This is a genomic window from Herbaspirillum aquaticum (assembly GCF_002213425.1).
GTDB lineage: Bacteria > Pseudomonadota > Gammaproteobacteria > Burkholderiales > Burkholderiaceae_D > Herbaspirillum > Herbaspirillum aquaticum.
On the sequence record NZ_NJGV01000013.1, the window covers coordinates 57672 to 172207 of the forward strand.

Here is a 114536-nt window from a genome sequence, read left to right on the forward strand (position 1 = left end):
AAGTGGGCCATGAACAGGGCGCCCTGTGTGCGGTGGGCCATCGCGTGGTGCATGGCGGACTGCATCTGGCGCATCCGGTCCTGCTCGACGAACGCCTGGAGCAGGAGCTGGAAGCCCTGGCCCCTCTGGCGCCCTTGCATCAGCCGCAGAACCTGCGCCTGATTCGCGCCATCGCGCGGTTGCGTCCGGGCCTGCCGCAGACGGCCTCCTTCGATACCGCATTCCACGCGACGCAGGATGCACTGGCGCGCCGCTTCGCCCTGCCGCGCAAGCTGCATGACCAGGGCGTGCTGCGCTATGGTTTCCATGGCATCTCCTACAGCTACATCGCCAGTGAATTGCGCCGCCGCCAGTTGCCCGAGGCACACGGCAACGTGGTGGTCGCACACCTGGGCAATGGTGCCAGCCTGTGCGGCATCCAGAACGGGCGCAGCGTCGATGCCAGTACCGGATTTTCCACGCTGGAAGGCGTGCCCATGGGCACGCGCTGTGGCGCGCTCGATGCAGGCGTGCTGCTGTACCTGCTGCAGCAGGGGATGACGCCGGCCGCGCTGGAAGACTTGCTGTATCACCAGTCCGGCCTGCTGGGCGTGTCCGGCGTGAGCGCCGATGTGCGGACCCTGCAGCAGAGCAACGGGGTCGCCGCACGCGAGGCGCTGGAGTTGTTTGCCCTGCGCTGCGCCGGCGAAGCGGCGCGCCTGGCCACTACCCTGGGCGGCATGGACGCGCTGGTCTTCACCGCCGGCATCGGCGAACACGACGCGCGCATGCGTGCGGCCATCTGCGCACGCCTCGACTGGCTTGGCGTGCAGCTCGATGAGAGCGCCAATGCCCAGCATCTCGAATGCATCAGCCACCAGGCCAGCCGCGTGCGGGTGCTGGTGATCCCGACCAATGAAGAACAGGTCATTGCCGACGATGCGGCAAGACTTGTCCAAGCTTCCCGGAGCCATCCATGACGACTTCCCCTGCCAGCCACACCCGCCATCCCGCGCAAGAGCCAGCGGCCTGCGGACCCGGCTGCGTCCCGCTGTTCTGGCCCATGATGCTGGCCACCGAAGTATTTCGCCAGGGGCAGGACGTGGTGGACAAGCACCTGCGCTTCCTGGAGGAAGAGGCCAAGCTGCATGCCCTGCATCATCCGCAGATGGCCACTGCCAACCGGGTGCGCCTGGCGTTGCGCACCCTGAGCCTGCGCGAATACGGCAAGCCGGGTGCGGCCCATGCGGTTCCTACGCTGGTGGTGGCGCCCTATGCCGGGCACACCTCGGTGATTGCCGACTATTACCAGGGCCAGAGCCTGGTGGAGACCCTGCTCGAACATGGCGTGCCGCACGCGTTCCTGACCGACTGGCACAGCGCCAGCGAAGACATGAAGGACCTGGAGATCGACAACTACCTGGCCGACCTGTGCGTGGTCATCGATGAACTGGGCGGACGCGCCAACCTGGTCGGCCTGTGCCAGGGCGGCTGGATTTCGGCCATGATCGCCGCGCGCTTCCCGCACAAGGTGCAGCGCCTGGTGCTGGCCGGTTCCCCCATCGATGCCGGGGCCGGCGACGGGCCGCTCAAGCAGATGGTGGATCGCACGCCGATCCGCTTCTACGAAGACCTGGTTCGCACCGGCGGCGGACTCATGCGCGGCAGCTTCATGCTGCAGGGCTGGAAGAACATGCACCCCGACGAGCACTACTTCACCGAACACGTGGACCTGTTCCAGCACATTGATGATCCCGTGTACCTGGCCAAGCGCGAGACCTTCGCCGCCTGGTACGAAACCCCGATCGACCTGCCAGGGCGCTGGTATCTCCAGGCGATTCGCCAGATCTTCAAGGACAACCTGCTGGCACGCGGCCAGTACGTGGCCCTGGGCAAGACGCTGGACCTGCGCGACATCACCTGCCCGCTCTACCTGCTGGCCGGCGAGCGCGACGACATCACCACCCCTGAGCAGGTGCTCAACGCGGCGCAGCTGGTGGGCACCGCGCCCGGGCACATCACGCAGCGCGTGGTGCCGGGCGGTCACATCGGTCTGTTCATGGGAGGGCGCACGCTGGCCGAGGCCTGGCCGCAGATCGCGCAGTGGCTGTGCGCGCCGCTGAAGACCACCGGCTAGCCCGGTTCAGGCAACTGGCGGGATTTTCTTGCGGGCGGTGGCGGGTTTGCACACCGCCTTTTTTACGTCCGTAGCAAGAGGGTGATCCCCAGGGGCAGCGACCGCAACGGAAGCCTTGAGGAACCACGCCAGCACCGATTCGGCGGTCTTGCCATCGACGATGTGCGGTACGCAGCGATAGGAAAAACTCACACCCTCGCACAAGGCCATCAGGCCGATGGCGATTTCGCGCGGCGGTGCCGCCGGGGCGGTGCCGGTCAGGTGGCAGTAGGCTTCGACGAAAGCGGTGATCTGGCTGTAGCGCTGTTCCAGGAAGGTATCGAGCTGGGCGCGGAATTTCTCGTCGCGCAGGGCAATGATGCGCGCCTCCATCCACAGCAGGCTGCATTTGTCATCGCGGTACAGCGCCGAATACTGCACCGCCAGCGCATCGCGCAGGGCGGCAGGATCGGTCAGTCCGCCATCGAGGATACGCTCGAAGCCGCGGTCGATGCTTTCGCCTTCGCGGCGCAGCAGCTCGAAGAAGAGCTGCTCCTTGTCATCGAAGTTGGAATAGAAGGCGCCGCGCGAGTAACCGGCGGCGGTGCTGATATCCTCCACACTGGCCTGCGCGTATCCCTTCTGCATGAACACCGCGTGCGCCGCCTCCAGCAGACGTTCCCGGGTCTGCTCACGGCTTTGCTCGCGGCTGAGTCGTTGGCGTGTCATGGGTCTGGATTCTAACACTGTTGTATTCGGATACAGGATTGCATTTGAATTCATATCTGCATTAGAATCGCTGAAATTTTGTAAAGATGCGGAACGCGCCGCGATCCGACACCTGACACCACCCTTTCCCGAAAGGAATGCTGTGAAGCCAGTCTCCCGTCCGTGTTCCGGTCGTCTTTCCACATCTGTCGCGGGCCCTCGCCGCGCCCCATTGGCGCGCCTGGCGCTGCTGACGATTCCCTTCACGCTGTTGCTCTCGGCCTGCAGCAAGCCCGCGCCGGTCGCCGATGCACCGCGCGAAGTGGTGGTGCTGCAGGCGCAGGAACGCGGCAGCACCCGGCCGCTGCACCTGCCGGCCGAGGTCCAGTCGCGCTATGTGACTTCGCTTTCCTTCCGCGTGGCCGGCCAGCTGGTGGAACGCCGCGTGCATCTGGGTGACAGCGTGCGCAAGGGGCAGGTGCTGGCACGTCTCGATCCTTCAGACGCCGACCAGAATGCCGCCTCGGCCCGCGCCGAACTGGACTCCGCCCGCCAGCACCTTGAGGCGGCGCAGAAGCAGCTGCAGCGCGACACCGCACAAGCCGCCGAACAGCTCATCAGCGCCCAGCAACTGGAGCAGAGCCAGGATGCCCACGCTGCCGCGCTCTCGCAATTCAAGGCCGCGCAGGCCCGCGCCTCGGTGGCCGGCAACCAGCGCGACTACACTACCCTGGTGGCCCAGCATGATGGCGTCATCAGCGCCGAGCAGGCCAATACCGGAGATGTATTGAGTGCTGGCCAGCCAGTCTATTCGCTGGCCTGGTCGGGTGCGGTCGATGTGGTCACTGATGTCGCGGACCGCCAACTGGCCGGCCTGCAGCCCGGTGCCGCCGCCGAGGTCACGCTGGCAGCCTTGCCCGGCAAGACGTACAAGGGCCGCGTGCGCGAAGTCAGCCCGGCGGCCGATCCCCAGAGCCGCACCTTCCGCATCAAGGTCACCCTGGAACAGCCGGACGCCAGCGTACGCCTGGGCATGACCGGTGAAGTGCGCATCACCCCGGCCGATACCGCGCAGGGCCAGGTGCTGATGTTGCCGGCCACTGCCCTGTTCCACCAGGGTGGCAAGCCTGCGGTATGGATCGTGGGCAACGAGGGCAAGCTGGAATTGCGTCCGGTCACAGTAGCCGCTTATGGCGAGCGCAGCATCTCGCTCTCGCAAGGCGTGGGCGCACAGGACAAGGTGGTGGTGCAGGGTGTGCATACCCTCACCGTGGGTGAGAAGGTCAAGCCGGTGGCGCCCTTGCATGCCGAGGACTTCACCCTATGAGCGCGCCCGGCCGTTTCAATCTGTCCGCCTGGACCCTGCAGCACCAGGCACTGGTGACCTTCATCCTGGCGCTGGTGACCTTGCTGGGCATCGGTTCCTACTCGCGCCTGTCGCAATCGGAAGACCCGCCCTTCACCTTCAAGGTGATGGTCATCCAGACCGACTGGCCCGGCGCCACCGCGCGCCAGGTGCAGGAGCAGATCACCGACCGCATTGCGCGCAAGTTGCAGGAGACCCCCGATGTGGATTTCCTGCGCAGCTATTCGCGCGCGGGGCAGTCGCAACTCTTCTTCACCATCAAGGACACGGCCCCGGCTTCACAGGTGCCGCAGACCTGGTACCAGGTACGCAAGAAGGTCGGCGACGTCGCGGCTACCTTGCCCCAGGGCGTCAGGGGCCCTTACTTCAATGACGAGTTCGGGGACGTCTACACCAACATCTACGCCCTGGCCGGCGATGGCTTCACGCCTGCGCAGCTGCGCGACTATGCTGACCAGCTGCGCGGCGAACTGCTGCATGTGCCGGGCGTGGCCAAGATCGATTACTTCGGCGAGCGCCAGGAACGCATCTACATCGACATCGGCAACACCCGCATGACGCGCCTGGGCATCAGCCCGCAGCAGCTGGCCGACGCCATCGGCGGGCAGAATGCGGTGGTGCCGGGCGGCCTCATCACCACCAGCAGTGACCGCGTCTACGTGCGTCCCACCGGTCAGTTCGACAACCTGCGCGCGCTGGAAGACAAGATCATCCACGTCAACAACCGCAATTTCCGCCTGGGCGACATCGCCACCATCACGCGCGGCTACGACGAACCGCAGGAGCAGGAGATGCGCGCCAACGGCCAGCCGGTGCTGGGCATTGGCGTGACCATGCAGCCGGGCGGCGACGTGATCCGCCTGGGTAAGGCGCTGGACGAGCGCACTGAACAATTGCGCAAGCGCCTGCCCGCCGGCCTCACGCTGACGGCGGTTTCCAGCATGCCGCATGCGGTGGAAAAATCGGTGGATGACTTTTTGGAAGCCGTAGCCGAAGCGGTGGCCATCGTGCTGGTGGTCAGCCTGGTATCGCTGGGTATCCGCACCGGCATGGTGGTGGTGATCTCGATTCCCATCGTGCTGGCGGTGACGTCGCTGTTCATGTACATGTTCGACATCGGCCTGCACAAGGTCTCGCTGGGTACGCTGGTGCTGGCGCTGGGCTTGCTGGTGGATGACGCCATCATCGCCGTCGAAATGATGGCGGTCAAACTGGAGCAGGGCTGGAACCGCCGCCGCGCCGCTGCCTTCGCCTACACCAGCACGGCCTTCCCGATGCTGACCGGTACGCTGGTGACCGTGGCCGGCTTCCTGCCGATTGCCCTGGCCAAGTCGGGCACGGGGGAATACACGCGATCCATCTTCGAGGTCTCGGCCATTGCGCTGCTGCTGTCCTGGCTGGCGGCGGTGGTGCTCATCCCGCTGCTGGGCTATCACATGCTCAAGGAAAAGCCGGGCGCGCTCACCGATGAAGAGATCGCCGCCAATCCGCATGCCGGCCACGATGAGGAAGACCACGACCATCCCATCTACCAGACCCGCATCTACACCTGGCTGCGCCGTTCGGTGGCCTGGTGCGTGGCATTCCGGGGCCGCGTGGTGATCGCCACCACGGTGCTCTTCATCGCTTCCCTGGCGGCGTTTGCGCTGGTGCCGCAGCAATTCTTCCCCAGCTCGGATCGCCCCGAATTGCTGATCGACCTGCACCTGCCGGAGCGCGCTTCCTTCGAAGCCACGCAGCGCGAGGCGGTGCGCATGGAAGCGCTGCTCAAGGATCGTCCGCAGATCGAGCATGTGGTCAGCTTCGTCGGGGTCGGTGCGCCACGCTTCTACCTGCCGCTGGACCAGCAACTGGCCAGCCCCAACTTTGCGCAATTCGTGGTCACCGCCAAGTCGGTGGAAGATCGCGAGGCCTTGGCCAAAGCGCTGGAGGAGCCGCTGCGCAAGCAGTTCAGCGGCGCGCGCACGCGCATGACGCGGCTGGAGAACGGCCCGCCGGTGGGCTTCCCGGTGCAGTTCCGCATCAGTGGCGAACAGATTCCCAAGGTGCGCGCCATCGCCGAACAGGTCGCCGCCGAATTGCGCAAGGAGAGCCGCGCCACCAACATACAGTTCGATTGGGATGAACCGGCCCAGCGTTCGGTGTCCTTCGAGATCGACCAGAAGCGTGCCGGCGAACTGGGCTTGAGCAGCCAGCAGATCGCCAATTTCCTGGCCATGCAATTGTCCGGCTTCACGGTGACCCAATACCGTGAACGCGACAAACTCATCGGAGTCGACCTGCGTGCACCGCGTAGCGAGCGGGTTGATCCATCGCGCCTGGCCACCTTGTCCATGCCGACCGCCAACGGCCCGGTGCCGCTGGCCGCGCTCGGCCAGTTCCACAACACGCTGGAATACGGCGTGATCTGGGAGCGCGATCGCCAACCGACCATCACCGTGCTGGCCGATGTGCAGGCTGGCGTGCAGGGCATCGACGTCACCAATGACGTCGACCGCAAGCTCGATGCGCTGCGCGGCGAGCTGCCGGTGGGCTATCGCATCGACGTCGGCGGACCGGTGGAAGAAAACGCCAAGGCACAATCCTCGATTTCGGCGCAGATGCCGCTGATGGTCATTGCCGTGCTGCTGTTGCTGATGGTGCAGTTGCAGAGTTTCGGCCGCACCCTGATGGTGGTCATGACCGCACCGCTCGGATTGATCGGCGTGGTGGGCGCACTGCTGCTGTTCGGCCAGCCCTTCGGCTTCGTCGCCATGCTGGGCACCATCGCCATGCTGGGCATCATCATGCGCAACTCGGTGATCCTGGTGGACCAGATCGAGCAGGACATCGCCGCAGGACGTGGCCGTTTCGATGCGATCGTCGGCGCCACCGTGCGCCGCTTCCGCCCGATCACGCTCACTGCTGCGGCGGCCGTGCTGGCGCTGATCCCGCTGTTGCGCAGCAACTTCTTCGGTCCGATGGCCACCGCCCTGATGGGCGGCATCACCATCGCCACCATCCTGACCCTGTTCTACCTGCCGGCGCTGTATGCGCTGTGCTACCGGGTCAAGCCGGATGAAACCCATCACCGCGACCAGGCCGCGCAAGGGAGCCACTGATGAGCGCAATTCGTTTGATGTTCACCCCGCAGGTGCGTCCGGTTGCCCTGGCCGCGGCGCTGCTGCTCTCCGGATGCGCCCTGGGCCCGACCGGCGAAGCCCCTGCCACGCCCCGGCCGGCCCAATACGCCGTCGAGGCCACGCCGGCTGCACTGGGTCCGCAGGAGGCCCGCCAGACCTTCGTGCTGGGCCAGCGGTCCGTACCGCAATGGTGGCGTGCCTATGGGTCGCCGGATTTGTCGGCCTGGGTCGAGGAGGCCTTGCGCAGCAATCATTCGCTGGCCGAGGCGGATCGCAACCTGGCCAGCGCGCGCCTGCAATTGCGCGCGCAGATCGATGAATCGCTCTGGCCCACCATCGATGCGGTCGGCCAGGCCCAGCGCCAGCGTGCCCTGGGCCTGCCCAACATCGGCCCGACCACCAATCTCTACAACGTCTTCGCCGGCCAGATCCGCGCCAGCTATACCTTCGACCTGTTCGGCGTGGAGCGCTTCGCCAACTCGGCGCTGGCCGCGCAAGTCGATGCCCAGTCCTACCAGTTCGACGCGGCGCGCCGGGCAGTGGCCGCCAATGTGGTCATCAGCGCCATCAATGCGGCCTCGCTGCGCGCGCAGGTGGCCGATACCGAACGCCTGGTGGCGCTGGCCGATGCCGATGTGCAGGAGCTGCAGCGGCGGCTGGCCTTGGGGGCGGTCTCCAATGATGAGGTCTTGTCCGCGCGCGCCAGTGCACAATCATTGCGCGCCAGCCTGCCGGCCTTGAAGGCGCAGTGGCAGGGTGCGCGCCATGCCCTGGCGGTGTTGATGGGACGTACGCCGGATGCCGCGCCACCCGATCTCGATATCGCCAGCCTCAAGCTGCCCGAGCAGGTACCGATGACGGTGCCCTCCGAACTGCTCAAGCAACGTCCCGACATCCTCGCCGCCGATGCGGCCCTGAAGGTGGCGGCCGCCGAACAGGCGCTGGCCACGGCCGAGATGTTTCCCAGCTTGTCCATCAGTGCCTCCTTCGGCCAGTCCGGCTTCTCCTGGGCCAAGGCCACCAGCGGTGCCGGTGCAGTGTGGGGGCTGGGCGCGTCGTTGACGCAGCCGCTGTTCCACGGCGGTGCGCTGCGCGCCAAGCGCGATGCGGCCAAGGAAGCCTATCTCGCCGCCGAAGCCCATTATCGCCAAACCGTGTTGAATGCTTTCCAGAACGTGGCCGATAGCCTGGTGGCATTGACGCAGGACGCCGATGCCTTGCAGGCCTCGGCCGCAGCGCGCACGGCGTCGGAACAGGGCTGGCGCAATGCGCAGCGGCGTGCGCAACTGGGGGCCTACCCGGCCAGTGCGGCACGCGCGGGCGAGCGCCAATATCTCAACGCCAGGCTGGGCGAGATTCGCGCCACGGCCAGCCGCATGAATGACACGGCCACGCTCTACCAGGCCATGGGTGTCGGGTACGAAACGCCGGCGCATGCAGCGCAGGCGCCGATACCGGCCGGCGGTGATTCGCCGCCGGTTCGATGAAAATGATCATGATCATGGTCCAGCCCCAGCTCCCGCCCCCGGCATCACCGAAAGGCGCCGGGGCGGGAGTGCCAGCCCTGCATTAAGCGAGCCGGGACGCTTCAGCCCTTGCTGGCCCCGAAGGTCAGTCCGGCCACGAACTGCTTCTGCATCACGAAGAACAGGATCACCGAGGGCAGGGCTGCCAGAATGGAACCGGCCGAGACCAGGTTCCAGGCCGTGGTCCATTGCCCGCGCAGCGCAGCCACGCCCACGGTGATGGGCGCCACGTCATCGCCCTGGGTCAGTACCAGCGCCCAGAAGTAGTCATTCCACACGAAAGTAAATACCAGCACCGCCAGCGCGGCCAGTGCCGGGCGGATCAGCGGCAGCACGATGCGATAGAACACGGTCCACTCGCTGGCCCCTTCGATGCGCGCCGCCTCGATCATCTCGAAGGGGAGCTGCTTGATGAAATTGCGCAGGAACAAGGTGCAGAATCCTGTCTGCATGGCGATATGGAACAGCATCATCCCCGTGATGGTGTTGAACAGGCCCAGCGACAGCGACAAATCGCGCACCGGGATCATCAGGATCTGCTGCGGCACGAAGTTGCAGGCCACGAAGGTGGCGAAGAGCACCGTGTTGCCACGGAACTGGTAAGTCGACAGCGCGAAGCCGGCCATGGCCGCCAGCGAGATGGCGCCGATCACCGAGGGGATGGTGATGAGGCAGCTGTTCCAGAAGTAATGCAGCATGGGCGAGGCGGTCAGCGCCTCGCGGTAGTTCTCCAGCATGGCGAAGTCCTGCGGCCAGCCCCAGTAGTTGCCGGCCATCAGTTCATCGTTGGAGCGGATCGAGGTGACCAGCGCGGTCAGCATCGGCAGCAGCCAGATCAGCAGCGCCACCGGCAGCGAAGCCCGGTAGAGCGCGCGGTTGATCGGCTTCCATTTTTCTATCGGCATGGGGAACATGGCGATTTCTCTTTTCTCTTGAGCGTTGGGCGATGGACGTGCAGCGTCGGACGATCAGCGTTCGTCGCGCAGCATGCGGCGCAGTTGATAGATGATGTAGACCAGCATGATGGCAAACAGCGTTACCGCCACGGCCGCCGAATATCCCTGGCGGTAGTACTTGATGGCCTGGTCATAGGCGTAATACGCCAGCACGGTGGAGCTTTCGTAAGGACCACCGCTGGTCATCACCGAGATCAGGTCGAAGCTGCGCAGCGCGCCGATGATGCTGACCACGAAGGCCATGAAGGTGGTCGAACGCAGCTGCGGCAGGATCACGTAGCGCAGCATGCTCCAGCCCTTGGCGCCTTCCATGCGAGCCGCTTCGACCTGGTCATGGTTCAGGGCGGTCAGGCCGGTGAGGAACAGGATCATGCAATACGCCGTCTGCGGCCACAGGGCTGCGAAGATGATGCCGAAGGTGGCATAGCGCGCATCGCCCAGCACCGGCACGCCCTGGCCAAGGATCAGCGACAGCAGGCCGAAGCTGGGGTCATAGAACCAGCTGTAGATCAGCCCGACCACCACGCCCGAGAGCACGAAGGGCGCGAAGAACAGCGACTTCACCACCCGCATGCCGGCGACCTTCTGGTTCAGGTAGAGCGCAATGGCCAGCCCCATGGGCGGGGCCAGCAGGAACATGAGCAGCCACAGCACGTTGTTCTTCAAGGCCGTGTAGAAGGTCGGCGCGTGGAACAGTTCGATGTAGTTGGCCAGGCCCACGTACTTCGGATCGGTCATGCCATCCCAGCTGAAGAAGCTGAGATAGATCGTGTAGAGAATCGGGTACAGCACGTAGACCAGCGTCATCACGCAGGCCGGCGCCAGGAACCAGAAGGCGGCGCGATTGCGGCGGGCGGCACTGCGCTGCGAACCTGAGACTGGCGTGGCAGCGGGTTGGGTCGCAGGCGGCTGCGCGGCGGAAGTGGGCGCTAGCATGGCGGGGTCTCCTTCTTTTTCTGCGGGCCATCCCGCTGCTGCACGGGGCAGGCGGGATGGCCCGGATGGACTGCCTGGACCAGCCAGGCATCAACGACGACGATCAGGACTTCTTGTAGATACGCTTGCGGCTTTGTTCCAGCTCGTTGAGCACGTCGTCGATCTTGCTCGGATCGCTGATGAACTTCTGCATGCCCTTCATGCCTTCATCGGCCATTTCCTTGGTCATGTCGCGATCATAGAACTGCGAGATGCCGCCCTTGGCATTGGAAAGGATTTCGAAGCCGATGCGCGAGATCGGATCGGCCGGGGCCGGCGACTTGCTGTTGGCCGGCAGCGAACCCAGGCCATCGGCCAGCTTGGCGCTGATGGCCGGGGTCCCAACGAAGGCGATGAAGCGGCGCGCATCGGTCTTGTTGCGGGCCTTGGCCGGGATGTGGATGGATTCGGTCGGACCTTCTTCGGCGGTCGGCACATTGGCATCGATGATCGGGAACTGGAAGTAACCCATCTCCGGTGCCAGCTTGGCCGGGAAGCCCTTGGCGATGAAGGTGCCCATGAGCATCATGGCGGCCTTGCCCTGGAACAGGAAGGGCTGGGCGCCATCCAGGTCATAGGACAGCGCATTGTCGATGAAATACTTGTTGTCGATCAGGCTCTTCCAGGCGGTGTAGACCTTCTTGACGCGCGGGTCGGTGTAGGCGACGTCGCCGGCCATGAGCTGCTGGTGGAAGGCGTTGCCGTTGATGCGCAGGTCCAGGTAATCGAACCAGCCGGCCAGGGTCCAGGCGTCACGGCCACCCACGGCGATGGGGGCGATGCCGGCCGCCTTCAACTTCTTGCAGGCCTCCAGGAATTCATCCCAGCTCTTGGGTTCGCCGGCGATGCCGACCTTCTTGAACAGGTCCTTGCGATAGAACATGCCCCAGGAGTAATACACGGTCGGTGCCGAGTATTGCTTGCCCTGCCAGGACGAGGCTTCCTTGGTGGAGGCATAGGTGCTGTCCCAGCCATTCTTCTTCCAGTCCTCGCTCAGGTCTTCCAGCAGGCCGCGGCTGGCGTAGAAGGCCATGCGCTCGCCGTTGTGCCAGTTGATGATGTCCGGGGCCTGGGTCGAGAGCCAGCCCGGCAGTTGCACCTTGTAGGCTTCTTCCTCGATGAAGGAGACCTTGACGTCGACGTCCGGGTTGGCCTTCTTGAATTCATCGACCGTGGATTGCCACACGGTGCGTTGCACGGCGCCTTTGTAGGCGATGTTGACGGCCAGCGTGCCGGCCAGGGCAGCGGCGCTCCAGGCGGCGGAGGCGGCCAGGCAGCCGGCGATCACGGTCATGCGCATCATTTTCTTCATTGTTGTCTCCGAATGTTTGGTTCAAACAGCTATGTCGTGGATCTTCCAGGTTCTTTTGGGTTCACGGTAAGGCGTTGCTGCGCAGGTTCTGTCGCCTGCTCATGCACGGCAGCCGCAGCCGCCGTGCTGTCTTCCAGAGTGAGGCCAGCGTGTTGCTTATCCTTGCGTACGCGGTCGATAGATCGCCACGCCCTGCGGTTCCAGCGCCGCCTGTCCGACCAGGAACTGCGCGCCGTCGGCATGCGGCAGCGCGATCGGTGCGTCGCTATAGTTGAAGGCGAACTGAAGGCCGCCGCGCTGCTGCAGGCGCAGCCCTTCCGGCAGGCGTTGCGGGGCCAGTCCGGCGGCGCGCGCCACTTGCTCGAAGTAGCGCGTGGTCAGCTCGGCATCGAAGATACCGGCCAGGTAATGGGCACGCTCCTTCTGCACGATGGCCGGATGGCCATCACCGAAGGTGGCGATAGTCTGCAGGCCGTCGCCATCGGCTTCGATGAGGTCGCGCCAGTAGCGGGCCTGGCCTTCTTCCGTACCGAACCGTACTGTTTCGCTGACGTTGGGGCGCATCGATTCCACGCGCCATACGCGCATGGGCAGCAACTGCTGCAGCGGGCCGGGGGGCAGGGTCGAGGGAATCTGCAGCGACTTGGTCTTGGACCCGCTGCGCGGGCCGAACACCACCTGCGCGCCACTGTCTGCGATGCGGCCCGGCAGGTCGTCCGGCACGATGGGCAGCGGCGGCACCACGATCATGGCGTAGCCTTGCAGGTCGGCGTTGAGGGGGACGATGTCCACATCGAGGCCCAGCGAACGCAGGGTCGAGTAATAGTCGAAGGCGAAATGCGCGTACTCGAAATCGATACCTTGGAAGTGGATCTCGAAGAGCCACTTGGCATCGTAGTCGAACAGCAGCGCCACCTTGCCGCGCGGCTGGGCCAGCACGCCGTTGGCCTTTTCCACCGCGATGATTTCCTGGGCCACGCGCTCGGCTTCGGTACCGCCCACGTCGAGGCGATTATCGGGGCGGTTCAGGCCCGCGTGCAGCTGTTCTTGCGCGAACGGGCATTGGCGCCAGCGGAAGTAGGAGACGCAACCGGCACCGTGCGAGAAGGCTTCCCAGCTCCACAGGCGCACCATGCCGGGCAGCGGGGCCGGATTCCAGTGGGCCCAGTTCACCGGGCCGGGCTGCTGCTCCATCACCCAGAAGGGTTGGGCCGACATGCCGCGATAGAGGTCGTGGTTGAAGCTGGCGAAATCCGGATGGCCGGTGCGCAGCCAGCGAGCCTTCGTTTCGGCGTCGTACCACATCACTTCCAGCGCACCCAGCGGGTAGCTGTCCCAGGTGGCGACATCGAGGTCGGCGGCCACCGGATAGTGATCGAACTCCAGGAACATCTGCATGAAGTTGTGCACCATCAGCCGGCCCGGCGAGAGCGGGCGCAGGATCTCGACTTGCATGCGGTTGTAGCGCACCACTTCGTCCGAGGCAAAGCGGCGATAGTCCAGGCGATGCGAGGGATGGGCCTCGGTGACGGTGCCGACCGGCGCGTCGATCTCGTCGAAGCTGCGGTATTCCATGCTCCAGAACACCGTGCCCCAGGCGGTATTGAGCGCGTCGATGCTGCCATAGCGCTGGCGCAGCCACTGGCGGAAGCGGCGCTGGGCCGAGGGCGAATAGCTGGCCACGGTCTGGTGGCAGCCGTACTCATTGTCCAGCTGCCAGGCGGTCACCGCCGGATGCTGGCCGTAGCGCTCGCCCAGCAGGCGCACGATGCGCTGCGACTCCTCGTAGTAGGAGTCCGAGGAAAAATCATAATGGCGGCGCGAACCGAAAGCGCGTTCGCGGCCGTTGGCGTCCACTGCCAGCACGTCGTCGTGACGATCGATGAGCCACTTGGGGGGCGTTGCGGTTGGGGTGCACATCACCACTTCCAGACCGTGCTTGGCCAGCACTTCGATGGCGCGGTCCAGCCAATCCCAGCGCAAGTCGCCGGGCGAGGGTTCGATGCGGCTCCAGGCGAATTCGCCGATGCGCACCTGCTTGATGCCCAGCGCCTGCATGCGCTGGGCATCGCTTTCCCACATGGCCTCGGGCCAATGTTCGGGGTAGTAACAGACTCCCAGTCGTAACGACATGATCGTGGTTCCTTAGCGGTAGTGAAGCGTCAAGAGAAGAGGGCGCGTGCGCAGAGCCTGTTCAGGCTGCGGCAGCCAGGCCCGGATGAACTTGTGTGCGTGCCAGTGCGACGCCGTCCTGATCGAACAGGTAGGCGCAGTTCGGCGCGACTGACACGCGCAGGCGTTCGCCGCGCGCGATGTGGGCGTCGCCCGGTGCCTTGGCCACCAGCGGCTGGCCGGCCGGTTCGTCCAGGTGCACATAGGTCTGCTCGCCCAGGCGTTCCACCAGCATCACTTCGCGGGTAATGCCGTACTGGCCCTGGCTGCCGATTTCCATGTGTTCGGGGCGTACGCCCAGGGTGACCTGCTGGCCTGGCTGCACCGCACCCTTGGCCGCCACCAGCAGGGTTTCCTCGCTGTGCTGCAGGCGGATGAGGATGCCGTTCTCCTGCGCATTCACCACCTGTGCGGGCAGGAAGTTCATGCGCGGCGAACCGATGAAGCCGGCCACGAAGCGGTTGCGCGGATGGTGGTACAGCTCCATGGGGGCGCCGACCTGGGCGATGCTGCCGAAGCGCTGGGTGTCGGCACCGGCATGCAGCAGCACGATGCGGTCGGCCAGGGTCATGGCTTCGACCTGGTCGTGCGTGACGTAGACCACGCTGGCCTGTTCGAACTGGCGATGCAGGCGGGCGATCTCGATGCGGGTCTGGCTGCGCAGGGTGGCGTCGAGGTTGGAGAGCGGTTCGTCGAACAGGAACACGCCCGGACGGCGGACGATGGCGCGGCCGATGGCTACGCGCTGGCGCTGGCCGCCGGAGAGTTCCTTGGGCTTGCGCTGCAGCAGTTCTTCCAGCTGCAGGATGCGTGCCGCTTCGCGCACCTTCTGTTCGATCTCGGCTTTGGGCAGCTTGGCCAGGGTCAGGCCGAAGCTCATGTTTTCATACACCGTCATGTGCGGGAACAGCGCATAGCTCTGGAACACCATCGCTACTGAACGCTGCGCCGAGGGCACATCATTGACGCGCTTGCCGCCGATGAAAAGGTCGCCGCTGGTCAAATCTTCCAGCCCCGCGATGCTGCGCAGGAGCGTGGATTTGCCGCAGCCGGACGGGCCCAGGAAGACACAGAATTCATGTTCGCCAATGTCGAGGTCGACATTGCGGATTACCGGCGGTGCGTCGCCGTAGGCTTTTTGTGCTGCACGCAAACTGATGCTGGCCATCACGATTTCCTAACAGAAATGGATTGCAGGGCAGGCCGCCACGAGGCAGGCGGGGCGTCAGGTTAAGCGCTTAATCAAGTGACCCAAAAAAAAGATCGCCTGAGTTTCCTGTGTGCAATCGGGGGTTGTCTCCACGTCGTTGTTCTGAGCGTGTTGCCGTCTTGGGTTGGCAAATATTTTGGTCGATCATACCCATCTTGCATGGCCTCTGCAACAACAATCCTGTAACGGGAAACTGCCAGCGTTTTGTCAGCTAGCGCGCCCCTGCCTGCCCGGGCAAGGCGTAAATCATTTCCGGATTTCCTTGCGTATCGCACCCATGGCGGCCGATGCCAACGGCCCGTGCGCGTTGACAAGCCTGGCATAAGCGGTTTGAATGCGAGGGCTTCCAACTCCATGCACCCATGACCACCTTATCCGAAGTCGCCCGTCTGGCCGGTGTCACCTCGGCCACTGTGTCCAACGTCTTGCGCCAGCGCGGCAAGGTCGGCGAGCAGACGCGCCAGCGCGTGCTGGAGGCGGTGGCCCAGCTCGGCTATCGTCCCCACCTGACCGCGCGTGCGCTGGCCGAAGGGCGTGCGCCGACGCTGGCGCTGGTGGTCTCCAGCATCGCCAACCCGTTCTATCCGGAGTTCGCCCTGGCGGCCGAGCGTGCGGCGCGCGAGCGGGGCCGCTTCCTGATCGTCTGCAACACCAATGACGATCCGGATACCGGCCGCGCCTATCTCGACCAGATAGCCGGAACGCTCTCCGACGGCGTGCTCATCATGAACGCCAACCTGCCCATGGATGAGTTGAAGAAGACCGAGCAGCGCGGCGCCCCGGTGGTGCTGTGCATGTGGGAGAAACCGGACGCCCCGCCCGAGCTGCCCTGCATCGCGGTGGATTTCTATGCAGCCGGGGCGACCGCTGCGCAGCACCTGCTGGGACTCGGCCATCGCCACATCGGTGCGCTGGTGGGCAGCAAGAAGAGCGGCATCCATGCCGAACGCTATCGCGGCTTCGTCGAGGCTTGTGCCGCCGCTGGCATCAAGCACAGCTTGCAGAGTGCGCGCTACATCGGTGATACGGTTGAAGCGGGCTACCAGGCGACCATGACGCTGCTGCGCGAAGAACCGACACTGACGGCCATCTTCGCCAGCAATGACCTGCCCGCATTGGGCGCGATGAATGCCATTGCCGATCTCGGGATGAACGTGCCGCGCGACATCTCGGTGATCGGCATCACCGACATCCAGTGGGCACGTGTCTCGCGACCGGCACTGACCACCGTGGCCGTGCCCACGGAAGAGGCGGCGCGCATGTCCATCGACCTGTTGCTGGCCTTGATCGAGGGCCGCAGTCCCTCACCGGTGATGCGGGTCACCGCCACACCGCAACTGGTCCAGCGCGCCTCCACGGCGGCGCCGCGCAAGCGCAAGGGATGAGCGCAATTCAGCGCTGCAGGCTCTCCAGATAGGCACAGAACATGTCGGCCATGGCTTCGCCGTAGGCGCGGATTTCCTTGGCCGCTGGCGTATCGCGCGAGAGATGTTCGCCGGCTGTGGTGAGGGTGGTCATCATCAATTCCCCCGCGCGCTTGCGCCGTGGCGCAGACACCCCCGGCAAGGCTTCGCGCATGAACTGCGCGATGATGCCGTCCCAATCATGGCGCATCTCCTGGGCCTCGCGCGCGTCGCGGTAGAGCGGCGCGGCATCGGCCAAGGCCATGCGCACCTGGGCTTCGGCGAATTCGCTGCGCAGGAAGGCATGCACCAGTTCGCGCAGGCGCCGCGCCGGCGCCTTGCGCTGGTCCTGCAACAGCGCGCGCACCATGGCGGTGGTCTGCTGCCATTCGTCGGCCTGCAGGCGGAACAGGATGGCCGCCTTGTTGGGGAAATACTGGTACACCGATCCCACGCTCACGCCCGCCCGCTCTGCCACGCGTGCGGTGGTAAAACGCGTCGCCCCTTCGCGCAGCAAAACCTGAACAGCGGCTTGCAGGATGGCCGCGACCAGTTCGGTGGAGCGGGCTTGCTGTGGTGACTTGCGCAGGGAGATTTCGGGGCGGCGCGGCTTGTTCATGGGAAGGACAGGGAAGATAAAAAAGATGTAAACGGAATGCGACTAGGAAACCTGACGAATCCGTCGCATACTGCATCGCATCGAATATGACGGATCCGTCGCATTCTACTGCGCACCATCCTGCCCATCAATGGGGCCAATGCGCAGCACTCCTGCAAGCAACCATCAACACTATTATCGAGGGTCATCCATGAATGGAAAACAGGCTGGCAAGCCTCATTCCAGCACGCCATGCGTGCGGGCACAGCCATCACCAACGTAGCACTGGCCATCGCTTGGGCCCATCACAAAGGCAGGCCGGTGATGGTGGCTGGCACGACCGAGCCTGACAAGGCCACGGCAGTGATGGTGACGCCACCTGATCGTGCCCGCGTCTTCGACCCCGAGAAGAACTGGTTCCGCGCCCGAGGAGAGGGCTACGCTTACTTGCCTTGGTGGGGGCTGAGGAAGGACCTCGACTGGTCGACCTATATGCAGGGCTACTCGGACTGACCTGCAGGTCATCCATGTCAAAAGGAGAACAAGATGAAAGGCGTCATCCGTCTCGGCGATCCGACCACGCACGGCGGCAAAGTCGTCAGTGCCGGGGCGCGTGTAGCGGCAAGGGGAAAAGCCGTTGCCCGCGTCGGTGATTCTTGCACCTGCCCGATCAAGGGGCATGAGGATTGCGTCATCATCGAGGGCCATCCCACGATCCAGGTCGATGGTGTTGCAGTGGCTTTCGAAGGCCATCGCACCAGCTGTGGTGCGGCGCTGATTTCGACGGTGGCAGACAGCGGAGCCGGGTGAGCATCTTCAAATGACAGACGCCGCTGTGAGCACAGCGGCGTCTGTTGAATGCAAGTAAGGCTGGGAGCCGATATCCGTAGCGCATTCCCTCATACGCTCATGCATTTCATCGTTCAAGCATTACGCGGATTACGCCCATGCTTGCGCTGGTACATGGCCTGGTCAGCCGCATGCAGCAAGGCGCTGAAGTCGCACATTTCCGACGGCGTCACGGTCGCCGCGCCCAGGCTGATCTCGATGTCGGTGTGCGGCCACTTCACGCGGGCCACCGCCTTCTTGATGCGGTCGGAGACCTGCATCGCGCCAGTCTCATCGGTATCCGGCAGGATCAGCGAAAATTCGTCACCACCATAGCGCGCCAGGAAGTCGCTGGCCCGCAGCGGCGAGCGCAGTACGCGTGCCAATTGCACCAGCAGCGCATCACCGGCCGGGTGGCCATAGGTATCGTTGTATTGCTTGAAGTAATCCACATCCACCATCAGCATGGTCAGCGGACGGGCGTTACGCAGGTGGCGCGTCCACTCTTCACGCAGGCGCGAATCGAAGCTGCGGCGGTTGCCGATGCCGGTCAGCGCATCAGTCATGGTCTGCTGCTCCAGCTTCTGCATGGCGCGATGGCTGTCAATCTGCGCCTCCAGCTGGCGCGCCAGTTTCTGGAACGCGTCGCGTTGTGCCGGGGTGAGCGTGCGCGGTTCGCGGTCCATCACGCACAGCGTGCCCAGGGTGTCGCCATTGCCCGACACGAGCGGTACACCCGCATAAAAGCGCACCGCCGGATTGCCACGTGCCAGCGCGCTGGTGGCAAAGCGCAGGTCGCTGCTGAGGTCATTGACTTCGGTGATCTGGCCGGGCGTGCAGGCGGCCATTTCACACAAGGAGAAGTCCACCGCGTTGCGCAGTACGCCGGTCTGGCCAGGGAAGCGCCACCATTGGTTGCGCGCGTCGCCGCGACCGTTGTTGACGGAGAGGTAAGGATGCTGCAGCCCGATGTCGGCATGCAGCTGGCTGAACATGCCCATGGGCGTACCGCAGACGCTGGACGCCAGCGAAATGAAATCGGACAGCGCCGGCTCCAGCCAGGCATCGGCATCGCTGTCGGTGTGCGCGAGTTCGATGCGGTCGGCGGTGCCTTCGCTCAAGGCACGATGCGCTGAGGTGGACCGCTTGAAAATGGAGCGTTCGGGAGTGTACTGAGCGTGCAGGTCTCGAATGTTCATGGCGCGTTACTCGTGAGGGTTATATGGCGTTGTCGTTGGTCGCCGTCAGTGCATCGTGGAATGCAGTGGGGAGGACGGCGTGGCATCTCGGTGCGCAAGTGGAAATATTTTTCTTTTTCTTCACTGCACATCATGTTGCCCTGCGACATCAAGGTAGCAGATCAAGTTCGGAAGTAAACCGTTTTGGAACATCCTCTTACAATTTATACGCGTTCGAAGCTGAAACGATGCTATTCCGATCACATACAAACAGCTTGGCTGATCATGCTGACAATTGACGTTTTGCTAGTCTCTTCTCGGCGATGGATAACCTTAGTTTCAACGCGCTGAAATGAACATCGGACAGCACCACTTTCGCTTGTCAGCGGATTCTTATATTGCTCTGCAATATTTCATGCAAAGGGCGACAGAAAGGCGTCGCCTGACGGCGACACAACAGCGTCGCCACAGGCAGACGATTAGTGCTTGCCAAGTGCCAAGGTCGTAAATAAACTCTGCCGTTCCTTGTTTGATCCGATCAACGTTTTTGAAAGCAGAGATGTCGACCCAGCCCAAAGCAGGCGCAGTCCTGTTCGCCAAAGATGTAGCCCGCCTCGCCGCGTTTTATGCGCAGGTGTTGGCGGTGGTTCCCAAGCAGGCCCAGGCCGAGAAGGTAGTGATCGAGGCCGAGGATTTCCTGCTGGTGATTCATGCGATTCCACAAGCCACGGCAGCCAAGGTGGAGATTTGTTCACCACCGGTGCTGCGCGAGAACGTGCCGGTGAAGCTCTTCCTCCCCGTGCGTTCACTTGCCCACACACGCCTGTCTTCCGAGCAGCTCGGCGGTGGCATGAAGCCCGCTGCGGCCGAATGGAACGGACCGGATTTCCGGGCCTGCGATGGCTTCGATCCGGAAGGCAACGTAGTGCAGTTCCGCGAGTTCCTGCGTGAAACGGCACTGGCGTCCTGAACGCCTGATGCATCGGGGAGAAGGCAGCGCGGCATCACAAGAACAGCATCGCGCTGTGCTCTTCACCCGAAAAAAAGCCGCCCGGTTTGCACCGCGCGGCTTTTTGTTTTGGGGTGTCCGCTGCCAGGGCAGCAGGGTCACGCCATCGGCTTATTGCAGGGCGACCTTGAAGTAGGTCTCGCGCTGCATGTCGACCACTTCCACGGTGATCTGCACCTGGAGATCCTTGGGCCAGCTCTGGTCCTTCTGGATCGCCGCACCCAGCAGGTCCGACACCGACTTCTTTTCTTCCAGCGTGCGGCCGGTCAGGATGGCCAGGCGCAGCGCGATGAAGGCACGCTTGGCCTCGGCAGCGGTACCGACCAGGTAGTTGTCCAGGCGCACGGCACGCGCCTTGATGGCGTTCTCTTCAAAGTGGCCGCTGGCCACCAGTGCCTGGTTGAGCTTGAGCAGCGTGGGCTGCACATCGAGCGCGAGATTGCCGGTGTATTCCAGAACGAGATGGGGCATGGTGTTTCCAGTCCTTGTGATTGAATGGTGGGAGCTAAGTCAATGATGAGGCTCAACACTGTAAGCCAAAATGACCCCGCGCGAGATTGGGGTCACTGATGCGGCCAATCATCAGGACAAATACCCCGACAACTTGCCCAGGTCGATGTTGCCCCCGCTGATGATCACGCCCACGCGCTTGCCCTGCAGCTGGTCCTTCAGCTTGCGGGCCGCGGCAAAGCCCAGGCAGCCGGTCGGTTCCACCACCATCTTCATGCGCTCGGCAAAGAAGCGCAGGCCCGACACCAGCTCGGCATCGCTGACCGTATGGATGTCGTCCACCAGCTCGCGGATGACCTCGAAGGTGTACCTGCCCAGGTGCTGCGTCTGGGCACCATCGGCAATGGTCTTGGGGGTATCGATGTGCACGATCTGGCCTGCGCGCAGCGATTGCTGGCCATCGTTGCCGGCTTCCGGCTCGACGCCATAGATCTTGCAGTCCGGCGACAGCGCCCGCGCCGCCAGTGCCGCGCCGGAGAGCAGGCCGCCGCCGCCCAGGCAGACGAAGAGTACATCCAGCGGGCCTGTTTCCTGCAGCAGTTCCAGCGTGGCCGTTCCCTGGCCGGCCATCACGTGCGGATGGTCGTAGGGCGGGATCAGGGTCATCTTGCGTTCGGCCGCCAGGCGCGCACCGATGGCTTCGCGGTCCTCGGTATAGCGGTCATACATCACGACCTCGGCACCGTAACCACGCGTGGCAGCCACCTTTGCCGCAGGCGCGTCCTGCGGCATGACGATTACCGCCGGAATGCCCAGCAGCTGCGCCGCCAGCGCTGTTCCCTGGGCGTGGTTGCCGGAGGAGAAGGTGATCACGCCATGCTTGCGCTGCTCGCTGTCGAATTGTGAAAGCGCATTCATGGCACCCCGGAACTTGAAGGCGCCCATGCGCTGGAAGTTCTCGCACTTGAAGAACAGTTGCGCGCCTACCTCCGCATCGGCCGTGCGCGAGCGCAGCACGGGCGTCTTGTGAGCCCAGGGCTTGATGCGTTCGGCGGCCAGCAGGACGTCGGCAAAGCTGGGCAATTCGGTAGCGCTGGAGAGCGGAATCATGAGGTTTCCTTCAAGTGGGATGGAAAGATGGGGACCTTGGGCATGGCAAGCGATGAAGGCGCGGAGCGACGCCCTCACTCCTTCTCGTCGTTGTAGACCGTCGCACGCGATACGCCCAGGTGGGCGGCCACGATTTCGGCGGAGCGCCGCACATCCATGCATCCGGACTGTCGCAACTCACGCATGAGCTGGCGCCGGTCCTCGGCCTTGAGGCTGCGCGGCGTGGCCGACAGCCGCGCGGCAAAGGCATCGATGCGCTGGCGCAATGCATCGGCGCCCGCCGGCTCCAGCGTCTCGGCCACGCGCACTGCGTTGTCGATGCCGCCAAACTGGCGCAGCATGCCTTGCAGTGCGCCGAACAGGGTCAGGTCGATATTCATGCACAAGGCGGCCACGTATTTGCCGTCGGCATCCTTGATGCCGATCGAGGTGCTCTTGGCCTGGCGTCCGTCGGGCAGGGTGTTGGCGTAATTGGTCAGGACCTGCGGATAACTCTCGTCGGCGATGCGTGCCAGTCCCAGTTCGGTGGTGGCATCTCCTACCTCGCGGCCGGACAGGTTGTTGTGCAGGGCGACGATGGAGTGATCCGCGTCCCGCAGGTCGTGCAGCACCACTTCGCAGAACGGTGCGAAGGTCTCGCCCAGGCCCTTGGCCACCTGCTGCAATTGCGAAAGCAGCAGGGCATGGTCGGGGCGGTCAGGTTTCTTTTTGCGGGAGCGGGAGGTCATGCGATACATATTATCTAAAATTAGACGTTATGTATAGCCGCGATGTTGTGCTGCATTCTCGTCCGCTTGCGAGGGGCTTTCCGGACTGCAAGACGGCGGCTGTTGCTATCATGAGTTCTTGTTCATGACGGTTGTTTCCAGCCATCCATCCTTGAGCGCACCCATGAGAGACCTTCCCCCCACCGCCACCCTGCGGGCCTTTGAAGTCGCCACTCGCCATGCCAGTTTCACCTCCGCCTCGGAAGAGCTGCATGTCACGCAGAGTGCGGTCAGCCACCAGCTGCGCCACCTCGAAGCGCTGTGGGGCATGCCGCTGTTCCAGCGCGGCAAGTCCAATACACTGACCCCGGCCGGGGCCGCGCTGGCGCCGGTGGTGCGCGAGTTCTTCGCCCGCCTTGAAGCCACCCTGGCCGAGCTGCGCGCACAGGAAGGGCGGCAGCCGCTGAAGGTCAGTACCACCTATTCCTTTGCGCTCAAATGGCTGCTGCCCCGGCTGCCGGCGCTGGCACAGGCCCATCCCGAGCTGCTGGTGACGCTGGAGACCACCGATACGGCCATCCACTTCACGCCGTCCGAACCGGATGTGGCGATCCGCTTCGGCCCCGGCCACTATCCCAGCCTGTTTTCCGAATTCCTGTTCCGCGAGCAGGTGTTCCCGGTGGCCAGCCCGGCCCTGCTGGCGCGCCTGGGCATGCCGCGCAAGCCGGCTGACCTGCGCCGCTATCCCCTGCTCACGCGCGCGGGGGCCGACATGGTGCCGAAATGGGACCTGTGGTTCCAGCAAGCCGGGGTAAGCGTTTCGGCCTTGCGGGAAAGCGTGCGCCTGGCCGATACCAACATGACGCTTGAGGCGGCCCTGCTGGGCCAGGGTGTGGCGCTGGCCCGCAGCGGCCATGTCGAGCAGGAACTGGCCAATGGCAGCCTGGTGCGGCTGTTCGAGCTGGCCTTGCCTTCCCCGCTGGCCTATTACTTCGTCTGCCCCAAGGGCGTGGAGACGCAGCCGCACGTGGCCAGTTTCCGTGCCTGGCTGCTGGCGCAGTCACAGGCCGCCGGTACGCGCTACTGATATGCGGGGTCACTGCCTCGGCGCCAGGCATGAGAATTTACTCATGACGGGATGAGGAGACTTCGCTTCTGTCCGGCGGCGCTCCTGCTTACCATGGCGCATGCCTTTGCCTGTCGTCCTGCTCATCCTCCTTGCCGCCTTCCTGCATGCCAGCTGGAATGCGCTGCTGCGCAACGGCGTCGACCGCCTCTGGTCGATGACAGTGATGTGCCTGGCCGTAGCCGTGGCCAGCCTGGCCGGCACGCCGTGGCTGCCGGTACCGTTGCCGGCCAGCTGGCCGTATGGAGTGCTCTCTGCCCTGCTGCACGTGGGCTACAACCTGTTCCTGGTGCGCAGTTACCGCAGCGGTGAGCTGGGCCAAACCTATCCGATCGCGCGTGGAAGCTCACCCCTGCTGGTCACGCTGGGCGCAGCCCTGCTCGCCGGCGAGACGCCGGGACCGCAGGCGCTGCTGGGCATCGGGCTGGTATCGGGCGGCATCATCGCCCTGGCATTTCGGGGCCGCAGGGTGGCACTGCCCGGCCTGCGCTATGCCCTGGGGACCGGCTGTTTCATCGCGGCCTACAGCGTGGTCGATGGCCTCGGTGTGCGCCTCTCGGGCAACCCCATGGCCTATACCGCATGGATGTGCGCCGGATGGGGCTTGCTGATGCCCGCTGTCTTCATGGCCTGGCGCGGCCCTCGCGCATTGTGGCAGCCACCCGCATCGGCGGCGACGTTTGCCACCGCCTTCGCGGGCGGGCTGGTGTCGCTGCTGGCCTATGGCATCGTCATCCAGGCCATGGCGCTGGCACCCATGGGCGCGGTCTCGGCGCTGCGCGAAACCAGCGTGTTGTTTGCCGCCATCATCGGCCGGCTGTTCCTGGGCGAGACGCTGAGCTGGCCACGGGTACTGGCCTGTGCCGCCATTGCAGCGGGGACGGTACTGATCGGTTGATCCGGTGGCTGCTCCCGCCCCTGCTCCCCTGCCGTTTTGCTCACTCCAAGGAGATCCGACATGACTCATGCAACAACCAAGCCCGTCATCCTCATCACCGGCGGCAGCCGCGGCATGGGCGCTGCCACCGCGCGGCTGGCCGCCGAACGCGGCTACGATGTGGCCTTCAGCTATCTGCACGATGCGGCAGCGGCCGATTCGGTGGCGGCCGATATCGCGCAGCGCGGCGCACGGGCGCTGGCGCTGCGGGCCGACAGTGCCGACCCGGACCAGGTGGCGCAGCTCTTCGCTGCCATCGATGCGCGCTTCGGCCGCATCGATGTGCTGGTCAACAATGCGGCCATGCTGGAGCGCCAGTCACGCATGGAAGACCTGGGTTTCGCACGCATGCAGCGCATCTTCGCGGTCAATGCCATCGGTCCCATGCTGTGCGCGCAGCAGGCGATCAGGCGTATGGCCTATCGGCACCAGGGCAGGGGCGGGGTGGTGATCAACGTGTCGTCGGCCTCGGCGCGCCTGGGCAGTCCCAACGAGTATGTCGACTACGCCGCCTCGAAGGGCGCACTGGAAACCTTCACCACGGGACTGGCCAAGGAAGTCGCCCGCGAAGGCATCCGCGTCAACTGCGTGCGGCCCGGCCACATCTACACCGACATGCACGCCAGTGGTGGCGAACCGGACCGGGTCAACCGGGTCAGGGAATCCATTCCCATGGGGCGGGGCGGGCAGCCCGAGGAAGTGGCGCGCGCCATTCTCTGGCTGGCCAGCGAGGAAGCTTCCTTCAGTACCGGGACCTTTCTGGACGTCACCGGAGGCAAGTGAGGCCGGCCTCGAGCTTCATCATCCACTAGGGCCTGTTCACATTCAATCTGTGAGATGCGTTGCCCCCAGAAGGCGTGCTGGCAAGGCGCGCGTCAGGGCTGGTGGTGGTGCCACCAGCCCTGACGTGCAACGCGGCCAGCGCGCCTTCTGGGGGCAACCCTCCGGGAGAGGCCGCCATGCGTCGCCTGCCGTTGTTGCAGCTCCTTGCCGTGGCACCACCACGGCGCGTCGCCGCGCCTAGGCAGTCAACGCTTGGCGACCTCTCGCACTCACAGATTGAATGTGAACAGGCCCTAACACCGGCCCACGGCCCTGGTCCCTCTGCGGCAATTCAACTTGTCCACTGGCTGGCGTGCAGCGTCCATTCAGGCATACACCGCGCCGAAGCGGTTGCCGAGCAACTCCGGCAAGCTGATCTGTTCCTGCCGGATGAAGCCGCGTGCGGGCAAGCGTCCTGCGCGGAACAGGTCCAGCGCCGCACAGAGGCCGGCGGCCGTGCTGGCCTGGATGGCGCTTTCGCGCCGGCCTGCACGCTCTTGCGCGACAATCTTGCGGGTGAAGACTTCCTGCATCAGCTTGCCCTCGCGCAGTCCGCTCACGGTGACGAACACCAGCACCACGTCCTGCAAGGTAGCCGGCACGCTCTTGCGCAGGATGTCCTTGAGCAAGCCCGGATCATGCCGCAGCCCGAGATCGCCCAGCAGGAATTTCATGCGCTGCTGGTGGCCCGGGTAGCGCACCGACTTGTAGTCGAGATTGCGCACCTTGCCGGCCAGGGTCTCACACAGGCTGCCCAGGCCGCCCGAGGTATTGAAGGCTTCGTACTCCACCCCTTCCAGCGAAAAGTGTTCGAGGTCGGCCAGGGGATCGACCATGACCCGCTCGCCGTCGCGCAAGGCTTCGCAGGGATGGCAGTACTCGTTGATGAGGCCGTCCACGCTCCATGTGAGGTTGTATTTCAGTTCGTTGGTCGGATACTGCGGCAGCGCACCGACGCGCATCTTGATCTCATGCACTTCTTCAAAGCCGGCTGCCAGATGGTGCGCGGCAATCCCGATGAAGCCCGGGGCCAGCCCGCATTGCGGCATGAAGGCGCAGGGCGCATCCTCGGCCAGCGCTGCGATGGCACGGGTTGCCTGCACCTCCTCGGTGAGGTCGAAGTAGTGGGTGCCGGTCTGGCGCGCGACCGTGGCCACGCTCGTGGCCATGTGATAGGGCAGGGCATTGATGACCACGTCGGCGCGCTGCAGCAGGGCCGCCAAGGCCTGTGGATCGGACGAGTCGACCACGGCCTTTTCGGCATGCACGCCCGCGATGGCCTGCAAGGCCGCCGCATCGCGGTCAGCGATGGTGACGCTGTAGTCGCGGCCCTGGCCGCATTGCGCCAGCAGGCGGGCGATGGTCTGGCCGATGTGGCCGCTGCCGAGGAGGACGGTACGCATGAGGGGCTCCTGAATGAAGGTGGATACGATGATTCATTCTAGGAAGCCGCCGTGACGGAAACCATTGCCAGATCGTCAGAAAGTAGCGCAGGTTTCGTCACTTTGTAGTGCGATTTCGTCATTTTGCAGCATGAGTCATGCAATCCGGCGAAATCCATGCGCGTTTCAGCGCGTCCTGGCCGCATCACCACGGTCGATCTTGCGGGCCAGCACCACCGAGGTGGTGGTCTTGAGCACGCCCTCCATCTCGCCGATCTGGTCGAGGATCTTGTCCAGTTGCTCGGGCGTGTTCACGCGCAGCCAGGCCACGTAATCGTATTCGCCGCTGACTGCGCAGAGCTGGTGGACTTCCGGGATGCGGCCGAAGCGGCGGATGACGTCGCGCCCGGCGCGCGGCTGCACGGTCACGCCCACGTAGGCCTGCAGGCTGGCGTCGACCACGTCGCGCCCGAGCTTGAGCGTATAGCCGCCGATGATGCCGGTCTGTTCCAGCCGCTCGATGCGGGCTACCACGGTGGTGCGTGCCACACCGAGGCGGCGGGCGATTTCGGCCACCGGTTCGCGGGCGTTGAGCTGCAGGATGGAAAGCAGTTGACGGTCGATGTCGTCGAGTTGGTCCAGCCTGGTCATCCCGGTTCTCCTGGTCGATGCTACACAATGACGAAACAACGCTACATTTCGTCAGTGTAGACCAGCAGGCGCGCAGTGGCGGGAAGCGGCCAAGAAACGCCGCTCCCGGGTCGAATCATTCCGAGGCGGGCTTGCCCTTGGCCGGTTTGGGATAGACCTTCAGCACATCGATGGGCTGGGCATACGGCGAACTCCAGGTCTGCTCATGCAAGGCCGCCACGCGGTGTGCCATGGCGGCGTCGTGCAGCACCACTTCGAGGTTGCGCGAGTTGTCCAGGTAGCCGCCGGCCCAGTTGCTGGTGCCGACCCAGGCCACCTTGCCATCGATGCTCATGGCCTTGGTGTGGATCACCCGGGCGAAGGGGATGAAACCGCTGCTGGCCTGCGGCAGGGTCACGATGCGGATCTCCACGTTGGGCAGCAGCGCCAGGCTTTGCAGGTAGCGGATGGCCGGTGCCTCGGTGTTCCAGTTGGAGACCATCAGCTTGATCTTCACGCCCCGCGTGGCCGCTGCGCGCAGGGCATCATCGATGACGGCGTAATAGGGGCGGGTGTGGTTGGGGCCGTAGGAAAGCGGCGCGTAGTCCAGCAACTGCACCCGCACTTCCTGTTGTGCCGCCCCGATCAGGCGTACCAGTTCGCTTTGTGAATCGCCCACGCCGGGCGGATTGTAGGCATTCGGGCTGGCCACCAGGTAGTTGCCGCGCGCCACATCGGCCGGGACCACGCTGCGGTTGGTCATGACCGGGGTTTGCCCGGCGGCGATGGCCGCCTGCGCCGCCCAGTCGATCTCGAAGATGGCCTGCACCTGCCCCGCCACGGCCGGGTCGGTGATCTTCAATCCGGTTTCATGGATGTGCGAGAACGACCGCCAGTCGAAGTTCTGGCTGCCCACATAGGCGCTGCGGCCATCGACGGCGAAATACTTGGCGTGGATGATGCCGTTGCCGGTCATGCGGGAATAATCGATCTGGCGGAACTCCAGGTTGGGGATGCGCTTGAGCTTCTCGATGGTGGCCGGGACCGAGGCGAACTCGCCCTTCTTTTCCATCAGGAAGCGGATCTTCACGCCGCGCCGTCCTGCGGCCTCCAGGTGCGCCATGATGTCGTCCAGCGCCTCGCCGTCCTGCCCGGCCACGTAGAACTGGCCGAACACGATCTCGCGCTGCGCACTGTCGAACATCTCCTTCCACACCACGGCCGCATCGCGCAAGTCGGGCGTGGCCAGCGCGGTCTCGCGGGGGACGGTATGGACCAGCTCGAAGCCCGGGATGGCGAATTCGGCCCGGACCGGTGTGGCCAGCGAAACAACCAGCCCGAAGGCGGCGGCCAGACGAAGCAGGAGACGGCGTGGTGCGAGGATCATGATGTCGGCAAGGGAGAAGTCAGTGTTGCGCTCAGGCGATGTGCAGCTTGCCCTGCGGTTGCGGGCTATGTTGCGGCTGCTGGTTCAGGCGGCCGACGCAGGCGCGCAGCATCAGGACCTTCAGGTGATCGTTGATGCGCTCGATGCGTTCCTGGAACAGGTTGAAGAAGAACATGCCGACCACCGCGATGCCGATGCCCAGTGCCGTCGCATAGAGCGCCGTGCCGATGCCCTGCGATACCTGGCCCGGATCGGATACGCCCGAGACCGCCAGTGCCTTGAAGGTGTCGATGATGCCCAGGATCGTGCCCAGCAAGCCCAGCAGGGGCGCGGCCGTCACGATGGTATCGAGGATCCACAGGCGCTGCTGCACTTCGCCGCGTTTGGCAATGTAGACCGACTCGCTGAAATCTTCCAGGTCCTTCTCGGTATGCAGGTGATGCTTCTCGGCCAGGATGTCCGACACCAGTGCCAGCGGCAGGCTGGGGCGGGATGTCAGCTCGGCCGGCAGTTCCTCCAGGTGCTGCACCGCGTGCGTCATGGCGCGCTCCAGGCCGGTGGCCTGGCGCATGGTGTAGCCGAAGAACAGGCCGCGTTCGACGATGACGAAAATGGCCAGCGCCGCGCAGGCGTACATCAGGTAGAAGGCCAGTTCGTGGAGTAATTGCATGTTCATGCTTGCCTCTCTTGCAGTGAGGGGCGGCCCGTGTTGCTGGTGTGCAGGTGCGGGCCGCCCGGTTCAGGCCGCGATCAGAAATCCGCGGTCAGGGTGACGGTGAAGGTGCGCGGGGCACCGATGTAGAGCGAAGGATCGGTGCCAGGGATGCCGTTGACCGCCACTGCGTTGGTGGTGAACTGGCTGCCGCTGCCGCCGTTGAGGTTGAGGTACTGCTTGTCGAACAGGTTGTAGACGTTCAGGCGCACCGTCGGCTTCTTCAACCAGGTGGTGGACGCGAAGGTCATGCCGGCACCGGCGTTGAAGAGGGTGTAGCCACCCAGTGCATCGTCGTTGACCAGCGTGGTGTAGCGGCGACCGGTGTACTTGGCCTGGCCGAACACGTACCAGCCATCCTGTTGATATTGCAGCGACAGGCCCGACAGCCAGTTCGGCGTATCCGGGAACTCGCGGCCGGAGGTCGGCAGGAACTGGGTCGAGCCGTTGCGCAGGTCCTGCTTCATCTTGCTCTTGATGTAGGACAGCGAACCGTACATCGACAGGTTGCGCGTGAAGGCGTAGCCGGTTTCCAGTTCCAGGCCGTGCGAGCTGGCGTCGCCGACGTTGTAGTCGGTCTTGTTGTTGGTGCTCGGGTTGTAGGCGCTGGCGATGCGGTTGTGATAATCGATGTAGAACAGCGAACCCGAGGCCATCCACTTCTCGGTGTTGTAGCGGTAGCCGAGGTCGTAGTTCCAGGAGGTCTCCTTGTCCACCGGGACTTCGCGCTGGGTGGCGCCGACCAGCTGGCCGTTGACGATGGTGCCGCCCGAGAGCAGGCCGAAGTAGGAGAAGTTGCCCGGTGCCTTGAAGTTCTTGGCGGCGTTGAAGAACACCGACTGCTTCTCATCGAGCTGGAAGCGCACGCCCAGGCTGGGCAGGAAGTCGGCGTAGTTCTTCTTGACCTTGTAGAAGCCGGCGCTGGAATAGCTGTTGGTGCCGCTGGTGGAGCCGGTGCTCGGGTAGTTGGTGAAGTCGCGGTCGATGGAGGAGTAGCGGCCGCCGACTTGCACGTTGAGCTTGTCGTTCATCATGCTGATGCTGTCCTGCAGGAAGATCGACTGCGCCGTGCTGACGGTCATGGTGTCGCGGTACTGCAGGAAGGAGCCATCGGCATTGCGCAGCCACAGGTCGGAGCTGTCCTGCCACAGGTCGGCGATGTTGCCGTTGTTGTCCACGCGGCTGAAGGGACCGGTTTGCTGGTGGCGTGCGCGCTCGACCCAGTAGCCGGCCAGGATGCGGTGGTTGTCCAGCTGCTGGTTGAACTTGAAGGTCACGCCCGGACGATAGGTGCGGGTGCGGCTGCCTTCGTAGGCGTAGACGGTATCGAGACGGTCGCCGTCGCCGTTGATGTCGCGTGCGCCGCCACCGAGCTGGCTGGCACCGGACACGCCGCCCTCACGCACGGTCTGCAGCTGGTTGCCGCCGGTGCCGAAGCCGTACCAGAAATAGGGATCGACATCCAGGCTGGAAGTCGGGCTCAGCTGGAAGTGCGCATTGATGGTGCCCAGCCAGTTCTCGAAGGGATTGAGGTTGTAGGCGTAATACGCGTTGTTGGCGATGTTGGCCGCCACGTTGGGCGCATAGGTGGTGTCGTTCTGGGCGGTACCGGCCACCGCAGGCTGGTGCTGCGGCACGGTGCTGCCGAAGTCGGCATTGCGGCCCAGCTGGGCGATCTGGGTCTTGGTCAGCGAACGGTAGTTGTTGTTGAGCTGGCGGTTGTAGAGCAGGTTGGCGTTGATGAAGCTGCCCTGGCCCAGGTCGAAGTTGGTGCCGATGTCGACGTGATCCTTGATGGCGCCGCCCGGACCCTTGAACTTGTCGGCGGTGGTCTTCGAGTACGAGATGAAGAACTTGAATTTGTTGTCCAGCAGCTTGCCCGAATCGAAGCGCACATAGCGCTTCCACAGGCTGTTGGAGCCGAAGGCATTGGTCACGCGGATACGCTGCTGGTCTTCCGGTGCGCAGAAGGTCATGCCGATGTTGCCGCCGGTGGCGCCCACGTGCGGGGCTTCGGTATCGGTCGAGCCCTGGGTCACGAAGACGTTGCACAGGTTGTCAGGCTCGGTGTACTCCTGCGGATACACCGCGAAGTTGCCGGAGTCGTTGACCGGCGCACCATTGATGGTGAAGCCCAGCTGGTCGCTGTTGAAGCCGCGCACGCGGATGTTGCCGCCGAACAGGCCCGAGCCGTCGTTGTCGTAGGTGTTCACGCCCGGCAGCAGGTTGATCATCTGGTAGGGCGTGCCGGTGGGCGATTGCTTCTCGATGTAGTCACGGTTGACCGAGCTGCGCGCCTTGGGCGAATCCTCGGCCTGGATCAGGCCGGTGGCCGCGGCAGTACCGGCACTGGCGCTGCCGCCGCCCTGCACGGTCACGGTGCCGATGTCGGTGGTGGTTTGGGCAAAGGCAAAGGCCGGTGCCCCTGCCATGAAAAGCCCGGATATCAGCAAGGACAGCCGGGTGAGTTTGCATTGCATGTCGTGTTCCCCTGGGTTTGTTGGACTGCTGTTGAAATCGTTGCTGCCGGTGCGCGGCCCCGTATCTGGCGGAGCGCCGCGTCAGACGGGAATGAATTCCAGGTCGGCGGTAAACCGGTGCGTGCTCTCGCCCTTGTAGCTCTCTTCCGGGAAGGGCGCGAAGGCGGCGCGGTTGATGGTCTTGCGGGCGGCATCATCGAGCAGCATGGAGTTCGATGAACTCTCGATGCCGCTGTCGACCACGCTGCCGTCGCGCTTCAACACGAACCACATGCGCACCTTGCCTTGCGGGCGCAAGGTGCTGGCCTCGCGTCCGGTCGGATAGCGCTTGATGCTGTTGAGATGCGCGCGCAGCTGGCCCACGTAGGTCTGTTCGATATTGGCCGTGTTGGCCGGTGGCGGCGACGGTGGCGCTACCGGTGCGGATTGCACCGGAGGGGTGGCCGGGGCGCTGGGTTGCGGCGGCGTGGCTGGCAGGATCGGTGCGTTTGCCGAGGGCGGGGCCGGGTCAACCGGTGCTGGCGCCTGCTTGACCGGGGCCGGTTTGGCCACGGGCTTGGGCGCTTCCTGTTTCTTCGGCGGCTCTACGGGTTTGGGTTGCGGTTCCACTTGCGGCTTGGGCTGCGGTGGTGGTGGTGGTGGCACTTCCATCAGCGAGATCTGGACCGGCTGCGGGTCTTCCTTGCGCTGCAATTCGGTGGCCTTTTGCACGCCGGCCAGGATCAGCACGGCCAGCACCACCAGCGAGGGCAGCGTGGCCAGCGGTTCGCGCAAACGGAAGAGGGCGGGAGCGTTCATCATCACTGCTTGCGGGTGGCAATCGAGATGGAGTCGAAGCCGCCCTTCTTGAGCGTATCCATCACGTCGACCAGGCGCTGCACTTCCACGCCACGGTCACTGTTGATGATGAGGTTGAGTTTTTCGCCTTCCTTGCGCAGCTTGTCCAGGCGCGCGGTGAGCGCGTCCAGGGTGGTGTTCTCGCCATCGACCTGGATCACGTCGTCCTTGGCGATGGTGATGACGGCCTTGGTCTGGGGCTTCAGGTCCTGTGCGGTGGAGGAGCTGGGCAGCTGGGTTTTCAGGCCCAGGGCCGGAATCACGTTCAGGCTGATCAGCACGAAGAAGACCAGCAGGAACATCATCACATCGATCATCGGGATGATCTCGACGCGGGCCTTTCGTTTCTTGGGTTCGTCCCAACTGCGCATGCCAACCTCCTCGAAGCTTCGTTATACGATTTGTAGCGCTATAGTTTTTATAGCGATGCGCAGCGTAGCGAGGAAATATGTCGGGCGTATTACACCATGCAGGTTGGTGTTAACCGGCGTGAAGAAAATGTTGCTTCAAGTGACCCGTAAGCCGGTCTCTGTCGCAGGAGTTGACGCCTGTCGGCGACAGCATGCGCCCTGCGATCAGCGGCGCGGCAGCGGCATGCGGGGTAGCAGCGACAGCAGCAGCTTGCACAGGTAGACCACGATCAGCGAGCCCGAGAGGTCGCCGATGGACATGACGATGAGGCCGCTCCAGAAATCCGGATAGACCCCGCGCATGACGAACCAGATCAGCTGGAACAGTGGATTGGAAAGCGCATAGAGCAGGATGCAGGCCATGAGCCGGGTGGTGTTGAGGTTGGCCAGGTTGCGCCCCAGGTCCATGCCGGAGAGGGTGAGGCGGTAGGCCAGGTAGGGTGCCCCGGCCGAGATCAGGCAATAGCCGGCGGCGGCGATGAGGTCATGCGGGAACAGCTGGTAAGTGGCCGCCGTGGCCAGCGAGCCGACCAGCAGCCCCACGCAGCCGGCCTCGGCAAAGAGCAGGGTGCAGATCAGGCGTACCCCGGCCGGCAGGTAGATCCAGGCGATGCCCTCGGTGAACTGGGTGCGACGGAACAGCCATTCATTGATGGAATAGAACAGGAAATAGCACAGCGCCGTGCCGGCGATGGCGGCCAGGTGGGTGCGCAGGACGGCAGGGTGGTCGGATGAGGCTGGCATGGCGGGGCGGCTGGGACATGCGGAACGGCGCGTATGTTACCCAATGCGGCGGTGCGCCGCACTTCAACAATTTTCAGCAGTGTGGCGCGCAAGCCTCGCCAATCGGCGCGCAAACGGTCGCGCCGGCGGCATTGCTGCCGGTCAAGGCGGTAAAGATTGCACTTTCAGCCGGGCCCGGCGTATGATTCGCTATCAATTCTGGAACAATGTCGCGCGCGCGTGTTACGCGCAGTACGTACCAGGCAGGTTCCGGACTTGCACCACAACAACCAACACCATCGCCATATGGGTAAAAACAAGCGGCCGGCGGATATCTACCTGAGATTTCTGCAACTGGCCGAAGCACTGCGGGGATTGCCGTCACTGGCCACGCTGGATCCGCTCGAAGACCGGATCCTGGCCTTCATCGCCCGCGCCGGCCAGGACCAGCAGCGGCTGTCGGTGCGCGACCTGATGGCGCAAAGCGAATTCGGTTCGCCCGCGATGCTGCATGCACGCCTCAAATCCATGCGCGAGAAGGGCTGGATCGTGCTGGCCGATACCGAGGATCCGCGCCGCAAGCAGGTCGAACTGAGCCAGGCTGCCTGGCTGCATTTCGACAAGCTCTCCAAGTGCCTGGTCCAGGCCACGCGCGACAAGTAATCCCTCACGCCCCCACGCTGTCATCCTGCGGAAACACCGGCCCGCTACCCTGCTCGGCCTTTGCCCCTTGCTCCGGACGGTTACGATGCGACTGCTTTCCCGTTTTCCCTCCTGCTTTTCCCTGCTGCTGGGCCTGTGGCTGGCGCTGCCGGCTTCGCCGGCCCAGGCCGCCGATCCCCACAAGCTGTGGGAAATCACCAGCCAGCAATGCGTGCCCGGCATGCAGGCTACCGGCCGTCCGCAACCTTGCGTGATGGTCGACCTGGCCCGTGGCTTCGTGGTCCTCAAGGACATCGTCGGCCCGGCGCAATACCTGCTCATGCCGACCCGGCGGCTCACCGGCATTGAAAGTCCCGCCTTGCTGGAGCCGGATGCACCCAACTACTGGGCCCATGCCTGGGAACAGCGGGGGCGTGTGGCGCAGGCCCTGGGCCGTCCGCTCACCGATGAACAGCTGGGCGTTGAAATCAATTCGGCAGCCGGCCGTTCGCAATTGCACCTGCATCTGCACATCGACTGCATGCGCCGCGATGTGGCGGCCAGCCTGGCCGATCACCGGGTTGACCCCTTGCAGCAATGGCTGCCGTGGTATTTCGAAGGGCATCGCTACTGGGTCATGCGCCTGCCTGCCGATGCCCTGGCACGGCACGATCCCTTCAAGCTCGCCGCTGCCCGCAGTGCCTATGCGGCCGACAACATGGCCTCGCAGTCACTGCTGCTGACCGGCGCGCGGTTTGCTGATGGCAGCACCGGCTTCTTCCTGGTCAACATGCCGGTCAATTTCGACCGCGAGGAGCAGGGCAGTGCCGAGGTGCTGATGGATCACGACTGCCGCTGGTAGGCCTGCGCCATCACTGGGCAAATTCGCGCACCAGCGTATCGAACACCAGCCGCAGGCGCGGCGGTACCGGGCCGCGCTGCGGGCGGTAGAGGTACATGTCCCAGGGATCGGGTTCGTGGTCGGTCATGACTGGCACAAGGCGCCCGGCCGCGATGTCGTCCTCGCACAGGAAACCGGCAATCTGGCCGATGGCCACGCCGCTTCTGACCAACAGGTATTCACCCTCGGAATCATCGCAGAGAAAGCGTGCGTGATCGGCCATCCACTGCTGCTCCTGCGCGAACAGCCAGGGCCAGGGCCGGCCCGTGCCCCGGTCCAGCATGGCCGTGCAGGGCAGGGCGCGCAGGGCCTCGGTATCCTCCGGGATGCCATGGCGGCGCAGGAAGCGCGGCGTGGCCACCACATGAAAGCGCACCTTGCCCAGGCGCCGCACCACGAAGCGGTTATCCGGCACGGTGCCCACGCGGATGCCGATGTCGATCTTCTCTCCCACCACGTCGGCGCGCTGATCGGTCAGGCGCAGGTCGAAACGCAAGCCGGGATGGGCCTGCGCCAATCGTTCGACGATGGGCAGCAGGCGGCTGCGTCCCAGCGCCGACGGTGCTGCCAGGCGCACCAGTCCGCTCATCTCGTCGGCCGGGCTGGCGGCTTCCGTCTCGAAGAGCCCATCCAGGTCGCGCAAGCTGGCCCGGGCGCGTTCGGCCAGGGCCTCGCCAAAGCTGGTGATGCGCACCTGGCGCGTATTGCGATGGAACAGCATCTCGCCTTGCAGGCGCTCCAGTTTCTGGATGGCGCGGGTGACCGCTTGCGGCGAAATGCCGAGCCGGATGGCGGCGTCCTTGAAGCTGCCGGTATCGGCGGCAGCGCAGAAGATGCGCAGCATCTCCAGTCGGTTGAGCATGATGATTCCTGAAAATGGAATTCTGTAATCTTATCATTTCCATTGTTTGGCATAGTGGCGCCACCCATAATCCTTCCATCGACATGCAGCAACGGCCAGCCAACCCCCATCACTGGAAAGGAATTCATCATGAGCAACAACATCAAGGATAAAGTCGTCGTCATCACCGGTGCCAGCAGCGGCCTGGGCGAAACCGCCGCACGCCACCTGGCTGCCCTCGGCGCCAAGCTGGTACTGGGTGCACGCCGCACCGAACGTCTGGAAAAACTGGTGGCCGAGATCACCGCCGCCGGTGGCCAGGCCATCGCCGTGACCACTGACGTGGCGCGCCGCGACGACGTGGAGGCCCTAGTCGCCAAGGGCGAGCAACACTTCGGCCGCATCGACGTGCTGGTCAACAACGCCGGCATCATGCCGCTGGCCCCGATGGCCAAGCTCAAGGTCGAGGAATGGGACCGCATGATCGACGTCAACGTCAAGGGCGTGCTCTACGGTGTGGCCGCCGCGCTGCCGCGCTTTGCCGCGCAGGGCTCGGGCCATTTCATCAACGTGTCCTCGGTGGCCGGCATCAAGGTCTTCGCCGGCATGGGTACGGTCTACAGCGCCACCAAGTTCGCGGTGCGTGCCCTCACCGAAGGCCTGCGCGCTGAAGCACCGGACGGTGTGCGCACCACCATCATCTCCCCGGGGGCGGTGGATTCGGAGCTGAAGACCCACAGCAGCGACCAGGAAACCTCGGAAGCCCTGCTGGCCTGGTATGAGGCCAACCAGATTCCGTCCGATTCGGTGGCGCGCGCCATTGCCTATGCCATCGAGCAGCCGGCCAATGTGGATATCAGCGAGGTGGTGCTGCGCCCGGTGGCCCAGGAGTTCTAAGTTTTCCACAGCCGTTTTCAGCCAGTGCCATTGAGCGGCACCGCGGGGCAGCCTTGCCTGGCGGTGCCGTTTTTCGTTGGCTTGTCATCCTGCCATTGCCGAGTCGGCAATGATTTCGCGGCGGCATGTTGTTTGCTTCAAACGCCGCCATGACGCCGTGCAGACAAGCACGGTGGTTTTCTATATGATTGCCGGCCCAAAAAAGAAGGAGTGATCGATGGCGAACGCGTGCGGTGTGGATTTCGGCACCTCCAATTCCACGGTCGGCTGGCTGCGTCCGCAGGCCGGGGATTCCCTGCTGCTGCCGCTGGAAGACGGCAAGGCCACGCTGCCTTCGGTGGTGTTCTTCAATGCCGACGAGAACAGCTTCAGCTATGGCCGCGCCGGCCTGGGCGAATACCTGGCCGGCTATGAAGGCCGCCTGATGCGCTCGCTGAAGAGCTTGCTCGGTTCCGGTGCCATCGATGGCCAGACGGAAGTGGGCGGCCGGGCGCTGCCCTATCGTGGCCTGCTTTCGCAGTTCATCGGCGAGCTCAAGCAGCGCGCCGAACGCGCTGCCGGTACCTCTTTTTCCAAGGTGGTGCTGGGCCGTCCGGTGCACTTCGTCGATGAGGATGCGGCCGCTGACCAGCTGGCCCAGGACACGCTGGAAGAGATTGCGCGCGATGTCGGTTTCAAGGACATCGCCTTCCAGTTCGAACCGATTGCCGCCGCCTTCGATTACGAGTCGCGCATCGACAAGGAAGAGCTGGTACTCATCGTCGACATCGGCGGTGGTACCTCCGACTTCTCGCTGGTACGCCTCTCGCCCGAGCGCGCTGCGCGCAGTGAGCGGCGCGAGGACATCCTGGCCAATGGCGGCGTGCATATCGGTGGCACCGACTTCGACAAGTATTTCAGCCTGGCCTGCGTGATGCCGCTGCTGGGCCTGGGCGGCCGCCTGCAGGGCAATGCCGAGATTCCCTCCAGCTATTATTTCAATCTGGCCACCTGGCACACCATCAACCAGCTCTACACCCGCAAGGCCTGGCAGCAGCTGCAGGACGTGGCGCGTGAAGTGGCCGACCGCGAGCGTTTCGCGCGCCTGCTCGATGTGGTCGAGCAGCGCTGCGGACACTGGCTGGCGCTGCAGGTGGAGGCGGGCAAGATCGCGCTCTCCAGTGCCGAGCAGACCCTGCTGGACCTGGACCGCCTGCGCCAGCCCGAGCAGTTGCCGCTCTTGCGCAGCGATTTCAACGGTGCCGTCGACCACCTGGTGCAATCGGTGGAGCAGACCGTGCTGGCCCTGTTGCAGCAGGCCGGCCTGCGCGCCGACGATATCGACAGCGTGTTCTTCACCGGCGGCTCCAGCGGCGTGCGCCTGCTGCGTGAACGCATCAGTGCGCTGGCCCCGCAGGCGCGGCATGTGGAAGGCGACCTGTTCGGCAGCATCGGCAGCGGCCTGGCCATCGACGCCGCGCGCAAGTTCAGCTGACGCCGCAGGAGCGCCTGGCTGCTATACAATGCGGCCACCCGGTCGGGATAGCGTGGGTGTGCGGCGATATGAAGCTGTTCGCCCGCCACGGCGTCACGACCGCCCGCATCGAACTGCATCGCGGACCTGCCCCGCACCGACATGAAACCTTCTGCCGAATCCTTCGTGCGCCGCGTGCGCAGCAAACTCGACGAACTTTCCAGTACCGAACGCCAGCTGGCCGACTTCCTGCTGGAGTTTCCGGGCGAGCTGGCCAGCTATGCAGGCAATGAGCTGGCGCAACTGGCGGGGGTATCGCCGTCGACCGTGAGCCGCTTCATCCGCCGCGTCGGTTACGAGAGCTACGAGGAAGCACGCCGCCACGTGCGCGAGGAACAGGAAACCGGCTCCCCGCTGTTCCATGCCAGCAGCCCCGCTGCCGCGCGCCAGGTCCGGTCGGTGGCGGCGCACTTCCAGCAATCCCAGCAGAATTTGGCGGCGACCTTCGAGCGCCTCTCCGACGCCACCCTGGCCGAGATCGCCCGCGCCATCGTCAGTGCGCCCCAGGTGCTGATCTTCGGCAGCCGCAGCAGCCAGGCCTTTGCCCTCTATCTGCGCTGGCAGATCATCCAGGTCTTGCCGCGCGTGAGCTGCCTGCCGGGGCCGGGCGAGACCCTCGCCGAATATACCGCCGGCCTGTCCGAGCGCGATTGCGTGATCGTCTTCGGCACGCGCCGCCAGACCGGGCAGATGGAACGCCTGCTGGAGGCCGCCACCCGCGCCGGGTCCTATCTGCTCTACATCAGTGACCAGGCTTCATCCGACTATGCCTTGGCCACCTGGTCGCTGCAGGCACATTGCCGCGGTCCCGGCTCGCTGGACAATCACGTCGGCGTGATGGCGCTGTGTGATCTGTTGTCTACCCTGGTGATTGAAGCCAGCGGTGCGGCCGGCCGCAAGCGGCTGGCGGCGGTCGAGCAGGAGCACGAGGAGCTGGGCGACTTCGATTGAGTTGCTGCGGTGGAATGTTGGAGAATTGCCTTCTTTGTACATTGAAATCCTGATTTCAGGATCTTCCCTTTTTTGACTCATGATTTTCATGCGTGCTGCCCCTTGGCAGTGCGCTGACCGCGCTGCATGCCCTCTTGCGGCGCATGCCGGGCTCTTCCGGCAGGTCATTTCGTCCTGAAATCCAGATTTCATACGGGACCGATGGCTGGCACGCAGGTTGCTAGTGCTGCTACAAGAATGAAATTCAAATTTCAATTATCAATATAAATTGAAATCGCACTTTCATTTCCGGGCATGCTGGACTACAGTAGTTTCATGGCCGCAAGGTCAGGTCGCCGTGGTCTCACAGCCTCGCATCATCCGATGCACACACCGAGCAGCACTCATTGGAACTTCCAACGCAAGAGGAGCAGACCATGGCCGGACCCACACTTTCATCGCCCGACCTGCCGCACTCGCCGCGCGTGGCCGAACTGGACGGCGCGCTGGACAAGATCGGGGTGACCCGTTCGCATCACACCATCATTTTCCTGATCCTGATCGGCTGTCTCTTCGATGCCTTCGAACAGAACGCCATCGGTCTGGTCGGCCCGCTGCTCAAGCAGCAGTGGGGCCTGACGGCGACCGACATCGGCCTGCTCAATACGGTCACCTTCGCCAGCGCCGCCATTGGCCGCATCGTCTCCGGCCTGGTAGCCGACCGGTATGGCCGGCGCGTCATGCTGAGCCTGGACCTGCTGCTCTTTACGCTGGGGGCCGGCATCTGCGCGCTGGCGCCGGACCTGACCGTCATGGCCGTGGGCCGTGCCATCGTCGGTTTCGGTCTCGGTGGCGAGATCGCCATTGCCGTCACCATGCTGGCCGAATTCTGTTCCAGCAAGTTCCGCGGCACCGCCGTGGGCCTGGTCAATGTGGGCGCGGGCGGCATGGGCAATTTCCTGGCACCGGCCTTCGGCCTGCTGGTGTTTTCGCTCTTTCCTGGTGAAAACAGCTGGCGCTGGCTGTTCTTCTGCCTGATGCTGCCGGCGCTGCTGGGGGCCTTCTATCGCCGCTACATTCCGGAGACGCCGCGTTTCCTGCTCTCCCGCCACAAGATCGCCGAGGCCAACGAGGTCCTGGCGCGGCTGGCCAGCGGCAAGCTCTCCGGCCCGGCACCCCAAGGCCGGGACTGGATCAGCGACGATGGCAGCCGCCAGCAGGCCGCCCCGGCCAAGGTGCGCTCCATGGAAATCTTCCAGGGCGCGCTGGCGCGCCGCACGCTGCCGCTGTGCATCGCCATCTGGATGACCTACGGCGCGCAGATCTCGGTGCTCACGCTCATGCCGACCATCCTGGTGAGCCTGGGCTACACCATCTCCAAAAGCCTGCTGTTCACCATGGTCATGCAGAGCGGCAGCCTGCTGGGGGCGATTGCTGCCTCGGTATTCGGATTCCATCTTCCGCGCAAGCGCGTGCTGACCGTCGGTGCAATCTGTGCCTGCCTGGCGGCGCTGGCCATCGGCTTCCTGGCCAAGAGCATCGTGCTGATCCTGGCGGCGGGTGCGGTGTTCCAGTTCTTCGTGCTGCTGCTCAACACCACCATCTGGATCTTCGCGCCGGAGCTGTATCCGACCCGCGTGCGCGCCTTCGGCACCGCCTTCATCCTCGCCACCGGCACGGCGGCCGGTGCCCTGATGCCGCTGGTGGCCGGACGCCTGTTCGATGCCTTCGGCCTGGCCGGCGTGTTTGGCATGATCGCCGCCATGTACGGCATCTTCACGATTGCCATCCGCACCGTGCCCGAGACCTATGGCAAGTCGCCCGATGCCCCGGTGGAGGAGAGCGCGCCGGATGCCGTGGTGCAGGCGGTCGCTGCGCGTAGTTGATGTTCTTTTTCATGAGTCTGGCATGCCGCATATCCTGTTGATCAATCCCAATTCCTCCCAGGCCACCACCGAGATGATGGTGGCCATTGCCCGCAGCACGCTGCCAGCGGGATACGCGCTCAGCGGCGTGAGCGCGCGGCAGGGGCCGGGGATGATCGTCAATGCCGTGGAGCTGGCCGCAGCGGGTGAGGAAGTCGAGCGCAACTGGCGCGAAGGCGGACGGCACAGCGTGGGCGCCATCATCAGCGCCTTCGGCGACCCCGGCATCGAGCGCCTGCGTGCGCTCGATGGCCGCCCCGTCGCCGGGCTGTGTGAAGCGTCGATGCTGGAGGCTGCCGAGGGCGGGCGCCGCTTCGGTGTGGCCACCGTCACGCCGGAGCTGGCTGACGTGATTGGTGAAAAGGCGCAGCAGGCGGGAGTCGCCGGGCGCTATACCGGCATCCGCCTGACCGCCGGTGATCCGCGCGTGCTGGCGGCTGACCCGCAGGCGCTGGAAGAGGCGCTGGCAGAAGCCGTGCGCGCCTGCGTGGAGCGCGATGGTGCCGAGGCGGTGGTCATTGGCGGCGGCCCCCTGGGGCAGGCGGCCTTGGCACTGGCGCAGCGTTTCCCGGTACCGGTGATCGCGCCGATTCCGGCCGCCGTTCGCTACCTGCTCAAGGCCTTGCAAGCGCTGGAAGCAGCGGCCTGAGGGGCCATTGCTTCACAACATCGCCAGCGGCTGCTTGCGCCGTGGCGGTGGAAAGGCGGCGTCCAGTTCACTGAGGTCATTTTCGTTCAGGTGCAGGTCCAGGCAGGCGCGGTTGGCTTGGACGTGCGCGACATCGGCGGCCTTGGGAATGGCGATCACCCCCGGACGCCGCAACACCCACGCCAGCGCCACCTGCGCCGGTGTCACGCCGTGGCGCTGCGCGATGGCCTTCAGGGCCGGCTGCTTGAGGATGCGCCCCTGCTCGATGGGCGAATAGGCCATCACGGCGATATGGCTTTGCGCTGCCTGCGGCAGCAGGTCATATTCGATCCCCCGGCGCGAGAGGTTGTAGAGCACCTGGTTGCACAGCACCTGCTCGCCACCGGGCGCGTCGGCCAGTTCGTCCATGTCATCGGTATCGAGATTGCTCACCCCCCATCCGCCAATTTTTCCTTGCGCCATCAGCGTCTCCATACCCGCGATGGTGGCCGCCAGAGGATGCGATCCGCGCCAGTGCAGCAGGTAGAGGTCCAGGTGGTCGGTGCCCAGGCGCTTGAGGCTGGCCTCGCAGGCGGCGATGGTGCCGCGCTCGCTGGCATTGTGCGGCAACACCTTGCTGACCAGGTAGACCTGTTCGCGGCGGCCGGCGAGGGCACGGCCGACGATGCGTTCGGATTGGCCATCGGCATACATCTCGGCGGTATCGATCAGGGTCATGCCAAGGTCGATGCCGGCCTGCAGGGCGCGGACCTCGGCACCGGCGGCTGCGGCCGACTCGCCCATGTTCCAGGTGCCCTGGCCCAGGGCCGGGACTTGCGCGCCATTGCGCAGGGTGATCAGTGGGATGGGCTGCATGGAGGCTCCTTCATCAGTGGCGGAAGATCATTAGAACCCATTTTGCGCATCGGTTCATGGCGCCCGCCTTGTTTGCCGTCTGTGCGGCAATGCCGTGCGGCAACATCCGGCGGCCGCGCCGATTGTAGGCACAGGCAACTGGTGGCATGATCGCAGCCAATCAAAAAGGGAATCGGGGGAAAGTCCATGTTGCGTCGTTTGCGTTCCGTCTTCACCAAGTACTGGGCGCGCTGGCTGCTGGCGTTGTTGCTCATCGGGCTGGCCGAGGCGGTGGTGGTGGGGCTGCTGCCCAATCGCGTGGTCGAGCGTATGGACCTGTTCTTCTATGACTTGCGCATGCGCGTGGCCAAGCCGGCGCTGGATCCGCGCATCGTCATCGTCGACATCGATGAACGCAGCATCAACGAGCTGGGCCGCTGGCCCTGGAGCCGCGACCTGGTGGCCAAGCTGGTGGAGCAGATGACCCAGGCCTATCAGGCGCAGTCGGTCGGTTTCGACGTGGTCTTCGCCGAGCCCGACACCACCTCCGGCTATGGGCGCCTGGAAGACCTGGCGCGCGGGCCTTTGAAGGACGTGCCGCAACTGGCGCAGCAATTGCGCCTGCTCAAGCCGCAGATGGATTACGACGCACGCCTGGCCGCCGCCCTGCAGGGACAGCCGGTGGTGATGGGTTACGCCTTCTCCAACGAGACGGGTGCCGTGGTCAAGGGCCAGTTGCCGCCGCCGGCCTTCAGCGTGACCGCGCTGGGCGGGCGCAATGTGCAGGTGGTGCGCTGGCGCGCTTACGGCGCCAACCTGCCGCAGCTGCAAGCGGCGGCGCGCGCCGGTGGTTTCTTCAATCCGGTTCCTGATGACGACGGCCTCATTCGCACGGTCTCGCTCTTGGCGCGGCATGGCGACGACTTCTACGAGTCGCTGGCCCTGGCTACGGCCCGCGTGGCCGTCGATGGAAAGCGCATCAAGCCGGTCTTCCTGACCAGCGCCGATGGTCTGCTGGGGAGCCAGAAGGAAAACTACGATGCGCTGGCCGCCATCGCCGTGGAGGCGCGTCCGCAGCCGCTGATCATTCCGGTGGAGCGCGGGCTGACCACGCTGGTGACCTATCGCGGGCGTGGCGGACCGCAGGGCGGTGCCTACCGCTATGTCCCGGCGGTGGACGTGATCCGTGGCACCTATCCGCACGACCAGCTCGATGGCCGCATCATGCTGGTCGGGACCACCGTGCCGGGCCTGAACGACCTGCGGGCCACGCCGGTGAGTCCGGTCTATCCGGGGGTGGAGATCCACGCCAACCTGATCGCCTCCATCATCGATGACGACTTCAAGACCCGGCCCGATTTTGCGGTCGGCTATGACGGCCTGCAGGTGGCGCTGGCCGGCCTGCTGCTGGGTTTGTTGCTGCCCGCGCTGGGGCCGCTGGCCTCGGTGCTGCTCTCGCTGGGCACGGCGGCGGCCTTGGGCGGACTCAACTACTGGCTCTATGACAGTGCCGGCCTGGTGCTGCCGCTGGCGTCCTCGCTGCTGCTGGTGGCGCTGCTGTTCATCAGCAACCTGGCCTGGGGCTACCTGTTCGAATATCGCAACCGCAAGGCCATCGTCAACCTCTTCGGCGAATACGTGGCGCCGGAACTGGTGGCCGAAATGGCGGCCAATCCCGCCAGCTACAACATGGAAGGCGAGATCCGCGAACTGACCGTGATGTTCTCCGACGTGCGCGGGTTCACCACCATCTCGGAGAGCCTGCAGCCCAACGAGCTGCGCGAATACATCAACGTGTACCTGACGGCCATGTCCGAAGACATCCGCGGCAATCGCGGCACGCTCGACAAATACATTGGCGACGCCGTGATGGCCTTCTGGGGCGCCCCGCTGGATGTGCCCGATCATGCCGCCCGGGCAGTCGCCACGGCATTGAAGATGCAGCAGACCACGCTGCTGCTCAACGAGGAATTCACGCGCCGCAACTGGCCGCCGCTGAAAATCGGCATCGGTTTGAACAGCGGCCAGATGCGCGTGGGAGACATGGGCTCGCGCATCCGCAAGGCTTATACGGTGATGGGCGATGCGGTCAATTTGTCCTCGCGCCTGGAGTCGATCACCAAGGTCTATGGGGTAGGCGTGCTGGTCGGTGATGCCACCCGCCAGGCGGCGCCGCAGTTTGCCTACCGCGAGCTGGACCGGGTGCGAGTCAAGGGCAAGAACGAACCGGTCCCGATCTTTGAACCGCTGGCCCTGGAAGGCGAACTCGATGCCGCGCTGCGCGCCGAAGTGGAGCAATGGCATGCGGCGCTGGCACTGGTGCGTGCGCAACGCTGGGATGAGGCGCAAGCGGCGATCCTGCAATTGCAGGCTGCGCAGGCGCGTGGACTGTATGCGCTTTACCTGGAGCGCATTGCCCATTATCGCCAGGCACCGCCACCGGCCGATTGGGATGGCGTGACGACTTTCGAGACCAAATAAATGGACTTGGTCAGTCCGCCGCATTTTCCTAGGGGAAATCAGCGCGGTCTGATCGCCGCGAGCCGCGTTTTGCACAAACGTTCTCATCCGCTGACATTTCACGAAAATCTTTGCATGTCGAAACCGCAAATCATTTCCGAGTGGCAACCAAGTGCTGTGCAATCAGCCGCAAACGCCCGCTGGAAGCGGTTTTTCAGCGATTCTTGTCGACGAGGTCAGGACTAGTCAGTATACTTTGCAAGTAACAAGAGTGATGTTGCTTGGCAAGGCGGCGTCGCTGCCGGACGCGATTGATCCCTCCTTCAAGAAGTGGAATATCGGTGTCCGGGCGCATCTGCTTCAGGGGTTCCTTTTCGTCTTGTTGTTCGCTTACGTGGTCCGGGTACTTGCGTGCCGGCCACGCATTGCGTCTGCGCGATCCATGTGCTGACGTCAGTGCAGGCGGCTGGCCGGATGGGAGGGTGGCAGTGACAGCGTGGCTTGCCGCCGCGCTGCGCAACAAGAAAACTGGGAGAGCTCGCCGGGGGGCGGGTCACAGAGACAATGAAACGATGCTTTGGGCATTCTCTGATGGGGATGGCGCTGCTGGGCAGCGCCGTCGCCGCGTGGGCGCAGCCGCAGCCGGCACCACAGGCTTCCGCCGCCGTGGCGGCGGGCAGCGCGCCAGTCCGCAACGACGAACGATTCGACATCACGCGCTTCGCCGTGGAGGGCAACACCTTGCTGTCCCAGGCCAGGGTCGACGAAGCGGTCACGCCTTTCCGCGGCCCCGGCCGCGTCTATGGCGACATCCAGCAGGCGCTGGAAGCCCTGGAGAATGCCTATCGCAGTGCCGGGTATACCGCCGTGCAGGTCAGCGTGCCGGAGCAGGAGCTGACGGGCGGCGTAGTGCGCCTGCAGGTGGTCGAGACGGTGGTGGGCAAGGTGGTGGTGAGCGACAACCGCCATTTCAGCGAGCAGAACATCCGCGCCAGCATTCCTCAGCTGGTGGAGGGCAGTGCCCCCAACCTGCGGCGCATTTCCGAATCGGTGCAACTGGCCAACGACAATCCGGCCAAGCAGGTCAACGTCACGCTCACCGCGTCCGAATCCACCAACCAGATCGATGCGGCCATCACGGTCAAGGATGACAATCCCCTGCGCGTGATGCTCAACGTCGACAACAGCGGCAACCGTGACACCGGGCAATGGCGTACCGGCGTGGCTGTGCAGCACTCCAACCTGTTCAACCGCGACCATGTGGCCACGGTGGCCTACACCACCTCGCCCGACAGTCCCTCTGGTGCCAAGGTCGACCTGTATTCGCTGGGCTATCGTCTGCCCATGTATGGCCTGGGCGACAGCCTCGATTTCATCTACGGCAAATCCAACGTCACCTCGGGCCAGACGCTGGCGGTCAACTCCACGCTCAACATCACCGGCCGCGGCGAAATCTATGCGCTGCGCTGGAACCATTACTTTGCCCGCAGCGGCGAGTGGAGCAGCAAGCTGGTCTTCGGTGCCGACTACAAGAAGGTCGATTCCAGCTGCAGCATCAATGGCGGACTTCTCAATGGCGCCTCGCTCAATACCTGCCTGCCGTATTCCACATTGCCGCTGTCGGTGAGCTACAGCGCGCAGCAACAGGGCGTGGGACAGGTGCTGGACTACAACCTTGGCATCGCCCGCAACATGGCTACCGGCGAGCCGCGCCGCAACGACGCGCTGCAGGTGACGGACCGCTATTCGCTCTTCACCGGTGCGCGCCAGTCGATGGACAATTTCATCATCGTGCGGGGCGGTGCAAGCTGGTTCAAGGTCTTCCAGAATGACTGGCAGGTACGCCTGGCCAGCAGCTTGCAGGTCTCTCCCCATGCGCTGCCGCCGGTGGAACAGTTCGGTCTGGCCGGTGCCAATACCGTGCGCGGCTTCACTGAGCGCGCGGTGGCAGCCGACAGCGGTGCGGTGCTCAATGCCGAACTCTATACCCCGGATCTGCTGGCCAAGAGCGAGGCACGCGGCAACCTGCGTCTGCTCGGCTTTGTCGATGCCGCGCGCGGTGCCAACAACAACGTAACCGCGGCTTCGACGGTGCCGTCGACGCTCACGCTGGCCAGCTTCGGCGCGGGGTTGCGCTATACGTTGGGGCGTGACTTCACCTTGCGCCTGGATGTGGCGCGGGTTCTGCTCAACGGCCATTCCGTCACCGAACAGCGGGGCGATCTCAATGCCCACCTGAGTGCCATCCTGGGGTTCTGACATGACATCACCATCCACTCCCGCACCAGCCCCGGTTCCGCCGGCCATCGAACTGCTGCCCCCGTCGATCACGGTACGCGTCGGCAAGCGCCGCCTGACGCTTTCCTGGCGGGCGCGCAAGCCCTTGCCGCTGCTGCTGTCGCGTCTGTTGCAGCGTGCGTGGAAACGGGCGCTCGCGCCCGGGTTGCGGCTGTCGCTGGCCGCCGCCGCCGTGTGTGGCGCGTGGCAGGCCCCGGCGCTGGCCGCCGCGCCTGCGCCCGGTACCTTGCCCACCGGCTGGAGTGTGGCCAATGGCAATCTCAGCTTCAGCCAGAACGGCAACACGCTCAACATCAACCAGTTGTCGCCGCAGGCCATTGCCCGCTTCGCCTCGTTCAGCATCGGTGCCGATGCGGCGGTCAACGTGGCCCAGCCGAGTTCGTCCGCGGCCTTGCTGGCCAAGGTGACCGGTGCCGACATCTCGCAGATCTACGGCAAGCTCTCGGCCAATGGCACGGTGGTGCTGTACAACCCCAATGGCGTGGTGATCGGGCCCGGCGGTACGGTGGATGCCGCCCGCTTCATTGCGACCTCCCTGGCCATCAGCGACAACGACTTTCTGGCCGGCCGTCTCAATTTCATCAAGGACGGCAATGCCGGCCTGGTGGACAACCAGGGCAAGATCAGTTCGGCCACCGGCGGCAGCGTCTACCTGATCGGCGGCAGCGTCTCCAACAGCGGTGTCATCACCAGTCCGCAGGGCGAGGTCATCCTGGCCGCCGGCCAGACCGTGACGCTGGCCGATACCGCGACCCCGGGGGTGACAGTCAACGTCACCGGCAGCGCCGGCAACGTCACCAACCTGGGTACCATCACGGCCGAGGCGGGACGCATCGGCGTGGCCGCCGGCCTCATCACCAACAGCGGTGTCATCAATGCCTCCAGCGTAGTGCGCGAGGGCGGACGCATCTTCCTGCGCGCCTCGGGCAACCTGACCACCACGACCAGTTCCAGCATCAGTGCCGATGGCACCAAGGGCGGCAATGTCACGTTGTATGCCGCCAATGCCGCCTTCATCGATGGCGATGTGTCGGCAGTGGGCGCGCCAGGGCAGGGTGGATTCGTGGATACCTCCGGGTTGAAGCGGCTGGATGTGGTGAAGGTGCCGAAGGTCGGGACGGGCGGGACGTGGCTCATCGATCCGCACGATCTGGAGGTGGTTGCCAACAACACAAACAATACGGAGTCCAGCTTTGATGGCTGTTCGTCTTACGCGGTCACCTCCACCGATAGCGGCGCGACGATTTCGGCGGCGACCATTTCCAATCAGCTCAGCAATGGCGTCAACGTCAGTCTGACCACCGGCGATAGCGATGGCGTGGGCGGCAACATCACCGTCTCCGCCAACATCACCAAGACCGGCGGCACGGACAGCACACTGACGCTCAACTCCGCCAACAACATCAGCATCCGGGCCAACATCATCAGCGAGAGCGGACGACTTGGGCTGACCCTCAACAGCGGCTATGTGCAGTCATCGCAAGAGAGCTTCTCGGAAGCCCGCATCATGGACGCGGTCAAGCCGCGCAATCTGAGTACCATCGACAATGGCGCGCGCATCGTGCTCAATGGTGGCTCGCTGAGGGTCACCGATGATTCCGTCAACGGGGATCTGCTCATCAACAATGGCACGGTCAACCTTGGCAGCGGCAACCTCTACGCCGCAGCAGTGCGCGTCAACAGCGCCGGTACGCTCACGCTCAACGGCGGCGGGGGCGATATCACCTCGCTCACCAACAACGGGACCGTCAGCGTCGCCTCCAACGGTGAGGGCAGATTGTTGGTCGGTAGCGATGGCATCACCAACAACGGTACGCTCAACATCAGCGGTCGCGTCAATTCCAGTGGTGATGTGAACAACAATGCCAATGCCACGCTGGTGCTCAATGGTGACGCTGCAGTGTTGAACGTCACCGGCAATGCCAGTGTGAGCAACTACGGCACCCTGACGATGGCCGGCGGCAATGTCAGCGCCGGATACATCCGCAACGAGGCCAACGGGACCATTTCGGGCAATGGTACGTTGTCGGTCAGTGGGTCGTTTACCAATGACGGTATCCTCGCACCGGGTGCCGACGGGACCGTGGGGCGTCTGGCTTTGCGGGCAACCGGCGACCCCAGCGATGCCAGCTTCAGCCAGGGCGAGACCGGAAAAATGCTCATCGATATCGCCGGTGCCAGCAACGATAGTTATGACGTGATCGAATTGACCGGATTCTCTTCGACCAGTCTGGACGGCAGCCTCAAGACCCGTCTGCTGAGCGGCTACTCACCCGCTGGCGAAGTGAGCATCAATGCCATCAACATCAGCGGCCCTTCGTCACCGACTGGCTACTTCCGATCAGTGACCGGGGATATCGTCACGGCGGGCGGACAGGAGAAGATGTTCAAGGCGGTCTACGGTGACAACGGCCTGGCGAACCTCTCCTTGCGCGGTGCCGAGACCTTCACTTATCAGCAGTACGGCTATTCGGAAGGTGGCTGGGAGGACCGCTACAACTGGGTCAGCAACGCCACCGTAGGCAACGGCTCGACCTACTTGCCGACCCAGATCGATACCGTGGTCATCTCGGGCAACCAGACCGTGAGACATGACAGTGTTGACGATACCATCGCCAATCTGCAGATCGCTGCGGGTTCCCAGCTCTACCAGCGCGGCGGTACGCTGACGGTACGCAACAGCACCAGCAACAACGGGACGATCAGCGTCAACCGCATGAGTGGCTCGAACAACAGCATCGCTGCCCTGGTGCTCAATGGCACCACCAGTGGAAACGGCGCGCTCAATATCGGCAGCACGGACTTCATCAACGGCGAGACGGTCCTGCTCAACGGAACCGTCACCTTGGCCAATGCCGCCCAGTCCGACATGACGGCGGAGCTGGTGGCCGGCAACCTGACCCTGGGCGGCGATGTACGCCTGTCCAATCTGACCGTGTCCAACGGTACCGTGACCGGTAACGTCGGCTCGCGCCTGGTCGTGGCTGATGCCTTCAGCCAGACCGGCGGCAACCTGACCCTGGCCGATGCCGCGCTGTCGCAGGCGACCGGCTCGCTGGCCATCGGCAACATCACCGCCAACAATCTGGTGCTGCAGGCTGCCAATGGCAACCTTACCCAGAGCACCGGCACCTCGATGCGGGTGAAGTCGCAATTGATCGCCTCGGCCAGCAGCGGCATCACCTTCAACAACAGCGGCAACCAGATTGCCGGCTTTGCCGCCAACAACAGCGGCACCGGTGACATCACGCTGAAGAACGCGCTCAACACCAGCGATGCCAGCGCGGTCAGCATCACCGGTGTGACCACCGCGCGCGGCAACATCAGCATCGACAACACGGGCGGTGTGGTCACTTCGGCCATCGGCACCCGCGCCAGCTTCCTCGGCAGTCTGCCCAGCAATGCCAATGGCACGGTCATCAGCACCGACAGCAAGCTGGCCACCTTGGGTATCAACAGCACCGGCCAGATCAAGAGCAGCAACGGTTCGGTCAGCGTGGTCACGCACAGCCCGCTGACCATCGGGTCGGGTGGTGTCAGCGCCACCGGAACCATTACCCTGACCGCGAGCGCCTCGTCGGGCAGCAACGACACGCTGACGATCAATGGCGTGCTGGTTTCTACCGGCGGCAATATCACGCTGTCGGCGGGCGATTCGATGACCATCAACGCCAACATCTCCACCTCGCCGCCGGGCGTGGCGCTTCTTTCGGTGGATTCCGGCCAGGTGATCGGTTACGCCCAAGGCGTCACCATCGTCGACGCCAACGGGACGCGCACGCCGGTAGCGGCCAGCTCCAGCAGCTCCAGCTCCGGCAATACCAGCAGCAGCTCGGCCAACAGCCAGACCGCGCTGGCCGTGCAGCAGCAACAAAACCAGCAGAGCCGTGACCTGCAGGCCAGTCTGAACAACGCGCAGATCACCGATACCGTGCCCGCCACCAGCGGCAATGTCGTACAGCAGACCGGGGCCGCCACCCAAACTGTGGGCGGTACGACGGACCACTTTGGCGACGAGGGCGATGACCGCAAGCAGGCCAAGAAACCGCTCCCGATGTGCACCTGATAACCGGATGATGTGATCTTCATGAATGCCTTCAAGCAAACTTCGCCGGCCTCGGTCCGGCGCACTCTGGCCGGGTTGACCCTGGCGCTGCTGCTTCTGCTGGTGGTGGCGTCTGCCTTCGCCCAGCCGCAGCCGGTGGTGGGTCAGGTCACCCATCTCTCGGGCGTGTTGAGCGTGCGCCACGCCGATGGCACGCGGGTGGTGCTGTCGGTAAAGTCGGCCATCCTGCAAGGCGACACCCTCATCACCGAGCGCGAGACCTATGCCCGCGTCAAGTTCGTCGACAACGGCGAGATCGTGCTGCGCCCGGGCTCCGAGGTGGCCGTGAGCAAATATCTCTACGACGAGAAGGAACCGAAGAACGATGCCGTGGCCATCGGCCTGGTCAAGGGCGGGCTGCGCGCGGTGACCGGCCTGGTGGGCAAGCGCAATCATGAAGCCGTCAACTTCGATACACCCACGGCCACCATCGGTATTCGCGGCACCCACTTCGGCGCCCTGTTCTGCCAGGATGATTGCGGCGGCGTACCGACCCCGAACGGCCAGCCGCCGGCCAATGGCTTGCACGTGGATGTGGTCACCGGTGCCATCCAGGTCACCAACCCGAGCGGAACGCAGCTCTACAGTGCCGGCCAGTTCGGTTTCGTGCCCTCGCTCTTGCAGCCGCCGGTGATCGTGCCGCCGTCCCAGGGCGTGACGGTCACCATGCCCCAGGCCATCAGCAGCAACGGCAATACCGGTACCCAGAAAATCGGTGCGGCCAAGCTTGATGCCTGCGTGACCCAGTAATCGCAGGGTACCGTCATCGGCCATGAAAAAGGCGCCGGCACACAATGTGCGGCGCCTTTTTCGCTGGTACGACGGCGGTTCAGAATTCCAGGACGGTGCCTGCGGCCAGCATGCGCGGACGATGCACGCTGTCGCCGGCGGCGATCTCGGCGGAGATCTCTTCCAGTTGCCCGGGTTTGGCATGCGTGATCAAGACCTCGGGACGGCCTTGCAGGTGCTGCAGTTCTTCCAGCAGCAGGCTGGGGCACAGGTGCTTGGAGAGCAGGGCCAGTTCGCGGTCGCGGTTGGCGAAGGCGGCTTCGATGATGAGATAGCGCAACTGCGCGATGCGATTGACCGTTTCCCACAGCGGCGGGCAGACGCAAGTGTCGCCGCTGAAGGCCAGCGATGCGCCGCTGGCATGATTGCGGACCGCGTAACCGACCGCTGGCACCGTATGGGCTGCCGGCAGCGGCGTGATGCTGCGCTGGCCGATCTCCACCGGCTGGCCCGGCTCAAGGGTGGCAAAGCGCAGGAAGGCTCGCTCGGGCGTGGGGATGACGCTGAAGTCGGGCCAGATGTGCCAGTTGAAGATGTGCTTGCGGATGATCTCCAGGGTGGCCGGCGTGGCGTGCATGGTCAGGGGCGTGCTGCGCATGTCGCCCACGCTGTCGATCATCAGCGGCAGGCAGGCGATGTGATCCAGGTGCGCATGCGTGATGAAGACGTGATCGATCTTCGCCAGCCGCGCCAGCGGCAGGTCGCCTACGCCGGTGCCGGCGTCGATCAGGATATCGTCATCGATGAGCAGGGAAGTGGTGCGCATGCCATTGCCACCGATGCCCCCGCTGCAGCCCAAAATTTCTACACGCATTGTGATTGCCGCTCATAGGATGGAAGCTTCCGTCGCCGCCCCCGCGGTGTTGACTTGAAAGGAAGCTTATTGCAGTCCGGAAACCCTTGTCAGGACTGGCTTTGCGGACGATGTGGCAAATCATGCAACATACCGGGATGTTAAGGGATTCGGCGCCTCCGCGCAATCGGGAGAACCCTGATCCGCTGTCCCGGCGCACTTGCCGCTGCGATTGCGCCAAGCGCAGAATTGGCGGCCAATTCCCCCCAAGTTCGCTGCAAGACAGCGTGCACTCTCGTTCTAGAATCTCGATGATGCCGAAAAAGCATCCGTAAAAAGCGCGCCGGCATTGCCTTGTCGCAATGACCACGCCGTGTTCACCCGCCAACGCTTCAGGGAGCCGCATGTTGCCAGCAGTCCATCCAGCAGCCCATACCTGCCAGACCGGCCAGTGCACGCACTGCCGAGCCGGGGAGCGGGCAGCATGAGCGCGCCGGCCAGCAGGCATGATCTGGCGCCCACCGCCGGCGAGCACCGCGACATCGCCTATCGGCTGGAGCGGCTCACCGAGTTGTGCCGCGCGCTGGGCAGCCAGCGCGACATTCCCTTGTTGCTGGAACGCATCCTGCTGACCGCGCGCGACATCACCCGCGCCGACGGCGGCACGCTTTACCGCACCACTGAAAACGGCGAGGCGCTGTGCTTCGACATCTCGGTCAACCAGACCTTGAAAATGCACCAGGGCGGCAGCAGCGGCCAGGCGATTTCCATTCCCGACATCGCCCTGACCCTGCCCGATGGCAAGCCCAACCTGGCGGCCGTGGCGGCTTATGCGGCCAACACCGGGCATTCGGTCAACATTGCCGATGTCTACCAGGCCACCGGTTTCAATTTCAACGGCATGCGGCTCTTCGACGAGAAGTATGGCTACCGCTCCCAATCCATCCTGACCGTGCCCATGCAGGACCACGAAGGCGAGCTGGTGGGCGTGCTGCAGCTCATCAATGCCATCGACCCCGAGACCGGGCAGACCGTCCCTTTTTCCGAGACGGACCAGCATTTCATCGAGGCCTTGGCCGCGCAGGCGGCCATGGCGATGACCAACCAGCAGCTCATCGGGCGCCTGGAAAACCTGTTCGAAAGCCTCATCAAGCTCATCAACATCGGCATCGGCGAGAAGTCCCCGCACACCGGCCGCCACTGCGAGCAGGTTCCGCAGCTGGCCATGATGCTGGCCGAGGCCGCGCACAATGCCACCGAAGGTCCGCTAGCGGACTTCCGCATGACCGATGCCGACCGCCGCGAACTGTGGCTGGCCGCGCTGCTGCACGATTGCGGCAAGATCGGTACGCCCAGCCACATCGTTGAAAAAGCCACCAAGCTGGAAACCATCTTCGACCGCATCCACCTGGTCGATACCCGTTTCGAAGTCCTCAAGCGCGATGCCGAGATCCGCGTGCTGCAGGAAAAGCTGGCGCTGGGTGCGTCCCTGACGCCCGACAAGGCGGCCGAGCTGGATGCCGCCCTGGAGGCCGAACGGCTGCAGCTGGACGAGGAGCGCAACTTCCTGCGCCGGATCAACTTCGGCAACGAGGGCATGCGCGCCGAAGACCAGCAGCGCGTGCTCGATATTGCCGAGCACAGCTGGCGTGGTCCCGATGGCCAGGTCCGCAAGTTGCTCGATGACGAGGAGGCCGGCAACCTGCGCATCCGTGCCGGCACCCTCAACGATGCCGAGCGCGCCATCATCAACAACCACATCGTCATCACCATCCGCATGCTGGAGTCGCTGCCGTGGCCCAAGCAGCTGGCGCGCGTGACCGAGTTCGCCGGCGGCCACCACGAGCGCATGGACGGCAAGGGCTATCCCAAGGGATTGACGCGCGAGCAGATGTCGGTACAGGCGCGCATCATGGCGGTGGCTGACATCTTCGAGGCCGTGACTGCCGCCGACCGTCCCTACAAGCGCGGCAACACGCTCAACGAGGCAGTGGACATCCTGGCCGGATTCAAGGCACGCAACCACATCGACCCCGACCTGTTCGACCTGTTCGTGCGTGAACGCATCTATGAGAAGTACGCCGAGCAATTCATGCATCCCAGCCAGATCGACGAGGTCGACCTGTCGCGCATTCCAGGCCATGGCGGCTGAAAGCGCAACAGCCGACGCAAGCTGGGTTATGCTGATGGCTTCATAAAGTTTCCCTTCATTGCAGACGCCGTCGCACGTGCGCCGGCGCATCAAGGAAAAGCATCACGTGTCCCAGGCAGTAACCCGATTCCCCGTTCCCGCTCGCCCACCCGCCAGTTTCCTGCGCCGTCATTGGCGTGGCGATTATTCGCTCGGCCGTTCTTACTGGCTGCATACCGTCCTGCTGACCTCACTGGTACCGGCCCTGGCCATTTCCGTGCTGGCGCGGCTGACCAACGACATGCCGGCGCGCTACGGCATGGCCGGCGTGCTGGGCATTGCGGCCTTCAGCTACCTGGCCTGGACCTGGGGCGTGTGCGGCTGCTGGCGCTCGGCCAGCAAGCACGTGGCGCGCGGCGGACGGCGCTGGGCCGAGGTGGTGGTCAAATTCCTCATCGTGTGCGGCGCCATCAGCATGGCCACCAGCACCTGGCGGGCGGCGCATTCGCTACGTGAACAACTCGACATTGCGCTGGGCAAGCAGCTGGGCCCGCCGGTGGTGTACCAGGTGCGGGTGGATGGCCGGTCGGTCTTGCTGCAAGGCGGCATGAACGATGGTGCCGCCGATGGCCTGGAGGCCGTCCTGCAGCAGCATCCGTCGGTGCGCACGGTGGTGCTGTATTCGGCCGGCGGCTGGGTGCGCGAAGGCAAGCTGGTGGGCGACGTGATCCGTCGCCACCGGCTCAATACCTATGTGGAGCAGGAGTGTTCCTCTTCCTGCACGCTGGCCTTCCTGGCCGGCCGCGACCGCGCCATGGATCCGCGCGCGCACATCGGTTTCCATACGCTCTATACCGTCGGCGGCGACGACCGCATCAACAAGAGCTTCGACCGCAAGCTGACCTTCGACACCTACGGCAAGCTGGGCCTGCCGCATGATTTCATCGAGCGCATCGCCGACACGCCGGCCGCGCAAAGCTGGTATCCCGAACTCGGCCAGCTCCTGCAGGCAGGCGTGCTGACCCGGCTGGCGCCGGGCGGCGAGACTGCCCAGCTCGCCACCATCGCCACGTCGCGCGACGTGCTGGAGGCCGAATTCAAGAAGGGCGCCCTGTTCGACATCATGGCGCGCTATCACCCTGCCGACTTCGCCCGCACCATCGACCTGGCCTGGGCCCGGGCGCAAGCCCATGCGTCGGATGCCGAGATCCTCGCTGTGGGCCGCGAGCAGGTCGGACTGTTGAGTCGGCGCCTGTTGCCCATCGCTTCTGACCAATCGCTGGCCGAGTTCCAGCAATTGCTGCTGGACGAAGCCGTGGCCCTGCGCGGCATCAGTGCGGCGGCCTGCACCGAACTGATCTACCCGCGCTCGCGCGCGGAGGCGGTGGCCGGCCGCGAAGCCCCGCAATCAGCGTTGCCGCAGGAGTTCGCCAACCGCGAGCAGGTGATGACGCAGCGCCTGCTGCGTGACGCCGACCCCGCCAATGCCGGCCGCTACAGCCTGGCCGAGCGCACCCGCGTGATGCGCAAGGCGCTCGCGCCGCTGACCCAGGAACAATTGAAACTGCTGTCGTCGCCATTGCGGCGCCAGGCCGATCCCGATGCCACTTGCGACGCCTCCATTGCCTACCTGCGCGCGGTCAACCAGCTGCCTCCGGACGAACGGCGCGTGGCGCTGCGCGTGCTGTATTCGCGGGAATGAGCCTGGAAAAGCGCACAGGGAGCCATTTTGCTGCAATGCGGTAAAATAGCGGCTTCACTCCTGCCCGCTGCAGGGCATGCCCCGCGTGACTTGCCGGCGCGGCATCTTGCGGGCCATTCCTTGCTGTCCCGTAGCGGCCGCCTTGCCTTCTTGTGCGGCGGCTGATTTCCTGCTGATCTTGTTCATGACGACCATCGCCCCTACCACATCGCGCCTGCGCGACCTGCGCCAGAACGTGCTGGCCGGCCTCACCACCTCCTTTGCGCTGGTGCCCGAATGCATCGCCTTTGCACTGGTGGCGCAGTTGAACCCGCTGATGGGGCTCTATGGCGCTTTCTTCATCTGTACCATCACGGCCTTGTTCGGGGGCCGGCCAGGCATGATTTCCGGGGCGGCCGGATCGATGGCCGTGGTCATCGTGGCCCTGGTGGTCCAGCACGGTGCACAGTATTTCCTGGCCACGGTGGTGCTGTCGGGCGTGATCATGCTGCTCTTCGGCGCGCTGCGGCTGGGCAAGCTGGTGCGCATGGTGCCGCACCCGGTGATGCTGGGCTTCGTCAACGGACTGGCCATCGTGATCGCGATGTCGCAGCTGGAACATTTCCGCGTCGAGTCGCCCGCCGGTCCGCAATGGTTGCAGGGCGGGGCGCTGGCCATCATGATCGGCCTGACCCTGGCCACCATGCTGATCGTGTGGCTGCTGCCGCGCGTGACCAAGGCGATTCCGCCGGCGCTGGCGGCCATTCTCGGCGTAGGCCTGGTGACCTATCTCAGCGGCCTGCACACCCGCACCCTGGCCGACATGGCGCAGATCGCTGGTGGCCTGCCGCCGCTGCACTGGCCCAGCGTGCCGATGAACCTGGAGACGCTGCGCATCATCGGTCCCTATGCAGTGCTCATGGCCATCGTCGGCCTGCTGGAAACCCTGCTGACTTTCAACCTCACCGACGAGATCACCGCCAGCCGTGGCCAACCCAACCGCGAATGCCTCGCGCTGGGCGCGGCCAACATCGTCTCGGGCCTGTTCGGCGGCATGGGCGGCTGTGCCATGATCGGCCAGACCATGATCAACCTCGGCTCGGGCGGGCGCTCGCGTCTTTCCGGTGTGGTGGCGGGCGGGATGATCCTGCTGTTCATCCTCTTCCTGTCCCCGGCCATCGAGCGCATTCCGCTGGCGGCGCTCGCCGGCGTCATGTTCGTGGTGGCGCAGGAAACCTTCGCCTGGGATTCGCTGCGCGTGCTGGGCAAGGTGCCGCGCAGCGATGCCCTGGTCATCATCGCGGTGACCATCATCACGGTGCTGACCGATTTGGCCGTGGCCGTCCTCTGCGGCATCGTCATCACCGCGCTCAACTTCGCCTGGCAGCACGCGCGTGAAATCCGCGCTGATCGCCGCGAGGAGGCCGATGGCAGCCGTACCTACCTGCCGCAGGGCACACTGTTCTTTGCCTCCACCACGCACTTCCTCGACCTCTTCGATACCGCCAACGATCCGCAGCAGGTGACCCTGGATTGCCGTCATCTGCGCCTGGCCGATCACTCCGCCATCGCGGCCGTACAGACCCTGGCCGAGCGCTACGTTCGTGCCGGCAAGACGCTGCGCGTGGTGGCCTTGTCGCAGCGTTGCAGCCAGTTGCTGGAACGCGCGGGCTTGCCGCAGGTGGCGTAAAAAAGCCCGCCGGCGCACACAGACATGTGCGCGGGGCGGGCGAAATACCACGGGAAAAAGTTTTGGGCAGCGGCCCGCATTTCAGGATGCGGGCCGCTTTCGCATGGGGCTTACAGACCCAGGAAGTCCATCTTGCCCAGCTTCACGCCCTGGTGGCGCAGGATGCCGTAGGCGGTGGTGACGTGGAACAGGAAGTTGGGCAGGCCGAACACGGTCAGGTATTCCTGGGCGGTCATGGTGCGCTCCTCGCCGCGCAGCTTCATGGTCACCGGGCGTTCTTCCTGGCCGTCAACGGCTTCGGGGGTGACCGTTTCCAGGAACAGCAGGGTCTTGTTGATGCGCGCCTGCAGTTCGTCAAAAGTGGACTCATCATCCGCAAAGGCCGGTGCGGCTACGCCCGAAAGGCGGCTGGCGGTGGCCTTGGCGGTATCGCTGGCGCGCTGGATCTGCGCCGACAGCGGGAACATGTCTTCGTACAGGCGGGCCGACAGCAATTGCTGCGCATCCAGCTGGTGTTGGCCAGCATGCTGCTCGGCCTTGTCGAGCAGCGTGGAAAGGGTGTTCAGGCCGCGGACCAGCAACGGGATGCTGGCCTGGTAAAGGGTGATGGTCATGGTGATGTCTGGTTGGCTGCGTTGAGTGGGCCGGACCTGCCGCAGGAGCACAGGTCCGGCATGGACTTACCTGGATGAGGAAAGCTGTGTCGCCGGTCCACCCCATCCGCCGCCCAGGGCACGGATCAGGTTGACTGTTGCGCGGGCACGTTCGCCATCGAGCGTGACCGAGGCGCGTCGCGTCTGCAGCACGGTACGGTCGGCATCGATGACGCTGAAGTAGCTCACCGCCCCCTCGCGGTACTGCGTGTGCGAGAGTTTGGCCGCGCGCGAGGATGCGGCCACGGCTTCATCCTGGGCGCGATTCTGGTCGTCCAGGATGCGCAGGTTGGCCAGGTTGTCTTCCACTTCGCGGAAGGCATTCAGGACCGTTCCGCGATAGGTTGCCACCTGCTCTTCATAGCTGGCGCGCGCGCGATCCACACCGGCCTGGCGGCGTCCGCCATCGAACAGCGGCATCGACAGCGCCGTGCCCACCAGCGGGCCCAGGAGGAAGGTGCGACTGGACCAGTTGAACAGGTCACCCAGTTGCGCCGACTCATAGCCCAGGCCACCGGTCAGGTTCAGCGCCGGGAAAAAGGCCGACTTGGCCACGCCCACGCGGGCATTGGCGGCGGCCATGGCGCGTTCGGCGGCGGCGATGTCGGGGCGGCGCTCCAGCAGCGTCGAGGGCAGCCCGGCCGGCACCGTCACGCTCAGTCGCGTCAGCGGTTGCGGCGGCAGCGAGAACTCGGCCGGGGTGCGGCCCAGCAGGATGGCCAGGGCGTGTTCGGCGGTGGCGCGCTGGCGGGCAATGCCCAGCGCTTCCGATTGTGCCGAGGCCAGTTCGGAACGGGCGCGGGCCACGTCCACTTCGCTGATGTCGCCTTCATCGAAGCGGCGCTGCACCAGGCGCAGCGATTCCTGGCGCAGTTCGACGGTGCCGCGATAGAGCTCGGCGGCAGCGTCCAGTTCACGCACCTGGAAGTATTGCTGCGCGACGTCAGCCTGCAGGGCCAGCAGCACCGAATGGAACAGCGCTTCGCTGCGCTGGGCATCGGCGGTGGCGGCATCGACGGTCGAGGCGACCCGGCCGAACAGGTCGACTTCGTAAGAAACGTTCACCTGAGCACGATAGAGAGTGAACGGTTGTGTATTGGCATCGGCCGGCAAGCCTTGCGAGGCGGGCGACGGGCGCTGACGGGTCGCACCGACCCCGGCATCCACCTGCGGGAAGTAGCCCGAACGCGCGTCGCGGGTCAGGGCGCGCGCCTGGCCCAGGCGCGCGGCGGCCGCCTTGAGGTCCTGGTTGGCTTGCTGGGCGGTGTCTTCGAGGGCGTTCAACTTGTCGTCGCCGAAGATCTTCCACCACTCGCCACGGGCGATGTCTTCGGCCGGTTGCGCGGCTTTCCACTGGCTGCCGTTCTCGCCGGTCTGCGACGCAGGGGCGGCTTCCTTGAAGGCGGCCGGGGTGTCCACCGCCGGACGTTCATAGGTCGGGGCCACCGAGCAGCCGGCCAATACCAGCAGTGCCGCCAGCAGGGCCGAGCTGATGCGCACGGGGCGCAGCAGGCGGCCGATCGAGAGAGATTGGTTCATCATTTTTCTTGCTCCATTCATGGGCCGATCCGCAGATCAGCGATCATCCTGTGCGCCCGGTGCAGCGTGGGCGATGTGGGTGCCGGCAGTCATCGGGGCTTCGTGGTGCGAGGCCGAGTGCAATGCACGGCGGTCGATGGTACGCAGCAGGACGTAGAACACGGGCGTGAGGAACAGGCCGAAGAGGGTCACGCCCAGCATGCCGAAGAACACCGCAATACCCATCGCATGGCGCATTTCCGAACCGGCACCGGAGGAAGTCACCAGCGGCACCACACCCATGATGAAGGCGATCGAGGTCATCAGGATCGGGCGCAGACGCAGGCGGCTGGCTTCGATGGCGGCTTGCACGGCAGTGCGGCCCTGCATCTCCAGTTCGCGGGCAAATTCCACGATCAGGATGGCGTTCTTCGCCGACAGGCCCACCAGCACCATCAGGCCGATCTGGGTGAAGATGTTGTTGTCGCCACGGGTCAGCCACACACCGGTCAGTGCTGCCAGGATGCTCATCGGCACGATCAGGATCACGGCCAGCGGCAGGGTCAGGCTTTCATACAACGCAGCCAGCACCAGGAACACCAGCAGCACGCTGATCGGGAACACCCACACGCCTGCATTGCCGGCCAGGATCTTCTGGTAGGTCAGGTCGGTCCACTCGAACTTGATGCCGCGCGGCAGGGTGGCAGCGGCCACGCGTTCAGCCGCAGCCTGTGCCTGGTCCGAGGAATAACCCGGGGCCGGACCACCGTTGATGTCGGCGGCGGTATAGCCGTTGTAGCGCACCACCATTTCCGGACCGAAGGTCTGCTTGACCTTCACCACGGAGGACAGCGGCACCATCTCGCCGGCATCGTTGCGGGTCTTCAGTTGCGCGATGTCCTCGGCCTTGGCACGGAAGGGCGCGTCAGCCTGGGCACGCACCTGGTAGACGCGGCCGAAGCGGTTGAAGTCGTTCACGTACAGCGAACCCAGGTAGATCTGCATGGTGTTGAACACGTCGGTGACCGGAATGCCCAGCTGCTTGGCCTTGACGCGATCCAGTTCCACGTCCAGCTGCGGCACGTTGATCTGGTAGCTGGAGAACATCGGGCCCAGCGCCGGTTCCTTGGCGGCAGCCTTCATGAAGGCTTGCGCGGCCTTGTCCAGTTCAGCGTAGCCCAGCGCATCGCGGTCTTCGATCTGCATCTTGAAACCACCCAGCGTACCCAGGCCCATCACCGGCGGCGGCGGGAAGACGGCGGTGAAGGCTTCCTTGATGCCGCCGAATTTCTTGTTCAGCGAGGCAGCAATGGCGTTGCCTGACAGTTCCTTGCTCTTGCGTTCCTCGAAGGGCTTCAGGCCCACGAAGACGATACCGGCCGAGGAGCTGTTGGTGAAGCCGTTGATGGACAGGCCGGGGAAGGCAATCGCACTGGCCACGCCCGGTTCCTTCAACATGATGTCGCTCATCTTGCGCATCACTTCTTCACTGCGGTCGATCGAGGCGCCATTGGGCAGCTGGGCGAAGGCGACCAGGTATTGCTTGTCCTGGCCCGGCACGAAGCCGCCGGGAACGATGTAGGACACGCCCAGCGTCGCCGCCAGCAGCACCACATACACACCCATGGTGGCACCCTTGCGCTTGATCACGCCGGTGACGCCATGACCGTAGTTGTCGGACGCACGGTTGAAGAAGCGGTTGAAGCGGATGAAGAAGCCACCCAGGAAGCGGTCCATCTGGCGCGTCAGCCAGTCCGGCTTGTCGCCATGGCCCTTGAGCAGCAGGGCGGCCAGGGCGGGGGACAGCGTCAGGGAATTGAAGGCCGAGATGACGGTGGAGATCGCAATGGTCATCGCGAACTGCTTGTAGAACTGGCCGGTGAGGCCGGTCATGAAGGCCAGCGGCACGAACACCGCCACCAGCGTCAGGGCAATGGCGATGATGGGGCCGGAGACTTCCTGCATGGCGCGATAGGTGGCGTCGCGCGGCGAGAGGCCGGCACCGATGTTGCGTTCCACGTTTTCCACCACCACGATGGCATCATCGACCACGATACCGATGGCCAGCACCATCCCGAACAGCGACAGTGCATTGATGGTGTAGCCAAAGCCCAGCATCAGCGAGAAGGTACCGATGATGGAGACCGGCACGGCCAAGAGCGGAATGATGGAAGCGCGCCAGGTCTGCAGGAAGATGATCACCACGATCACGACCAATGCAATGGCTTCCAGCAGTGTATGCACCACCGCTTCGATGGAGGCCCGCACGAACTGGGTCGGGTCATAGACGATGCTGTAGCTGACCGAGCTGGGGAAGTCGGCCGACAATTCCTTCATCGCCGCACGCACCTGGGTCGAGACATCCAGCGCATTGGCACCGGGCGCCTGGAAGATGGGGATGGCCACGGCCGGCTTGTTGTCCAGCAGCGAGCGCAGGCCATATTCGGAGGCAGCCAGTTCCACGCGGGCGACGTCGCCCAGGCGGGTGGTGGCGCCATCGGGCGAAGCCTTCAGGATGATGTCGCGGAATTCGCCTTCAGTCTTCAAGCGACCCTGGGCGTTCACCGACAGTTGCAGCGGTGTCTCCGGCGAGCTGGGCGAGGCACCGATCACACCGGCGGCCACCTGCACGTTCTGCTCGCGGATGGCGCGCACCACGTCGGTAGCGGTCAGGCCGCGCTGGGCCACCTTGTTGGGATCAAGCCAGACGCGCATGGCGTAGTTGCCCGAACCGAACAGGCCCACTTCACCCACGCCCTGGATACGCGCCAGGCGGTCCTTGACGTTGAGGACCGCGTAGTTGCGCAGGTAGGTGGTGTCGTAGCGGTTGTCGGGCGAGGTCAGGTGCACCACCATGGTCAGCGTGGGCGAGGATTTGAGCGTGGTCACGCCCAGTCGCTGCACGTCTTCCGGCAGGCGCGGCAGGGCTTGCGAGACGCGGTTCTGCACCAGCTGCTGGGCCTTGTCGGGATCGACGCCCAGGCGGAAGTTGACGGTGATGGTGAGGTTGCCGTCGCTGTTGGCCTGCGACTGCATGTAGAGCATGTTTTCCACGCCGTTGATCTGCTCTTCCAGCGGCGAGGCCACCGTTTCAGCGATCACCTTGGGGTTGGCGCCGGGATACTGTGCGCGCACCACCACGGAAGGCGGCACCACTTCCGGATACTCGGAGATGGGTAGCTGCAGCATGGCCAGCACGCCGCCCAGCAGCAGCAGTACCGACAGCACGCCCGCAAAGATCGGGCGGTCGATGAAGAATTTTGAGATATTCATGTGGGTTCCTTGTCAGTCGTCAGGATGCAAATGCCCTGGCAGCGGGCCTTGCAGCCCCTGCGACTTGTTCTTCCTTGAATGCGAGAGCGCTGGTGCGGATCAGGCCTTGCCGGCCGCAGGTCCCGGTGCGGCTGCCCCGTTCTGCGCCTGCATCGGTACCACGGTCGGGGTGATGGGGTCACCCGGGCGCACACGCTGCAGGCCATTGACCACGATGCGTTCACCCGGCTGCAGGCCCTTTTCGATCACCACCAGGCCGTCATGGCCAGCGCCCACCACCACCTGGCGGTAATTGGCCTTGTTGTCCTTGTCGGCCACCATGACGAAGCGCTTGTCCTGGTCGGTGCCGACGGCCTTTTCGTCAATCAGCACGGCCTGGTGCGGCTCGCCGCCACCCAGGCGCACGCGGGCATACAGGCCCGGGACCAACTGGCCATCGGCGTTGTCGAAGATGGCGCGTACGCGGATGGTGCCGGAGGCCGTGTCGAGGCGGTTGTCGACCGAACCGACGCGGCCCTTGCGGGAGTAGCCGTCTTCATTGGCCAAGCCCAGTTCCACTGGCACGGAGGTGCCGGCGGCGCGCGCCGGGTTCACGTACTTCAGGAAGCTTTGTTCATCCACGTCGAAGGAGGCATAGACCTTGGCCACCGACACCAGCGTGGTCAGCGGGGCATTGGCTGCACCCGGGTTCACCACGTTGCCCACGGTCACCTCGGCGCGCGAGATGCGGCCCGAGACCGGTGCGGTGATACGGGTGTATTCCAGGTTCAGGCGGGCCGCGCGCAGGGCGGCGCGGGCGGCGGCGACGTTGGCCGAGGCTTCGCGCGAGGCGTTCTGCTTTTCTTCGAAATCGCGCTTGGCGATGGCGTTGTCGCCCAGCAGGCGCTGGCCACGGGCCAGGTCGGAGGCGGTATAGCCGGCACGGGCTTCGGCGCCGGCCAGTTGCGCTTCGGCGCGGGCGACTTCGGCCTCATAGGGGCGCGGGTCGATGGTGAAGAGCACGTCGCCCTTCTTGACCAGGGCGCCATCCTTGAAGTGCACGGCAGTCAGGGTGCCGCCGACCAGCGGACGGACCTCGACGCGATCGACCGCTTCAATGCGGCCCGAATAGGATTGCCAGTCGATGATCTGGCGCTGGACCACCTCGGCCACATCTACCGGAGCACCGGCCGCAGCAGCGGCCGGGGCAGTGGAGGCATTGGCCGACAGGCCCACCACGGAGATGGCGCCACCGACCGAGAGGGCGATGACGGCCACCACCGTGGCGGTGAGAGCGAAGCGTTTGCGCAGGGGAGCGGGAGTATTCATTTTCTTGTCCTCAGAGTGAAGTGGAGGGGTGAAGCGGATGCGGCAGGAATTCAGGGAGCGCGACATCGCGTCGCAGGGTGGCGAAGCGGCAGCGCAGGAAATTGACGATCTCGGTCAGCAAGGGCAGGTGTGTGCGCAGCGCGCCGTGGGTGATGCCCACGAAGCGCGACACCTGCGTCGGTACGCCCGCGAGGATCAGGCTGGAGGCGTATTTCTCGGCCTCCGGACAAAGCACGTCGCGTTCGGCCGTGGCGATGAAGGCCGGCGGCAAGCCCGCCAGGCGGCTCACTTCCAGCGGCGCGGCATAGGGATGCAGGCGCTGCATGGTCTGCGGCAGGTACTGGCGATAGCTGGCCGCGCAAGTCTCGGCGGTGACGTCCGATTGCAGGCGGGTGGCATCGCCCAGCAGGCGCATGCTCGGGTCCAGCATCGGGCTGATCAGTACCTGGGCGGCCAGGGGTTTGCCGCAGCGATCGCGGGTCATCATCGTCAGGCTGGCAGCCAGGCTGCCACCGGCGTCGTCACCGGCCACCACCATGCGGTCCAGGTCCACCTTCAGTTCTGCGGCGTTCTTGCAGGCCCAGGTGGCGGCCGCGAAGGCGTCTTCGGGCGCGGCCGGGAAGGGCTTGGCCGGCGCCAGCGCATAGGCGACCGACAGCACCACGGCCTGGTTGTGCTGGGCCAGGAAGCTGGCCGGGGTGTCGGCGTCATCCAGCGAACCACTGGTGAAACCGCCGCCGTGGAAGTACAGCACCAGCGGGCGTTTTTCGCCCTTGGCCAGGGCGACAGCGGGCTGGTACAGGCGCACGGGGATACGTCCCAGCGGGCCGGGAACGAAGAAATTGCGGATGTCCAGCGGAGAGGAACCTTGCATGATGAGCGCCTGGGCCGAAGCCACTTGTCCAAGAATGAGGCGGATTGTGCGCCACAGCAGGGTCTCGAATAAACACCTATAATCCAACAACACTGTTCGGTAAGTCTGAACAATCAGGACGATCAATTCGTTCACTTTGCTGATCCTTTCAGTGAAGTAAAAGCCTGGTTACAGCGCTGCGCGAAGGCGTGGGTGATGTGGGAAAATCGACCACGTTGCCCTCTGATGCGCAAATTTGGCTGGCTTTTGTCGTTATTTGTTTTAAATTGGGATGAGGCTGGTCAGCGTGATCGAGGTCCATCCCGTCCTTGCAAGACGGCGCGCCGGGGGCGGTGCCAGGGCTTGCATGAAACTGTCTTGGCCCCCGTTTGCCGCGCCGGTGTTTCCCAGGCGGCGGCCTCAAAGGAGAGAGCGATGGACCGTTTCCAGGCCATGCAAGTCTTTACTGCTGTGGTGGATGCCAACAGCTTCACGCGCGCTGCCGACAACCTGAACCTGCCGCGTACTACCGTGACCACCCTGATCCAGGGGCTGGAGAGCATGCTGAAGGTGCGCCTCTTGAACCGCACCACGCGCCGCATCAGCCTCACGCCCGATGGCGCGGCATATTACGAGCGCTGCGTGCGCATCCTGGCCGACATCGACGAGACTGAACAATCCTTCCGCAACGTCACCCGCGGCCCGCAGGGCCGGCTGCGCATCGACGTGCCCGGCTCCATCGGCCGGCTCATGCTGCTGCCCAACCTGTGCGACTTCTACAGCAAGTACCCGGACATCGAACTGGTCATGGGCATGGGCGACCGTCCGGTGGACCTGGTGCAGGAGGCGGTGGACTGCGTCATCCGCGTGGGTGACCTGCAGGATTCGTCGATGGTGGCGCGCCGCATCGGTACCTTCCAGACCGTCACCTGCGCCTCGCCGACCTACCTGGAGCGCCACGGCGTGCCGCACACCATCGAAGACCTGCAGCAGCACCAGTCGGTGCATTACTTCTCCAGCCGCACCGGCCGCACCATCGATTGGGACTTCGTGGTCGATGGCATCACCCGCGAGGTGAAGATGAATGGCCGTCTCTCGGTCAACGATGCCGACGCCTACGTGGAGTGCGCGCTGCAAGGCTTTGGCATGGTGCAGGCGCCGCTCTACATGGTCACGCGTCACATCGATGAAGGCCGCTTGGTGGAGGTGCTGTCGCAATGGAAGCCGGCACCGCTGCCGATTTCCGTGGTGTACCTGCACAACCGCCATCTGTCGCCCAAGGTGCGCGCCTTCGTGGACTGGGTGGCCGAACTGTTCGCCACCTGCCCGTTGAACAAGGCCTGCACCATGGGTATGGAAGACAGCGAGTGCCACTTCGTCAACAAGCCCGAGTCCACGACGGTACGCACGGTGGTGGAGCAATACAACATCGCCGAGAGCGTGTTCTGATCGATAGATCCGGCTTGGGGTTCGGCGAGGATTATGCAGGGCGGGCCGCTGTTTTCGCGTGCCTTAAGCTGCTGATTTTTTGCCCGATTCTCTTTCCCTGCTTGCTGGAGTTTCAGGTGGAATCGCGCCGTAGCTGGAGCGATGGCGATGTCTTGCCATCGTGGCTGCGCCCAATCGTGCAAGGGCATACCTGATCCTGCAAACTTCTTGCCCGATTCTCCATGGATCGATGGCAGAGGATCAGGCAGTTGCCAGTCCGCGCTACAGTCGCGTCTGTCTTTCAATGAGAGGAGCTTATGGACCTCGATCTGCATTCCGTCCAGGATTCCGGCCCGCTTTCCGGCCCGCTGCTGCTGCCCGGGGCGGGGGACAGTGCGCCCAGCCGGGCCCAGGATGATCCGCGTTTCCAAACCATGCAGCAGGAGCTGCTGCAACTGCTGGAGCGGTATACGGCCGGCGTCGAAGGCATGCTGGCCACGGCCATCCCCAACCTGGAAATCTATCGCATCACCTGTCCGACCGGCCCCAAGCACGCGGTGCAGAAGCCGGTCTTTGCGGTGATTGCGCAGGGTTCCAAGCGCATCTTCGTGGGCGATGAAATCTACGAATACGATCCCATGCATTACCTGGTCGCCTCGGTGGACCTGCCGGTGGTTGGCAAGGTCATGGTGACCAGTCCCGATGAGCCCTACCTGGGTTTGCGGCTGGAACTCGATACCCAGGAAATCGGTGAGCTGATTGGCGACGAGAACCTGCCTGCATCGGCCAATCTCGGCGAGGGCGCTGCGCGCGGGCTGTACGTGAACCGGCTCGACGTCGACCTGCTCGATGCTGTGCTGCGGCTGTTGCGCCTGCATGAGACCCCGCGCGACGTGCCTATCATGGCGCCGATGATCCGGCGCGAAATCCTGTATCGCCTGCTGATGAACGGGCAGGGGGCGCTGTTGCGCCAGACCGTGCTGCAGGATAGTCAGATGAATCGCGTGGCCAAGGCCATCCGCCTCATCAAGGAGGGCTATGACCGGGCCCTGCGCATCGAGGATGTCGCACGCGATGTGCATATGAGCGTTTCTTCGCTGCATCACCATTTCAAGCTGGTGACCGCCATGAGTCCGCTGCAATACCAGAAGAATTTGCGCCTGCAGGAAGCCCGCAAATTGATCCTCACCGCCGACGCCAGCGTGGCCACTGCCGCGCATCGCGTGGGTTACGAGAGTTCATCGCAGTTCAGCCGCGAATACAGTCGCCTGTTCGGCGCGCCGCCGCTGCGCGACAAGCGCCGCTGGCAGGAAGAGGAAGCGCCGGTGCTGTAAGCGTGAGCAGGCGTAGCGGGGGCTCGCTAGAATGAGGGGCTTCCCGCAGTTAAGTTATCCACATCCATTTTGATTCGGAGACAGCATGCATTATCGTCGCCTCGGCAAGAGCAACCTGAAGGTATCAGCCTTGTGTCTGGGTTCCATGATGTTCGGGGACCAGACCGACCTGCAAGAGTCCGGCCGCATCGTGGCGTCAGCGCGCGAGCATGGCATCAATTTCATCGATACGGCAGACGTCTATACCAAGGGCAAGTCCGAGGACATCGTTGGCAAGCTGCTGGCCGGGCAGCGCCATGAGTGGGTGCTCGCGAGCAAGCTGGGCAATGCCATGAGCGGCAAGCCCAATGAGTCGCACTATTCGCGCAGCTGGATCGTGCGCGAGACCGAGAACATCTTGAAGCGCCTGGATACCGATTACCTGGACATCCTCTACATGCACCGCGACTACCAGGACGAGAACCTGGAAGAGGCCGTGCAGGCGCTGGGCGACCTGATCCGTGCGGGCAAGATCCGCGGCTTTGGCGTCTCCAACTTCCGTGGCTGGCGCATTGCCGAGATCGTGCGCCTGTGCGAGAAGAACAATGTCCCGCTGCCGCTGGTGTGCCAGCCGTATTACAACCTGTTGAACCGCCAGCCTGAAGTGGAAATCCTGCCGGCTTGCGCCAACTATGGTCTGGGCGTGGTGCCCTACAGCCCGATTGCACGCGGTGTGCTGACCGGCAAGTACCAGCCCGGCCAGAAGCCGCCGCAGGACACGCGTGCCGGCCGGGGCGACAAGCGCATGATGGAGACCGAGTTCCGCGAGGAATCGCTGTTGATCGCGCAGCGGCTGCAGCAGCACTGCGAAGCGCGCGGCATCAAGCTGGGCCAGTTCGCCACCGCCTGGGTGCTGGCCAATGCCTCCATCAGCAGCGTCATCGCCGGACCGCGCACGCTGGCGCAGATGGAGGATTACTACGATGCGGTGGAGATGAAGATCAGCGCGGAGGAAGAGGCATTGATCGACAGCCTGGTCACGCCGGGGCATGCGTCCACGCATGGGTATAACGATCCGAATTATCCGTTCTTTGGGCGGGTGGTGAGGGGCTGAACGACGTACAAGGACGCGGCTACAGGTTGATGCAAGTACTTGCATAAATATGCAAGTACTTGTATTATTTCTGCATGAAACCCCTGCGTTTTCTCGGTTCCAGTCTCTCTGACCTACGTGATATGCCGGACGATGTGCGGCGCGCCTTGGGCGGCGAATTGGCGCGTGTTCAGTTCGGCGTCGAGCCCAGCGACTTCAAATCCATGCCCAGTGTCGGCCAGGGTGTCTATGAGATTCGCTATCGGGACAAAGCCCGTGGTGCATTTCGTGTGATCTACGTGGCCAAGTTTGCCGACGCCATCTATGTGCTGCACGCCTTCCAGAAGAAGACGCAGAAAACCGAAAAGGCAGATATCGATCTGGCAGCCCGACGTTACCGAATGATAGGAGCTTGAACATGCAAACGACCGATCCCCGCTGGAATGACGACAGCATTGTTTCCGGTAGCGGCAACGTGTTCATTGATCTCGGCTTTGAACCGGCCGAGGCTGAGGTCATGCTCATGCGCGTGAAGGTGTTGGCGCAAACCTCGCAGCGGCTGAAAGAAAAAGGATGGACCCAGGCCAAGGCCGCCGAAGAACTGGGTATCACGCAACCGCGCGTTTCCCGGCTGTTGAAAGGCAAGGTCGAGGATTTCAGCCTGGATATGCTGGTGACCTTGGCCGGCAAGCTGGGACTGAAGCCGCAAATCAGTTTTGCCGGTTGAGTGCCTGGCGAAAAGGCGGAAGGTTTTCCGCCTTTTTCTTCACCAAGTCGTCCCGACTTCAACTGGCCGGCCCCTATCGGGCGCTGCGCACTTCATCTTTCCCTTGGATCAGCGCAACGCAGCGATCCTCCGCGCCCCCTCCGCCTTGACCTGCTGGATATCCGTGCCCGGCACCACCAGGTCCATGCCGATGCCCTTCATGCGCTGCGCCATCTCCATGGTGCCGGCGAAGATCCCCACGTATTTGCCCAGCTTGCGCCCCAGCGCCAGCAGATGATCGATGGCCTCGTTGAGCCGCGCATCGTCGTAGGCGTCCGGTGCCAGGCCCAGTTCGATGGCCAGGTCGCTGGGGCCGATGAAGATGCCGTCCAGGTCAGGGGTCTGCAGGATCGCTTTGGCGTTGGCATAGCCTTCGCGGGTCTCGATCATGGCCAGCGTCAGGATGGTGGCATTGGCGTGCGCAAAGTAGTCCGCTCCGCCATACAGGAAGCCGCGCGCCGGGCCATAGCTGCGTGCGCCGCGCGGGGAATAATGGCAGGCGCGCACGAAGCGCTCGGCATCGGCCGCCGTGTTGATCAGCGGGCAGATCACGCCATAGGCACCGGCATCGAGCAGCTTGTTGATTTCGCCCAGGCTGTTTTCGGAGCAGCGCACCAGCGGCACGGCGGGTGTGCTGGAGATGGCCTGCAGCATGGGCAGTGCCGATTCGATCGAGAACGGGCCGTGCTGCAAGTCCACCGTCACCGCATCGTAGCCGCTGTGGCCCAGCACTTCGGCCAGCAGCGAATTACCCATCGATACCCAGCCCGAGAGGGCCAGTTGTTGTTGCGCGAAAAGGGTGCGCAGCCGGTTTTCCCGCATCGTTCGTCTCCCATGGATGGGCCCGCGCCATTGCAGGCCAGCGGCCATGTTAAGTCCGAATGCGGCACCCTTGCATGAAACTTCTTCAGCCGCGGTACTGGAAGGCCGTGTCGTCGATGGCGCACCGGCGCCCGGCGATCTGGTCGGCCACCAGCGCCGCACTGCCGCAGGCCAGCGTCCAGCCCAGCGGCCCCTGGCCGATGTTGAGATGAAGATTCTCCACCGGCGAGGCGCCCACGATCGGCACGCCACTCGGGGTGGCGGGGCGGAAGCCCATCCACGGCGAGAGCGTGGCATCCTCGCCCAGCGCGCAACCCGGGAAGAGTTCGCGCAGGCCATTCTTCAGTTCTTCGATGGCGGTCGGCGGGATGCTGCGATCCTGGCCCACCAGCTCGATACGGCCTGCCACGCGCAGGCGCTGGCCCAGGCGCGCATAGACGATCTTCCTGGCGATATCGGTGATGGAGACCTGTGGCGCGGCCGTGCGGCTGGCCTCATCGTCCAGTGGCACGGTGATGCTGTAGCCCTTGAGCGGGTAGAGCGGCAGGTGCAAGTCCAGCAAGCGGGCGAACTCCACGCTCTCCGCGCCCAGCGCCAGCACGAATCGATCGGCGGCAATCCATTGGCCACCGGCCTGCACCGCGCGCAGCGCGCGGCCTTCACGGCGTACCTCGGTGACACGGGCGCCGCCGATGAAGCGGAAGTTCGGATGCGCCTGCATCGACGCCACCAGCGCGCGACAGAACTGCGGGCAATCGCCCGCTTCTTCGCTGGGCGTGTAGACCCCGCCGACCCAGTCGCGCTGCGAGTATCCCAGCGCCGGTTCGATACGGATGCATTCGGCAGCGCCCAGGACTTCCTGCTGGCAGCCATATTGCGACTGGAATTGCACTTGCTGCGCGGCGGCCTCCAGGGCTTGTGCATCGGTGAACATCACCAGCTTGCCGGAGCGCTGATGGTCGAAGGACAGCTGCAGGCCAGCATTCCATTGCGTGAGCTGATCACGGCTGTAGAAGGCCAGTTGCAGCAGGTCGATGGTGGTCTGGCGTACCCGCTGGGCATTGCAGCAGCGCAGGAATTCCAGCAGCCAGCGGTATTGGCCAAGATCGGCGGTAGGCCTGATAGTCAGCGGCGAATCCTTGCTGAACAGGTAGTAAGCCCACTTGGTCCAGACCGAGGGATCGGCCAGTGGCGCCACATAGGAGTAGCTGAGCTGGGCGCCATTGCCCTGGCTGGTGCCCTCGCCGGGCTGTGGGCGAGCATCGATGAGGCTGACCTGATGGCCATCCTGCAGGAGACGGTAGGCAGTGGTCACGCCGATCACGCCGGCGCCCATTACGCAGATATGCATGGTGTTTCGTTGAAGTCAGTCAAGAACCGCGCGGCGCGTGGGCTGCAGCGGATCAGCAGCAGACTACCGAAGAGCCGCACGGGTGTCACATGCCGAATTGGCATGAGCTTTGCGCATGCGCAAAAGGGTTTTGCGACGGCCGATGCCCGATGCCGGCCGATGCTGCGCTACAATAGCGCCCGATGCAGGCCAGACAGCCGCTGGCCGCCTTCGCAAGGAGGCGGCGGGAGGAAGGTCCGGACTCCACAGAGCAGGGTGACGGTTAACGGCCGTCCGCTGAAAGCCGGCGCAAGCCTGTATAAGGCGAGGAACAGGGCCACAGAGACGAGCGTATTCAGTTACGGTGAAACGCGGTAACCTCCACCCGGAGCAATTTCAAATAGGCACGCGTTGATGTGGCTCGCGGAGCGTGCGGGTAGAAAGCTTGAGCGGCGGAGCGATCCGTCGCCTAGAGGAATGGCTGTCATAGCGGGTTTCCCGCCGTAACAGAATCCGGCCTACCGGCCTGCTTCATTGAATTCATTTCCATAAAACACACTGCGGCCCGTGGGCACTGCGGGCTCGCCAGAGACCCAGGAGACCCATGAATCAAACCGCCGCCCCCGTGGCATTCGAAGAACTGACGGCCGCCAACGGCCGTCGCATCGGCATCGCCACCCTCGCTTCCGAAAAGACCCTGCATGCCATCTCGCTGGAGATGGTCCGGCTGCTCACGCCGCAACTGCAGCAGTGGCAGGCCGATCCGGGCGTGGCCATGGTGATCCTGCAGGCGCAGGGCGAGAAAGCCTTCTGCGCCGGGGGCGACTTGCAGCAGCTCTATCGCTCCATGCGCGAGCATCACGCTTCGCCTGCGCGCGAGGACATCCGCGCCAATACCTACGCGGCTGAATTCTTCGAGCAGGAATATCGTCTGGATTATCTTGTCCACAGCTTCGCCAAGCCCATCCTGTGCTGGGGGCACGGCATCGTCATGGGCGGCGGCATTGGCCTCATGGCCGGCTGCAGCCATCGCGTGGTCACCGAAAAATCGCGCCTGGCCATGCCGGAAATCACCATCGGGCTCTATCCGGATGTGGGGGGAAGCTGGTTCCTGGCGCGCATGCCGGGCAAGACCGGCATCTTCCTGGCGCTGACCGGCGCCAACCTCAACGCCAACGATGCGCTCTTCGCCGGGCTGGCCGACTATCGCGTCGCCCATGCCGCCAAGGCCTCGGTGATCGACGCCTTGCTGATGCAGCCGTGGGGGCAGGGCAATGATGCCGAATTGCTGGACCGTGTCCTGGCAAGCGCGCAGGCCTCGTCTTCCCAGGAAGGGGCCGCCGTCTTCGCGGCGGCCAACCTGCGCACCCATTTCGACCTGATCGAATCCATCTGCCGCCGCCCGACGCTGCCCGAGATCGTGGATGGCATCCTCACCCTGCAAACCGAGGACGCCTGGCTTGCCAAGGCACAGGCCACCCTGCGCGCCGGCTCGCCTGGCTCGGCCTGGCTGGGCCATGCCTTGCAGAAGCGCGTGCGTCGGCTGTCGCTGGCGGAGGTGTTCCGGCTGGAATTCGTGGTCTCGCTGCACTGCGCGGCGCGCCCCGATTTCGTCGAGGGCATCCGCGCGCTGATCATCGAGAAGGACCAGAAACCGCAATGGAATCCGGCCTCGCTGGCCGGTGCCACGCCGCTATGGGTAGAAGGTTTCTTCGCTGACCCCTGGTCGGCGGCGGATCATCCGCTGGCCGACCTGGGGGCCTGAAGCGCTTCAGGCACTCCCTGGCCGGGCCAGCGGCCCGGCCTTAAAGACCCAGTTCGGACAGGCTTGGATGGTCGGACGGACGCGGGCCTGAGCGGTCCCAATGGAATTTGCGGTCCGCTTCCCTGATCGGCAGGTCGTTGATGGAGGCATGGCGCAGGCGCATCAGGCCATGCTCGTCGAATTCCCAGTTTTCATTCCCATAGGAGCGGAACCAGCTCCCCGAATCGTCGTGCCATTCATAGGCGAAGCGCACGGCGATGCGGTTGCCTTCGTGCGCCCAGACTTCCTTGATGAGGCGGTAGTCCAGTTCGCGTGCCCATTTGCGGGTGAGGAAGGCGACGATCTCGGCGCGTCCGTGGACGAAATCTGCACGATTGCGCCAGCGGCTGTCTTCGGTATAGGCCAGCGAGACGCGTTGCGGGTCGCAAGAGTTCCAGGCATCTTCGGCTGCACGCGCCTTCATGGCCGCGGTCTCGCGAGTGAAGGGAGGAAGTGGCGGACGCTGGGCTGGGCTATTCATCGACGGTCTCCTTGGATGGGCCGGACGGGCCGGCTGTTCATGGTGTACGACGGGACGGCAAGCGGAAGTGAAGCAATGTGCAAAAGTCGGGCCGAAAAAATTCTAGGCGCTGCGGCTGGCCTTGGCAAACGAAGCGTGTGTGGCGCCGGGACTGCTCCTGCTGTGCGTGCTGCGCCGGACGGCAACTGTGCTGGCGGGCTGCGCAAGGACTGATGCGGCGCACCATGCATTCACTGCTGGCAGTGTGCAAGCGAAGAATGATCTGGGGGAGGGGACGGTTGAAGCGGTGGGGTACGGCGGTGGGGTACGGAGACGGCCGATCCTGTCGAACCGGCCTCGATTTGAATGCCCTGAACCTGGTTTAGGGCATTCAAATGCGCGAAGCGTGAAATTATTTCTTCTTCTTGTTCACGGCTTCCTTGAAAGCCTTGCCAGCCGAGAACTTCACGGTGGTTGCAGCGGCGATCTTGATTTCTTCGCCGGTTTGCGGGTTACGGCCGGTGCGAGCAGCGCGCTTGCCGGTCGAGAAGGAACCGAAGCCAACCAATTGCACGGTATCGCCCTTGGTCACGGCCTTGATGATGTTCTCGATGACGGAGTCCAGCGCGCGCTGGGCTGCTGCCTTGGAGATCTCGGTGTCGGCGGCGATAACGTCAACCAATTCAGATTTGTTCACTTTAAAATTCCTTTCACTGTTAAGGTGCCCAGATTTTAGCACTGGAATGAGGCGGATCCGCAAGCCCTATCTGCGTTTTCAGCCGATTTGACCTGCGCGTGACCGACCTTTGATTGAAAAAAATCGACGTGCTTTTCAACACCCGCCAACGATGCTTTTCAGCGCCATTTTTTGCGGTTCGATCTTCCCAAAGACACGGATAGTAAAAGCTGCGCGCCGCGGAAGTCAAAACAAAAACGCTTGCCGCCATTCATTTGTTGAAGAATTTGATGAAGTTTCGGGGTTGGAGCAGATTTCGCGGCAGGCTCGCCAGCCGTGCGCGCTGATCATGGCGATCCCTTCGTGATCAATTCCTCATGCACTGCGCCAAGATCGCACGAGATTTTTTTCCGCTTTTCGGCGACTTCCACTGAACTTAAGTTGCACTGCAAAATCCATGTCCCTTGGTTCGCCGCACTCGCAAATCGAGTGAGGCCGGACGCCCTCGATTTTCCCTCACGGTGCCGCCCCGAAATCGGGCATGCCGGCTCGTCCATGCGGCGCAAATCCGCGCCGTTGCGCAATTCTGGCGCCAAACACATGTGTATAGCTCAGGTTGCACCTTCAATGTAAATGCTAAGTCCTTCATTTTCCTCACAAATGTTATGAAGTGCAGGTTTTAAGGAAGTGCGCTAAGTCTTTGACTTTATTAGCAAAATCACGGTTTTTCCCAGCGTATACCGCTTGACCTGCAATAGTGCATCCACTAAAGTGGGCGGCAGTGTCAAAAAGTGTTTTTTTGTGGGGCATTTGTGGTGTTATTTGCATTTGCCCGACAGGACAGGGCACCCGATCAGCAATCTCACTCGCCGCAGGCTAAGGAAAAACACAGTGTTCCAGGGCGCGTCAGCACTCAATCTCGATGCCAAAGGACGGATGACCATTCCGGCCAAGCATCGTGACGCCCTGATTGTGCAGTGCGAAGGACGCGCCACCGTGACGCGCCATCCGCATGGCTGCCTGCTGTTCTTCCCGCGCCCGACCTGGGAGACGCATCGCGAGCAGATCGCCAACTGGCCGATGTCGGCCCGTGCCTGGCAGCGCATCTTCCTGGGCAATGCCCAGGACGTGGAGCTCGACAGCGCCGGACGCATCCTGATCGCGCCTGAACTGCGCGCGGCCGTGGGCTTGCAGCGCGATGTGATGTTGCTGGGCATGGGTAGTCATTTCGAAATCTGGGATGCCGTCAAGCTGGCCGAAAGCGAAGCCGAGGCTGTGGCGGGTGGCATGCCGGATGTGTTGAGCAACTTTTCCTTCTGACGGCCGGACAAGATGAATCTGCAACCGGTGCCCGAGCTGCAGCACCGCACCGTGCTGTTGGAAGAAGCCGTGGACGCGCTGGCCATTGCGGGCGAGCGCGCCAATGGCATTTACCTGGACGGAACCTTCGGCCGCGGCGGTCATAGCCGCGCCATCCTGTCCAGGCTGGGCCCGCAAGGGCGCCTGATCGCATTTGACAAGGATCCGTTGGCCATTGCCACGGCGCAGAAGATTGACGATGCCCGCTTCGAGATCGTGCACGACAGTTTCGCGACCATGGATGAGGCGCTGGCCGCACGCGGCATTGCGCAGGTCGACGGCGTATTGATGGATTTGGGCATCTCGTCGCCGCAGGTGGATGACGCCGCGCGCGGCTTCAGTTTTCGGCTCGATGGCCCGCTGGACATGCGCATGGATACCACCCGTGGCGTGTCGGCAGCGGAATGGCTGGCAACGGCAGATGAACAGCAGATTGCAAAGGTGATACGAGATTATGGGGAAGAACGGTTTGCTCTTCAGATTGCAAAGAAGATTGTTGCTGGCCGGGCAATCGAGCCAATTTCAAGCACACGACAGCTTGCCGCGCTCGTGGCACAAGCCGTCAAAACCCGCGAGAAAGGCAAAGACCCGGCCACTCGTACCTTTCAGGCTGTACGGATTTTCGTCAATCAAGAGCTTGAAGAACTCGAAGTAGGACTGGACAAGGCATTTGCCCAGATGGCGCAGCACGGGAGATTGGTCGTGATCAGCTTTCACTCGCTGGAAGATCGCATCGTCAAGCAGTTCATGGCCTCCAAAGCCCATGCGCCGCAGCCCGACCGTCGCCTGCCGATCCGTGCCGTGGACCTGCCGCAAGCCCCGGGCCGCCTGCTGTCGCGCGTCATGCCCAGCGCCGAGGAAGTCACCGCCAACCCGCGTGCCCGTTCGGCGGTCATGCGCGGCTTGGAACGCGTGACTCCCGTTTCTTCCACCACGACCCAAGGGGCGCCTGCATGACCGGGCGCCTGTGCATCCTGCTGACCATCATGCTGGTGGGTTGCGCGCTGTCGGTCGTGAGCGCCCAGTACAAGGCTCGCAGCCTCTTCATCGAGCTCGAGCGCGCCCAGAGCGCGGCCCGCCAGCTCGACGTCGACTGGGCGCAGCTGCAGCTGGACCAATCGACGCTGGGCAAGAACGCCCGCATCGAAGAACTGGCGCGTCGTGACCTGGGCATGGTCCCGGTCTCCGCCGCCCGGACCCAATACCTGACCGTGGGGGCGCCATGACCAAGATGCCTCCGCGTACCAACGTCGCCGGCGGCCGCGTGGCAGCCTCCAAGGGCGTGGCGTTTTCCTCCAATCCCATCCTGCAGGTCAAGCTGCCGGCCTGGCGCTCGCGCTTCGTGCTGTTCGTGCTGTTTGCCGCCTTCGTGGCGCTGGTGGTGCGGGCGCTCTGGCTGCAGGGCGTGTCCACCGATTTCCTGCAGAAGCAGGGGGCTTCGCGCTATGCGCGCACCCTGGAGTTGCCCGCCACGCGCGGCAAGATTACCGACCGCAACGGCCAGGTGCTGGCCTCGTCGGTGCCGGTCAAGGCCATCTGGGCCATCCCTGAAGACGTGCAGGCCGCTCCCAAGGACAAGCTGGCGCAGCTGGCCAAGCTCTTGGACATGAGCGATGCCGAACTGCGCAAGAAGCTTGATTCGGACCGCAGCTTCGTCTACCTGAAACGCCAGGTCGAGCAGGAGACTTCCGACAAGATCGTCAAGCTGGGCATCCCCGGCATCGAGACCCGCAAGGAATACAAGCGCTTCTACCCCGAGGGCGAGGTGATGGCGCACGTGGTCGGCTTCACCAACATTGAAGACGCCGGGCAGGACGGCATGGAACTGGCCGCCCAGAAAACCCTGGCCGGCGTGACCGGCAGCCGCCGCGTCATCAAGGATCGCCTGGGCCGCGTGGTGGAAGACATCGAATCCATCCGCGAGCCGCATGACGGCCGCGACCTGACCCTGTCCATCGACAGCAAGATCCAGTACATCGCCTTCACCCAGCTGAAGGAAGCCGTCGACAAGTTCAAGGCCAAGGCGGGCGGCATCATCGTGGTCGATGCCAAGACCGGCGAAGTGCTGGCCCTGGCCAACCTGCCGACCTACAACCCCAATGACCGTTCGGTATTGACCGGCGCGCAGCTGCGCAATCGCGTCGTGACCGATACCTTCGAGCCGGGCTCGACGCTCAAGCCCTTTACCGTCGCCCTGGCGCTGGATACCCATCGCGTCACGCCCTCGACCGTATTCCAGACCGCACCCGGCAAGATGACCATCGGCACCGCCACCATCGGCGACTCGCATGCCCACGGTCCGCTGACGGTGGCGCAGATCATCGAGAAATCCTCCAACATCGGGACCGCCAAGATCGCGCTGGGCATGCCGCCGGAAGAGATGTGGGAAATGTTCACCACGGTCGGTTTCGGCCAGCAGCCCAAGTTCGGTTTCCCGGGTGCCGTGGCCGGCCGCGTGCGTCCCTACAAGTCATGGCGCCCGATCGAGCAGGCCACCATGAGCTACGGTCACGGCATCTCGGTCTCGCTGATCCAGCTGGCGCACGCTTACCTGATCTTCGCCCGCAATGGCGACATCATCCCGCTGTCCTTCACCAAGGTTACCGATTCGCCCATCGGCCAGCGCGTCATCTCGGCCGATACCGCCCTGCAGATGCGCCGCATGCTGGAAACCGTGGTCGCCCCCGGCGGTACGGCCCCGCAGGCGCAGGTGCCGGGCTATCGCGTCGGTGGCAAGACCGGTACCGCCTACAAAATTGAGGGCGGCAAGTATGTGCGCAAGTACGTGGCCTCCTTCTCGGGCATCGCCCCGATGTCGGATCCGCGCCTGATCATCTCGGTGATGATCGACGAGCCGCAAGGCCAGCACTACGGCGGCCCGGTGGCCGGTCCGGTGTTTGCCAACGTGGCCGCCAACGCCTTGCGCGCATTGAACGTACCGCCTGATTCCAGCGTGACCAACATCATCATTCCCAAAGAACCGCTAGAGGAGAGCATGTAATGTCCCCGCGCGTTCTGAGCATTCAAGAGATCATCGCCTGGCTGCGCCAGGCGTCGCCGTCTGCGCAACTGACATCGGATTCCCGCCGCGTGACGCCGGGCGATGTGTTCTTCGCCTATGTGGGCGACGCCGACGGCCGCTCCTATATTGCCGATGCCGTCGAGCGCGGCGCCGCTGCCGTGCTGTATGAAGCCGATGGCTACACCTGGCCCGCCCAGATCGAAGCGCCGCACCTGGCCGTGCCCGACCTGAAGGCGCGCGCCGGCGAGATTGCCGCCGCCTGGTATGGCCAGCCCGACCAGGGCATGCTGACGGTGGCGGTCACCGGTACCAACGGCAAGACCTCCTGCGCCTACTGGCTGGGTACGGCGCTCTCCCGCCTGGCCGGTGCCAGTACTGCCGGCGTGATCGGCACGCTCGGCGTGGGCAGCTTCGTCAACGGCAAAGCGCAAGGCTTCGAGGTCACCGGCTACACCACGCCGGACGCCGTGCTGCTGCAACGCAGCCTGTTCAAGCTGTCGCAGGCCCGCGTGGGCGCGCTGGCCATCGAGGCTTCCTCCATCGGCTTGGCCCAGGGCCGCATGAACGGCATGCACGTCGATGTCGCCCTGCTCACCAATTTCACCCGTGATCACCTGGATTTCCACGGTGACATGCAGACCTACGAAGACGCCAAGCGCAAGCTGTTCCAGTGGCCGGGCCTGAAGCACGCCGTGGTCAACCTGGACGACGGCATGGGCCAGCGCCTGCTGCCGCTGTTGGCCGAGCGCAAGCTGCCCGTGATCGGCTACGCCATTGCCGACGAGCAGGGCGGCGACACGCACGGCGTACCGACTCTGCGCGCCAGCCAGCTGCGCAGCAGTCATACCGGCACCGCCTTCCACGTCGATTCCCCTTTCGGCAGCGGCCAGGTCAAGACCCAGCTGGTGGGACGCTTCAATGTCAGCAACGTGCTGGGCATCATGGGCGTGCTGCTCACCCAGGGCGTGGCATGGGATGCCGTGGTCGCTGCTGCTGCCGCGCTGAGCCCGGCGCCCGGCCGCATGCAGCAGTTCGGCGGACCTGATGTACCGCTGATCGTGATCGATTACGCGCATACGCCCGACGCCCTCGACAAGACCCTCTCCACCCTGCGCCAGGTCGCCACCCAGCGCGGCGGCCAGCTGTGGTGCGTGTTCGGCTGCGGCGGCGACCGCGATCCCGGCAAGCGTCCGCAGATGGGCCAGATCGCCGAGCAGGCCGACCAGGTCGTGCTGACCAGCGACAACCCGCGCACCGAAGATCCCCATGCCATCATCGAGCAGATCCGCGCCGGCATGAGCCGCGTCGAACCGACCGTACTGCCCGATCGCGCCGGTGCCATCCTGTGGGCGATCCGCCATGCCACCAAGGCCGATGTGGTCCTGCTGGCCGGCAAGGGACATGAGCCTTACCAGGAAATCGCCGGCAAGAAATTGCCCTTCCTCGACGCCGACCATGTCGCGCTGGCGCTTGCCGCGCGCTCGACCATGATGGGGGGCGCATGATGCGATTCGATTTCCGCCAGTTGCTGGAATGGATCCGCGCCGCCGAAGAAGCCGCATCTGCGCATACCGTGCCGGGCGTGGTCAACGCGCCTGCCGGCGTGCTCGCGCTCAATGACGTGGTCACCGACAGCCGTGCGGTCAAGCCCGGCAATGTCTTCGTTGCGCTGCGCGGCGAACGTTTCGATGCGCATGATTTCCTCGATGCGGTCGCCGCCCAGGGCGCCGCCGCCGTCGTGGTCGAACGAGTGCCGCCGGGATTGAGCGTGCCGGCCATCGTGGTGCCCGACACCCGCGCCGCCCTGGGCCAGATCGCCCATGGCTGGCGTGTGCAGCGCCAGATTCCGGTCATCGGCGTCACCGGCAGCAACGGCAAGACCACCGTCAAGGAAATGATCGCCGCCATCCTCGCGGCCGCCTTCGGTGAAGACGGCTACCTGGGTACGCGCGGCAATTTCAACAACGAGATCGGCGTGCCGCTGACGCTGTTCCGCCTGCGCGCGCAACACCAGGCGGCGGTCATCGAGATGGGCATGAACCATCCGGGCGAGATCGCCGTGCTTTCGCGCATCGCTGCGCCGACGCTGGGCCTGGTCAACAACGCCCAGCGCGAGCACCAGGAATTCATGGCCAGCGTCGAAGCGGTGGCCCGTGAAAATGGCGCCGTGATCCGTCACCTGCCCGCTGATGGCGTAGCCGTGTTCCCGGCTGATGATGATTTCACCGCGCTCTGGCGTGAAGAAGCCGGTGCGCGCCGCGTGCTCACCTTCGGCCTGGATGCGCAAGCCGATGTGAGTGCCAGCTACCAGGCCACAGCCTTCGGCAGCACGCTGCAGGTCACCGTCAAGGGACTGGCCGTGCCGCCCGCGCAGTTCAAGGTGGAACTGGCCGCCGTCGGCGAGCACAACGTACGCAACGCCCTGGCAGCGACTGCCTGCGCGCTCGGTGCCGGCATCCCGGTGGACGCCGTGGTGCGCGGCCTGCAGAGCTTTGCCCCGGTCAATGGCCGCCTGCAGCGCAAGCAAGCCCGCAGCGGCGCCTTGGTGATCGACGACACCTACAACGCCAATCCCGATTCCGTGCGCGCCGCCATCGACGTGCTGGCCTCCATCACCGGCCCCCGTGTGCTGGTGCTGGGCGACATGGGTGAGGTCGGCGACCAGGGTCCGCAGTTCCATGCCGAGATCGGTGCCTATGCCCGCAGCCGTGGCATCCCGCTCTTCTTGGGATTGGGCGAATTGACGAAATACGCTGTCACTTCGTATGGCCCCACGCTACAAAACGTAGCGCAGGCCATGCATTTCGACGACATCACCGCGCTCAACGCAGCGGTGGAGCAGGCCGCACCGCAGGGCGCGACCGTTTTGGTAAAAGGTTCACGCTTCATGAAGATGGAGCGAGTTGTACAGCATCTGGTCAACGTTGAATCCCTCACGCAACATCAACAGGAGACCCATTAGCATGCTGGTCTGGCTCGCACAGAATTTTCAACAGGATTTCGGCTTTCTGCGCCTGTTCAACTTCATCACCTTCCGCGCGGTGTTCGCCACGCTGACGGCGCTGCTGATCGGCATGATCGCCGGTCCCGCCGTGATCCGCATGCTCACCCGCATGAAGGTCGGCCAGGCCGTGCGCCAGGATGGTCCGCAGACCCACCTCATCAAGTCCGGCACCCCGACCATGGGCGGCGTGCTGATTCTGATCGGCATCGGCATTTCCACCCTGCTGTGGGCCGACCTCTCCAACCGTTTCGTGTGGATCGTGCTGATCGTCACGCTCGGTTTCGGCGCCATCGGCTGGGTCGATGACTATCGCAAGGTGGTCTATCGCGATCCGGAAGGCATGCGCTCGCGCGAAAAATATTTCTGGCAGTCGCTGATCGGCCTGGTGGCGGCGTTCTACCTGGCCTTCTCGGTGTCCGAAGTGAGCAACATGAAGGTCTTCGACCTCTTCGTGGCCTGGGTGCGTTCCGGCTTCAGCCTGGACCTGCCGCCCAAGGCCGACCTGATCGTGCCCTTCTTCAAGACCGTGACCTACCCGCTGGGCGTGTGGGGCTTCATCGCACTGACCTATTTCGTCATCGTCGGCACCAGCAATGCGGTCAACCTGACCGACGGCCTGGACGGCCTGGCCATCATGCCGACCGTGCTGGTCGGTGCGGCCCTGGGCCTGTTCGCCTACCTGACCGGTAACGCCGCCTATGCCAAGTACCTGTTCATCCCGCACATCCCGGGTGCCGGCGAACTGCTGATCTTCTGCGGCGCCATGGGCGGCGCCGGGCTGGCCTTCCTCTGGTACAACGCCTACCCGGCGCAGGTGTTCATGGGCGACGTCGGCGCGCTGGCGCTCGGTGGTGCGCTGGGCACCATCGCCGTCATCGTGCGCCAGGAAATCGTGCTCTTCATCATGGGCGGCATCTTCGTGGTGGAGACGCTCTCGGTGATGATCCAGGTGGCCTATTTCAAGTACACCAAGAAGCGTTTCGGCACCGGCCGCCGCGTGCTGCTGATGGCGCCGCTGCACCATCACTACGAGCAGAAGGGCTGGAAGGAAACCCAGGTGGTGGTCCGCTTCTGGATCATCACCATGATGCTGGTGCTGGTCGGCCTGTCCACGCTGAAGCTGCGGTAAACAGGCGAGATGAACAAAAACGGCGCCCCTTGTGAAGCATGGCAAGCGGCGCCTTTGTGGTTGGCAGGGCAGTCCCTGCATGGCAAGAAACAAGTGAAGAAGTGAGTCTGGAAACAACGATGAATTACTCGGGCAAACACGTTCTGGTGCTCGGACTCGGCGAGTCCGGCCTGGCAATGGCGCGGTGGCTGGTCTACTGCGGCGCCGGCGTGCGCGTGGCCGATACCCGTGGCGAAGCAGCCCTGGCCGCGCGCCTGGCCGCCTTGCGCGCCGACGCACCCGAGGCCGAAGCGGTGCTGGGCCAGCCCTTGTCGCCGGCTTTGCTGGAGGGCATCGACTTCGTCGCCGTCAGTCCTGGCCTGGCGCCCGAGGGCGAGCTGGCGCCGCTGATGCCGGCCATTGCCGAGCGTGGCCTGCCGCTGTGGGGCGAGATCGAATTGTTTGCGCAGGCGCTGGCCGCCTTGCGCGAAGAGACCCTGTATCAACCCAAGGTGCTGGCCATCACCGGCACCAACGGCAAGACCACCGTGACCCGCCTGACCGGCCTGCTGTGCCAGCGCGCCGGCCTGTCGGTGCAGGTGGCGGGCAACATCAGCCCGGCCGCCCTGGATGTGCTGCGCGAAGCCGTCATCAAGGACAAGGTATTCCTGGCCGAACTGGCCGAGCAGGATGCGATTGCTGCCGAACAGGCCGCCGCCGAAGCCGAGGCGCAAGCCGCGCAGCAGGCCGTGCTGGATGCCCAGCAGGCGGCCGAAGCCGAGAAGCACCGCCGTGCCGCCGCCAGCATCGAGGCCGCCGCTGCGATTGCGGTGCCGGTGTTGCAGGCGCAGCCTGAAGCAGAACCTGATGCTCACCCTGAGCCAGAACCGGCGCCGCAGCTGGACTTGCTGGCGACGCCCGAAGAGGTCCAGGCAACCGCCCAAGAAAGCGGACAAGAAAGCGGACAAGAAAGCGGACAAGAAAGCGGACAAGAGCGCGATCACGAAGACGCACAGGATCCTGCGCAGCAAGTTGCACAGGAAGCCGGTCCGGAAACTGCTCAGCCGGCTGTACAGGCGTCTGAGCAGCCTGACACCGAAGCCGTTTCCGAAAGCGATGCTGCGGCAGCGACGCTGGATGTGGCCTCGGACGTGATCCCGCAAGCCGAGATCGACGCCCCGGCGACCACCGGCGAGGCCATGAACCTGGGCGACTTCATGGAAGTCTCGCGCAAGGCCGAAGAAGATGCGCTGGTGGAAGTCCCGCCACCGCCGCCGCCCGAGCCGACTTATCGCGGCTCCATGCCGCAAGCCTGGGTACTGGAGCTGTCCAGCTTCCAGCTGCACACCACGCACAGCCTGCAGCCGCACGCCGCCACCGTCCTGAACCTGACCCAGGATCACCTCGACTGGCACGGCAGCATGGAGCACTATGCCGCCGACAAGGCCCGCATCTTCGGCAAGGACACCGTGCGCGTGCTCAACCGCGATGACGCACTGGTGATGGAGATGAGTTCCGCCGCTGCGCCGCTGTCCACCTTCGGCCTGGACGAACCGTCCACGCCCAACAGTTTCGGCCTGGTCAACGACAACGGCATGCTGTGGCTGGCCAATGCCTTCGTGCATGAAGACGATGAAGTGCCTGAAGGCAAGCGCCGCCGCAAGCAGAAGGACATGCTGCCGCCGCCGGTGACCGTCAAGCGCCTCATGCCCGCCGATGCCCTGCGCATTCGTGGTGCCCACAACGCCATGAATGCCCTGGCCGCGCTGGCCCTGTGCCGCGCCATTGACCTGCCGATGGCCCCGCTGCTGCACGGCCTGCGCGAATACACCGGGGAGCCGCACCGTGTGGAGCTGGTCGGCGTGATCCAGGATGTGGAGTACTACGACGACAGCAAGGGCACCAACGTCGGTGCCACCGTGGCTGCGCTCAACGGCCTGGGTTTGGGTGGCCGCCCCAACCGCATCGTGCTGATCGCCGGTGGCGACGGCAAGGGCCAGGACTTTTCGCCACTGGACCTGCCGGTGCAGAAATACGCCCGCGCGGTCTTGCTGATCGGCCGTGACGGTCCTGCCGTGCGCGCCGCCCTGGCCGACAGCGGTGTCGAGCTGATCGATTGCGCCAGCCTGGAAGCCGCCGTGGACAAGGCGGGCGAACTCGCCACCGGCGGCGACATCGTGCTGCTCTCGCCGGCTTGCGCCAGCCTGGACATGTTCCGCAACTACGCCCATCGCGCCGAAGTCTTCGTGGATGCGGTGCGTGAACTGGCGCTCTCGCGCGGTGAGGTGCTGGCATGAAACTGGGCCTGTCCTCCGTGCGCAGCTGGCTGGGTGGCTTGAAGGAAGCTGCGCCGGCGGCCGCCGGTCGTGCGCGCACGGGCCGTGGCAGCGCATCGGGCAGCATCGGCTTCGAGCAGCGTTCGCGCATGATGGAATACGACCAGCCGCTGATCTGGGTGGTCCTGCTGCTGATGCTGTTCGGCATGGTGATGGTCTACTCGGCCTCGGTGGCGCTGCCGGATTCGCCCAAGTACGCCTCCTACTCGAATTACCACTTCCTGATCCGCCAGGCGATCTTCATCGTGCTCTCCATCATCGCGGGCGCGCTGGCCTTCCGCGTGCGCATGGAGACCTGGCAGAAGTGGGCTCCCTACCTGTTCGCCATCACCCTGATCCTGCTGCTGATGGTGCTCATCCCCGGCGTGGGCAAGGGTGTGAACGGTGCCAAGCGCTGGCTCTCGCTGAAGATCATCAACCTGCAGCCTTCCGAACTGATGAAGCTGTTCATCGTGCTCTACGCCGCCGACTATACGGTGCGCAAGCAGGCGGTGATGCACAAGCTGGTCAAGGGCTTCTTCCCGATGGCGGCGGCCGTCGGCCTGGTGGGCCTGCTGCTGCTGCTGGAGCCCGACCTCGGCGCCTTCGGCGTGATCGTCTGCATCGCCATGGGCATCCTGTTCCTGGGCGGCATCAACGGCGTCTGGTTCGGTGGCATCGGTGCCACGCTGGTGGCGGTCTTCTCGCTGGTCATCGTGACTTCCCCGTGGCGGCGCGAGCGTATCTTCGCCTACCTGAATCCCTGGGAAGAAGAAAACGCACTGGGCAAGGCCTACCAGCTTTCGCACTCGCTGATTGCCTTCGGCCGTGGCGAACTGTTTGGCGTGGGCCTGGGCAGCAGCGTGGAAAAATTGCACTACCTGCCCGAAGCGCATACCGACTTCCTGCTTGCCGTCATCGGCGAGGAGCTTGGATTCGTCGGCGTGCTGGTGGTGGTGCTGCTGTTCTACTGGCTGGTCAAGCATGCCTTCGAGATCGGCCGCCAGGCCATCGCGCTGGACCTGACCTTTGCCGGCCTGGTGGCCAAGGGCATCGGCATCTGGCTGGGCGTGCAGGCTTTCATCAACATGGGCGTGAACCTGGGCCTGTTGCCGACCAAGGGCCTGACGCTGCCGCTGATGAGCTATGGCGGTTCGGGCGTGCTGCTCAATTGCGTGGGCCTGGCCATTCTGCTGCGCATCGATTACGAAAACCGGGTGCTCATGCGCGGAGGCCGTCTATGAACGCGCCCCGCACATTGCTCATCATGGCCGCCGGTACCGGTGGACACATCTTCCCGGGTCTGGCCATCGCCGACACCATGCGTGCGCGCGGCTGGCAGGTGAGCTGGCTGGGCACCACGCACGGCATGGAGCGCGAGCTGGTGCCGCGCCATGGCGTGGAGATGGACAGCATCGTCTTCGCCGGCCTGCGCGGCAAGGGCCTGATGCATACGGTCAAGGGCGTGTGGCGCCTGGCGGCAAGCTTCTTGCATTGCCATGCCATCCTCGGCCGCCGCCGTCCCGATGTGGTGCTGGGCATGGGCGGCTACGTCACCGTGCCAGGTGGCGTCATGGCGCGCCTGCGCGGCAAGCCGCTGGTGCTGGTCAATGCGGATGCGGCCCTGCTGCTGTCGAACAAGACCCTGACGCCGATGGCCACCAAGGTGTTGTTCGGCTTCCCGGCCGATTTCGGCCGTGCCGCGGGCAAGGCTGAGGTCACCGGCAATCCGGTGCGCAAGGAAATCATCGCGCTGCCGCAGCCGGCCCAGCGTTACGCCGGCCGCAGCGGTCCGCTGAAGATCCTGGTGGTGGGCGGCAGCCTGGGCGCCAAGGTGTTGAACGACAACGTGCCGGCGGCGCTGGCCAAATTGCCCCCCGAGCTGCGTCCGCAGGTGACGCACCAGTCGGGCAAGCAGCACATCGCCGCCCTGCGTTCAGCGTATGAGGCCGCCGGCGTGCAGGCCGAAGTGGTCGATTTCATCGACGACATGCCGCGCCGCTATGCCGAGGCCGACCTGGTGATCTGCCGCGCTGGCGCGATCACCGTCTCCGAGCTGACGGCAGCGGGGGTGGCCAGCGTGCTGGTTCCGCTGGCGGTATCGACCACCTCGCACCAGATCGACAATGCCAGATGGATGGCACAGAACAAGGCGGCGATTCACCTGCCGCAACGCGAACTGACGCCGGATCGCCTGGCCGGTTTGCTGCAGGAACTGGACCGCGCTGCATGCCATGCCATGGCGCAGGCGGCGTACGAACAAGGCCGCCGCGATGCCAACGAGGCAATCGCGCGCGTGCTGGAAGGACTGGTAACACCATGAAGCATCGCGTCAAGAATATCCATTTTGTCGGCATCGGCGGCTCGGGCATGAGCGGCATTGCTGAAGTGTTGCTCAACCTGGGCTACGGCGTCTCCGGCTCGGACCTGGGCAGCAACGCCGCCACCCAGCGCCTGGCACAGCTGGGTGCCAGCATCCGCTATGGCCACGCAGCCGAGAACATCGAGGGCGCCGACGCCATCGTCACCTCCACCGCCGTCAAGGGCGACAACCCGGAAGTGCTGGCCGCGCGCAAGAAGCACATCCCCATCGTGCCGCGTGCGGTGATGCTGGGCGAACTGATGCGCCTGAAGAAGGGCATCGCCATTGCCGGTACCCACGGCAAGACCACCACCACCAGCCTGGTGGCCAGCGTGCTGGCGCAGGGCGGGCTGGACCCGACCTTCGTCATCGGCGGCCGCCTCACCAGCGCCGGCGCCAATGCCAAGCTGGGCACCGGTGAATTCATCGTGGCCGAGGCCGATGAATCCGATGCGTCCTTCGTCAACCTCACGCCCGTGATCGAAGTCATCACCAACATCGATGCCGATCACATGGAAACCTACAACCATGATTTTGCGCGCCTGAAGCAGGCCTTCGTCGAGTTCACCCAGCGCCTGCCGTTCTACGGCGTGGCCGTGCTCTGCCTGGACGACCCGCACGTGCGCGAGATCATGCCCATGGTCTCCAAGCCCATCCTCACCTATGGCTTCCATGAAGACGCCGATGTGCGCGCCATCGATGCCCGTGCGGTCGACGGCAAGATGGAATTCACCGTGATCCAGGACGGCTACGCCCCCATGCAGGTGAGCCTGAACCAGCCCGGCATGCACAACGTGCAGAACGCCTGCGCGGCCATCGCGATTGCGCGCGAACTGGACGTGGAGGATGCCGCGACCCAGAAGGCGCTGACCGAATTCAACGGCGTCGGCCGTCGCTTCACGCGTTACGGCGAAGTACCGATCACCGATGCGCAGGGCAATCCGGCCGGTCATTTCACCCTGGTCGACGATTACGGCCACCACCCGGTCGAGACCGCCGCCACCATCGCCGCCGCCCGCGGTGCCTATCCGGGCCGCCGCCTGGTGCTGGCCTTCCAGCCGCACCGCTATACGCGCACGCGCGACCTGTTCGAGGATTTCGTCAAGGTGCTGTCCTCGCCCGATGTGCTGGTGCTGGGCGACGTGTATTCGGCCGGTGAAGCGCCCATCGTGGCCGCCGACGGCCGTTCGCTGGCGCATGCGCTGCGTGCGGCTGGCAAGGTGGAGCCGGTCTTCGTGGACGACATCGGTGACATGCCCGAGACCATCCGCAACGTGGTGCGCGATGGCGATGTGGTCATGACCATGGGCGCGGGATCGATTTCCGCCGTACCCGGCCGCCTGGTGGCGCAAGCCGGTGGCAAGAACGAACAGGGGGCCGCATGATCAGCCAGGACCAGGTCAAAGCCTTCGGCCGTGTCGGCGTGCTCTTCGGCGGCCGCTCCGCCGAGCGTGAAGTCTCGATGATGTCGGGCAACGGTGTGCTGCAGGCCTTGCGCAGCAAGGGCGTGGATGCGCATCCCTTCGACCCGGCCGAGCGCAGCCTGGGTGAATTGCAGGCCGAGAAATTCGACCGTGTCTTCATCGCCCTGCACGGCCGCTACGGTGAGGACGGCACGCTGCAAGGCGCGCTGGAACAGATGGGCCTGCCCTATACCGGCCCCGGCGTGATGGCATCGAGCATCGCCATGGACAAGATCATGACCAAGCGCATCTGGCTCTCGCACGGCCTGCCCACGCCGCGCTTCCTGAGCCTGGATGCCAAGGCCACCACGCGCGAGCAGTTGCGCGTGGTCCCTGATGAGCTGGGCCTGCCGCTGATGCTCAAGGCGCCGCACGAAGGCTCGACCATCGGCATTGCCAAGGTCAACGGTTATTCCGACATGCAGGCGGGCTTTGATCTCTGCGCGCGCTATGACAGCGTGGTGCTGGCCGAGGAGTTCATCCGCGGCCGCGAACTGACGGTGCCGGTGCTGGGCACGGGTCGTGAGGCGCGCGCGCTGCCGGTCATCGAGATCCGCGCACCGGAGGGCAATTACGACTACCAGAACAAGTATTTCACCGACGACACGAAATATTTGTGTCCGGCACCCCTTGACGAGGAACTGACGCGCCATTTGCAGGATCTGGCGGTACGTGCGTTCAATGCGCTCGGTTGCCGTGGCTGGAGCCGTGTGGACTTCATGCTGCGCGAGGCCGACGGCAAGATCGAGCCCTTCCTGCTGGAAATCAATACCTCGCCGGGCATGACCGGCCATTCGCTGGTACCGATGGCGGCCAAGGCCGTGGGCCTGAGCTATGAGGACCTGTGCTGCACGATCCTGCAGATGGCGTCACTGGACATGACGCCCTCAAAGGACTGGACGCCGCAGGCGGGCCAGTCGTGATGGCCCGGGTTTAAGGAAGAACGCGTCGATGTGGCAGGACGTCAAGATGCTCAACGCCATCAGCAGTGCGCTCTTTGCGCTGGTGCTGCTGGCCCTGGTGGCATCCGGTTTATGGTGGGTGGCGCAGCGGCCGATGTTTACGCTGCACACGATACGCATCGAATCCTCCGGTGACATGCCGCTGGAGAAGGTCAATGCGTTGACGGTGCGGGCGACCGCCGTGCCGCGCATCCACGGCAATTTCTTCACCGCCGACCTGACGGCGGTGCGGGCGGCCTTCGAAGCCGTGCCCTGGGTGCGCAAGGCCATGGTGCGGCGTGAATGGCCGGACCGGCTGGTGGTGAAGATCGAGGAACACAAGGCCCTGGGCACCTGGGGCGAGGATGGCAAGCTGCTTTCGCAGAAGGGTGACGTGTTCACCGCCAACCTGGCCGAGGCCGAGGATGACGGTGACCTGCTGGAGTTCGATGGCCCGCCCGGCAGCGAGAAGCAGGTAGTGGCGCGGCTGGCGCTGTTCCGCCAGTGGTTTGCGCCCATCAAGCTGGAGCCGGAGTCGCTGGTGCTGTCCAACCGCTACGCCTGGACCGTGCGGCTGGACAACGGGATGACCGTCGAGCTGGGCCGTGACCAGGGCGATGCGGTGTTGAAGGAACGGGTGGCGCGGCTGGTGGCGGTGTATCCGCAGCTGCTCGACAGGTTGCAGGGCAAGATAGAAAGCGTCGACTTGCGCTATCCCAACGGGATGGCCTTGAAGGCAGATGGAATGGTGCTGGCGGCAATGAACGGGAAAAAGAAATAAGCGGAACGCTATGACAAAAGACGCAAAAAATCTGATCGTCGGTCTGGACATCGGCACCTCGAAAGTGGTGGCGGTGGTGGCCGAGGTGCTGCCCGATGGCCGCCATGAAGTGATCGGGCTGGGGCAGTCCGAATCCAAGGGGCTCAAGAAAGGCGTGGTGGTCAACATCGAGGCCACCGTCGAATCCATCCAGCGCGCGCTGGAAGAAGCCGAGCTGATGGCCGACTGCAAGATCCGCAACGTTTATACCGGCATTGCGGGCAGCCACATCCGCAGCTTCAATTCCAGCGGCATGGTCGCCATCAAGGACAAGGAAGTCACCGCCGCCGACGTCTCGCGCGTGATCGAGACCGCCAAGGCGGTCAACATCCCGACCGACCAGCAACTGCTGCACACGGTCCCGCAGGAATTCATCGTCGACAACCAGGAAGACGTGCGCGAGCCCATCGGCATGAGCGGCATCCGCCTGGAAGTGAAGGTGCACATCGTCACCGGTGCGGTGTCTGCGGTGCAGAACATCGTCAAGTGCGTGCGCCGCTGCGGCCTGGAAGTGTCGGACCTGATCCTGCAGCCGATGGCCTCGGCCGATTCGGTACTGACCACCGACGAGCGCGAGCTGGGCGTGGTGCTGGTCGACATCGGCGGCGGCACCACCGATGTGGCGGTCTTCACCGAAGGTGCGATCCGCCATACCGCCGTGATCCCGATTGCCGGCGACCAGATCACCAACGACATCGCCATGGCCCTGCGCACGCCCACGCTGGAAGCCGAAGAAATCAAGCTGCGCTACGGCGTGGCCAAGCAGATCCTGGCTGACCCGACCGAGACGCTGGAAGTGCCCGGCCTGGGTGACCGCAATCCGCGCACGCTCTCGCGCCAGGCCCTGGCCGCCGTCATCGAGCCGCGCGTGGAAGAGCTGTTCGCGCTGGTGCACCAGGTGGTGCGCGAGTCGGGTTATGAAGAGGTGCTGTCCTCGGGCATCGTGCTCACCGGTGGTTCGGCAATGATGCCGGGCATGACCGAACTGGCCGAAGACATCTTCCTCAAGCCGGCCCGCCTGGGTACGCCCGAATACAGCGGGCAGCTGGCCGACGTGGTGCGCAGTCCACGCTACTCGACCGTGCTGGGCCTGCTGCAGGAAGCCAAGAAACAGTATCTGCGCGGCTACATCGTGACGCGCCAGGAAGGCTCGGTGAAGGCGGTCTGGCAGCGCATGAAGGAATGGTTCCTCGGCAATTTCTGATCCATTCCCGTCGGCTGCCACGAGCGGCCGGTGGTGAATGCATCAGGATGTAAAAGCATTGGTCGTTGCTGGCGGTTCGGTTGTACGGTTCTGGCAGTAAAAAATTGATGAGAACGGCAGCAAATTTGCAGCAGTGTTTTCTTAGAATAGCGGTAACAAGGTTTTAAGGTTTCAAGGCATCAGTCGCATCATTGGCAGCATCGGCATCAGGTATCAGGTATCAGCTATCAGATACCAGCATCAAAAAGAAACAACAGGGAATCACACATACGGACAGCAGTGATCAGTTGCTAGTCGTCACACCGCGTGATGCCTATCAACTGCCAGCTGCAGGACACATATATTTTAAGGAGTCATCATGGAAATCGATATGGTCGACAATGCGACGCTGGGTACGATCATCAAGGTCGTGGGCGTAGGCGGTGCTGGCGGCAATGCCGTGCAGCACATGATCAACAAGGGTGTGTCCGGCGTCGAATTCATCGCCGCCAATACGGATGCCCAGGCACTGAAGCAATCGAAGGCGCACAACGTCATCCAGATCGGTGATACCGGCCTGGGCGCCGGCATGCAGCCCGACGTCGGCCGCCGCCTGGCCGAGGAAACCCGCGCCCGCATCGAAGACTCCCTGCGCGGCGCGCACATGGTCTTCATCGCCGCCGGCATGGGTGGCGGTACCGGCACCGGTGCCGCTCCGGTGGTGGCGCAGGTGGCCAAGTCGCTGGGCGCACTGACGGTCGCCGTGGTCTCCAAGCCCTTCTCCTACGAAGGCCAGAAGTGCATGGACATCGCTGACGCCGGCCTGGAAGAGCTGACCCAGCACGTCGATTCGCTGATCATCATCCTCAATGAAAAGCTGGAAGAGATCTACGAAGACGACAGCATGATCGAATGGCTGTCGCACGCCGATGACGTGTTGAACAATGCGGTGGCCGGTATCGCCGAAATCATCAACGTGCCCGGCCACATCAACGTCGACTTCAACGACGTCAAGACCATCATGGGCGAGCAGGGCAAGGCCATGATGGGTACCGCCACTGCGGCCGGTGTGGACCGCGCCCGCGTGGCCGCCGAGCAGGCCGTGGCTTCGCCGCTGCTGGACGGCATCGACCTGTCCGGCGCGCGCGGCGTGCTGGTCAACGTCACTGCCAGCCGTGGCCTGAAGGGCAAGGAAATCAAGGAAGTCATGGCCACCGTGCGCGCCTTCGCGGCACCGGACGCCTCCATCGCCCAGGGCATCGCCTACGATGACAGCATGGGTGACGAGATCCGCGTGACCGTGGTGGCCACCGGCCTGGGCCGTGCCCGCAAGGCCGTGCAGCTGGTGCAGACCCCGGTCATGCGCACCGGTACCCACAACGAGCCGATGATGGCCGTCGGTGGCGTGATGCCGCAAGGCGCCGCGCAACCGGCCGGTGCCACCTTCGGCGGCCTGAAGGCCCCGGCCGTGTGGCGTCGCGAGTCGGCTTCCGACACCGTGCGCGCCCTGGAAAAGAACGGCATGGAAACCTACGACATCCCGGCCTTCCTGCGCAAGCAGGCGGACTGATCGTCGTTGGCCCGGAGCGGCGGCCAGCTTGACAGCAGGCTTGCCGGTTCCAAGGCATACTAACGCCGCGCCACGTGCGCGGCGTTTTTTCGTGCGCAGCGCGCCGGCAACTCATCTGCTGCATCGATGAATCGCGGCAGACGCATCTGTTTCACCACTTAATCATCACTTCATCAATTCACAGTCCTACAACCAGACGAGGAAACACCATGACCATCAAGATCGGCGACCGCCTGCCCGAAGGCACCCTGACCGAATTCATCGAGACCGAGACCGAAGGCTGCAGCCTGGGCCCCAACGCCTTCAAGGTGTCGGACCTGGTCAAGGGCAAGAAGATCGCGCTGTTCGCGCTGCCGGGCGCCTTCACCCCGACCTGTTCGGCCAAGCACGTGCCGGGCTACATCGCCCTGGCCGACCAGTTCAAGGCCAAGGGTGTGGATGAGATCTGGTGCATCTCGGTCAACGACGCCTTCGTCATGGGCGCCTGGGGCCGCGACCAGAAGGCCACCGGCATCGTGCGCATGCTGGGTGATGGCAGCGCCATCTTCACCAAGGCCCTGGGCATGGAATTCGACCTGACCGAACGCAACATGGGCGTGCGCTCGCAGCGCTACTCCATGCTGGTCGAAGACGGCGTGGTCAAGCAGCTAAACCTGGAAGCACCGGGCAAGTTCGAGGTCTCCAACGCTGAAACCCTGCTGGCCCAGCTGGGCTGATACAGGCCGGGACTTCCCGGCCAGCGGACAGGGAATGAACGGCATGCTGCGGCATGCCGTTTTTCCTTGGGGAAATGAATTTATCGATTCAATCGATGAATGAGTGCCTCCGGCACCTGTTTTACAGATAGGAACGATTTGCAACAAAGCCGTACCGGTCGGGGCGGGGCAGGGGCATCTTGGCTATAATGGCCGGATGTTGAAACAGCGCACAATCAAGAACCTGGTCAAGACCACGGGCGTCGGCCTGCACTCCGGCACCAAGGTCGAGCTGACCCTGCGTCCGGCCGCACCCGATACCGGCATCCTGTTCCGCCGCGTGGACCTCGATCCCGTGGTCGAGCTGCCGATGATCGCTACCGGCGTGGGCGATACCCGCATGGCCTCGACCCTGACCAAGGATGGCGCCAAGGTGTCCACCGTCGAACACCTGCTGTCGGCCTGCGCCGGGCTGGGCATCGACAATCTCATCATCGACCTGACCGCCGAAGAAATCCCCATCATGGATGGTTCGGCTTCGTCTTTCGTGTTCCTGCTGCAGCAGGCCGGCCTGCAGGAGCAGAACGCGCCCAAGAAATTCATCCGCGTGAAAAAGCCCGTGGAAGTGCGCGAAGGCACGGGCGACAAGGAAAAATGGGCGCGCCTGGAACCGTACGACGGCTTCCGCCTGAAGTTCTTCATCGAATTCAACCATCCGGCCGTGGACGGTACCGGACAGGTGGCCGAGGTCGACTTCGGCATCGACTCCTACGTCAAGGAAATCGCCCGCGCGCGCACCTTCGGCTTCATGCAGGATGTGGAAACCCTGCGCGGCATGGGCCTGGCACGTGGCGGTTCCTTCGAGAACGCCATCGTCATGGATGAGTACCGCATCCTCAACGCCGACGGCCTGCGCTACGACAACGAGTTCGTGCGCCACAAGATCCTGGACGCCATCGGCGACCTGTACATCATCGGCCATCCGCTGCTGGCCAGCTACGATGCCCACAAGTCCGGTCATGGCCTGAACAACCTGCTGCTGCGCGAACTGCTGTCGCAGCCGGATGCCTATGAAATCGTCAGCTTCGACCAGCTCGACCAGGCACCGCAGACCTATGTGATGCAAGCCAAGCAGGAGTGGGCGCTGAACTGAAGCTTGCCCCCGTGCTACTGATGTCTCAACGCAAAACGCCCCGGCCTGGACCGGGGCGTTTCGTTTTCAGGAGAGCTCTGCTGGCGATCTGACGAGAGATATCTGGTAAATTTTTTAGAAGGATTTCGTCATCCGGCTATTTCCGGGCTATTTTCCCTGCAGAAATGGCGGGTCTTCTCCTGCTTCCTTGGCCAATCTGCGCTGGTCGCGCCGCCGTATCATGGCATCGATGGCTTCCTTCAAGCCCTGGCTGCGCGGATCGCGGGCCAGTGTACTGCTGAGCTCGGCGAAGGAAGTCAGGGCGTTTTCGGTCAACTCCAGCACCCGTTTTGGCGGTGGCGGGGGGGCCGTCCGGCCAACTTGCACTTTGATTCGGATTGAATTAACCTGCCATCCGTCCTTCAGCAGGCGGTCCTGCAGCCTCGGGGTTTGCTGCTTCAACCGTGCCGCCAGCGCTGCATTGGGCGCGCTCATGACAAGCACGCCAGCTTCAAACTGCAAGATCTGACACGCGGCAAACATCGCCGGCAAGTTCGCGGCCACTGATTGCTGCAACGTGCCCATGCGAGCCAAGGCGGGCAACAGCGCCGCCATCGTCGAATTCGACCGCAAGAAATCCGCGGCTCCCTTCGTGCTCTTCGCCATGCGTTGGGCACTCGTGGGAGCAGGCCGATAAGGGATAAAAGTAGATGCGTACTTCATCTTTAAACCTTATCACATCCGGTGTCTGACCGGCCGGAGCCCAAGGAGCAAAGATGCAAATTATCCTGCTGCACCCCCGTTTCACCAAGGCCCGATCGGTCACGCTCGGCACCAAGCACCTCCTGCTGATGTTGCTGCTGCTGGTCGGCGTGATCGCCGGCGCCTCGCTGTCGATCACCTATTTCCTGCTCAACAAGGCCGGCGACCCGGATGCCGCACCCATGCTGCACAAGCTGGCCGTCTCGATGAGCCAGGAAGAAGATGGCCGTAACGAAAAATTCCTGAAAGAGAACCTGGCCATGATGGCCGTGAAGGTCGGCGAGATGCAGGCCCAGATGATGCGCCTGGACGCGCTGGGCGAACGCGTGCAGGGCCTGGCCGGCATCCGTCCGGAAGAATTCAATTTCAAGGAGCTGCCCGGTCGCGGCGGCGCCGAAGTCTCCAGCATCGCCGGTGCCGGCCGCGATGTCGGCATGGATGAGCTGCGCCGCATGCTCGACAACCTGGCCGTGGACGCCGGCCATCGCACCGATTACCTCAACGCGGTTGAATCCACCCTGATGGGCGACAAGATCAAGTCGCGCCTGCTGCCGACCAATCAACCGGTCAACGTGGCCTACAACTCGTCGAGCTTCGGCTGGCGGCTGGACCCCTTCAGCGGCCACAATGCCTTCCATGAAGGCCTGGACTTCCCGGCCCCGGTGGGCACCCGCATCGTCGCCGCGGCCGCCGGGGTGGTGATCGCCTCGGAATATCATTACCAGTTCGGCAACATGCTGGAAATCGACCACGGCAACAACATCATCACCCGCTACGCCCATGCCTCGCGCCTGTTCGTGAAGGTGGGCGACATCGTCAAGCGCGGCCAGCACGTGGCCGATGTGGGCTCGACCGGACGCTCGACCGGGGCGCACCTGCACTTCGAGGTCCGCATTCGCGGCATCGCCCAGGATCCGCGCAAGTTCCTGGCGCTCGGTGCTACCGGCGGCAACCAGCCCAAGCAGATGCCGGTCTTCGTCGCCGGCCGCTGAGCCCGTTCAGGCAAGTTTCGGCAATTCGGGCAGGCGCTTGCCGCGGTGGGGCGGGCGTTTGCGGCCGGGCAGGGTGGTCTGCAGGCCGCATTCCCGGCGTTTTATTGCATCTCTGGCAAGCCCGGCGTGACGATTTCTGCCAAATTCCCCTTCCCCATTGAAACCTTGCAAACACGCCCGATCTAAAGCCAATGCGGCGCATAGTCGGCGCGAAGGCGGGCCGGCGAGCCAATGCCCTCGGCCTGCGTGCTAGAATCCATGGTTTATTTTCGGGCGTTGTCGGCTGGAATCCAGCGGCCGGGAGCCCAACGTCACTCTGCCGGATCGTTCATCGGCGCTTTTATAGAATCCAAGCATGTCATTCCTGACCAAGATTTTCGGCAGCCGTAACCAGCGACTGCTCAAACAATATCAAAAAATCGTCCGCCAGATTAACGCGCTGGAGCCGTCGGTCGAGAAGCTGAGCGACGCCGAACTGCAAGCCAAGACGCCCGAATTCAAGCAACGCATCGCCGGCGGCGAAACGCTGGATGCGATCCTGCCGGAAGCCTTCGCCGTCTGCCGCGAAGCGTCCCGCCGCGTGCTCAAGATGCGCCACTTCGACGTGCAGCTGATCGGCGGCATGGCCCTGCACTTCGGCAAGATCGCCGAAATGCGCACCGGTGAAGGCAAGACCCTGATGGCGACCTTGCCGGCCTACCTCAATGCGCTCGGTGGCAAGGGCGTGCACGTGGTGACCGTCAACGACTACCTGGCGCAGCGCGATTGCGAAGACATGGGCCGCCTCTACAGCTGGCTGGGCCTGACCACCGGCGTGAACCTGTCGCAGATGGAACACGACGTCAAGCAGGAAGCCTACGCCGCCGACATCACCTACGGTACCAACAACGAATTCGGTTTCGACTACCTGCGCGACAACATGGTCTTCGATGCCGATGACCGCGTGCAGCGTGCCCTGAACTTCGCCATCGTCGATGAAGTGGACTCGATCCTGATCGACGAAGCGCGTACCCCGCTGATCATCTCCGGCCAGGCCGAGAACCACACCGAGCTGTATCACAAGATGAACGCCGTCCCGCCGCTGCTAACCCTGCAGATCGGCGAAGAAACCCCGGACGGCAAAGGCAAGATCGAAGTCCCCGGTGACTACACCAAGGACGAGAAGAGCCACCAGGTCCTGCTGACCGAAGCCGGCCACGACAAGGCCGAGGAAATCCTGACCCAGATGGGCCTGCTGCCCGAAGGTGCATCGCTCTATGATGCCGCCAACATCACCCTGATCCACCACCTGTATGCCGCCCTGCGCGCGCACACCCTGTATCACCGCGACCAGCATTACGTGGTGCAGAACGGCGAAGTGGTGATCGTCGATGAATTCACCGGCCGCCTGATGACCGGCCGCCGCTGGTCCGATGGCCTGCACCAGGCCGTCGAAGCCAAGGAAGGCGTGAAGATCCAGAACGAGAACCAGACCCTGGCCTCGATCACCTTCCAGAACTACTTCCGCATGTATGCCAAGCTGTCCGGCATGACCGGTACGGCTGATACCGAAGCCTACGAATTCCAGGAAATCTATCACCTGGAAACCGTGGTGATCCCGCCCAACCGTCCCAATGCCCGCAAGGACCGCCAGGACCAGGTCTACAAGACCGCGCAAGAGAAGTACATGGCCATGGTCAAGGACATCCAGGACTGCTACGAGCGCGGCCAGCCCGTGCTGGTGGGCACCACCTCGATCGAGAACTCGGAACTGCTTTCGGGCATCCTGACCAAGTCCAAGCTGCCGCACAATGTCTTGAACGCCAAGCAGCACGCGCGTGAAGCGGAGATCGTGGCGCAGGCCGGCCGTCCCAAGATGATCACCATTGCCACCAACATGGCCGGTCGCGGTACCGACATCGTGCTGGGCGGCAACGTGGGCAAGCAGATCCAGCTGATCGAAGCCGAGGAGTCCCTGTCGGAGGCCGACAAGGCCGCCAAGTCGCAGCAGCTGCGCGATGAATGGCAGTCCCTGCACGACCACGTGGTCAATGCCGGCGGCCTGCACATCATCGGCACCGAGCGTCACGAATCGCGCCGCGTGGACAACCAGCTGCGTGGCCGTTCGGGCCGCCAGGGCGATCCGGGTTCCTCGCGCTTCTACCTGTCGCTGGACGATGCGCTGCTGCGCATCTTCGCCGGCGACCGCGTGCGCGCCATCATGGACCGCCTCAAGATGCCCGAAGGCGAACCGATCGAAGCCGGCATCGTGAGCCGCTCCATCGAGTCGGCCCAGCGCAAGGTGGAAGCCCGCAACTTCGACATCCGCAAGCAATTGCTGGAATACGACGACGTCGCCAACGACCAGCGCAAGGTCATCTACCAGCAGCGCAACGAGTTGCTGGAGTCGGCCGAGATGGCCGAGATGATCGCCTCCCTGCGTGATGGCGTTTTCACCGACCTGTTCCGCGAATACGTGCCGGCCGAGTCGATGGAAGAGCAGTGGGACATCCCCGGCCTGCAAGCCGTGCTGAAGAACGAATGGCAGCTCGACATCGACCTGGAAGCCATGCTCAAGGCCGAACCCGACCTGGCCGAAGATGAGCTGCTGGAGCGCCTGCTGACGGCCGCCAAGGACAGCTACGACGCCAAGGTGGCCGTGGTCGGCGTGGATGCCTTTGCCGGTTTCGAGCGCAGTGTCATGCTCCAGAGCATCGACAACCACTGGCGCGAACACCTGGCCGCACTGGATCACCTGCGCCAGGGTATCCACCTGCGCGGCTATGCGCAGAAGAACCCCAAGCAGGAATACAAGCGCGAAGCCTTTGAGCTGTTCGCCCAGATGCTGGACCTGATCAAGAACGAAGTCATCAAGGTCGTCATGACCGTGCGCATCCAGAGCCGCGAGGAAATCGAAGCGGCCGAGGAAAGCATGTCCGGTGGCTCGCCCATCAACGTCAACTACCAGCACGCCGACTTCGATCCCGAAGCCGCGCCGGAAGAACTGCTGGCACCGACCGCCCAGGCCGGTGGCGAAGACGACGGCTCGGAATACCCCAAGGTCGGCCGCAACGATCCCTGCCCCTGCGGCAGCGGCAAGAAGTACAAGCAGTGCCACGGCAAGCTGGCCTGAACCAGAGTATCCCCGGTTCGGCCGCAAACTGGCCCGATGTGAAGAGGCTGTCCACCCAAGCGGGTGGGCGGCCTTTTTTACATCCTGCAGGTGAAGGCTTCTGCAAAATTGTCCCGGCTCCCCTTATGATGAGCGCTCCGGCAGCCAACGCCTGCCGCCCAGGAGAACAAGAAGATGTCCCTCGCCAAGATGTTTCGTGCGTCCCGTTCCGGCTTCACTGCCACCGCCATCGCCGTCCTGCTGGCCGGCTGCGCTTCCTCGCCGCTACCGCAATGGCGCGACAGCGACAACCCGGGCTACGCGCCCATCACTCCTTCCATCCCGGTGACCAATACCGGCGTGCCCGCCGTGGCCATCAGCACGGCTGCGCCCACGCGTGCGGCACTGGTGGAAGCGGCCAAGGCCGAGTGGGATTTCTTCGGCAACCAGCAGATCGATATGCGCCATGAGCCCTTCAGCGCCCCGCGCCTGGGCTTGCTGGAAGACGAGGGCGAGGCCGTGCAGCGGGTGGCCGAGTACTGGCACGCGGTCGGCAAGAACCTGACCGGAGCGGACTGCCAGCAAGCCTGGTCGGCCGCCTTCATTTCCTGGCTGATGGTGAGCACCAATGTGCCGCCGCAGGATTTTGCACCCAACGAAACCCATTTCAATTACCTGAGCTTCCTCAAGGACCGCCAGTCGCGCCCCTCGCCGCAATTCGTATTGCGTCCTGCCGAGAGCGAGCCGATTGCGCCCGGCGACCTGATCTGCGCGCCGCGCGGCAACAACAACATCACCTCCATCGACGAGATCCGCCCCGGCCTGGCCGGCCATTGCGACCTGGTGGTGGAGGTGCATGCCGATGATGGCTGGGCGGGCGTGATCGGCGGCAATGTCTTCAACTCCGTCTCCGAATCGCTGATCCCGGTGGATGCACAGGGCCGCGCCCAGCCGATTGCTGCGCGCCCCTGGCTGGTGGTGGTCAAGAACCTGCTGCCGTGATGGGCCGCCCATGCTGATCCTGGGCAAACTGTTGCTGGGACCGCTCTTGCTGGCGCAAGCCAAGCGCCTGCGCAAGACCGCGCTGCGCCTGCCGGAAGCGGCCGGTCCGCGCAGCGGCATGGAGTTTCCCGCCTTGCAGAACGGGCTGGTGGCCGAGCCGCTGCGCGTGCTGGTGGTGGGTGATTCCTCGGCCGCCGGGGTCGGGGTGGAGCATCAGGAGCAAGCCCTGGCCCAGCCGCTGGCACGCCAGCTGGCCGAGCGCACCGGCCATCCGGTGGCCTGGCAGCTGGTGGCGCAGAGCGGTGTCAATTCGCTCGAAGCGCTGGACCTGCTGGGGCGCCATGAGATCGGCCCGGCGACCGTCCTGGTGGTGGCCCTGGGCGTGAACGACGTCACTTCGCAGATGAGCCCGCAACGCTACGTGGCCAACCTGCGCCTGCTATGCGAGCGCCTGATGGCGCAAGCCGGGGTGGAGCACATCGTCTTCTCGGGCTTGCCGCCCATGCACCTGCTGCCGGTGGCTCCCCAGCCGCTGCGCTGGTATCTGGGGCGCTATGCGCGCAAGCTGGACCGCGCCCTGCGCGACTGGATCGATGCCGAGGCCGCCTTGCGCTACTGCTCGCTGCAATGGGCGCTGCCGCATGAGATGGCGATCGACCGCTTCCATCCGGGCCACGGCCAGTACGCGCAATGGGCCAGGATGAGTGCCGAGATCATCGAAAGCGAGTTCCTGCGTCATCAGCCGGTGACGGAAAGTGTTTAAAATACGCGTTCCGATTTTTACGCTGAAAGCTCGCCATGGCCGTCAATTCTCCGATTCCCGTTCCTTCCGACCTCAAAGCCGTTGCCGGCATCGAACTCGGCCATGCCGAAGCGGGCGTGCGCAAGGCCAATCGCAAGGACGTGCTGGTCATGAAGCTGGCCGAGACCGCAACTGTGGCGGGCGTCTTCACCAAGAACCGCTTCTGCGCCGCCCCGGTGCAGATCTGCCAGGCCAACCTGGCGCAGCTGAGCGCCGGCAAGCCCATCCGCGCCCTGGTGATCAACACCGGCAACGCCAATGCCGGCACCGGCGAAGAAGGCCTGCAGCGCGCCAAGTCGGTCTGCGCCGCGCTGGCCCAGCAGATGGGCGTGGAGCCGCAGCAGATCCTGCCGTTCTCCACCGGCGTGATCCTGGAGCCGCTGCCGGCCGACCGCATCATCGCCGGCCTGCCGCAAGCCATCGGTAACCTGAAGGCCGACAACTGGTTCAATGCGGCCGAGTCCATCATGACCACCGACACCCAGCCCAAGGCCGCTTCGCGTACGCTCACCATCGGTGGCAAGCAAGTGGTGATGACCGGCATCAGCAAGGGCGCTGGCATGATCAAGCCCAACATGGCCACCATGCTGGGTTTCCTAGCCTTCGACGCGAAGCTGCCGCAGGCACTGCTGAACCAGCTGGTCAAGGACGCCGCTGACCATTCCTTCAACTGCATCACCATCGATGGCGATACCTCGACCAACGATTCCTTCATCCTGATGGCCACCGGTGCCGGCGAACTGGAAATCACCAGCGCCGACAGCGAGGAATACCAGCAACTGGCCGCGGCCGTCACCGACCTGTCGCAGCACCTGGCGCACCAGATCGTGCGCGATGGCGAAGGCGCGACCAAGTTCATCGAAGTGGCCGTGGAAGACGGCAAGAGCATCGAGGAATGCCGCCAGATCGCCTACTCCATCGGCCATTCGCCGCTGGTCAAGACCGCCTTCTTCGCCTCCGACCCGAACCTGGGCCGCATCCTGGCCGCCATCGGCTATGCCGGCATCGACGACCTGGACGTGTCCAAGATCAACCTGTGGCTGGACGACGTGTGGGTCGCCAAGGACGGTGGCCGCAATCCGGATTACCGCGAAGAAGACGGCCAGCGCGTCATGAAGAAAGCCGAGATCGTGGTGCGCGTGAAGCTGGCGCGCGGTGCGGCCAAGGCCTCCATCTGGACCTGCGACCTGTCGCACGACTACGTTTCGATCAACGCCGACTACCGTTCCTGAGCGTTTTTCTTCACCTCGCGGCGTTTCGCCGCCATCGGCCCACCCATCCCCGGGCCGGTGGCGCGCCCGGGATGGCGGCGGCAATATGAATGCCCGCGCCCTCGGATCAATTTTATTCACACCGGCCGCCAGCGCCTTGCGCCACAATGGCGCGTGCATTCCCGCCCCGTTCATCCCGATTTGCCATCACCATGACCCAGCTAGACCAATTCCTGCAGCGTGCCGAAGCCTTGCTGGCGCGCGTCGAAGCCATCCTCCCCAACGCCGCCGCCCGTGAACCCGACTGGAACGCCGCCGTCGCCTTCCGCTGGCGCGGCGCGACGGCCCAGCGTCCCGGCTACCTGCAGGCGGTGGGGCAGATCTCCAAGATCGGCCTGTCGGACCTGCACAATATCGGCCCGCAAAAGGAACAGATCGACCAGAACACCCGCCAGTTCGTCGAAGGCCGCCCGGCCAACAACGTGCTGCTGACCGGCGCGCGCGGCACCGGCAAGTCCTCGCTCATCAAGGCCTGCCTGAACCAGTACGCCGACCGTGGCCTGCGCCTGATCGAGGTGGACAAGGATGACCTGCACGACCTGCAGGACATCGTCGAACTGGTGGCAGCGCGACCCGAGCGTTTCATCGTCTTCTGCGACGATCTTTCCTTCGAGGAAGGCGAGGGCGGCTACAAGGCGCTGAAGGTGGCGCTCGACGGCAGCATCGCCGCACAGTCGGACAACGTCCTGATCTATGCCACCTCCAACCGCCGCCACCTGATGCCGGAGCGCCTCTCCGACAACAATACCTACACCCACACCGAGGATGGCGACCTGCATCCCGGCGAAACGGTGGAAGAAAAGATTTCGCTCTCCGAGCGCTTTGGCCTGTGGGTGACCTTCTATCCCTTCAAGCAGGACGATTTCCTGGACATCGTGGCGCACTGGCTGCGCCACTTCGGCTGCAATGACGCACAGATCGCCGAAGCCCGCGCCGATGCCCTGCGCTGGGCACTGCAGCGCAGCTCGCGCTCGGGCCGCGTGGCCTGGCAGTTTGCGCGCGACTATGCCGGCAAGGCGCAGGGCTGATGAGCGGCGATTCCAAGCCGGTGGCCAAGCCCATCGATGTGGCCGTGGGCATCCTGATGCAGCCCAACGGCGACGTGCTGCTGGGCCAGCGTCCGGAGGGCAAGCCCTATGCGGGGTACTGGGAATTCCCCGGCGGCAAGGTGGAGCCGGGCGAAAGCATCTTCGCGGCGCTGCAGCGCGAATTCAAGGAAGAACTGGGCATCGAGGTGCTGGACGGCGAGCCCTGGTGCGGCGTCGAGCACGTCTATCCGCATGCCCATGTGCGCCTGCACTTCTACATCAGCCGCCAGTGGCGCGGCGAACCGCAGAGCCTGGAAGGCCAGGCCTTTGCCTGGCAAGGCAGCGTGGGCGTGGAACCGCTGCTGCCGGCCACCATCCCGCTGCTCCAGTGGCTGGATCAGCTGCGATATGGCGACGAAGCCTGAAGATGGGTTCTTTTAAGGTGATATGAAGGAAAAAGCCCGTCATTACTGCACGGGCTTGTCCCCTTCGTCTTCCAGTGGCAGGTTCACTGCGGGGATGGTGTACTTTTCTTCGGCCCAGGCACCCAGGTCGATTTGCTTGCAGCGTTCGGAACAGAAGGGGCGGTACTTGTTCTTCTCGCTCCATTCCACCTTGGTGCCGCAGGTCGGGCAGTCTACGATCGTTGCCATACGTTTTACTTCACTTCATCAATTCAGATTACGGATCAAAAGCCGCACAGCGCCAGTTCGAAGGGCACTTCGCCCTCGAAGGAGCGCGGCTTCTCGTCGCCATCCTGCTGGGTGAAACGTACCCACAGCATGTATTTGTTGGCCGAGATTTCGGGGATGGCGCCGAGGTTGATGTCAAGCGACAGGCGCAGCATCTGGTAGACCTTGCCTTGCAGCATCTGCTGGTAACTGCCGCCTTCGGCGTTGATTTTCACCGCATGTCCGGATTCGCGCAGCAGGCGCATGACGATGGCGATGGCATCGAAGAGCGGGATCAGCGGGGCGAACCAGTTGGAGATGTCCTGGAAGCGGCGCTCGTAGGGATGCTGTTGCCAGGCGTAATAGGCCGGCAGGTCGAACTCGCAGGCGCCGCCCGGGATGATGGTGCGGCCGCGGATGCTCATGAGCCATTCATTGTCGCGGATGTTCTGGCCGGTCTTGCCCTGGGCCGCTGAGAGGGCGCTGCTGGCCTGGTCGACTTCGGCCAGGATGGCGTTGAGCATCTCGGGTTCGACATTGGGATTGGACTGGTAGGCCAGCAGGATCTGCTTTTGCCGTTCCAGCTCTTGCAGCAGGTCGGACTTGAGGTCCGCGCGTCCGGCGACCTCCAGCATTTCAAAAATGGTGGCAAGGGCGATGTGATGCTGATGCGGGCTTTCCTGGTGCAGGAAGAAGACGAATTTCTCGTAGAGGTCTTCCAGTCGCAACAGCGTGCGAATACGCTCATTGAAAGGGTATTCGTAGACGATCAAAGCATGATCCCTTTATTGGTTGAACCGGACTTGTTAGGCCGCTGACAGGCCGCGTGGGTGCAATAACCTCGTCAACATGTGCAATGTCTGTGATTCTGACCCATGCAGAAGAAAATTACAAATGCAGTCGGCATCAAATGAAGATGCTGTACCGCATCGCATTTGCCGGCTTGCTCAAGCATACTGCCGCGTTGCCACTGGCTGCACCGAAGCGCTCATGCTCCCTTGGCCAGATCCAGGTAGCGCGTATGCAGCTCGCGTACCTGATGCGGCAGGTCGGCATTGCTGCCGCCGTTGTCGATGACGTCCTGGGCCACCGCCAGCCGCGCCTGCCGGCTGGCCTGGGCGGCCATGATGGCTTCGACTTCCTCGCGCTGCAGGCCGTTGCGCTGCATGACGCGCGCGATCTGCACCTCTTCCGGACAGTCCACCACCAGGATGCGGCTGGCACGGCCGACCCAGGTGCCGGATTCCACCAGCAGGGGCACCACGAAGATGACATAGGGACCGGTGGCGGCCTCGGCCTGGCGCACGGTCTCGCTGCGGATCAGCGGATGCAGGATGGCTTCGAGCGCATGGCGCGCAGTGGGATTGCCGAACACGTGCTGGCGCATGCGGGTGCGGTCCATGGCGCCGTGCGCATCGATGAATTCGTCGCCGAAAACATCGCGGATGGGATCGATGGCCAGGCCCTGCGGCGCGGTCAGGGCGTGGGCGATGGCGTCGGTATCGACCAGCGAAGCGCCGAGCTCGCCAAACAGGTTGGCCACCGTGGTCTTGCCGCTGCCGATGCCGCCGGTCAGGCCGATGGTGAAGCGTTCAGTCAATGAAGTCATGGGATCAGAAGTCGTAGAGAAGTTGCGTGAGCCAGCCATGGCCCATCAGCAGGGTCAGCATGCCGGCGGTGGCCAGGCAGGGGCCGAAGGCAATGGCCTGGCCACGCTGGTGGCGGCCCAAGCCCATCAGCGCCAGGCCCAGGACTGCGCCCAGCGCCGAGGCCAGCAGCAAGACCAGTGGCAAGGCTTGCCAGCCCAGCCAGGCCCCGAGCGCGGCCATGAGCTTGAAGTCGCCATAGCCTAGGCCTTCCTTGCCGGTGGCCAGCTTGAAGATCCAGTAGATCAGCCACAGCACGCCATAGCCGGCCATCGCGCCCAGCACGGCATCCTGCAGCGGTACCAGGCGATGCAGGATGTTGACCAGCAGGCCCAGCCACATCAAGGGCAGGGTGAGGTCGTCGGGTAGCAGCATGGTCTGGGCATCGATGACCGCCAGCGCGATCAGGAAAGCGGCACACACCATCAGCGCCACGCCGTGCAGGCCCAGGCCGAAGCGCCAGCCCAGCAGGGCGAACAGCAGTGCGGTCAGCAGCTCCACCAGCGGGTAGCGCGCGCTGATGGCATTGGCGCAGAAACCGCAGCGTCCACGCAGCAGCAGCCAGCTGAGCAAGGGGATCTTGTGATGCAACGCCAGCGGCGCGCCGCAATGCGGGCAGGCGGAGGCGGGCAGCCAGAGGTTGTAGCGCCCGGCATGCGGCAGGGCCTCGCCACGTTCTTGGGCGACGAAGTTGGCCGTCTCGCGCAGCATCATCAGGGGAACGCGATGGATCACCACATTGAGGAAGCTGCCGACCAGCAGGCCCAGCAGCGCCGCCATGCAGGCCAGCGCGGCATTGCCGGGAAGGGCCAGGGCATCCAGGAAGGACATCGTCAAGTTCAACTGGTCGGGTCGTCAAAGAAGGGAAAGACAGGCGTGCCGGCTTACACCACGGCACCCATGCGGAACACCGGCAGGTACAGCGCCACCACCAGGCCGCCGATCACCACGCCCAGCACCGCCATGATAACGGGTTCCATCAGGCTGGTGAGGGCGGTGACGGCGTCATCCACCTCGCGTTCGTTGAGGTCGGCGATCCTGGCCAGCATGGCGTCGAGTGCGCCGGCCTCTTCGCCCACGGCCGTCATCTGCACCGCCAGGTCCGGGAAGACCCCCGTGGCCTGCATGGCCGCGTGCAGCGAGGCGCCATTGCGCACCGCGTCGCGCACGGCCAGCGAGGCTTCCGCATAGACCACGTTGCCAGCCGCGCCGGAGACCGTTTCCAGCGCTTCCACCAGGGCGATGCCGGCACCGAAGAGCGTGCCGAAGGTGCGGCTCCAGCGCGCCAGCGCCGCTTGCCGCAACAGCTTGCCGAACAGCGGCAGCGACAGGCTCAAACGCTGCGCTGCCAGTCGCAGCCGGAGATGGCGCCGCCAGGCCAGGGTCGACAGCACGCCCGCCACCAGCGTACCCAGCAGCAGCCATGGTCCATGCTGGCCCAACAGACGGGCCGTGGCCATGACGATGCGCGTGGGCAGCGGCAATTCGGCACCGAACTGCTGGAACATCTGCTCGAAAGCCGGCACCACCCACAGCATGATGACCACCGTCACGATGATCGCCACCAGCACCACGGCGCAGGGATAGGCCAAGGCCGCGCGGACCTTGCCCCTGAGCGCCAGGGATTTCTCGCGATAGAGGGCGATGCGTTCCAGCATGCTCTCGAGCATCCCCGCTTCTTCGGCGGCGCGCACCAGGTTGCAGAAGAGCGCGTCGAACTGCCTGGGATGGCGCGCCAGCGCCGCATGCAGGCTCTCGCCGCGTGCCACGGCCTGGCGCACGTCGGCCAGCAGCGCGGCCAGGGCGCTCTGGCCGGCGCCGCGAATGGCGATGTCCAGCGACTGCAGCAGCGGCAATCCTGCCCGCAGCATGGTGGCCAATTGACGGGTGAAGAGGGCGATCTGTTTGGCGCTGATGCGGCCACGCGTTCTTGCTGTGGCCGGGTTTGACGGAGCTGCCTGGCCGTTGTCGAAGGCGGGTGCACCCGCCTCACGCCGCAGCCGCGCCACGCGCATCCCCTGCTGGCGCAGCCGGGCGCGGGCTTGCGCCTCATCGCTGGCCTGCACCACACCCCGCTGCGGGCGATTGTGGCGGTCCAGCCCTTCCCAGCGGAATTGGGGCGCCGATGTCATGCGATCAGGTGCAGGCAAGGATCTCTCCCATGCTGGTGTCGCCGCGCAAGACCTTCAGCAACCCCGCCCGTCGCAGGTCGATGATGCCCTCCGCTTGCGCTTGCCGACCCAATTCCAGGGTTCCGGCCTGGGCCAGGATGAGCGATCGCATGGCCGCGCTCACCGGCATGACCTGGTAAATGCCGGTGCGTCCGCGAAAGCCGGTCTGGTTGCAGGCCGGGCAGCCGTGCGGCACGAAGGTGGCCGGCGTGCCACCGGCCGGTCGGCGGCAGCGGCACAGCTTGCGCACCAGCCGCTGGGCCACGATCAGGTTGACCGATGCCGCGATGTTGTAGGCCGGCACGCCCATGTTGAGCAGCCGCGTGAGCGTGGCCGGGGCGTCGTTGGTATGCAGGGTGGAGAGCACCAGGTGTCCGGTCTGCGAGGCCTTGACGGCAATGTCGGCGGTCTCCAGGTCGCGGATCTCGCCCACCATCAGCACATCCGGATCCTGGCGCAGGAAGGCGCGCAGCGCCAGGGCGAAGTCCAGTCCGGCGCGCTCGTTGATGCTGACCTGGTTGATGCCGGGCAGGTTGATCTCCACCGGATCCTCGGCGGTGGCGATGTTGACGCCCGGCTGGTTCAGGCGCTGCAGGCAGGCATACAGCGAGACGGTCTTGCCGGAACCGGTCGGCCCGGTCATCAGGACCAGGCCGTGCGGCTTGCTGATGGCCTGCAGCAGGGCTTCCTGCTGGGCCGGTTCATAGCCGAGGTCGCTGATCGACAGGGCGGCCTGGGCGGTATCGAGGATGCGCAGCACGATCTTTTCGCCGAACTGCGTGGGCAGCGTCGAGACGCGGAAATCGACGCTGCGTTCGCCCAGCGCCAGGCGCATCTTGCCATCCTGGGGCAGGCGCTTCTCGGCGATATCCAGCCGTGCCAGGATCTTCAGGCGCGTGGCCAGCTTGTCCCGCAAGCTCAGCGGCGGCTGCGCCAGCTCGTGCAGCACGCCATCCAGGCGCAGGCGCACGCGGAAGAGATGTTCGAAGGGTTCAAAATGCAGGTCGGACGCGCCCATGCCGACCGCATCGGCCAGCAGCTTGTGCAGCAGGCGCACCACGGGAACATCATCATCGGCCACGGCCGTGTCGGGAGTGTGCAGCATGGGAGACCTCGCGCGCAGGGGCGCTGCCGCAGGGCAGCGCACAGGGAGGGCAAGTCTCCCACGCGCGGCGGCCGCCCGAAAAGCGGGCCGCCCGTTTGCGCGGGACAAAATCGGTGGAGTTCGATGCCGGCCCGCAAGGCGCGGCGCCGGCTCAGTCCTGTGTCTTCACTTTGGACGGCAAGGCAATGAGCTTGACCATGCGGATGGCCTGGTTCTGTACCTGCACGATCTCGATCACGCAGCCGTCGATCTTGACGGACACGGCGGCTTCGGGAATGTCCTGCAGGGTCTCCAGCAGCAGGCCGTTGATGGTCTTGGGGCCATCCAGCGGCAGCTTCAGGCCCAGGCGCTTGTTGATGTCGCGCAGGGTGGTGCTGCCTTCGAGCAGGCAGCTGCCGTCCTTGTCCCAGCCGAAGCCTTCGCCGGAGGAGCCGGGCGAGGAGGTCGTGAATTCGCCGATCATCTCTTCGATGATGTCTTCCAGCGTCACCAGCCCCTGCACCTCGCCGTATTCATCGACCACGATGCCCAGGCGTTCGTGGTTCTCCTGGAAGTACTGCAGCTGGGTGAAGACATCCGTTTCCACCGGCACGTAATACGGGGCCGAGAGCAGGGCGCGGATGTCGTCGTGGGTGATGTCGTCTTCCTGGCGGAACAGCGCGACCGTCTTGCGCACATGCAGGATGCCGACGATGTGATTGATCTCGCCCTCGAATACCGGCAGCTTGTTGTGATAGCAGGTAGCCAGCTGGTGCAGGATCTCTTCCACCGGCGCGGCCAGGTTCAGGGCCTCGACCTGGGCGCGCGGGGTCATGACGTCTTCCACCGAAATCTTTTCCAGGTCGAACAGGTTCAGCAGGATGCTCTTGTGTTTCTGCGGAATGAAACTGCCGCCTTCGAGCACGATGGAACGCAGCTCTTCGGGGGAAATGCGCTGCTCGGCCGCGCGCGATCCGGTCTTGATGCGCAAGACCTTGAGGATGGCCGAGACGAAGATGTTGACGAACCACACCAGCGGCTTGGCGATGCGCATCAGCGGCTTCAAGATGAAGCTGGTAAAGAGCGCAATGCGTTCCGGATGGGTGGCGCCGATCACCTTGGGCACGATCTCGGCAAAGATGATCAGGAGCGCCGCGACGAATGCGGTGGCGGCCGTGATCACGCGCTGGTGGTTGCCGAAGGCGGCAATGGCCAGGGCGGTCACCAGGGCCGTGGCCAGCGCATTGATGACGGTGTTGGCGATGAGGATCAGCGAGAGCAGCCGCTCAGTGCGGTCCAGCAGCCACAGGATGGTGACGGCGGCCCGGTTGCCCTGTTTGGCCAGGTGCCGCAGGCGATGGCGGTTGGCGGCCATCAGCGCCGTCTCGGTCATGGAAAAGAAGGCCGAGAGCAGGATGAGAATGAAGAGTGCAAGAGCTTGCACCCATATGGGTACGGTATCCAAACGTTGCCGTCAGTGGGTTGCCCTCACGCATGGGAGGGAGTCGGCGGGCCTGTTTGCTTGTCGTCATGACAGGCAAGCCAGGGCGGCCAGCGAGCGCCAAAGTCTAGACGATGGGGGCTTATCCCGCAAGCCGGGCGGCGCTGCGGTGTGGCGGCCGCGCCCGGACTTGCCCTTCAGTAACCCTTGGTGCGGTCGTAGAGATGCGGCGGCGGCAGCCCGCCCAGCATGGCGGCAATGGCCACTGCCGCCTGCCTGGCGCGCTCGCGGCGCGAGGGCGTGGCCGCTGCATGGGGGGTGACCAGCACGCGCGGATGCCGCCACACGGCCGCCTCGGCGGGCAGCGGTTCTTCATCGAACACATCCAGTACGGCGCCGGACAAGTGGCCGCTGTCGAGCGCGGCCAGCAGGTCGGGCAGGCAGACGTGGCTGCCGCGTCCGACGTTGATGACCGCGGCACCGCGCGGCAACTGGCGCAGCAGCGCGGCATCGATAAGGTGGCGGGTATCGGTGGTCTCCGGCAACAGGCAGATCAGGATATCCGTGCGGGCCAGGAAATCAGGCAGGGCGTCGGCCCCGGCAAAGCAGGTCAGGCCCTTTTCGCTGCGCGGCGAGCGCGCCCAGCCGGCCGTCTCGAAGCCGACCGCCGCATGCATGCGCGCCGCCGCCAAGCCCAGCGCGCCCAGGCCGAGCACGCCCACGCGGGTTTCGCGCGCGGTGCGGGGCGTGGCGAATTCGCGCCATTCGGCGCGCGCCTGCTGGGCGATGATGCGCGGCATGTCCTTCAACAGCATCAGGCTGCTCATGAGCGTGAATTCGGCCATGCGCTGCTGGGTCTCGGGGGTGACCATGCGCACGATGGGCAACTCCGGCAGGTGCGGATCAGCAAGGATGTGATCCACGCCGGCTGCCGCACTGATGATGGCCTTCAGGTTGGGAAACTGCGCCAGCCTCCCCGCTTCGGGCTGCCACACCAGCACGAACTGCACACGCGCCGGGTCGACTTCCGGATCATCCCAGGCGCGCACATCGA

Annotated in this window: 95 protein-coding genes, 1 other RNA gene and 1 pseudogene (2 of these 97 cut by a window edge); 57 read left to right on the plus strand and 40 right to left on the minus strand. The window is 64.3% G+C overall.

What is annotated here, in order from left to right:
* Positions 1 to 959: the 3' portion of an acetate/propionate family kinase gene (locus CEJ45_RS14515; RefSeq protein WP_088755799.1), read on the plus strand. The gene continues 229 nt to the left of window position 1, outside the view; 959 of the gene's 1188 nt are visible here — the last part of the coding sequence; the start codon falls outside the window, past its left edge; the stop codon is at positions 957 to 959.
* Positions 956 to 2116, plus strand: a complete 1161-nt coding sequence (locus CEJ45_RS14520; protein ID WP_088755800.1) for an alpha/beta fold hydrolase — start codon at positions 956 to 958, stop codon at positions 2114 to 2116. The genes CEJ45_RS14515 and CEJ45_RS14520 overlap by 4 nt, the downstream gene beginning before the upstream one ends.
* 6 nt (positions 2117 to 2122) lie before the next feature.
* On the opposite strand, the gene CEJ45_RS14525 is transcribed toward CEJ45_RS14520, so the two are convergent.
* Positions 2123 to 2824: a TetR/AcrR family transcriptional regulator gene (locus CEJ45_RS14525; protein WP_088755801.1), complete on the minus strand. Its 702-nt coding sequence runs from the start codon at positions 2822 to 2824 to the stop codon at positions 2123 to 2125.
* A gap of 142 nt (positions 2825 to 2966) precedes the next feature.
* Here CEJ45_RS14525 and CEJ45_RS14530 point away from each other — a divergent pair, with 142 nt between their 5' ends.
* The 3 genes from CEJ45_RS14530 to CEJ45_RS14540 are packed head-to-tail and all read left to right on the plus strand — an operon-like array spanning position 2967 to position 8778.
* The gene (locus CEJ45_RS14530) at positions 2967 to 4130 is read left to right on the plus strand and encodes an efflux RND transporter periplasmic adaptor subunit (RefSeq protein ID WP_420913298.1); all 1164 of its coding nucleotides are present in this window, start codon (positions 2967 to 2969) and stop codon (positions 4128 to 4130) included.
* A complete protein-coding gene (locus CEJ45_RS14535; RefSeq protein ID WP_088755802.1) occupies positions 4127 to 7270 on the plus strand; it encodes an efflux RND transporter permease subunit in 3144 nt (1047 codons plus the stop codon). Before CEJ45_RS14530 ends, CEJ45_RS14535 begins: the two co-directional genes overlap by 4 nt.
* A complete protein-coding gene (locus tag CEJ45_RS14540) occupies positions 7270 to 8778 on the plus strand; it encodes an efflux transporter outer membrane subunit (RefSeq protein WP_088755803.1) in 1509 nt (502 codons plus the stop codon). The genes CEJ45_RS14535 and CEJ45_RS14540 overlap by 1 nt, the downstream gene beginning before the upstream one ends.
* A gap of 101 nt (positions 8779 to 8879) precedes the next feature.
* Here the strand turns inward: CEJ45_RS14540 and CEJ45_RS14545 are convergent, their stop codons facing one another.
* From CEJ45_RS14545 to CEJ45_RS14565, 5 genes are all read right to left on the minus strand, one after another.
* Entirely contained in the window at positions 8880 to 9731 is an 852-nt protein-coding gene (locus CEJ45_RS14545; protein ID WP_039789561.1) for a carbohydrate ABC transporter permease, read from the minus strand.
* A 54-nt stretch (positions 9732 to 9785) separates the two neighbouring features.
* Positions 9786 to 10709 carry a carbohydrate ABC transporter permease gene (locus tag CEJ45_RS14550; protein WP_088755804.1) on the minus strand — a complete coding sequence of 308 codons (924 nt, stop codon included), beginning with the start codon at positions 10707 to 10709 and terminating at the stop codon, positions 9786 to 9788.
* A gap of 103 nt (positions 10710 to 10812) precedes the next feature.
* Entirely contained in the window at positions 10813 to 12060 is a 1248-nt protein-coding gene (locus CEJ45_RS14555; protein WP_088755805.1) for an ABC transporter substrate-binding protein, read from the minus strand.
* A gap of 156 nt (positions 12061 to 12216) precedes the next feature.
* Positions 12217 to 14193, minus strand: coding sequence for a beta-galactosidase (locus CEJ45_RS14560; protein ID WP_088755806.1), 1977 nt, complete (start codon positions 14191 to 14193; stop codon positions 12217 to 12219).
* 61 nt (positions 14194 to 14254) lie between these two features.
* Positions 14255 to 15400, minus strand: coding sequence for an ABC transporter ATP-binding protein (locus CEJ45_RS14565; protein ID WP_088755807.1), 1146 nt, complete (start codon positions 15398 to 15400; stop codon positions 14255 to 14257).
* Between the two features lie 404 nt (positions 15401 to 15804).
* On the opposite strand from CEJ45_RS14565, the gene CEJ45_RS14570 reads away from it, so the two are divergent.
* Positions 15805 to 16827 carry a LacI family DNA-binding transcriptional regulator gene (locus tag CEJ45_RS14570; protein WP_088755808.1) on the plus strand — a complete coding sequence of 341 codons (1023 nt, stop codon included), beginning with the start codon at positions 15805 to 15807 and terminating at the stop codon, positions 16825 to 16827.
* Positions 16828 to 16834: 7 nt separating this feature from the next.
* On the opposite strand, the gene CEJ45_RS14575 is transcribed toward CEJ45_RS14570, so the two are convergent.
* Positions 16835 to 17464 carry a TetR/AcrR family transcriptional regulator gene (locus CEJ45_RS14575; protein WP_088755809.1) on the minus strand — a complete coding sequence of 210 codons (630 nt, stop codon included), beginning with the start codon at positions 17462 to 17464 and terminating at the stop codon, positions 16835 to 16837.
* A gap of 231 nt (positions 17465 to 17695) precedes the next feature.
* Between CEJ45_RS14575 and CEJ45_RS14580 the strand changes: the two are divergent.
* Both CEJ45_RS14580 and CEJ45_RS14585 read left to right on the plus strand, forming a co-directional pair.
* Positions 17696 to 17956: pseudogene (locus tag CEJ45_RS14580) on the plus strand (hypothetical protein); the annotation flags it as partial.
* Between the two features lie 33 nt (positions 17957 to 17989).
* Positions 17990 to 18253, plus strand: a complete 264-nt coding sequence (locus tag CEJ45_RS14585; RefSeq protein WP_088755810.1) for a PAAR domain-containing protein — start codon at positions 17990 to 17992, stop codon at positions 18251 to 18253.
* A 113-nt stretch (positions 18254 to 18366) separates the two neighbouring features.
* Here CEJ45_RS14585 and CEJ45_RS14590 read toward each other — a convergent pair whose 3' ends face one another.
* The gene (locus tag CEJ45_RS14590; RefSeq protein ID WP_088755902.1) at positions 18367 to 19455 is read right to left on the minus strand and encodes a GGDEF domain-containing protein; all 1089 of its coding nucleotides are present in this window, start codon (positions 19453 to 19455) and stop codon (positions 18367 to 18369) included.
* A gap of 553 nt (positions 19456 to 20008) precedes the next feature.
* Between CEJ45_RS14590 and CEJ45_RS14595 the strand changes: the two genes are divergently transcribed.
* Complete coding sequence (locus CEJ45_RS14595) at positions 20009 to 20419, plus strand: VOC family protein (protein ID WP_088755811.1); 411 nt, start codon at positions 20009 to 20011, stop codon at positions 20417 to 20419.
* A gap of 150 nt (positions 20420 to 20569) precedes the next feature.
* On the opposite strand, the gene CEJ45_RS14600 is transcribed toward CEJ45_RS14595, so the two are convergent.
* From CEJ45_RS14600 to CEJ45_RS14610, 3 genes are all read right to left on the minus strand, one after another.
* A complete protein-coding gene (locus CEJ45_RS14600; protein WP_088755812.1) occupies positions 20570 to 20929 on the minus strand; it encodes a 5-carboxymethyl-2-hydroxymuconate Delta-isomerase in 360 nt (119 codons plus the stop codon).
* 111 nt (positions 20930 to 21040) lie between these two features.
* The gene (locus tag CEJ45_RS14605) at positions 21041 to 22018 is read right to left on the minus strand and encodes a threo-3-hydroxy-L-aspartate ammonia-lyase (RefSeq protein WP_088755813.1); all 978 of its coding nucleotides are present in this window, start codon (positions 22016 to 22018) and stop codon (positions 21041 to 21043) included.
* 74 nt (positions 22019 to 22092) lie between these two features.
* Positions 22093 to 22755, minus strand: coding sequence for a helix-turn-helix transcriptional regulator (locus CEJ45_RS14610; RefSeq protein ID WP_088755814.1), 663 nt, complete (start codon positions 22753 to 22755; stop codon positions 22093 to 22095).
* A 154-nt stretch (positions 22756 to 22909) separates the two neighbouring features.
* Between CEJ45_RS14610 and gcvA the strand changes: the two genes are divergently transcribed.
* The 3 genes from gcvA to CEJ45_RS14625 all read left to right on the plus strand — a co-directional run bounded on the left by gcvA (position 22910) and on the right by CEJ45_RS14625 (position 25571).
* Positions 22910 to 23812 (plus strand): transcriptional regulator GcvA, encoded by a 903-nt coding sequence (gene gcvA, locus CEJ45_RS14615; protein ID WP_088755815.1) that lies wholly within the window; start codon positions 22910 to 22912, stop codon positions 23810 to 23812.
* Positions 23813 to 23912: 100 nt separating this feature from the next.
* A complete protein-coding gene (locus tag CEJ45_RS14620) occupies positions 23913 to 24749 on the plus strand; it encodes a DMT family transporter (RefSeq protein WP_088755816.1) in 837 nt (278 codons plus the stop codon).
* Between the two features lie 60 nt (positions 24750 to 24809).
* Positions 24810 to 25571 (plus strand): SDR family oxidoreductase, encoded by a 762-nt coding sequence (locus CEJ45_RS14625; protein WP_088755817.1) that lies wholly within the window; start codon positions 24810 to 24812, stop codon positions 25569 to 25571.
* Positions 25572 to 25936: 365 nt separating this feature from the next.
* Here CEJ45_RS14625 and CEJ45_RS14630 read toward each other — a convergent pair whose 3' ends face one another.
* The 8 genes from CEJ45_RS14630 to CEJ45_RS14665 all read right to left on the minus strand — a co-directional run bounded on the left by CEJ45_RS14630 (position 25937) and on the right by CEJ45_RS14665 (position 34192).
* Positions 25937 to 27013, minus strand: a complete 1077-nt coding sequence (locus CEJ45_RS14630; RefSeq protein WP_088755818.1) for a saccharopine dehydrogenase family protein — start codon at positions 27011 to 27013, stop codon at positions 25937 to 25939.
* Positions 27014 to 27178: 165 nt separating this feature from the next.
* Positions 27179 to 27643: an Lrp/AsnC family transcriptional regulator gene (locus tag CEJ45_RS14635; RefSeq protein WP_088755819.1), complete on the minus strand. Its 465-nt coding sequence runs from the start codon at positions 27641 to 27643 to the stop codon at positions 27179 to 27181.
* 115 nt (positions 27644 to 27758) lie between these two features.
* The gene (locus CEJ45_RS14640; RefSeq protein WP_088755820.1) at positions 27759 to 29009 is read right to left on the minus strand and encodes a phospholipase D-like domain-containing protein; all 1251 of its coding nucleotides are present in this window, start codon (positions 29007 to 29009) and stop codon (positions 27759 to 27761) included.
* A 31-nt stretch (positions 29010 to 29040) separates the two neighbouring features.
* Positions 29041 to 29685, minus strand: a complete 645-nt coding sequence (locus CEJ45_RS14645) for a MotA/TolQ/ExbB proton channel family protein (RefSeq protein WP_088755821.1) — start codon at positions 29683 to 29685, stop codon at positions 29041 to 29043.
* A 74-nt stretch (positions 29686 to 29759) separates the two neighbouring features.
* A complete protein-coding gene (locus CEJ45_RS14650; RefSeq protein WP_088755822.1) occupies positions 29760 to 32201 on the minus strand; it encodes a TonB-dependent receptor in 2442 nt (813 codons plus the stop codon).
* 81 nt (positions 32202 to 32282) lie between these two features.
* Positions 32283 to 33002, minus strand: a complete 720-nt coding sequence (locus CEJ45_RS14655; protein WP_088755823.1) for an energy transducer TonB — start codon at positions 33000 to 33002, stop codon at positions 32283 to 32285.
* The gene (locus CEJ45_RS14660) at positions 33002 to 33409 is read right to left on the minus strand and encodes an ExbD/TolR family protein (RefSeq protein ID WP_088755824.1); all 408 of its coding nucleotides are present in this window, start codon (positions 33407 to 33409) and stop codon (positions 33002 to 33004) included. Before CEJ45_RS14660 ends, CEJ45_RS14655 begins: the two co-directional genes overlap by 1 nt.
* Positions 33410 to 33613: 204 nt before the next feature.
* Positions 33614 to 34192, minus strand: coding sequence for a hypothetical protein (locus tag CEJ45_RS14665; protein WP_088755825.1), 579 nt, complete (start codon positions 34190 to 34192; stop codon positions 33614 to 33616).
* A 285-nt stretch (positions 34193 to 34477) separates the two neighbouring features.
* Between CEJ45_RS14665 and CEJ45_RS14670 the strand changes: the two genes are divergently transcribed.
* Together CEJ45_RS14670 and CEJ45_RS14675 are read left to right on the plus strand one after the other, a co-directional pair.
* A complete protein-coding gene (locus CEJ45_RS14670; RefSeq protein WP_034330473.1) occupies positions 34478 to 34834 on the plus strand; it encodes a MarR family transcriptional regulator in 357 nt (118 codons plus the stop codon).
* An 85-nt stretch (positions 34835 to 34919) separates the two neighbouring features.
* Entirely contained in the window at positions 34920 to 35675 is a 756-nt protein-coding gene (locus CEJ45_RS14675; protein ID WP_088755826.1) for a CDP-diacylglycerol diphosphatase, read from the plus strand.
* A 10-nt stretch (positions 35676 to 35685) separates the two neighbouring features.
* Here CEJ45_RS14675 and CEJ45_RS14680 read toward each other — a convergent pair whose 3' ends face one another.
* Entirely contained in the window at positions 35686 to 36576 is an 891-nt protein-coding gene (locus tag CEJ45_RS14680; protein WP_088755827.1) for a LysR family transcriptional regulator, read from the minus strand.
* Between the two features lie 129 nt (positions 36577 to 36705).
* Here CEJ45_RS14680 and CEJ45_RS14685 point away from each other — a divergent pair, with 129 nt between their 5' ends.
* From CEJ45_RS14685 to CEJ45_RS14705, 5 genes are all read left to right on the plus strand, one after another.
* Positions 36706 to 37452: an SDR family oxidoreductase gene (locus CEJ45_RS14685; RefSeq protein ID WP_088755828.1), complete on the plus strand. Its 747-nt coding sequence runs from the start codon at positions 36706 to 36708 to the stop codon at positions 37450 to 37452.
* A 217-nt stretch (positions 37453 to 37669) separates the two neighbouring features.
* Positions 37670 to 38926: an Hsp70 family protein gene (locus CEJ45_RS14690; RefSeq protein ID WP_088755829.1), complete on the plus strand. Its 1257-nt coding sequence runs from the start codon at positions 37670 to 37672 to the stop codon at positions 38924 to 38926.
* A 141-nt stretch (positions 38927 to 39067) separates the two neighbouring features.
* Positions 39068 to 39916: a MurR/RpiR family transcriptional regulator gene (locus tag CEJ45_RS14695; protein WP_088755830.1), complete on the plus strand. Its 849-nt coding sequence runs from the start codon at positions 39068 to 39070 to the stop codon at positions 39914 to 39916.
* A gap of 416 nt (positions 39917 to 40332) precedes the next feature.
* Positions 40333 to 41781: an MFS transporter gene (locus CEJ45_RS14700; RefSeq protein ID WP_088755831.1), complete on the plus strand. Its 1449-nt coding sequence runs from the start codon at positions 40333 to 40335 to the stop codon at positions 41779 to 41781.
* A 22-nt stretch (positions 41782 to 41803) separates the two neighbouring features.
* Entirely contained in the window at positions 41804 to 42469 is a 666-nt protein-coding gene (locus CEJ45_RS14705; protein ID WP_088755832.1) for an aspartate/glutamate racemase family protein, read from the plus strand.
* Positions 42470 to 42481: 12 nt separating this feature from the next.
* Here CEJ45_RS14705 and CEJ45_RS14710 read toward each other — a convergent pair whose 3' ends face one another.
* Positions 42482 to 43324 (minus strand): aldo/keto reductase, encoded by an 843-nt coding sequence (locus CEJ45_RS14710; protein WP_088755833.1) that lies wholly within the window; start codon positions 43322 to 43324, stop codon positions 42482 to 42484.
* A gap of 186 nt (positions 43325 to 43510) precedes the next feature.
* Here CEJ45_RS14710 and CEJ45_RS14715 point away from each other — a divergent pair, with 186 nt between their 5' ends.
* The 4 genes from CEJ45_RS14715 (at position 43511) to CEJ45_RS14730 (ending at position 52916) form a co-directional block, all read left to right on the plus strand.
* Positions 43511 to 45784, plus strand: coding sequence for a CHASE2 domain-containing protein (locus CEJ45_RS14715; RefSeq protein ID WP_088755834.1), 2274 nt, complete (start codon positions 43511 to 43513; stop codon positions 45782 to 45784).
* 543 nt (positions 45785 to 46327) lie between these two features.
* The gene (locus tag CEJ45_RS14720; RefSeq protein WP_088755835.1) at positions 46328 to 48022 is read left to right on the plus strand and encodes a ShlB/FhaC/HecB family hemolysin secretion/activation protein; all 1695 of its coding nucleotides are present in this window, start codon (positions 46328 to 46330) and stop codon (positions 48020 to 48022) included.
* A gap of 1 nt (position 48023) precedes the next feature.
* A complete protein-coding gene (locus tag CEJ45_RS14725) occupies positions 48024 to 52127 on the plus strand; it encodes a beta strand repeat-containing protein (protein WP_088755836.1) in 4104 nt (1367 codons plus the stop codon).
* A gap of 21 nt (positions 52128 to 52148) precedes the next feature.
* The gene (locus tag CEJ45_RS14730) at positions 52149 to 52916 is read left to right on the plus strand and encodes a FecR family protein (RefSeq protein WP_088755903.1); all 768 of its coding nucleotides are present in this window, start codon (positions 52149 to 52151) and stop codon (positions 52914 to 52916) included.
* A gap of 79 nt (positions 52917 to 52995) precedes the next feature.
* Here the strand turns inward: CEJ45_RS14730 and CEJ45_RS14735 are convergent, their stop codons facing one another.
* Positions 52996 to 53769, minus strand: coding sequence for a 3',5'-cyclic-nucleotide phosphodiesterase (locus tag CEJ45_RS14735; protein ID WP_088755837.1), 774 nt, complete (start codon positions 53767 to 53769; stop codon positions 52996 to 52998).
* Positions 53770 to 54232: 463 nt separating this feature from the next.
* Here CEJ45_RS14735 and CEJ45_RS14740 point away from each other — a divergent pair, with 463 nt between their 5' ends.
* The 3 genes from CEJ45_RS14740 (at position 54233) to CEJ45_RS14750 (ending at position 59250) form a co-directional block, all read left to right on the plus strand.
* Positions 54233 to 55900 (plus strand): HD domain-containing phosphohydrolase, encoded by a 1668-nt coding sequence (locus CEJ45_RS14740; protein ID WP_088755838.1) that lies wholly within the window; start codon positions 54233 to 54235, stop codon positions 55898 to 55900.
* 106 nt (positions 55901 to 56006) lie between these two features.
* Entirely contained in the window at positions 56007 to 57581 is a 1575-nt protein-coding gene (locus tag CEJ45_RS14745) for a COG3904 family protein (protein ID WP_187697685.1), read from the plus strand.
* A 184-nt stretch (positions 57582 to 57765) separates the two neighbouring features.
* Positions 57766 to 59250: a SulP family inorganic anion transporter gene (locus CEJ45_RS14750; protein WP_187697686.1), complete on the plus strand. Its 1485-nt coding sequence runs from the start codon at positions 57766 to 57768 to the stop codon at positions 59248 to 59250.
* 110 nt (positions 59251 to 59360) lie between these two features.
* Here the strand turns inward: CEJ45_RS14750 and CEJ45_RS14755 are convergent, their stop codons facing one another.
* The 5 genes from CEJ45_RS14755 to CEJ45_RS14775 form a co-directional block, all read right to left on the minus strand.
* Positions 59361 to 59864 carry a DUF1993 domain-containing protein gene (locus tag CEJ45_RS14755; RefSeq protein WP_088755839.1) on the minus strand — a complete coding sequence of 168 codons (504 nt, stop codon included), beginning with the start codon at positions 59862 to 59864 and terminating at the stop codon, positions 59361 to 59363.
* 66 nt (positions 59865 to 59930) lie between these two features.
* A complete protein-coding gene (locus CEJ45_RS14760) occupies positions 59931 to 61445 on the minus strand; it encodes an efflux transporter outer membrane subunit (RefSeq protein ID WP_088755840.1) in 1515 nt (504 codons plus the stop codon).
* Between the two features lie 33 nt (positions 61446 to 61478).
* A complete protein-coding gene (locus CEJ45_RS14765; RefSeq protein WP_088755841.1) occupies positions 61479 to 64694 on the minus strand; it encodes an efflux RND transporter permease subunit in 3216 nt (1071 codons plus the stop codon).
* Positions 64695 to 64793: 99 nt separating this feature from the next.
* Positions 64794 to 66002, minus strand: a complete 1209-nt coding sequence (locus CEJ45_RS14770; protein WP_088755842.1) for an efflux RND transporter periplasmic adaptor subunit — start codon at positions 66000 to 66002, stop codon at positions 64794 to 64796.
* A 10-nt stretch (positions 66003 to 66012) separates the two neighbouring features.
* Positions 66013 to 66876, minus strand: coding sequence for an alpha/beta hydrolase fold domain-containing protein (locus tag CEJ45_RS14775; protein ID WP_187697687.1), 864 nt, complete (start codon positions 66874 to 66876; stop codon positions 66013 to 66015).
* Between the two features lie 414 nt (positions 66877 to 67290).
* On the opposite strand from CEJ45_RS14775, the gene CEJ45_RS14780 reads away from it, so the two are divergent.
* The 5 genes from CEJ45_RS14780 to CEJ45_RS14800 all read left to right on the plus strand — a co-directional run bounded on the left by CEJ45_RS14780 (position 67291) and on the right by CEJ45_RS14800 (position 71416).
* Positions 67291 to 68304: a LysR family transcriptional regulator gene (locus CEJ45_RS14780; protein ID WP_088755843.1), complete on the plus strand. Its 1014-nt coding sequence runs from the start codon at positions 67291 to 67293 to the stop codon at positions 68302 to 68304.
* 296 nt (positions 68305 to 68600) lie between these two features.
* A complete protein-coding gene (locus tag CEJ45_RS14785; RefSeq protein WP_088755844.1) occupies positions 68601 to 69617 on the plus strand; it encodes an AraC family transcriptional regulator in 1017 nt (338 codons plus the stop codon).
* A gap of 85 nt (positions 69618 to 69702) precedes the next feature.
* Positions 69703 to 70710 (plus strand): aldo/keto reductase, encoded by a 1008-nt coding sequence (locus CEJ45_RS14790; protein ID WP_088755845.1) that lies wholly within the window; start codon positions 69703 to 69705, stop codon positions 70708 to 70710.
* Between the two features lie 74 nt (positions 70711 to 70784).
* A complete protein-coding gene (locus tag CEJ45_RS14795) occupies positions 70785 to 71105 on the plus strand; it encodes a type II toxin-antitoxin system RelE/ParE family toxin (protein WP_088755846.1) in 321 nt (106 codons plus the stop codon).
* Between the two features lie 2 nt (positions 71106 to 71107).
* Positions 71108 to 71416, plus strand: coding sequence for a helix-turn-helix domain-containing protein (locus tag CEJ45_RS14800; protein ID WP_034330433.1), 309 nt, complete (start codon positions 71108 to 71110; stop codon positions 71414 to 71416).
* A gap of 108 nt (positions 71417 to 71524) precedes the next feature.
* On the opposite strand, the gene CEJ45_RS14805 is transcribed toward CEJ45_RS14800, so the two are convergent.
* Positions 71525 to 72277: an HpcH/HpaI aldolase family protein gene (locus tag CEJ45_RS14805; protein ID WP_088755847.1), complete on the minus strand. Its 753-nt coding sequence runs from the start codon at positions 72275 to 72277 to the stop codon at positions 71525 to 71527.
* An 85-nt stretch (positions 72278 to 72362) separates the two neighbouring features.
* The gene (locus CEJ45_RS14810; RefSeq protein WP_088755848.1) at positions 72363 to 73628 is read right to left on the minus strand and encodes a D-amino acid dehydrogenase; all 1266 of its coding nucleotides are present in this window, start codon (positions 73626 to 73628) and stop codon (positions 72363 to 72365) included.
* 181 nt (positions 73629 to 73809) lie between these two features.
* Between CEJ45_RS14810 and rnpB the strand changes: the two genes are divergently transcribed.
* Positions 73810 to 74144, plus strand: an RNA gene (rnpB, locus tag CEJ45_RS14815) — RNase P RNA component class A.
* 67 nt (positions 74145 to 74211) lie between these two features.
* On the plus strand, positions 74212 to 75372 hold the full coding sequence (locus tag CEJ45_RS14820; RefSeq protein WP_088755849.1) for an enoyl-CoA hydratase/isomerase family protein: 1161 nt from the start codon (positions 74212 to 74214) through the stop codon (positions 75370 to 75372).
* Between the two features lie 40 nt (positions 75373 to 75412).
* Here the strand turns inward: CEJ45_RS14820 and CEJ45_RS14825 are convergent, their stop codons facing one another.
* Positions 75413 to 75892 (minus strand): nuclear transport factor 2 family protein, encoded by a 480-nt coding sequence (locus tag CEJ45_RS14825; protein WP_088755850.1) that lies wholly within the window; start codon positions 75890 to 75892, stop codon positions 75413 to 75415.
* Positions 75893 to 76283: 391 nt separating this feature from the next.
* Complete coding sequence (locus CEJ45_RS14830) at positions 76284 to 76568, minus strand: HU family DNA-binding protein (protein ID WP_006465510.1); 285 nt, start codon at positions 76566 to 76568, stop codon at positions 76284 to 76286.
* An 870-nt stretch (positions 76569 to 77438) separates the two neighbouring features.
* Between CEJ45_RS14830 and mraZ the strand changes: the two genes are divergently transcribed.
* The 17 genes from mraZ (at position 77439) to lpxC (ending at position 97542) form a co-directional block, all read left to right on the plus strand.
* On the plus strand, positions 77439 to 77867 hold the full coding sequence (gene mraZ / locus CEJ45_RS14835; RefSeq protein ID WP_006465511.1) for a division/cell wall cluster transcriptional repressor MraZ: 429 nt from the start codon (positions 77439 to 77441) through the stop codon (positions 77865 to 77867).
* A 12-nt stretch (positions 77868 to 77879) separates the two neighbouring features.
* The gene (gene rsmH, locus CEJ45_RS14840; protein WP_088755851.1) at positions 77880 to 78863 is read left to right on the plus strand and encodes a 16S rRNA (cytosine(1402)-N(4))-methyltransferase RsmH; all 984 of its coding nucleotides are present in this window, start codon (positions 77880 to 77882) and stop codon (positions 78861 to 78863) included.
* The gene (gene ftsL, locus CEJ45_RS14845) at positions 78860 to 79132 is read left to right on the plus strand and encodes a cell division protein FtsL (protein ID WP_088755852.1); all 273 of its coding nucleotides are present in this window, start codon (positions 78860 to 78862) and stop codon (positions 79130 to 79132) included. Before rsmH ends, ftsL begins: the two co-directional genes overlap by 4 nt.
* Positions 79129 to 80907, plus strand: a complete 1779-nt coding sequence (locus CEJ45_RS14850; RefSeq protein ID WP_088755853.1) for a peptidoglycan D,D-transpeptidase FtsI family protein — start codon at positions 79129 to 79131, stop codon at positions 80905 to 80907. The genes ftsL and CEJ45_RS14850 overlap by 4 nt, the downstream gene beginning before the upstream one ends.
* On the plus strand, positions 80907 to 82433 hold the full coding sequence (locus CEJ45_RS14855; RefSeq protein WP_088755854.1) for a UDP-N-acetylmuramoyl-L-alanyl-D-glutamate--2,6-diaminopimelate ligase: 1527 nt from the start codon (positions 80907 to 80909) through the stop codon (positions 82431 to 82433). The genes CEJ45_RS14850 and CEJ45_RS14855 overlap by 1 nt, the downstream gene beginning before the upstream one ends.
* Entirely contained in the window at positions 82430 to 83890 is a 1461-nt protein-coding gene (locus tag CEJ45_RS14860; RefSeq protein WP_088755855.1) for a UDP-N-acetylmuramoyl-tripeptide--D-alanyl-D-alanine ligase, read from the plus strand. The genes CEJ45_RS14855 and CEJ45_RS14860 overlap by 4 nt, the downstream gene beginning before the upstream one ends.
* A 1-nt stretch (position 83891) precedes the next feature.
* Entirely contained in the window at positions 83892 to 85061 is a 1170-nt protein-coding gene (mraY, locus tag CEJ45_RS14865; protein ID WP_034329301.1) for a phospho-N-acetylmuramoyl-pentapeptide-transferase, read from the plus strand.
* A 119-nt stretch (positions 85062 to 85180) separates the two neighbouring features.
* Complete coding sequence (gene murD / locus CEJ45_RS14870) at positions 85181 to 87337, plus strand: UDP-N-acetylmuramoyl-L-alanine--D-glutamate ligase (RefSeq protein ID WP_088755856.1); 2157 nt, start codon at positions 85181 to 85183, stop codon at positions 87335 to 87337.
* Positions 87334 to 88599: a putative lipid II flippase FtsW gene (ftsW, locus tag CEJ45_RS14875; RefSeq protein WP_088755857.1), complete on the plus strand. Its 1266-nt coding sequence runs from the start codon at positions 87334 to 87336 to the stop codon at positions 88597 to 88599. Before murD ends, ftsW begins: the two co-directional genes overlap by 4 nt.
* The gene (gene murG, locus CEJ45_RS14880) at positions 88596 to 89678 is read left to right on the plus strand and encodes an undecaprenyldiphospho-muramoylpentapeptide beta-N-acetylglucosaminyltransferase (protein ID WP_088755858.1); all 1083 of its coding nucleotides are present in this window, start codon (positions 88596 to 88598) and stop codon (positions 89676 to 89678) included. The genes ftsW and murG overlap by 4 nt, the downstream gene beginning before the upstream one ends.
* Positions 89675 to 91102, plus strand: coding sequence for a UDP-N-acetylmuramate--L-alanine ligase (murC, locus tag CEJ45_RS14885; protein ID WP_088755859.1), 1428 nt, complete (start codon positions 89675 to 89677; stop codon positions 91100 to 91102). Before murG ends, murC begins: the two co-directional genes overlap by 4 nt.
* A complete protein-coding gene (locus CEJ45_RS14890) occupies positions 91099 to 92103 on the plus strand; it encodes a D-alanine--D-alanine ligase (protein ID WP_088755860.1) in 1005 nt (334 codons plus the stop codon). Before murC ends, CEJ45_RS14890 begins: the two co-directional genes overlap by 4 nt.
* A gap of 28 nt (positions 92104 to 92131) precedes the next feature.
* On the plus strand, positions 92132 to 92902 hold the full coding sequence (locus CEJ45_RS14895) for a cell division protein FtsQ/DivIB (protein ID WP_088755861.1): 771 nt from the start codon (positions 92132 to 92134) through the stop codon (positions 92900 to 92902).
* 10 nt (positions 92903 to 92912) lie between these two features.
* Positions 92913 to 94145, plus strand: a complete 1233-nt coding sequence (ftsA, locus tag CEJ45_RS14900; protein ID WP_008334543.1) for a cell division protein FtsA — start codon at positions 92913 to 92915, stop codon at positions 94143 to 94145.
* A gap of 358 nt (positions 94146 to 94503) precedes the next feature.
* Positions 94504 to 95694, plus strand: coding sequence for a cell division protein FtsZ (ftsZ, locus tag CEJ45_RS14905; protein ID WP_088755862.1), 1191 nt, complete (start codon positions 94504 to 94506; stop codon positions 95692 to 95694).
* A gap of 209 nt (positions 95695 to 95903) precedes the next feature.
* On the plus strand, positions 95904 to 96410 hold the full coding sequence (locus CEJ45_RS14910; RefSeq protein WP_088755863.1) for a peroxiredoxin: 507 nt from the start codon (positions 95904 to 95906) through the stop codon (positions 96408 to 96410).
* Between the two features lie 196 nt (positions 96411 to 96606).
* Positions 96607 to 97542: a UDP-3-O-acyl-N-acetylglucosamine deacetylase gene (lpxC, locus tag CEJ45_RS14915; RefSeq protein ID WP_088755864.1), complete on the plus strand. Its 936-nt coding sequence runs from the start codon at positions 96607 to 96609 to the stop codon at positions 97540 to 97542.
* Between the two features lie 147 nt (positions 97543 to 97689).
* Here the strand turns inward: lpxC and CEJ45_RS14920 are convergent, their stop codons facing one another.
* Positions 97690 to 98244 (minus strand): DciA family protein, encoded by a 555-nt coding sequence (locus tag CEJ45_RS14920; RefSeq protein ID WP_088755865.1) that lies wholly within the window; start codon positions 98242 to 98244, stop codon positions 97690 to 97692.
* Positions 98245 to 98297: 53 nt separating this feature from the next.
* On the opposite strand from CEJ45_RS14920, the gene CEJ45_RS14925 reads away from it, so the two are divergent.
* The 7 genes from CEJ45_RS14925 (at position 98298) to mutT (ending at position 106894) form a co-directional block, all read left to right on the plus strand.
* Positions 98298 to 99275 carry a M23 family metallopeptidase gene (locus tag CEJ45_RS14925; protein WP_088755866.1) on the plus strand — a complete coding sequence of 326 codons (978 nt, stop codon included), beginning with the start codon at positions 98298 to 98300 and terminating at the stop codon, positions 99273 to 99275.
* Positions 99276 to 99630: 355 nt separating this feature from the next.
* A complete protein-coding gene (gene secA / locus CEJ45_RS14930) occupies positions 99631 to 102387 on the plus strand; it encodes a preprotein translocase subunit SecA (protein WP_088755867.1) in 2757 nt (918 codons plus the stop codon).
* A 174-nt stretch (positions 102388 to 102561) separates the two neighbouring features.
* Positions 102562 to 103368, plus strand: a complete 807-nt coding sequence (locus tag CEJ45_RS14935; protein WP_088755868.1) for a DUF2272 domain-containing protein — start codon at positions 102562 to 102564, stop codon at positions 103366 to 103368.
* 10 nt (positions 103369 to 103378) lie between these two features.
* Positions 103379 to 104131 carry an SGNH/GDSL hydrolase family protein gene (locus CEJ45_RS14940; protein WP_088755869.1) on the plus strand — a complete coding sequence of 251 codons (753 nt, stop codon included), beginning with the start codon at positions 103379 to 103381 and terminating at the stop codon, positions 104129 to 104131.
* Positions 104132 to 104166: 35 nt separating this feature from the next.
* Positions 104167 to 105402, plus strand: a complete 1236-nt coding sequence (argJ, locus tag CEJ45_RS14945; RefSeq protein WP_088755870.1) for a bifunctional glutamate N-acetyltransferase/amino-acid acetyltransferase ArgJ — start codon at positions 104167 to 104169, stop codon at positions 105400 to 105402.
* A gap of 191 nt (positions 105403 to 105593) precedes the next feature.
* The gene (locus CEJ45_RS14950; RefSeq protein WP_039790449.1) at positions 105594 to 106469 is read left to right on the plus strand and encodes an ATP-binding protein; all 876 of its coding nucleotides are present in this window, start codon (positions 105594 to 105596) and stop codon (positions 106467 to 106469) included.
* Positions 106469 to 106894, plus strand: a complete 426-nt coding sequence (mutT, locus tag CEJ45_RS14955; protein WP_088755871.1) for an 8-oxo-dGTP diphosphatase MutT — start codon at positions 106469 to 106471, stop codon at positions 106892 to 106894. Before CEJ45_RS14950 ends, mutT begins: the two co-directional genes overlap by 1 nt.
* 42 nt (positions 106895 to 106936) lie before the next feature.
* On the opposite strand, the gene yacG is transcribed toward mutT, so the two are convergent.
* From yacG to CEJ45_RS14995, 8 genes are all read right to left on the minus strand, one after another.
* Entirely contained in the window at positions 106937 to 107122 is a 186-nt protein-coding gene (gene yacG, locus CEJ45_RS14960; protein WP_034336666.1) for a DNA gyrase inhibitor YacG, read from the minus strand.
* A 35-nt stretch (positions 107123 to 107157) separates the two neighbouring features.
* The gene (gene zapD / locus CEJ45_RS14965; protein ID WP_088755872.1) at positions 107158 to 107913 is read right to left on the minus strand and encodes a cell division protein ZapD; all 756 of its coding nucleotides are present in this window, start codon (positions 107911 to 107913) and stop codon (positions 107158 to 107160) included.
* Between the two features lie 215 nt (positions 107914 to 108128).
* On the minus strand, positions 108129 to 108749 hold the full coding sequence (coaE, locus tag CEJ45_RS14970) for a dephospho-CoA kinase (RefSeq protein WP_088755873.1): 621 nt from the start codon (positions 108747 to 108749) through the stop codon (positions 108129 to 108131).
* A gap of 4 nt (positions 108750 to 108753) precedes the next feature.
* Positions 108754 to 109617 (minus strand): prepilin peptidase, encoded by an 864-nt coding sequence (locus tag CEJ45_RS14975; protein ID WP_088755874.1) that lies wholly within the window; start codon positions 109615 to 109617, stop codon positions 108754 to 108756.
* A gap of 53 nt (positions 109618 to 109670) precedes the next feature.
* Positions 109671 to 110918 (minus strand): type II secretion system F family protein, encoded by a 1248-nt coding sequence (locus CEJ45_RS14980; protein WP_420913299.1) that lies wholly within the window; start codon positions 110916 to 110918, stop codon positions 109671 to 109673.
* Positions 110919 to 110922: 4 nt separating this feature from the next.
* Entirely contained in the window at positions 110923 to 112062 is a 1140-nt protein-coding gene (locus CEJ45_RS14985) for a GspE/PulE family protein (protein WP_088755876.1), read from the minus strand.
* A 151-nt stretch (positions 112063 to 112213) separates the two neighbouring features.
* On the minus strand, positions 112214 to 113506 hold the full coding sequence (locus tag CEJ45_RS14990) for an HlyC/CorC family transporter (RefSeq protein ID WP_088755877.1): 1293 nt from the start codon (positions 113504 to 113506) through the stop codon (positions 112214 to 112216).
* A gap of 173 nt (positions 113507 to 113679) precedes the next feature.
* Positions 113680 to 114536, minus strand: partial view of a 2-hydroxyacid dehydrogenase gene (locus CEJ45_RS14995; protein WP_088755878.1) — the 3' portion only. Its footprint extends 112 nt past the window's final position; 857 of the gene's 969 nt are visible here — the last part of the coding sequence; its start codon lies off the right edge, out of view; the stop codon is at positions 113680 to 113682.

What these genes read in the sequence shown, in the direction of transcription:
- CEJ45_RS14920 (WP_088755865.1), bottom strand. Translation starts at nt 98,244, where the DNA reads ATGAAGTACGCATCTACTTTTATCCCTTATCGGCCTGCTCCCACGAGT.
- CEJ45_RS14535 (WP_088755802.1), top strand. Translation starts at nt 4,127, where the DNA reads ATGAGCGCGCCCGGCCGTTTCAATCTGTCCGCCTGGACCCTGCAGCAC.
- gcvA (WP_088755815.1), top strand. Translation starts at nt 22,910, where the DNA reads ATGAGAGACCTTCCCCCCACCGCCACCCTGCGGGCCTTTGAAGTCGCC.
- CEJ45_RS14705 (WP_088755832.1), top strand. Translation starts at nt 41,804, where the DNA reads ATGCCGCATATCCTGTTGATCAATCCCAATTCCTCCCAGGCCACCACC.
- CEJ45_RS14685 (WP_088755828.1), top strand. Translation starts at nt 36,706, where the DNA reads ATGAGCAACAACATCAAGGATAAAGTCGTCGTCATCACCGGTGCCAGC.
- CEJ45_RS14760 (WP_088755840.1), bottom strand. Translation starts at nt 61,445, where the DNA reads ATGATGAACCAATCTCTCTCGATCGGCCGCCTGCTGCGCCCCGTGCGC.
- CEJ45_RS14550 (WP_088755804.1), bottom strand. Translation starts at nt 10,709, where the DNA reads ATGCTAGCGCCCACTTCCGCCGCGCAGCCGCCTGCGACCCAACCCGCT.
- ftsW (WP_088755857.1), top strand. Translation starts at nt 87,334, where the DNA reads ATGAAACTGGGCCTGTCCTCCGTGCGCAGCTGGCTGGGTGGCTTGAAG.
- CEJ45_RS14890 (WP_088755860.1), top strand. Translation starts at nt 91,099, where the DNA reads ATGATCAGCCAGGACCAGGTCAAAGCCTTCGGCCGTGTCGGCGTGCTC.
- murC (WP_088755859.1), top strand. Translation starts at nt 89,675, where the DNA reads ATGAAGCATCGCGTCAAGAATATCCATTTTGTCGGCATCGGCGGCTCG.
- CEJ45_RS14855 (WP_088755854.1), top strand. Translation starts at nt 80,907, where the DNA reads ATGTCCCCGCGCGTTCTGAGCATTCAAGAGATCATCGCCTGGCTGCGC.
- CEJ45_RS14775 (WP_187697687.1), bottom strand. Translation starts at nt 66,876, where the DNA reads ATGCAAGGTTCCTCTCCGCTGGACATCCGCAATTTCTTCGTTCCCGGC.
- CEJ45_RS14770 (WP_088755842.1), bottom strand. Translation starts at nt 66,002, where the DNA reads ATGAATACTCCCGCTCCCCTGCGCAAACGCTTCGCTCTCACCGCCACG.
- CEJ45_RS14680 (WP_088755827.1), bottom strand. Translation starts at nt 36,576, where the DNA reads ATGCTCAACCGACTGGAGATGCTGCGCATCTTCTGCGCTGCCGCCGAT.
- CEJ45_RS14700 (WP_088755831.1), top strand. Translation starts at nt 40,333, where the DNA reads ATGGCCGGACCCACACTTTCATCGCCCGACCTGCCGCACTCGCCGCGC.
- CEJ45_RS14895 (WP_088755861.1), top strand. Translation starts at nt 92,132, where the DNA reads ATGTGGCAGGACGTCAAGATGCTCAACGCCATCAGCAGTGCGCTCTTT.
- CEJ45_RS14665 (WP_088755825.1), bottom strand. Translation starts at nt 34,192, where the DNA reads ATGCCAGCCTCATCCGACCACCCTGCCGTCCTGCGCACCCACCTGGCC.
- CEJ45_RS14910 (WP_088755863.1), top strand. Translation starts at nt 95,904, where the DNA reads ATGACCATCAAGATCGGCGACCGCCTGCCCGAAGGCACCCTGACCGAA.
- secA (WP_088755867.1), top strand. Translation starts at nt 99,631, where the DNA reads ATGTCATTCCTGACCAAGATTTTCGGCAGCCGTAACCAGCGACTGCTC.
- CEJ45_RS14860 (WP_088755855.1), top strand. Translation starts at nt 82,430, where the DNA reads ATGATGCGATTCGATTTCCGCCAGTTGCTGGAATGGATCCGCGCCGCC.
- CEJ45_RS14805 (WP_088755847.1), bottom strand. Translation starts at nt 72,277, where the DNA reads ATGCGGGAAAACCGGCTGCGCACCCTTTTCGCGCAACAACAACTGGCC.
- CEJ45_RS14710 (WP_088755833.1), bottom strand. Translation starts at nt 43,324, where the DNA reads ATGCAGCCCATCCCACTGATCACCCTGCGCAATGGCGCGCAAGTCCCG.
- ftsA (WP_008334543.1), top strand. Translation starts at nt 92,913, where the DNA reads ATGACAAAAGACGCAAAAAATCTGATCGTCGGTCTGGACATCGGCACC.
- CEJ45_RS14525 (WP_088755801.1), bottom strand. Translation starts at nt 2,824, where the DNA reads ATGACACGCCAACGACTCAGCCGCGAGCAAAGCCGTGAGCAGACCCGG.
- lpxC (WP_088755864.1), top strand. Translation starts at nt 96,607, where the DNA reads ATGTTGAAACAGCGCACAATCAAGAACCTGGTCAAGACCACGGGCGTC.
- CEJ45_RS14575 (WP_088755809.1), bottom strand. Translation starts at nt 17,464, where the DNA reads ATGAACAAGCCGCGCCGCCCCGAAATCTCCCTGCGCAAGTCACCACAG.
- CEJ45_RS14940 (WP_088755869.1), top strand. Translation starts at nt 103,379, where the DNA reads ATGCTGATCCTGGGCAAACTGTTGCTGGGACCGCTCTTGCTGGCGCAA.
- CEJ45_RS14725 (WP_088755836.1), top strand. Translation starts at nt 48,024, where the DNA reads ATGACATCACCATCCACTCCCGCACCAGCCCCGGTTCCGCCGGCCATC.
- CEJ45_RS14730 (WP_088755903.1), top strand. Translation starts at nt 52,149, where the DNA reads ATGAATGCCTTCAAGCAAACTTCGCCGGCCTCGGTCCGGCGCACTCTG.
- CEJ45_RS14750 (WP_187697686.1), top strand. Translation starts at nt 57,766, where the DNA reads ATGACGACCATCGCCCCTACCACATCGCGCCTGCGCGACCTGCGCCAG.
- rsmH (WP_088755851.1), top strand. Translation starts at nt 77,880, where the DNA reads ATGAATCTGCAACCGGTGCCCGAGCTGCAGCACCGCACCGTGCTGTTG.
- CEJ45_RS14670 (WP_034330473.1), top strand. Translation starts at nt 34,478, where the DNA reads ATGGGTAAAAACAAGCGGCCGGCGGATATCTACCTGAGATTTCTGCAA.
- CEJ45_RS14565 (WP_088755807.1), bottom strand. Translation starts at nt 15,400, where the DNA reads ATGGCCAGCATCAGTTTGCGTGCAGCACAAAAAGCCTACGGCGACGCA.
- CEJ45_RS14545 (WP_039789561.1), bottom strand. Translation starts at nt 9,731, where the DNA reads ATGTTCCCCATGCCGATAGAAAAATGGAAGCCGATCAACCGCGCGCTC.
- CEJ45_RS14520 (WP_088755800.1), top strand. Translation starts at nt 956, where the DNA reads ATGACGACTTCCCCTGCCAGCCACACCCGCCATCCCGCGCAAGAGCCA.
- CEJ45_RS14560 (WP_088755806.1), bottom strand. Translation starts at nt 14,193, where the DNA reads ATGTCGTTACGACTGGGAGTCTGTTACTACCCCGAACATTGGCCCGAG.
- ftsZ (WP_088755862.1), top strand. Translation starts at nt 94,504, where the DNA reads ATGGAAATCGATATGGTCGACAATGCGACGCTGGGTACGATCATCAAG.
- CEJ45_RS14610 (WP_088755814.1), bottom strand. Translation starts at nt 22,755, where the DNA reads ATGTATCGCATGACCTCCCGCTCCCGCAAAAAGAAACCTGACCGCCCC.
- CEJ45_RS14975 (WP_088755874.1), bottom strand. Translation starts at nt 109,617, where the DNA reads ATGTCCTTCCTGGATGCCCTGGCCCTTCCCGGCAATGCCGCGCTGGCC.
- mraY (WP_034329301.1), top strand. Translation starts at nt 83,892, where the DNA reads ATGCTGGTCTGGCTCGCACAGAATTTTCAACAGGATTTCGGCTTTCTG.
- CEJ45_RS14570 (WP_088755808.1), top strand. Translation starts at nt 15,805, where the DNA reads ATGACCACCTTATCCGAAGTCGCCCGTCTGGCCGGTGTCACCTCGGCC.
- CEJ45_RS14765 (WP_088755841.1), bottom strand. Translation starts at nt 64,694, where the DNA reads ATGAATATCTCAAAATTCTTCATCGACCGCCCGATCTTTGCGGGCGTG.
- CEJ45_RS14735 (WP_088755837.1), bottom strand. Translation starts at nt 53,769, where the DNA reads ATGCGTGTAGAAATTTTGGGCTGCAGCGGGGGCATCGGTGGCAATGGC.
- coaE (WP_088755873.1), bottom strand. Translation starts at nt 108,749, where the DNA reads ATGACTTCATTGACTGAACGCTTCACCATCGGCCTGACCGGCGGCATC.
- CEJ45_RS14740 (WP_088755838.1), top strand. Translation starts at nt 54,233, where the DNA reads ATGAGCGCGCCGGCCAGCAGGCATGATCTGGCGCCCACCGCCGGCGAG.
- ftsL (WP_088755852.1), top strand. Translation starts at nt 78,860, where the DNA reads ATGACCGGGCGCCTGTGCATCCTGCTGACCATCATGCTGGTGGGTTGC.
- CEJ45_RS14780 (WP_088755843.1), top strand. Translation starts at nt 67,291, where the DNA reads ATGGACCGTTTCCAGGCCATGCAAGTCTTTACTGCTGTGGTGGATGCC.
- CEJ45_RS14620 (WP_088755816.1), top strand. Translation starts at nt 23,913, where the DNA reads ATGCCTTTGCCTGTCGTCCTGCTCATCCTCCTTGCCGCCTTCCTGCAT.
- CEJ45_RS14625 (WP_088755817.1), top strand. Translation starts at nt 24,810, where the DNA reads ATGACTCATGCAACAACCAAGCCCGTCATCCTCATCACCGGCGGCAGC.
- CEJ45_RS14690 (WP_088755829.1), top strand. Translation starts at nt 37,670, where the DNA reads ATGGCGAACGCGTGCGGTGTGGATTTCGGCACCTCCAATTCCACGGTC.
- CEJ45_RS14950 (WP_039790449.1), top strand. Translation starts at nt 105,594, where the DNA reads ATGACCCAGCTAGACCAATTCCTGCAGCGTGCCGAAGCCTTGCTGGCG.
- CEJ45_RS14720 (WP_088755835.1), top strand. Translation starts at nt 46,328, where the DNA reads ATGAAACGATGCTTTGGGCATTCTCTGATGGGGATGGCGCTGCTGGGC.
- CEJ45_RS14595 (WP_088755811.1), top strand. Translation starts at nt 20,009, where the DNA reads ATGTCGACCCAGCCCAAAGCAGGCGCAGTCCTGTTCGCCAAAGATGTA.
- CEJ45_RS14825 (WP_088755850.1), bottom strand. Translation starts at nt 75,892, where the DNA reads ATGAATAGCCCAGCCCAGCGTCCGCCACTTCCTCCCTTCACTCGCGAG.
- yacG (WP_034336666.1), bottom strand. Translation starts at nt 107,122, where the DNA reads ATGGCAACGATCGTAGACTGCCCGACCTGCGGCACCAAGGTGGAATGG.
- CEJ45_RS14755 (WP_088755839.1), bottom strand. Translation starts at nt 59,864, where the DNA reads ATGACCATCACCCTTTACCAGGCCAGCATCCCGTTGCTGGTCCGCGGC.
- CEJ45_RS14655 (WP_088755823.1), bottom strand. Translation starts at nt 33,002, where the DNA reads ATGATGAACGCTCCCGCCCTCTTCCGTTTGCGCGAACCGCTGGCCACG.
- CEJ45_RS14800 (WP_034330433.1), top strand. Translation starts at nt 71,108, where the DNA reads ATGCAAACGACCGATCCCCGCTGGAATGACGACAGCATTGTTTCCGGT.
- CEJ45_RS14935 (WP_088755868.1), top strand. Translation starts at nt 102,562, where the DNA reads ATGTCCCTCGCCAAGATGTTTCGTGCGTCCCGTTCCGGCTTCACTGCC.
- mutT (WP_088755871.1), top strand. Translation starts at nt 106,469, where the DNA reads ATGAGCGGCGATTCCAAGCCGGTGGCCAAGCCCATCGATGTGGCCGTG.
- murG (WP_088755858.1), top strand. Translation starts at nt 88,596, where the DNA reads ATGAACGCGCCCCGCACATTGCTCATCATGGCCGCCGGTACCGGTGGA.
- murD (WP_088755856.1), top strand. Translation starts at nt 85,181, where the DNA reads ATGAATTACTCGGGCAAACACGTTCTGGTGCTCGGACTCGGCGAGTCC.
- CEJ45_RS14640 (WP_088755820.1), bottom strand. Translation starts at nt 29,009, where the DNA reads ATGATCCTCGCACCACGCCGTCTCCTGCTTCGTCTGGCCGCCGCCTTC.
- CEJ45_RS14810 (WP_088755848.1), bottom strand. Translation starts at nt 73,628, where the DNA reads ATGCATATCTGCGTAATGGGCGCCGGCGTGATCGGCGTGACCACTGCC.
- CEJ45_RS14715 (WP_088755834.1), top strand. Translation starts at nt 43,511, where the DNA reads ATGTTGCGTCGTTTGCGTTCCGTCTTCACCAAGTACTGGGCGCGCTGG.
- CEJ45_RS14660 (WP_088755824.1), bottom strand. Translation starts at nt 33,409, where the DNA reads ATGCGCAGTTGGGACGAACCCAAGAAACGAAAGGCCCGCGTCGAGATC.
- CEJ45_RS14850 (WP_088755853.1), top strand. Translation starts at nt 79,129, where the DNA reads ATGACCAAGATGCCTCCGCGTACCAACGTCGCCGGCGGCCGCGTGGCA.
- CEJ45_RS14820 (WP_088755849.1), top strand. Translation starts at nt 74,212, where the DNA reads ATGAATCAAACCGCCGCCCCCGTGGCATTCGAAGAACTGACGGCCGCC.
- CEJ45_RS14675 (WP_088755826.1), top strand. Translation starts at nt 34,920, where the DNA reads ATGCGACTGCTTTCCCGTTTTCCCTCCTGCTTTTCCCTGCTGCTGGGC.
- CEJ45_RS14985 (WP_088755876.1), bottom strand. Translation starts at nt 112,062, where the DNA reads ATGCTGCACACTCCCGACACGGCCGTGGCCGATGATGATGTTCCCGTG.
- CEJ45_RS14695 (WP_088755830.1), top strand. Translation starts at nt 39,068, where the DNA reads ATGAAACCTTCTGCCGAATCCTTCGTGCGCCGCGTGCGCAGCAAACTC.
- CEJ45_RS14790 (WP_088755845.1), top strand. Translation starts at nt 69,703, where the DNA reads ATGCATTATCGTCGCCTCGGCAAGAGCAACCTGAAGGTATCAGCCTTG.
- CEJ45_RS14635 (WP_088755819.1), bottom strand. Translation starts at nt 27,643, where the DNA reads ATGACCAGGCTGGACCAACTCGACGACATCGACCGTCAACTGCTTTCC.
- CEJ45_RS14605 (WP_088755813.1), bottom strand. Translation starts at nt 22,018, where the DNA reads ATGATTCCGCTCTCCAGCGCTACCGAATTGCCCAGCTTTGCCGACGTC.
- CEJ45_RS14795 (WP_088755846.1), top strand. Translation starts at nt 70,785, where the DNA reads ATGAAACCCCTGCGTTTTCTCGGTTCCAGTCTCTCTGACCTACGTGAT.
- CEJ45_RS14785 (WP_088755844.1), top strand. Translation starts at nt 68,601, where the DNA reads ATGGACCTCGATCTGCATTCCGTCCAGGATTCCGGCCCGCTTTCCGGC.
- CEJ45_RS14645 (WP_088755821.1), bottom strand. Translation starts at nt 29,685, where the DNA reads ATGAACATGCAATTACTCCACGAACTGGCCTTCTACCTGATGTACGCC.
- CEJ45_RS14540 (WP_088755803.1), top strand. Translation starts at nt 7,270, where the DNA reads ATGAGCGCAATTCGTTTGATGTTCACCCCGCAGGTGCGTCCGGTTGCC.
- CEJ45_RS14555 (WP_088755805.1), bottom strand. Translation starts at nt 12,060, where the DNA reads ATGAAGAAAATGATGCGCATGACCGTGATCGCCGGCTGCCTGGCCGCC.
- CEJ45_RS14980 (WP_420913299.1), bottom strand. Translation starts at nt 110,918, where the DNA reads ATGACATCGGCGCCCCAATTCCGCTGGGAAGGGCTGGACCGCCACAAT.
- CEJ45_RS14925 (WP_088755866.1), top strand. Translation starts at nt 98,298, where the DNA reads ATGCAAATTATCCTGCTGCACCCCCGTTTCACCAAGGCCCGATCGGTC.
- argJ (WP_088755870.1), top strand. Translation starts at nt 104,167, where the DNA reads ATGGCCGTCAATTCTCCGATTCCCGTTCCTTCCGACCTCAAAGCCGTT.
- CEJ45_RS14650 (WP_088755822.1), bottom strand. Translation starts at nt 32,201, where the DNA reads ATGCAATGCAAACTCACCCGGCTGTCCTTGCTGATATCCGGGCTTTTC.
- CEJ45_RS14585 (WP_088755810.1), top strand. Translation starts at nt 17,990, where the DNA reads ATGAAAGGCGTCATCCGTCTCGGCGATCCGACCACGCACGGCGGCAAA.
- CEJ45_RS14630 (WP_088755818.1), bottom strand. Translation starts at nt 27,013, where the DNA reads ATGCGTACCGTCCTCCTCGGCAGCGGCCACATCGGCCAGACCATCGCC.
- CEJ45_RS14600 (WP_088755812.1), bottom strand. Translation starts at nt 20,929, where the DNA reads ATGCCCCATCTCGTTCTGGAATACACCGGCAATCTCGCGCTCGATGTG.